This is a genomic window from Pseudomonas sp. GW822-FHT06B12 (assembly GCF_058799675.1).
This window is the reverse complement of sequence record NZ_JBXALR010000001.1, coordinates 855117-969979: the sequence shown is the minus strand read 5'-3', so window position 1 is coordinate 969979 and position 114863 is coordinate 855117. Positions and strand designations below refer to the sequence as shown.

The 114863-nt window shown below is 59.3% G+C and carries 102 protein-coding genes, 2 pseudogenes and 2 riboswitches (2 of these 106 cut by a window edge); of the genes and pseudogenes, 54 read left to right on the top strand and 50 right to left on the bottom strand.

All coding sequences use genetic code 11. The annotated features are described in order from the left end of the window. From pmrG to AC1RKH_RS04445, 3 genes are all read right to left on the bottom strand, one after another. Positions 1-538, bottom strand: the 5' portion of a protein-coding gene (pmrG, locus tag AC1RKH_RS04455) for a lipopolysaccharide core heptose(II)-phosphate phosphatase PmrG (RefSeq protein ID WP_493061286.1). Its footprint begins 143 nt before the window's first position; only the first 538 of its 681 coding nucleotides appear in the window; its start codon is at positions 536-538; the stop codon falls past the left edge of the window. A gap of 296 nt (positions 539-834) precedes the next feature. Beyond that, complete coding sequence (locus tag AC1RKH_RS04450) at positions 835-2208, bottom strand: sensor histidine kinase (protein WP_493061285.1); 1374 nt, start codon at positions 2206-2208, stop codon at positions 835-837. Beyond that, positions 2186-2878 (bottom strand): response regulator transcription factor, encoded by a 693-nt coding sequence (locus AC1RKH_RS04445; protein WP_123424682.1) that lies wholly within the window; start codon positions 2876-2878, stop codon positions 2186-2188. The genes AC1RKH_RS04450 and AC1RKH_RS04445 overlap by 23 nt, the downstream gene beginning before the upstream one ends. Positions 2879-2997: 119 nt before the next feature. Between AC1RKH_RS04445 and AC1RKH_RS04440 the strand changes: the two genes are divergently transcribed. The 6 genes from AC1RKH_RS04440 to AC1RKH_RS04415 all read left to right on the top strand — a co-directional run bounded on the left by AC1RKH_RS04440 (position 2998) and on the right by AC1RKH_RS04415 (position 11261). After that, the gene (locus AC1RKH_RS04440) at positions 2998-3690 is read left to right on the top strand and encodes a response regulator transcription factor (protein WP_493061284.1); all 693 of its coding nucleotides are present in this window, start codon (positions 2998-3000) and stop codon (positions 3688-3690) included. 104 nt (positions 3691-3794) lie between these two features. Continuing rightward, positions 3795-5195 (top strand): efflux transporter outer membrane subunit, encoded by a 1401-nt coding sequence (locus tag AC1RKH_RS04435; RefSeq protein WP_493061283.1) that lies wholly within the window; start codon positions 3795-3797, stop codon positions 5193-5195. Beyond that, positions 5192-6385 carry an efflux RND transporter periplasmic adaptor subunit gene (locus tag AC1RKH_RS04430; protein ID WP_493061282.1) on the top strand — a complete coding sequence of 398 codons (1194 nt, stop codon included), beginning with the start codon at positions 5192-5194 and terminating at the stop codon, positions 6383-6385. Before AC1RKH_RS04435 ends, AC1RKH_RS04430 begins: the two co-directional genes overlap by 4 nt. Beyond that, positions 6382-9459 carry an efflux RND transporter permease subunit gene (locus AC1RKH_RS04425; protein WP_493061281.1) on the top strand — a complete coding sequence of 1026 codons (3078 nt, stop codon included), beginning with the start codon at positions 6382-6384 and terminating at the stop codon, positions 9457-9459. Before AC1RKH_RS04430 ends, AC1RKH_RS04425 begins: the two co-directional genes overlap by 4 nt. Positions 9460-9485: 26 nt before the next feature. Then, positions 9486-10778, top strand: coding sequence for a sensor histidine kinase (locus AC1RKH_RS04420; RefSeq protein WP_493061385.1), 1293 nt, complete (start codon positions 9486-9488; stop codon positions 10776-10778). A 129-nt stretch (positions 10779-10907) separates the two neighbouring features. Further along, positions 10908-11261: a DUF1428 domain-containing protein gene (locus AC1RKH_RS04415; RefSeq protein WP_123424677.1), complete on the top strand. Its 354-nt coding sequence runs from the start codon at positions 10908-10910 to the stop codon at positions 11259-11261. 47 nt (positions 11262-11308) lie between these two features. Here the strand turns inward: AC1RKH_RS04415 and AC1RKH_RS04410 are convergent, their stop codons facing one another. Beyond that, a complete protein-coding gene (locus AC1RKH_RS04410) occupies positions 11309-11500 on the bottom strand; it encodes a hypothetical protein (RefSeq protein WP_493061280.1) in 192 nt (63 codons plus the stop codon). Positions 11501-11728: 228 nt separating this feature from the next. Between AC1RKH_RS04410 and AC1RKH_RS04405 the strand changes: the two genes are divergently transcribed. The 6 genes from AC1RKH_RS04405 to AC1RKH_RS04380 are packed head-to-tail and all read left to right on the top strand — an operon-like array spanning position 11729 to position 16982. Beyond that, positions 11729-12901, top strand: a complete 1173-nt coding sequence (locus tag AC1RKH_RS04405; protein ID WP_493061279.1) for an acyl-CoA dehydrogenase family protein — start codon at positions 11729-11731, stop codon at positions 12899-12901. Continuing rightward, positions 12898-14091, top strand: coding sequence for an acyl-CoA dehydrogenase family protein (locus tag AC1RKH_RS04400; protein WP_493061278.1), 1194 nt, complete (start codon positions 12898-12900; stop codon positions 14089-14091). The genes AC1RKH_RS04405 and AC1RKH_RS04400 overlap by 4 nt, the downstream gene beginning before the upstream one ends. Positions 14092-14108: 17 nt before the next feature. After that, positions 14109-14891 (top strand): SDR family oxidoreductase, encoded by a 783-nt coding sequence (locus AC1RKH_RS04395; protein WP_493061277.1) that lies wholly within the window; start codon positions 14109-14111, stop codon positions 14889-14891. Positions 14892-14893: 2 nt separating this feature from the next. Then, a complete protein-coding gene (locus AC1RKH_RS04390) occupies positions 14894-15352 on the top strand; it encodes a MaoC family dehydratase (RefSeq protein ID WP_493061276.1) in 459 nt (152 codons plus the stop codon). A gap of 31 nt (positions 15353-15383) precedes the next feature. Further along, positions 15384-16586 carry an acetyl-CoA C-acyltransferase gene (locus tag AC1RKH_RS04385; protein ID WP_493061275.1) on the top strand — a complete coding sequence of 401 codons (1203 nt, stop codon included), beginning with the start codon at positions 15384-15386 and terminating at the stop codon, positions 16584-16586. A 9-nt stretch (positions 16587-16595) separates the two neighbouring features. Beyond that, on the top strand, positions 16596-16982 hold the full coding sequence (locus tag AC1RKH_RS04380) for a steroid Delta-isomerase (RefSeq protein ID WP_493061274.1): 387 nt from the start codon (positions 16596-16598) through the stop codon (positions 16980-16982). A 153-nt stretch (positions 16983-17135) separates the two neighbouring features. On the opposite strand, the gene AC1RKH_RS04375 is transcribed toward AC1RKH_RS04380, so the two are convergent. Further along, entirely contained in the window at positions 17136-17606 is a 471-nt protein-coding gene (locus AC1RKH_RS04375; protein WP_493061273.1) for an SRPBCC family protein, read from the bottom strand. A gap of 13 nt (positions 17607-17619) precedes the next feature. Beyond that, positions 17620-18396 (bottom strand): SDR family oxidoreductase, encoded by a 777-nt coding sequence (locus AC1RKH_RS04370; RefSeq protein WP_493061272.1) that lies wholly within the window; start codon positions 18394-18396, stop codon positions 17620-17622. A 311-nt stretch (positions 18397-18707) separates the two neighbouring features. Between AC1RKH_RS04370 and AC1RKH_RS04365 the strand changes: the two genes are divergently transcribed. From AC1RKH_RS04365 to dmpG, 4 genes are read left to right on the top strand one after another with little or no spacing between them, the layout of a single operon-like run. Continuing rightward, positions 18708-19535, top strand: a complete 828-nt coding sequence (locus AC1RKH_RS04365; protein WP_493061271.1) for an alpha/beta fold hydrolase — start codon at positions 18708-18710, stop codon at positions 19533-19535. Then, complete coding sequence (locus tag AC1RKH_RS04360; protein ID WP_493061270.1) at positions 19532-20323, top strand: fumarylacetoacetate hydrolase family protein; 792 nt, start codon at positions 19532-19534, stop codon at positions 20321-20323. Before AC1RKH_RS04365 ends, AC1RKH_RS04360 begins: the two co-directional genes overlap by 4 nt. 19 nt (positions 20324-20342) lie before the next feature. Beyond that, positions 20343-21251, top strand: a complete 909-nt coding sequence (locus AC1RKH_RS04355; protein ID WP_493061269.1) for an acetaldehyde dehydrogenase (acetylating) — start codon at positions 20343-20345, stop codon at positions 21249-21251. 13 nt (positions 21252-21264) lie between these two features. Further along, the gene (gene dmpG, locus AC1RKH_RS04350; RefSeq protein ID WP_493061268.1) at positions 21265-22299 is read left to right on the top strand and encodes a 4-hydroxy-2-oxovalerate aldolase; all 1035 of its coding nucleotides are present in this window, start codon (positions 21265-21267) and stop codon (positions 22297-22299) included. Between the two features lie 75 nt (positions 22300-22374). Here the strand turns inward: dmpG and AC1RKH_RS04345 are convergent, their stop codons facing one another. The 4 genes from AC1RKH_RS04345 to AC1RKH_RS04330 all read right to left on the bottom strand — a co-directional run bounded on the left by AC1RKH_RS04345 (position 22375) and on the right by AC1RKH_RS04330 (position 25638). Further along, the gene (locus tag AC1RKH_RS04345; RefSeq protein WP_493061267.1) at positions 22375-22542 is read right to left on the bottom strand and encodes a hypothetical protein; all 168 of its coding nucleotides are present in this window, start codon (positions 22540-22542) and stop codon (positions 22375-22377) included. A 134-nt stretch (positions 22543-22676) separates the two neighbouring features. Continuing rightward, a complete protein-coding gene (gene nudE / locus AC1RKH_RS04340) occupies positions 22677-23234 on the bottom strand; it encodes an ADP compounds hydrolase NudE (protein ID WP_493061266.1) in 558 nt (185 codons plus the stop codon). A 95-nt stretch (positions 23235-23329) separates the two neighbouring features. After that, entirely contained in the window at positions 23330-24460 is a 1131-nt protein-coding gene (locus AC1RKH_RS04335) for a helix-turn-helix transcriptional regulator (RefSeq protein ID WP_493061265.1), read from the bottom strand. 134 nt (positions 24461-24594) lie between these two features. Further along, entirely contained in the window at positions 24595-25638 is a 1044-nt protein-coding gene (locus AC1RKH_RS04330; RefSeq protein WP_493061264.1) for a 3-ketosteroid-9-alpha-monooxygenase, oxygenase component, read from the bottom strand. 316 nt (positions 25639-25954) lie between these two features. Between AC1RKH_RS04330 and AC1RKH_RS04325 the strand changes: the two genes are divergently transcribed. Beyond that, on the top strand, positions 25955-26794 hold the full coding sequence (locus AC1RKH_RS04325; protein WP_493061263.1) for an SDR family NAD(P)-dependent oxidoreductase: 840 nt from the start codon (positions 25955-25957) through the stop codon (positions 26792-26794). Further along, positions 26781-27707, top strand: coding sequence for a LipP1 family hormone-sensitive lipase (gene lipP1 / locus AC1RKH_RS04320; protein WP_493061262.1), 927 nt, complete (start codon positions 26781-26783; stop codon positions 27705-27707). The genes AC1RKH_RS04325 and lipP1 overlap by 14 nt, the downstream gene beginning before the upstream one ends. Positions 27708-27843: 136 nt before the next feature. Here the strand turns inward: lipP1 and surE are convergent, their stop codons facing one another. The 3 genes from surE to AC1RKH_RS04305 all read right to left on the bottom strand — a co-directional run bounded on the left by surE (position 27844) and on the right by AC1RKH_RS04305 (position 31833). Continuing rightward, positions 27844-28821, bottom strand: coding sequence for a 5'/3'-nucleotidase SurE (gene surE / locus AC1RKH_RS04315; RefSeq protein WP_493061261.1), 978 nt, complete (start codon positions 28819-28821; stop codon positions 27844-27846). Positions 28822-28897: 76 nt separating this feature from the next. Further along, the gene (locus AC1RKH_RS04310) at positions 28898-30280 is read right to left on the bottom strand and encodes a DUF1329 domain-containing protein (RefSeq protein ID WP_493061260.1); all 1383 of its coding nucleotides are present in this window, start codon (positions 30278-30280) and stop codon (positions 28898-28900) included. 23 nt (positions 30281-30303) lie between these two features. After that, the gene (locus tag AC1RKH_RS04305) at positions 30304-31833 is read right to left on the bottom strand and encodes a DUF1302 domain-containing protein (RefSeq protein WP_493061259.1); all 1530 of its coding nucleotides are present in this window, start codon (positions 31831-31833) and stop codon (positions 30304-30306) included. 339 nt (positions 31834-32172) lie between these two features. Here AC1RKH_RS04305 and AC1RKH_RS04300 point away from each other — a divergent pair, with 339 nt between their 5' ends. After that, complete coding sequence (locus tag AC1RKH_RS04300; protein ID WP_493061258.1) at positions 32173-33921, top strand: FAD-binding protein; 1749 nt, start codon at positions 32173-32175, stop codon at positions 33919-33921. After that, positions 33918-34796 carry an SDR family NAD(P)-dependent oxidoreductase gene (locus tag AC1RKH_RS04295; protein WP_493061257.1) on the top strand — a complete coding sequence of 293 codons (879 nt, stop codon included), beginning with the start codon at positions 33918-33920 and terminating at the stop codon, positions 34794-34796. The genes AC1RKH_RS04300 and AC1RKH_RS04295 overlap by 4 nt, the downstream gene beginning before the upstream one ends. 213 nt (positions 34797-35009) lie before the next feature. Here the strand turns inward: AC1RKH_RS04295 and AC1RKH_RS04290 are convergent, their stop codons facing one another. From AC1RKH_RS04290 to AC1RKH_RS04265, 6 genes are all read right to left on the bottom strand, one after another. Next, a complete protein-coding gene (locus AC1RKH_RS04290) occupies positions 35010-36587 on the bottom strand; it encodes a FadD3 family acyl-CoA ligase (RefSeq protein WP_493061256.1) in 1578 nt (525 codons plus the stop codon). Between the two features lie 73 nt (positions 36588-36660). Continuing rightward, a complete protein-coding gene (locus AC1RKH_RS04285) occupies positions 36661-37407 on the bottom strand; it encodes an SDR family NAD(P)-dependent oxidoreductase (RefSeq protein WP_493061255.1) in 747 nt (248 codons plus the stop codon). A gap of 117 nt (positions 37408-37524) precedes the next feature. After that, on the bottom strand, positions 37525-38616 hold the full coding sequence (locus AC1RKH_RS04280) for a 2Fe-2S iron-sulfur cluster-binding protein (RefSeq protein WP_493061254.1): 1092 nt from the start codon (positions 38614-38616) through the stop codon (positions 37525-37527). 12 nt (positions 38617-38628) lie between these two features. Continuing rightward, positions 38629-39384: a glucose 1-dehydrogenase gene (locus AC1RKH_RS04275; protein WP_493061253.1), complete on the bottom strand. Its 756-nt coding sequence runs from the start codon at positions 39382-39384 to the stop codon at positions 38629-38631. Then, positions 39372-41042, bottom strand: coding sequence for an FAD-binding protein (locus AC1RKH_RS04270; RefSeq protein ID WP_493061252.1), 1671 nt, complete (start codon positions 41040-41042; stop codon positions 39372-39374). The genes AC1RKH_RS04275 and AC1RKH_RS04270 overlap by 13 nt, the downstream gene beginning before the upstream one ends. 10 nt (positions 41043-41052) lie before the next feature. Further along, entirely contained in the window at positions 41053-41568 is a 516-nt protein-coding gene (locus AC1RKH_RS04265) for a flavin reductase family protein (protein WP_493061251.1), read from the bottom strand. A gap of 333 nt (positions 41569-41901) precedes the next feature. On the opposite strand from AC1RKH_RS04265, the gene AC1RKH_RS04260 reads away from it, so the two are divergent. From AC1RKH_RS04260 to AC1RKH_RS04200, 13 genes and pseudogenes are all read left to right on the top strand, one after another. Beyond that, positions 41902-43086 (top strand): acyl-CoA dehydrogenase family protein, encoded by a 1185-nt coding sequence (locus AC1RKH_RS04260; protein WP_493061384.1) that lies wholly within the window; start codon positions 41902-41904, stop codon positions 43084-43086. A 120-nt stretch (positions 43087-43206) separates the two neighbouring features. Further along, positions 43207-44328 carry an LLM class flavin-dependent oxidoreductase gene (locus AC1RKH_RS04255; RefSeq protein WP_493061250.1) on the top strand — a complete coding sequence of 374 codons (1122 nt, stop codon included), beginning with the start codon at positions 43207-43209 and terminating at the stop codon, positions 44326-44328. A 325-nt stretch (positions 44329-44653) separates the two neighbouring features. Further along, complete coding sequence (locus tag AC1RKH_RS04250) at positions 44654-45553, top strand: VOC family protein (protein ID WP_493061249.1); 900 nt, start codon at positions 44654-44656, stop codon at positions 45551-45553. Between the two features lie 11 nt (positions 45554-45564). Next, complete coding sequence (locus AC1RKH_RS04245; RefSeq protein WP_493061248.1) at positions 45565-46446, top strand: CoA transferase subunit A; 882 nt, start codon at positions 45565-45567, stop codon at positions 46444-46446. Positions 46447-46458: 12 nt separating this feature from the next. Further along, positions 46459-47247, top strand: coding sequence for a CoA-transferase subunit beta (locus AC1RKH_RS04240; protein ID WP_493061247.1), 789 nt, complete (start codon positions 46459-46461; stop codon positions 47245-47247). Between the two features lie 35 nt (positions 47248-47282). Beyond that, positions 47283-48155 (top strand): enoyl-CoA hydratase, encoded by an 873-nt coding sequence (locus tag AC1RKH_RS04235; RefSeq protein ID WP_493061246.1) that lies wholly within the window; start codon positions 47283-47285, stop codon positions 48153-48155. A gap of 2 nt (positions 48156-48157) precedes the next feature. Further along, a complete protein-coding gene (locus tag AC1RKH_RS04230) occupies positions 48158-49225 on the top strand; it encodes an NAD(P)H-dependent flavin oxidoreductase (RefSeq protein WP_493061245.1) in 1068 nt (355 codons plus the stop codon). Positions 49226-49236: 11 nt separating this feature from the next. After that, the gene (locus tag AC1RKH_RS04225; RefSeq protein WP_493061244.1) at positions 49237-49992 is read left to right on the top strand and encodes an enoyl-CoA hydratase family protein; all 756 of its coding nucleotides are present in this window, start codon (positions 49237-49239) and stop codon (positions 49990-49992) included. A gap of 10 nt (positions 49993-50002) precedes the next feature. Next, positions 50003-51169, top strand: a complete 1167-nt coding sequence (locus AC1RKH_RS04220) for an acyl-CoA dehydrogenase family protein (protein WP_493061243.1) — start codon at positions 50003-50005, stop codon at positions 51167-51169. 11 nt (positions 51170-51180) lie between these two features. Beyond that, positions 51181-52236, top strand: a complete 1056-nt coding sequence (locus tag AC1RKH_RS04215) for an acyl-CoA dehydrogenase family protein (RefSeq protein ID WP_493061242.1) — start codon at positions 51181-51183, stop codon at positions 52234-52236. Positions 52237-52459: 223 nt separating this feature from the next. Beyond that, the gene (locus AC1RKH_RS04210) at positions 52460-53608 is read left to right on the top strand and encodes an acetyl-CoA C-acetyltransferase (RefSeq protein WP_493061241.1); all 1149 of its coding nucleotides are present in this window, start codon (positions 52460-52462) and stop codon (positions 53606-53608) included. Between the two features lie 27 nt (positions 53609-53635). Next, positions 53636-54511 carry an SDR family oxidoreductase gene (locus tag AC1RKH_RS04205; RefSeq protein WP_493061240.1) on the top strand — a complete coding sequence of 292 codons (876 nt, stop codon included), beginning with the start codon at positions 53636-53638 and terminating at the stop codon, positions 54509-54511. Positions 54512-54558: 47 nt separating this feature from the next. Then, positions 54559-54690: pseudogene (locus AC1RKH_RS04200) on the top strand (NAD(P)-dependent alcohol dehydrogenase); the annotation flags it as partial. Between the two features lie 82 nt (positions 54691-54772). Here the strand turns inward: AC1RKH_RS04200 and AC1RKH_RS04195 are convergent. Further along, positions 54773-54985 (bottom strand): IS3 family transposase, encoded by a 213-nt coding sequence (locus AC1RKH_RS04195; protein ID WP_493061383.1) that lies wholly within the window; start codon positions 54983-54985, stop codon positions 54773-54775. 217 nt (positions 54986-55202) lie between these two features. Between AC1RKH_RS04195 and AC1RKH_RS04190 the strand changes: the two genes are divergently transcribed. Further along, positions 55203-55934: an SDR family NAD(P)-dependent oxidoreductase gene (locus AC1RKH_RS04190; RefSeq protein ID WP_493061239.1), complete on the top strand. Its 732-nt coding sequence runs from the start codon at positions 55203-55205 to the stop codon at positions 55932-55934. Between the two features lie 157 nt (positions 55935-56091). Here AC1RKH_RS04190 and AC1RKH_RS04185 read toward each other — a convergent pair whose 3' ends face one another. Next, positions 56092-56703, bottom strand: coding sequence for a TetR/AcrR family transcriptional regulator (locus tag AC1RKH_RS04185; protein ID WP_493061238.1), 612 nt, complete (start codon positions 56701-56703; stop codon positions 56092-56094). 289 nt (positions 56704-56992) lie between these two features. Between AC1RKH_RS04185 and AC1RKH_RS04180 the strand changes: the two genes are divergently transcribed. The 7 genes from AC1RKH_RS04180 (at position 56993) to AC1RKH_RS04150 (ending at position 67090) form a co-directional block, all read left to right on the top strand. Next, on the top strand, positions 56993-57784 hold the full coding sequence (locus tag AC1RKH_RS04180) for an SDR family NAD(P)-dependent oxidoreductase (RefSeq protein WP_493061237.1): 792 nt from the start codon (positions 56993-56995) through the stop codon (positions 57782-57784). A 104-nt stretch (positions 57785-57888) separates the two neighbouring features. After that, positions 57889-59709 (top strand): DUF1302 domain-containing protein, encoded by a 1821-nt coding sequence (locus tag AC1RKH_RS04175; RefSeq protein ID WP_493061236.1) that lies wholly within the window; start codon positions 57889-57891, stop codon positions 59707-59709. A gap of 17 nt (positions 59710-59726) precedes the next feature. Beyond that, positions 59727-61085 (top strand): DUF1329 domain-containing protein, encoded by a 1359-nt coding sequence (locus AC1RKH_RS04170; RefSeq protein WP_493061235.1) that lies wholly within the window; start codon positions 59727-59729, stop codon positions 61083-61085. A gap of 95 nt (positions 61086-61180) precedes the next feature. Continuing rightward, complete coding sequence (locus tag AC1RKH_RS04165; protein ID WP_493061234.1) at positions 61181-62335, top strand: WD40/YVTN/BNR-like repeat-containing protein; 1155 nt, start codon at positions 61181-61183, stop codon at positions 62333-62335. A gap of 17 nt (positions 62336-62352) precedes the next feature. Continuing rightward, entirely contained in the window at positions 62353-64749 is a 2397-nt protein-coding gene (locus tag AC1RKH_RS04160; RefSeq protein WP_493061233.1) for an efflux RND transporter permease subunit, read from the top strand. A gap of 142 nt (positions 64750-64891) precedes the next feature. After that, positions 64892-66163 carry an NADH:flavin oxidoreductase/NADH oxidase family protein gene (locus AC1RKH_RS04155; RefSeq protein ID WP_493061232.1) on the top strand — a complete coding sequence of 424 codons (1272 nt, stop codon included), beginning with the start codon at positions 64892-64894 and terminating at the stop codon, positions 66161-66163. A gap of 33 nt (positions 66164-66196) precedes the next feature. Next, positions 66197-67090 (top strand): NAD-dependent epimerase/dehydratase family protein, encoded by an 894-nt coding sequence (locus AC1RKH_RS04150; protein ID WP_493061231.1) that lies wholly within the window; start codon positions 66197-66199, stop codon positions 67088-67090. Between the two features lie 52 nt (positions 67091-67142). Here the strand turns inward: AC1RKH_RS04150 and AC1RKH_RS04145 are convergent, their stop codons facing one another. After that, entirely contained in the window at positions 67143-67802 is a 660-nt protein-coding gene (locus tag AC1RKH_RS04145; protein ID WP_493061230.1) for a TetR/AcrR family transcriptional regulator, read from the bottom strand. Between the two features lie 159 nt (positions 67803-67961). Between AC1RKH_RS04145 and AC1RKH_RS04140 the strand changes: the two genes are divergently transcribed. Beyond that, the gene (locus tag AC1RKH_RS04140; protein ID WP_493061229.1) at positions 67962-68441 is read left to right on the top strand and encodes a VOC family protein; all 480 of its coding nucleotides are present in this window, start codon (positions 67962-67964) and stop codon (positions 68439-68441) included. 209 nt (positions 68442-68650) lie between these two features. Here AC1RKH_RS04140 and AC1RKH_RS04135 read toward each other — a convergent pair whose 3' ends face one another. Then, positions 68651-69994, bottom strand: a complete 1344-nt coding sequence (locus AC1RKH_RS04135) for an NADH:flavin oxidoreductase/NADH oxidase family protein (RefSeq protein ID WP_493061228.1) — start codon at positions 69992-69994, stop codon at positions 68651-68653. A gap of 236 nt (positions 69995-70230) precedes the next feature. On the opposite strand from AC1RKH_RS04135, the gene AC1RKH_RS04130 reads away from it, so the two are divergent. Beyond that, positions 70231-70830: a TetR/AcrR family transcriptional regulator gene (locus tag AC1RKH_RS04130; protein WP_493061227.1), complete on the top strand. Its 600-nt coding sequence runs from the start codon at positions 70231-70233 to the stop codon at positions 70828-70830. 47 nt (positions 70831-70877) lie between these two features. Here the strand turns inward: AC1RKH_RS04130 and AC1RKH_RS04125 are convergent, their stop codons facing one another. Next, positions 70878-71765: a LysR family transcriptional regulator gene (locus tag AC1RKH_RS04125; RefSeq protein ID WP_493061226.1), complete on the bottom strand. Its 888-nt coding sequence runs from the start codon at positions 71763-71765 to the stop codon at positions 70878-70880. Between the two features lie 128 nt (positions 71766-71893). On the opposite strand from AC1RKH_RS04125, the gene AC1RKH_RS04120 reads away from it, so the two are divergent. Then, on the top strand, positions 71894-73024 hold the full coding sequence (locus AC1RKH_RS04120; protein WP_493061225.1) for an alkene reductase: 1131 nt from the start codon (positions 71894-71896) through the stop codon (positions 73022-73024). Positions 73025-73079: 55 nt separating this feature from the next. Further along, positions 73080-73871 (top strand): SDR family NAD(P)-dependent oxidoreductase, encoded by a 792-nt coding sequence (locus AC1RKH_RS04115; RefSeq protein ID WP_493061224.1) that lies wholly within the window; start codon positions 73080-73082, stop codon positions 73869-73871. Positions 73872-74366: 495 nt separating this feature from the next. On the opposite strand, the gene AC1RKH_RS04110 is transcribed toward AC1RKH_RS04115, so the two are convergent. Together AC1RKH_RS04110 and AC1RKH_RS04105 are read right to left on the bottom strand one after the other, a co-directional pair. Beyond that, the gene (locus tag AC1RKH_RS04110; RefSeq protein WP_493061223.1) at positions 74367-74756 is read right to left on the bottom strand and encodes a DUF4238 domain-containing protein; all 390 of its coding nucleotides are present in this window, start codon (positions 74754-74756) and stop codon (positions 74367-74369) included. Positions 74757-74972: 216 nt separating this feature from the next. Beyond that, positions 74973-75221: a DUF4238 domain-containing protein gene (locus tag AC1RKH_RS04105; RefSeq protein WP_493061222.1), complete on the bottom strand. Its 249-nt coding sequence runs from the start codon at positions 75219-75221 to the stop codon at positions 74973-74975. A gap of 471 nt (positions 75222-75692) precedes the next feature. On the opposite strand from AC1RKH_RS04105, the gene AC1RKH_RS04100 reads away from it, so the two are divergent. Both AC1RKH_RS04100 and AC1RKH_RS04095 read left to right on the top strand, forming a co-directional pair. After that, positions 75693-76406: a hypothetical protein gene (locus AC1RKH_RS04100; RefSeq protein ID WP_493061221.1), complete on the top strand. Its 714-nt coding sequence runs from the start codon at positions 75693-75695 to the stop codon at positions 76404-76406. A gap of 449 nt (positions 76407-76855) precedes the next feature. Beyond that, on the top strand, positions 76856-77488 hold the full coding sequence (locus AC1RKH_RS04095) for a hypothetical protein (RefSeq protein WP_493061220.1): 633 nt from the start codon (positions 76856-76858) through the stop codon (positions 77486-77488). 662 nt (positions 77489-78150) lie between these two features. On the opposite strand, the gene AC1RKH_RS04090 is transcribed toward AC1RKH_RS04095, so the two are convergent. The 3 genes from AC1RKH_RS04090 to AC1RKH_RS04080 form a co-directional block, all read right to left on the bottom strand. Beyond that, positions 78151-78789 carry a hypothetical protein gene (locus tag AC1RKH_RS04090; protein WP_493061219.1) on the bottom strand — a complete coding sequence of 213 codons (639 nt, stop codon included), beginning with the start codon at positions 78787-78789 and terminating at the stop codon, positions 78151-78153. 717 nt (positions 78790-79506) lie between these two features. Continuing rightward, positions 79507-80928: a UvrD-helicase domain-containing protein gene (locus AC1RKH_RS04085; RefSeq protein ID WP_493061218.1), complete on the bottom strand. Its 1422-nt coding sequence runs from the start codon at positions 80926-80928 to the stop codon at positions 79507-79509. Further along, positions 80915-82645 carry an ATP-dependent nuclease gene (locus tag AC1RKH_RS04080; RefSeq protein WP_493061217.1) on the bottom strand — a complete coding sequence of 577 codons (1731 nt, stop codon included), beginning with the start codon at positions 82643-82645 and terminating at the stop codon, positions 80915-80917. The genes AC1RKH_RS04085 and AC1RKH_RS04080 overlap by 14 nt, the downstream gene beginning before the upstream one ends. Before the next feature lie 284 nt (positions 82646-82929). Between AC1RKH_RS04080 and AC1RKH_RS04075 the strand changes: the two are divergent. Further along, a pseudogene (locus AC1RKH_RS04075) lies at positions 82930-83138 on the top strand (hypothetical protein). A 33-nt stretch (positions 83139-83171) separates the two neighbouring features. Here the strand turns inward: AC1RKH_RS04075 and AC1RKH_RS04070 are convergent. Both AC1RKH_RS04070 and AC1RKH_RS04065 read right to left on the bottom strand, forming a co-directional pair. Continuing rightward, positions 83172-83630 (bottom strand): metallophosphoesterase family protein, encoded by a 459-nt coding sequence (locus tag AC1RKH_RS04070; protein WP_493061216.1) that lies wholly within the window; start codon positions 83628-83630, stop codon positions 83172-83174. 173 nt (positions 83631-83803) lie between these two features. Beyond that, a complete protein-coding gene (locus AC1RKH_RS04065) occupies positions 83804-84712 on the bottom strand; it encodes a DMT family transporter (protein WP_493061215.1) in 909 nt (302 codons plus the stop codon). 159 nt (positions 84713-84871) lie between these two features. Here AC1RKH_RS04065 and AC1RKH_RS04060 point away from each other — a divergent pair, with 159 nt between their 5' ends. Then, positions 84872-85768 (top strand): LysR substrate-binding domain-containing protein, encoded by an 897-nt coding sequence (locus AC1RKH_RS04060; RefSeq protein ID WP_493061214.1) that lies wholly within the window; start codon positions 84872-84874, stop codon positions 85766-85768. Positions 85769-85779: 11 nt separating this feature from the next. On the opposite strand, the gene AC1RKH_RS04055 is transcribed toward AC1RKH_RS04060, so the two are convergent. Then, positions 85780-86448: an ATPase gene (locus AC1RKH_RS04055; RefSeq protein WP_493061213.1), complete on the bottom strand. Its 669-nt coding sequence runs from the start codon at positions 86446-86448 to the stop codon at positions 85780-85782. Positions 86449-86814: 366 nt separating this feature from the next. Between AC1RKH_RS04055 and sorA the strand changes: the two genes are divergently transcribed. Both sorA and sorB read left to right on the top strand, forming a co-directional pair. Then, positions 86815-88056 (top strand): SorA family sulfite dehydrogenase catalytic subunit, encoded by a 1242-nt coding sequence (gene sorA / locus AC1RKH_RS04050; RefSeq protein ID WP_493061212.1) that lies wholly within the window; start codon positions 86815-86817, stop codon positions 88054-88056. Positions 88057-88067: 11 nt separating this feature from the next. Next, positions 88068-88715, top strand: a complete 648-nt coding sequence (sorB, locus tag AC1RKH_RS04045; protein WP_493061211.1) for a SorB family sulfite dehydrogenase c-type cytochrome subunit — start codon at positions 88068-88070, stop codon at positions 88713-88715. A 36-nt stretch (positions 88716-88751) separates the two neighbouring features. Here the strand turns inward: sorB and AC1RKH_RS04040 are convergent, their stop codons facing one another. The 9 genes from AC1RKH_RS04040 to AC1RKH_RS04000 form a co-directional block, all read right to left on the bottom strand. Then, positions 88752-89786 carry a GGDEF domain-containing protein gene (locus AC1RKH_RS04040; protein WP_185015297.1) on the bottom strand — a complete coding sequence of 345 codons (1035 nt, stop codon included), beginning with the start codon at positions 89784-89786 and terminating at the stop codon, positions 88752-88754. A gap of 132 nt (positions 89787-89918) precedes the next feature. Continuing rightward, on the bottom strand, positions 89919-91139 hold the full coding sequence (gene arsJ / locus AC1RKH_RS04035) for an organoarsenical effux MFS transporter ArsJ (RefSeq protein WP_493061210.1): 1221 nt from the start codon (positions 91137-91139) through the stop codon (positions 89919-89921). 9 nt (positions 91140-91148) lie between these two features. Further along, positions 91149-92162, bottom strand: a complete 1014-nt coding sequence (locus AC1RKH_RS04030) for an ArsJ-associated glyceraldehyde-3-phosphate dehydrogenase (protein ID WP_493061209.1) — start codon at positions 92160-92162, stop codon at positions 91149-91151. A 117-nt stretch (positions 92163-92279) separates the two neighbouring features. Next, positions 92280-94058 carry an acyl-CoA dehydrogenase C-terminal domain-containing protein gene (locus AC1RKH_RS04025; protein WP_493061208.1) on the bottom strand — a complete coding sequence of 593 codons (1779 nt, stop codon included), beginning with the start codon at positions 94056-94058 and terminating at the stop codon, positions 92280-92282. Positions 94059-94065: 7 nt separating this feature from the next. Further along, positions 94066-96600 (bottom strand): efflux RND transporter permease subunit, encoded by a 2535-nt coding sequence (locus AC1RKH_RS04020; protein WP_493061207.1) that lies wholly within the window; start codon positions 96598-96600, stop codon positions 94066-94068. Between the two features lie 31 nt (positions 96601-96631). After that, positions 96632-97705, bottom strand: a complete 1074-nt coding sequence (locus AC1RKH_RS04015; RefSeq protein ID WP_493061206.1) for a WD40/YVTN/BNR-like repeat-containing protein — start codon at positions 97703-97705, stop codon at positions 96632-96634. A gap of 71 nt (positions 97706-97776) precedes the next feature. After that, entirely contained in the window at positions 97777-99135 is a 1359-nt protein-coding gene (locus tag AC1RKH_RS04010; protein ID WP_493061205.1) for a DUF1329 domain-containing protein, read from the bottom strand. Positions 99136-99175: 40 nt separating this feature from the next. After that, positions 99176-101188 carry a DUF1302 domain-containing protein gene (locus AC1RKH_RS04005; RefSeq protein ID WP_493061204.1) on the bottom strand — a complete coding sequence of 671 codons (2013 nt, stop codon included), beginning with the start codon at positions 101186-101188 and terminating at the stop codon, positions 99176-99178. 129 nt (positions 101189-101317) lie between these two features. After that, positions 101318-101884, bottom strand: a complete 567-nt coding sequence (locus tag AC1RKH_RS04000; RefSeq protein ID WP_493061203.1) for an RBBP9/YdeN family alpha/beta hydrolase — start codon at positions 101882-101884, stop codon at positions 101318-101320. Positions 101885-102237: 353 nt separating this feature from the next. On the opposite strand from AC1RKH_RS04000, the gene AC1RKH_RS03995 reads away from it, so the two are divergent. Then, on the top strand, positions 102238-103290 hold the full coding sequence (locus AC1RKH_RS03995) for an AraC family transcriptional regulator (protein WP_123424649.1): 1053 nt from the start codon (positions 102238-102240) through the stop codon (positions 103288-103290). A 260-nt stretch (positions 103291-103550) separates the two neighbouring features. Here AC1RKH_RS03995 and AC1RKH_RS03990 read toward each other — a convergent pair whose 3' ends face one another. The 8 genes from AC1RKH_RS03990 to AC1RKH_RS03955 form a co-directional block, all read right to left on the bottom strand. Continuing rightward, a complete protein-coding gene (locus tag AC1RKH_RS03990) occupies positions 103551-104561 on the bottom strand; it encodes a YeiH family protein (RefSeq protein ID WP_493061202.1) in 1011 nt (336 codons plus the stop codon). Next, the gene (locus AC1RKH_RS03985) at positions 104558-104884 is read right to left on the bottom strand and encodes a Rieske (2Fe-2S) protein (RefSeq protein ID WP_493061201.1); all 327 of its coding nucleotides are present in this window, start codon (positions 104882-104884) and stop codon (positions 104558-104560) included. Before AC1RKH_RS03985 ends, AC1RKH_RS03990 begins: the two co-directional genes overlap by 4 nt. Continuing rightward, the gene (locus AC1RKH_RS03980; protein ID WP_493061200.1) at positions 104881-105546 is read right to left on the bottom strand and encodes a DsbA family oxidoreductase; all 666 of its coding nucleotides are present in this window, start codon (positions 105544-105546) and stop codon (positions 104881-104883) included. Before AC1RKH_RS03980 ends, AC1RKH_RS03985 begins: the two co-directional genes overlap by 4 nt. Then, positions 105543-106874, bottom strand: a complete 1332-nt coding sequence (locus AC1RKH_RS03975; protein ID WP_493061199.1) for an MFS transporter — start codon at positions 106872-106874, stop codon at positions 105543-105545. The genes AC1RKH_RS03980 and AC1RKH_RS03975 overlap by 4 nt, the downstream gene beginning before the upstream one ends. Positions 106875-106966: 92 nt before the next feature. Then, on the bottom strand, positions 106967-108019 hold the full coding sequence (locus AC1RKH_RS03970; RefSeq protein ID WP_493061198.1) for a beta-keto acid cleavage family enzyme: 1053 nt from the start codon (positions 108017-108019) through the stop codon (positions 106967-106969). 98 nt (positions 108020-108117) lie between these two features. Then, entirely contained in the window at positions 108118-108966 is an 849-nt protein-coding gene (locus AC1RKH_RS03965; protein WP_493061197.1) for a TauD/TfdA dioxygenase family protein, read from the bottom strand. Positions 108967-108980: 14 nt separating this feature from the next. After that, positions 108981-109961: a quinone oxidoreductase family protein gene (locus tag AC1RKH_RS03960; RefSeq protein WP_493061196.1), complete on the bottom strand. Its 981-nt coding sequence runs from the start codon at positions 109959-109961 to the stop codon at positions 108981-108983. 198 nt (positions 109962-110159) lie between these two features. After that, positions 110160-111143 (bottom strand): GlxA family transcriptional regulator, encoded by a 984-nt coding sequence (locus AC1RKH_RS03955; RefSeq protein WP_493061382.1) that lies wholly within the window; start codon positions 111141-111143, stop codon positions 110160-110162. A 269-nt stretch (positions 111144-111412) separates the two neighbouring features. Here AC1RKH_RS03955 and AC1RKH_RS03950 point away from each other — a divergent pair, with 269 nt between their 5' ends. Further along, positions 111413-112072, top strand: coding sequence for an MliC family protein (locus AC1RKH_RS03950; protein WP_493061195.1), 660 nt, complete (start codon positions 111413-111415; stop codon positions 112070-112072). Between the two features lie 29 nt (positions 112073-112101). On the opposite strand, the gene AC1RKH_RS03945 is transcribed toward AC1RKH_RS03950, so the two are convergent. Next, complete coding sequence (locus AC1RKH_RS03945) at positions 112102-113109, bottom strand: sodium:calcium antiporter (protein WP_493061194.1); 1008 nt, start codon at positions 113107-113109, stop codon at positions 112102-112104. A 10-nt stretch (positions 113110-113119) separates the two neighbouring features. Next, positions 113120-113286: riboswitch (yybP-ykoY riboswitch) on the bottom strand. Positions 113287-113662: 376 nt separating this feature from the next. Further along, positions 113663-113837: riboswitch (M-box (ykoK) riboswitch) on the top strand. 145 nt (positions 113838-113982) lie between these two features. On the opposite strand from AC1RKH_RS03945, the gene AC1RKH_RS03940 reads away from it, so the two are divergent. Then, positions 113983-114863, top strand: the 5' portion of a protein-coding gene (locus tag AC1RKH_RS03940) for a magnesium transporter (RefSeq protein WP_493061193.1). It continues 70 nt past the right edge of the window; only the first 881 of its 951 coding nucleotides appear in the window; the start codon lies at positions 113983-113985; its stop codon lies beyond the right edge, outside the window.

The window sequence follows — 114863 nt, the reverse complement described above, 5'->3', positions numbered from 1 at the left end:
TTTGCTTCTCGAAGTCACTGATGCAGCCGCTGTGGGTGACCAGGACCAGGTTGCGATGCGCGGTTTTGTGTGCGACGACATCGTCACGCATGGCCTTGCCGCACTGGGCGAGCCATTCCTGATGCGTCGCCTCTTTACCAAACATGTATTGCGCGGTTTGCATCGTACGGGTCGCCGGGCTGCTGAACACATCGGCATGGTCCATGCCCAGAGCGTTGAACCCCTTGCCCACATCTGTCGATGCCGCACTGCCTACCTGGGTAATGCCATCGGCTGGGCCCAGGCAAGGATTTTTCGACTGATCGCAACGTTCGGCATGTCGAACCAGCACGACCACGTCACCAGCCTGCCAGTGTTCGAATACACCAGCCGTTGCCATGTGATTCCCTTCCGCCAGCATCGCAGGAGAGCGGGGCCACAAGACGAAACCGGTGACCAGTGCTGCCACGACCACTGCCGACACTGCGAGGGTCACTTTCATGAAGCGGTTTTTGATCGCCCGTTTAGGCGAGTCCTTGGGCATTGCAGAATTAACCACGCCTTTCACCTGTAAATAGTATTGGGACGAAGAAGTTCGACACCGTTCAAGCAGGCAGCTTAGTCAGTACATAAGAAACGCGAGCATTGAAGGTCGAATTGTGTCGGCCAATTTAGGGGCAGGCAGGTGGGGGATAAGTGAAACGAATGTGAAAATTTTGCTGGGACTCTTAACCTTCCCTTAATCAAGGCTAATTAGTTGATTTTAGATGCATTGCCAGCCATGGGCGCCGCCTCGCCGGGACCGCGAGTCTGGTCGTCGGGGAGGCGGTAAGTGCCCGCTCAGGCGCACCTGTTTCAAATTGCTTCGTGGGGCGGTTTCCCCAGCAGATCGATTCGGCAACCCGGTGCCGCGTCGTAAACCGCCAGTTTCATGTCGTGTAATCGCGCCACCGCCGAAACCATGCTCAAACCCAATCCGTTGCCGGGTGTGTGGCGGCTCAGTTCTGAACGGTAGAGCCGGCGAAATACCGCCTCGCGCTCGGCTTCCGGAATGCCCGGACCATTGTCGGTTACCCGAATACCGACACCTGCTTCATCGGCAATAACCCTGAGATTGACACTGCTATGGTCGGGAGAGAACTTGATCGCGTTATCCAACAGATTGCAGCACGCATCGAACAGCAATTGGGCATCACCGGCGATCAGCGCGGACTCCGTACTGGCATGGAACGCCAGGCTGATGCCGCGCTCCTCGGCCAACGGCTCATAGAGCTCACAGGCATCGGCACCAATCAGGTTCAGATCGATCGGCGCAAAGTGGCTGCGTCGCGCACTGTCTTCAATCTCCGAAATGCGCAGCAAGGCACGGAACGTCATCAGCAAGCCCTTGGCCTCGGCCAGCGCCGAGTCAATGCTGGCGGCGTATTCGTCCTCGCGCAGACCTCGGCGCTGTGCGCGCTCAAGGCCCGCGATCAGCCGGGTCAAGGGCGTGCGAAGGTCGTGGGCGATGTCGTCGCAAACTCCCTTGACCTCGCTCATCAACCGTTCCAGCTCATCCAGCATGCTATTGACGACGTGGGCGAGGCGGTCGATGTCATCGTTGTTGCCCAGCGTTGGCAAACGGCCACTCAAGTCGCCTTCGATAATGCCTTTGATCGAATCGCTCAACCTGTCGAGCCGGCGCCGCGCCGAGTAGCCCAGGCCGATCGCACCTAGCAGGCCGACCACCAACAGCAGGACCCCGCCGGAAATCAGTGCATGGACAAGAAGTTCGTCGAACTCGCGGATATCGTGCATATCCTGGGCGACCAGCAGCGTTTTGCCGTCTTCCAGTTTATGGGCGATAAACCGCACGGGACGGGAGCGATCGTTGCTTTTTTGCCAGTCGAACTCGGTGGGTCGATCATATTTTTTGAACGCTGGCAGTTGATGAATGGCGCCGACAATGTACTGGTTGTTTTCATCGAACAAACTATGGGGCAGGCGACCTTCCGTGTCCGAAATGGCGTGCTTGCGGATTTCCTCTTCCCGCAGTTGCGGGGTTTGCTGGCTGCGACTTTCTACCTGACGATAGAGCGCAGTGTCGGCTTCGGTCTTCAGGTAAAACGCAGTCTGCCAGTAGATGTAACCAAACAGCGCCAGAAACGAGCAACCGAACAGCCCCAGAAACATCAGACCCGTGCGAAAACTGATGGTGCGCGGAATCTCACTCAGGTGAACGGAGAACATAGCCGGCCCCCCGAATGGTGTGGATCATCTGCGCTTCGCCTTCGGCGTCGATCTTGCGACGCAGGCGACCGATATGCACTTCGATGACATTGGTGCGCTCGTCATAGCTGTAATTCCATACGGCTTCAAACAACATGGTGCGCGTGACCACCTGTTCGGCGTTGCGCATCAGGTGCTCCAGCAGTGCGTATTCACGGGGAACCAGCTCGATGGTTCGATCGCCACGGCGCACACTGCGCCGTAACAGGTCGACGTGCAGGTTGCCGACGCGCAACTGATTGTCCGGTTCGCGGGTAGTGGGTTCGGCACGGCGACGGCTCAAGGCGTCCAGCCGCGCGGTGAGTTCGATAAACTCGAAAGGCTTGGTCAGGTAGTCATCGCCACCGGCGCGCAAGCCTCGGACACGTTCATCCAGCGCACTCAGGGCACTGAGGATCAACACCGGCGTGCTCACGCTCGCCGCCCGCAAGGCGGTCAACACGCCCAGCCCATCGATGCCGCCGGGCAGCATCCGGTCGAGGACGATCAGGTCGAAGGGCTCGCTCAGGGCTTTGAGCAAACCATCACGGCCGTTGTTCACGCAGGTGACCGTAAAGCCGTGGTCCTGCAGAGCTGCTTCAATTTCGCGAGCGGTGGAGTTGTCGTCTTCGACGACCAGAACGTGGGTCATGGGAGTTGAACCGGCCACTTGAACGAGTGAGAGATGGCATAGTGTGTCAAATCCAGGCAGACGCCAACGTCGCCGCCAGATAAATAAAAGTTTAGTTTTTTGTTAAGAGAGGAAGCTCCTTGCGCATTCTAGTCGTTGAAGACGATGCCCAGACCGCTACCTACCTGTTGCGTGGGCTGACGGAAAGCGGGCATGTAGTGGACGTCGCCGAAGAAGGCAACGATGGCCTGGCCATGGCCCTGGAAGACATTCATGACGCATTGATTGTCGACCGGCGCTTGCCGGGGCTCGACGGCATCGCGCTGGTGCGGGCAATACGCAGTCGCGGCTTGCGCATTCCGGTGTTGATGCTGAGTGCTCAGTCGACCACTGCGCAAAAAGTCGAAGGCCTGCAAGCCGGTTGCGACGATTACCTGGCCAAACCCTATGCCTTCGCCGAAGTACTGGCGCGCCTCGAGGCCTTGTTGCGCGGCGCCGATCAACCAAGCGCTACCGGGCGCAAGCTGGAAGTCGGCGAGCTCGAACTCGACTGCGCGACGCGGACGGCGGTGCGTCAGGGGCGCAGCATTGTCTTGCAACAGCGTGAAGCGCTACTGCTTGAGAAGCTCATGCGCCACAGCGGCCAGGTGGTGACCCGCGACATGCTGCTCGACAGTGCCTGGGATTACGCTTTCGACCCCAATGACAATGTCATCGACAAACATATCCATCGGTTGCGGCGCAAACTCGACGAGGGTTTCGAGTACTCGCTGATCAAAACCATTCCGGGTGCGGGCTACAGCTTTCAGGGCGGTGGTCCCGAGCCTGATTAAACAAAAGTTTACCTACAGGCGAACGCTCTGCTAGGCGCTGTTGGCTATCTTCGGCTGATTCGTGGACTTGCTCCACAAACGTTTCAGCCGGAGATCGCGTGCCAATGTCAGTTGCAACCTCACCGAGGCGTAACTTCTTATCAATATCGGTGCTGCTGGGCGTATTGATGCTCGGCGGTTGCTCGATGGTGCCCACTTACCACCAGCCGGACATGCCGCTGGCGGCAAACTGGAACGGCGCCGAGCAAACGTCCGCCGCTCGAGGAGGGCAGTGGTGGAGCGAATTCCACAGCGCTGAACTGAATGACCTGATCGCCCGCGGCCTCTCGGCCAACTATACCCTTAAAGCCGCAGCCAGCCGCATCGAAGAAGCCCGCGCTTCGGCTCAGGTCGTCGGCGCCGGGCAATATCCGACGCTGGCGCTGGGTGGCAACGTTCAGCGTCAGAACAACTACGGCACCACCAAAAAAAGCAGCATGTTCGCCCAAGCGACCTACGAGCTGGACTTCTGGGGCAAACAGCGCGCCGCCGCCGATTCCGCCGATGCGTTGGCCAATGCCAGTGTGTTCGATGCGCAAACCCTGCGCATGAGCCTGGGGGCGAGCATTGCCGACAGCTACTTCCAGGTCTTGTCACTGGAAGAACGGCTGCGCCTGGCCCAGTCGATTGCCGATGACGCCAAGCAAGTACTCGATCTGGTCGAGGTCCAGGCCAGCCAGGGCGCGGTGTCCAATCTTGAAGTCGCGCAGCAACGCAACGCCCTGCAAACCTTCCAGGCCGCAATGCCACCGTTACGTCAGCAGCGTGATCTGGCGCTTTACCAATTGGCGGTACTGGTGGGCGAGACGCCGCAAGGTTTCCACCTGCAAAGCTCCGGTCTTGATGGCTTGCAGGTGCCGCGTCCGTCCGCTGGCTTGCCTATCGGCCTGCTGCGTCAGCGGCCCGATGTGCAATCAGCTGAAGCGCGACTGGTCTCGGCCAACTTCGATGTCGGGGTCGCCCGCGCGGCGTTCTTGCCGAATCTGTCGCTGGACCTGATCGGCGGTATCGACACGATTGCCGGCGGTAATATCTGGAGCGTCGTCGGCACATTGGCCCAACCGGTATTTACCGGTGGCCAGCTCAGCGGCCAATTGCACGTTGATCAGGCCCACGTGCAGGAACTGACCGCCAGTTACCGTGAATCGGTGATCGAGGCGCTGCAAGATGTTGAAACCCAACTGAGCGCCACCCGCGAACTGGACAAAAGCTATGCCTTGAATCAGGCCGCGGTGGACTCCGCCCGCGAGGCCGCCAGGTTGGCGCAGGTTCGTTATCGGCTGGGCTCCACCGACTTTCAGACCTTGCTGATCGTCGAGCGCACCCAGTATCAGGCCGAAGACACGCTGTTGCAGGTGCGCCTGCAACACCTGCAGGCCGCCGTCGGTTTGTTTCGGGCGCTGGGCGGTGATTTCACGCCCGACACCCTCGCTTCCCTTTCTCCTTCCCAGGCGTCTCACCCATGAATGCTAAGCCACGCGTTGCGAACCCTCGCCATCGAGCACTTTCCTGGGCGCTGCTGATCCTCCTGTTGGGCGCCGGCGTCGGCGGCTTTCAGTGGATCAAACGGGCCCAGGCCGCGCCCACTAAAGCCGAAGCCACGGCCGTGCCGGTGCAACTGACGCAAGTCAGCCAGCAGGACTTGCCGATCTGGCTCAGTGCAATCGGCAACGTCCAGCCGCTCAACAGCGTCAATGTGCGGGTTCGGGTGGATGGTGAGTTGCAGAAAGTCCTGTTCAAGGAAGGCCAGACGGTGAACGCCGGCAGTCTGTTGGCGGTGATCGATCCACGGGTCTATCAGGCTCAAGTGGCACAGGCGCAAGCGCTGGTGGCCAAGGATCAGGCTCAGTTGGCCAACCTGCGGGTCAATCTCGACCGCGCCAGCAAACTGGCAGTCGCCAAAGCCGGCCCAACCCAGGACGTCGACACCTATCGCGCCCAACTGGCAGCGCAACAGGCCACGGTGCAGGCTGACCAGGCGGCACTGGATAACGCGCGCCTGCAACTGGAGTTCACTCAGGTGAAGGCGCCGCTGACCGGGCGCACCGGTCAGCGCTTGCTGGATGTTGGCGCCATCGCTCATGGCGCGGAAGCCACGGGCCTGGTGACGATTACCCAGATGAACCCGATCTCGGTGGCCTTCGCTGTCTCGCAGGATGAACTCCCGCAGATTCTCGAAGAAAACGCCAAGAACGCCTTGCAAGTGGTCGCCATGACCCGCGACGGCCATCAGGAAATCGCTCGTGGCCGTTTGAGCTTCATCGACAGCCAGGTCGCTGCGGCCAGCGGTCAGATCCAGTTGAAGGCCGAGTTCGACAACAGTGCCAACCAGTTGTGGCCCGGCGAGTTGGTCAGCGCACGCTTGCTGGTCAGCACCCGTCAGGACGTCACGGTAGTGCCGGCCAATGCGGTGCAGTTCGGTCGTCAAGGCAACTTCGTCTATGTGGTGGGTGCCGATCAACGAGTGCAGCCGCGTCAGGTCGATGCAGCCGCCGTGGTCGATGGCAAACAGTGGATTCGTCAGGGGCTGGCGGCCGGAGAAACGGTGGTGGTGCAGGGCCAGTCACGCATCGCGCCAGGGGTAAAAGTCGCACCGATCAAGGCTGACGAAGCGGCTGCGCTGGCTGCTGCCACGCCGGTGGAGAGTGCACGATGAACGGACTCGCCGGACTGATTCAACGACGCGTCGGCCTGAGCCTGTTGGCACTTGGGGTCATGCTGCTCGGGGCTTTTGCTTACTTTCAATTGCCGGTGGCACCCCTGCCCACGGTTGATTTTCCGACCATTCAGGTCACCGCCAAACTCTCCGGGGCCAGCGCCGAGACCATGGCTTCATCGGTCGCGACGCCACTCGAAAGAGCGTTTGCTGCCGTTCCGCAAGTCACCTCGATGACCTCATCGAGCGCGGCCGGCAAGACTCAGGTGGTCTTGCAATTCGACCTGTCACGGAACATCGACGGTGCCGCCCAGGACGTGCAGACCGCGATCAACACCGCCACCCCGAACCTGCCGAAGACCATGACCAGCACCCCGACCTTCAACAAGGTCAACCCGGCGGAAGGTACGGTGTTGTCGCTGGCCGTGACGTCGCCGACACGCACGCTGCCGGAACTCGACCGTTATGCGGACAACTACATTGCTCAGCGTTTGTCGCAGATGCCCGGCGTCGGCCTGGTGGATTTCCATGGTGAACAAAAACCGGCGGTACGTATTCAGATCGACCCGGATGCGTTGGCCGCACGTGGCCTGAGCCTTGAAGACGTGCGCAGCGTGATCGGCGTCAGCACCGTGGATCAGCCTAAAGGCTCCCTTGACGGGCAGACCCGTTCCGTCACCCTCGGCGCGACCGACCAGATGCTCGACCCGCAGCATTACCGGGATCAGGTGATTGCCTATAAAAACGGTATGCCGATCAAACTCGGTGATCTCGGCCGGGTGATTGCCGGTGCCGAAGATACCCAACAAGCGGCACAGTTGGGCAGTGAGCCGACGGTGATCGTCGACATTCACAAGCAACCCGGGTTCAACCTGCTGTCGACCATCGCCACGATCAAGGCGAAGTTGCCCGAACTGACCGCTTCATTGCCGCGTGATGTGCAGGTCCAGGTGGTGGGCGACCGCACCCAGACCATCGAAGCCTCGGTCAATGACATGCAATTCACCTTGCTGCTGTCGATTGCCCTGGTGGTCGTGGTGATCTTCGTGTTCCTGCGCAAGGCCACCGCCACCCTGATTCCCAGCCTGACCATTCCGCTGTCGCTGGTGTCGACCTTCGGTGTCATGTATTTGCTCGGCTACAGTCTCGACAACCTGTCGATCATGGGCCTGGCGATTGCCGTCGGTTTTGTGGTGGACGATGCCATCGTGGTGATGGAAAACATCGTGCGCCATCTGGAAATGGGCAAATCACGCCTGCAATCGGCGGTCGATGGCTTGCGCGAAGTGGCGTTCACCATTGTCTCGATGACGGTGTCGCTGATCGCGGTGTTCTTGCCGATCCTGTTGATGTCGGGGATCGTCGGGCGCCTGATGCGCGAGTTCGCGGTCACGGTCAGCGTGGCGATCATCATGTCGTGCATCGTCTCGCTGACGATCACCCCGATGCTTTGTGCCTGGCTGCTTAAACCGCATGCCGAAAGCGAGGAGGGGCGTTTCGCCCAAGCCTGCGAGCGGGCGTTCACTGGCTTGCACAATGGCTATCGCCGCAGCCTCGACTGGGTACTCGACCATCAACGCCTGACCCTCGGCGTGGCACTGGCGACGTTGCTGGCGACGGCGATGTTGTACGTGAGCATTCCCAAGGGCTTCTTCCCGCAGCAGGATAACGGCCTGATCCAGGGCGTGGCCGAAGCCGCTGCCGATATCTCGCCGATGGCTATGCGTGAGCAGGTCAACCGTGTCGCCGAAGTCGTCGGGCAGGACCCGGCGGTGGCCAAGGTGTATTTCTGGATCGGTCCGAACCCGACGGTCAGCCAGGGCAAGGTGATGATCAACCTCAAACCGTTCAGCGAGCGCACCGACAGTGCCCGCGAGGTGATCAGCCGCTTGCAGCCGGCCCTCGATCAGCTGTCCGGGGTCAAGGTTTACCTGCAGGCTAACCAGGACATCCAGATCGGTGGCCGCGCCAGTAAAACCCAGTATCAGTACACCCTTCAGGACCCGGACAGCGCAGAACTGGATCACTGGAGCGGGGTGTTGCTGGAAAAACTCAAGACTTTGCCGCAACTGCAACACGTGACCTCTGACCAGCAGCAGGCAATCCCACAGGCAACGCTGGTCATCGACCGGGCCACGGCGGCGCGTATGGGCGTGACGGTGCAGGCCATCGACGACGTACTGTACGACGCCTTCGGGCAGCGTCAGGTGGCGACGATGTTCACCCAACTCGACCAGAACCATGTGGTGCTCGAACTGGACCCGCACTGGCAGACGTCCACCACCACGCTGGAACATTTATACGTGCGCGCAAGCTCGGGAACCCTGGTGCCACTGAATCTGTTGGCGAGCATCAAGACCGAGCAGGTGCCCATCATCATCAACCACCAAGGGGTATTTCCGGCCATTACCCTGTCGTTTGACCTGGCGCCCGGCCAAGCCTTGAGCGATGCGGTCAGTGCGATCAATCAGGCGTCCCTGGCAGTGGCGATGCCCGACTCTGTCGTCGGCAGTTTCCAGGGCACCGCCCAGGCGTTCCAGGACTCGTTGAAGTCCCAGCCGTGGCTGATTCTGGCGGCGATTCTGACCGTCTACATCGTGCTGGGCGTGCTCTACGAGAACGCGATTCACCCGTTGACGATCATCTCGACCCTGCCGTCCGCCGGGTTCGGAGCGCTGCTGGCACTGATGCTGTGTGGACAGGACCTGTCGGTACTTGGGATGATCGGCATTATTCTGCTGATCGGTATCGTCAAGAAGAACGCGATCATGATCGTTGACTTCACGCTGTCGGCCCAGCAACGTGGCCTGTCCGCCAGAGACGCCGTGCGTGAAGGGTGCCTGTTGCGGCTGCGGCCGATCCTGATGACGTCACTGGCGGCGTTGCTCGGTGCGGTGCCCCTGGCGTTCGGTCACGGTGCCGGCTCGGAGCTTCGCCAACCGCTGGGTATCGCCATCGTCGGTGGCCTGGCGGTCTCGCAGATCCTGACTTTGTACACCACACCGGTCGTCTACCTTTGGTTTGAGCGTCGGCGTCGCAGCCAAAAACTCGTCGCGCAAGACATCAAGGTGTGAAGCCGGCATTCGAACACTGGAAAGACATGGACTCCAAACAGAGCCTGACAAAACGGATTGTGATTGTTTTCGCACTGATGACTGCGTTTGTCGCGGGGGTCTTTGCGGTCGGCATTGTCGTGACCGTGCACGTCGTTGAAGGAAAGCTCACCACGACCAGTCTGAGCGGTGGGCTGCAACGTTTGCTGCTGATGGACAACACCGCTGACTGGACCCATCGACCGGAGAAAGACGAGCTGTTTTTCTTTGAGGGCGGGCTGGGCGAAATGACCCCCGACAAACAGCTCAAGGCGCTGCATCCGGGCTTTCAGGAAATTGTCTATGACGGCGAGGACTACTACGCCATGGTGCGGGTAGTCGACGGTCGACAATACATCCTGCTGAAAGATCAGCGAAGCCACGAACAACGCGAACGGGTGTTGTACGCGGTGGTCATTGTCGGGTTCGTGTTGAGCATCCTGCTGGCGATTCTGTTGGGTTGGCTGCTGGCTCGACGCGTCATGGCACCAGTGATTCGTCTGGCGCGCCAGGTGCGTCATCGCGACCAGTTGCTGGAACTCGCACCACCACTGGCGCCCGAGTATGCCGTCGACGAGGTCGGCGAACTGGCGATTTCCTTCGATCAAACCCTGGGGCGACTGCGCGCGGCGCTGGGCCGGGAAAAACTCTTCACCAGCGATGTAAGCCACGAGTTGCGAACCCCGCTGATGGTGCTCGCCAGTTCGTGTGAGCTGTTGCTGAGCAATCGTGCCCTGGATCCGCGCTCCATGGCTCAGGTCAGCCGTATTGCCAGGGCCAGCGATGAAATGCGGCAACTGGTCGACACGTTCCTGATGCTGGCGCGTGACCGGGACAGCGAGTCCGGCAACGGTGTCAACGCGTCCTTGAAAGAGGTCGCCGACAGCCTGGCGGAAATTTGGGGCCGGCTGATCCGGGAAAAAGGCCTGGAGTTCATCTACGTTAACGAGCAGGCCTCAAACACCCACTACAACCTGACGTTCCTGCAATCGGTGATGGGCAACCTGCTGCGCAACGCCTGGCACTACACTGATCATGGCTTCATTCGCTTGACCCTGCGTGACCACGGCTTCAGCGTGGAAGACAGCGGGATCGGCATCCCGGAGGAAAAACGCCACGCAATGTTCCAACCCTTTGTCAGAGGCGACGAACACCGGGGCGAAGGGCTGGGCCTGGGACTGTCGTTGGTTCAGCGGATCTGCACCAACCAGAACTGGCGAGTGGAACTCACCACCTGCGAACCCCACGGCTGCCATTTTGCCGTGGACCTGACAGAGCGTCAGGAGCAGGTCCTGCTCTGAGGGATGCGGTGCAGCACCGCATTTCAATTTATGTCCGTTGGTCGGTTTACCTGACAGGCCTGTCGATTTGAGCTTCAGTGGATCGACTACTTGGTAAACCGATGATGCAATTCAACGAGGAGAGTGATCATGTCCTATGTCGATGGTTTCATTGCTGCCGTACCTACCACCAACCGCGATAAATTCAAGCAACACGCCGAGTTCATGGCCGCCATTTTCAAAGAAAACGGCGCACTGAGCGTCACCGAATGCTGGGGGGACGACGTGCCCGAAGGCAAGGTGACCTCGTTTCCGATGGCGGTGAAACTCAAGGAAGGCGAGACCGTGGTTTTCTCGTGGATCGTCTGGCCGGATCGCAAAACACGCGACGCCGGCATGCAACAGTTCATGGCCGACCCTCGAGTCCGCTCGGAGGGCAACTCAATGCCCTTCGATGGTCAGCGGATGATCTTCGGCGGCTTCGAGACGATCGTAAACGTGTGAGGTTCGCGTGATCCCAGAGTGGGGCGAGCAAGGCCGCCGCCCCATTCCTATTCCTGAACGGTGATCCTGCAGCTCTTGCGATTGTGGATCTGCTGATCCGTCGGCCGCTCTTTGACAAACTCAAAGCGCGGTTCACCCTCGCTGTACGTGACCAGCCAACCCCACTCCAACTCGGACTCATCTTGCCCAGGCTTGGGCGGCGCAGCCCACCATGGCTCTTTGCTGACAATCTGGCGCATACCCCCTCCACGTGGTTTGGGTCCCTTCAACTATAACGTGGATAGCCTGGGGTGCCAGATTGCGTTGGGCGGATGGTCAATCACGACGCCTGAGGGGCAATCACATCGATCGCCAAGGCATCACCCGTTCGGACTAGGCAAGGCTAACGATTCTGCCGCCGGCGCCGGTCGCCACACTCGATGGCCCAAGAGGTGTTGCACCTCGCCAGACGAGCAGAAGGCGCCGCGATGGACTTTGCATTCAGCGACGAGCAGGAAATGATTCGCGCATCGGCCGAAGGTTTTCTCGCCGATGTGTCCGACTGTGCCGCCGTGCGGGCGGCCATGGTCAGTGAGCAGGGGTATGACAGCGCGCTGTGGCAGCGCCTGTGCAGCGAAATGTATTGGCCGGCGATCCATATTCCCGAAGCGTTCGGTGGTTTGGGGCTGGGTTTTGTCGAATTGTCGATTCTGCTGGAACAGATGGGCCGGCGTTTGCTCTGCTCACCGTTCTTCGCCACCGCCTGCATGGCCACGCCCGCGTTGTTACTGGCGGCCAATCCTGCGCAACAACAGCGCTGGCTGCCGCTGATTGCCGAGGGCAGCCTCACCGCCACGCTGGCCTTCACCAGCGGTAATGGCTGGGCGGCTGAAAACCTGCAAACCACGGTGGTGGCCGAAGGTTCGGGGTTTGTGCTTGATGGCACGCTGACTCACGTACTCGATGGCCATAGCGCTGACCTGTTGATCATCGCCGCACGAACTCCCGGCTCGATGGGGGAAACCGGCATCAGCCTGTTTGCGGTCGAGCCCGACCGTGTCGGGATCACTCGGCAAATGCTGCCGACCATGGATCAGACCCGTCGTCAGGCGCGGATCGAACTCAATCACCTGTATCTGGAAGCGGACTGCCTGCTCGGCACCCTCGGCGCAGGCTGGCCAGTCCTCGATCAGGTGCTGCAACTGGCCTGCATCGCCCTGGCCGCCGAGCAGACCGGTGGCGCGCAGCAAGTGCTCGATCTGAGCGTCGCCTACATGCAGGAGCGCCAGCAGTTCGGTCGACCGATCGCCAGTTTTCAAGCCCTCAAGCACCGCGCCGCCGACATGATGTTGCAGGTCGAGTGTGCGCGTTCGGCCTGCTATTACGCGGCCTGCGTAGCTCAGGAAGTGCTCGATCCGCAAGGCGATCCGCAGGTTGCGGCGCAGTTGCCACTGGCGGCGGCGCTGGCCAAGGCACAGTGCTCGGACAGCTATTTCCACTGCGCCGCCGAGTCGATCCAGCTGCACGGCGGCGTGGGCTTCACTTGGGAATACGACCCGCATCTGTACTTCAAACGGGCCCGGGCCAGCGAAAGCTTTCTCGGGCTACCGGCCTGGCACCGCGAGCGGATCGCCGCGCAGATTCTTGGAGAGCAGCCATGAAGATCGGTTTCAGTGAGCAGGATGAGTGCTTCCGCCAGGAAGTTGCCGACTGGATGGCCGCCAACCTGTGCGGTGAGTTCGAGCCGTTGCGCTTTCGCGGCGGTCCGGGCGATGAACACAGCTTTCCCGAGGAGCGCAAAGCCTGGGAGCGTAAGCTCGCCGAAGGTCGCTGGACCTGCGTTGGCTGGTCGCCCGAGCATGGCGGGCGCGGTCTGTCGATCACTCAGCAGGTGATCTTCCACGAAGAATACGCCCGCGCCGGTGGCCCCGGCCGCATGGGCCATATCGGTGAAGGCCTGGCCGGACCGACCATCGCCGCGTTTGGTACTGAAGAACAAAAACGCCGCTTGCTGCCGGGGATCGTCAGCGGCACGGCATTCTGGTGTCAGGGCTACTCCGAGCCCAGCGCCGGTTCGGATCTTGCCAACGTCAAGACCCGCGCGGTGCTGGATGAGGCCACGGGCGAGTGGGTGATCAACGGGCAGAAGGTCTGGACCTCGCTGGCCCATGAGTCGGACTGGTGTTTCGTGATCGCTCGCACCGAAGCCGGCAGCGTCGGCCACAAGGGCCTGTCGTTCCTGCTGGTGCCGATGGCGCAGGCCAGCATCAGCGTGCGGCCGATCGAGCAACTGACCGGCACTTCGGAATTCAATGAAGTGTTCTTCGACGATACCCGCACTGCTGCGGTGAACATCGTCGGCCAGCCGGGTGAAGGCTGGAAGATTGCCATGGCGCTGCTGGGCTTCGAACGCGGGGTCTCGACTCTTGGCCAGCAGATGCAGTTTCAAAACGAACTGAACGAAATCATTGCCATCGCCCGCGCCAATGGCACTGCTCGCGACCCGGTGCTGCGCCAGCGTCTGGCCGAGGCCTGGAGCGGTTTGCGGATCATGCGCTACAACTCGCTGCGCATGCTCTCGGGCGCGCAGGACGGCACGCTGCGCAAAGAGGCGACTATCTACAAATTGTTCTGGTCCACCTGGCACGCCAACCTCGGCAAGCTGGCGATGGACGTGCTCGGCGCCGAGGCCGAACTGCTCGACGCCGCACCGTATCAACTGACCCGCTTGCAGTCGCTGTACCTGTTCAGCCGCGCCGACACCCTCTACGGCGGCAGCAACGAAATCCAGCGCAACATCATCGCCGAACGCGCCTTGGGCATGCCCAAAGAGCCGCGCCCGCGCACCTGAAAAAAAGGAGTATTTGCATGTCAGTTCCTCAGTATGTGGCGGGCCACGGTCTGTTGCGCGGCAAGTCGGTGCTGATCACCGCCGCAGCCGGCGCCGGTATCGGTTTTTCCGCAGCCTTGCGCGCCGCCGAAGAAAGCTGCCGGGCGCTGATGCTCAGCGATATCCATGAAGGTCGGTTGCGCGAGGCGGTGTTGAAGATCCGCGAAGCGACCGGTTTGCAAGAGGTCTATGGCGAGGTCTGCAACGTTGCCGATGAAGCCCAGGTACAGCATTTGATCGCCTGCGCCGAGCGCGATCTGCACGGTGTTGATGTGTTGATCAACAACGCCGGCCTCGGCGGTTCGCGGTTGCTGGTGGAGATGCCCGACGAAGAATGGCACCGGGTGCTCGACGTGACGCTCACCGGCACCATGCGCATGACCCGCGCCATGCTGCCGAAGATGATCGAGCGGCGCTCGGGGGTCATCGTCAATAACGCCTCGGTGCTCGGCTGGCGGGCACAGAAAGAACAGTCCCATTATGCCGCCGCCAAGGCCGGGGTCATGGCGCTGACCCGTTGCGCAGCGGTCGAAGCCGCCGAGCACGGGATTCGCATCAACGCCGTCAGCCCGAGCATTGCCTTGCATGACTTCCTGCGCCGCTCGGCACCACAGGCGGTGCTTGATCAACTGGCGGCCAACGAAGCGTTCGGGCGTGCCGCCGAAGTGTGGGAAGTGGCCAACGTGATGATGTTCCTGGCCAGCGATTACAGCTCCTACATGACCGGCGAAGTGTTGTCGGTTTCCAGTCAGAGGGCCTGAACATGCCAAGGATTTTCGACACGCCTCATGAGTTGGCCGACGCGGTGGGCGAAGCGCTCGGCGTCAGCGACTGGCTGCTGCTGGATCAGTCGCGCATCGATCTGTTTGCCGAGGCGACCGGCGATCACCAATGGATTCACGTCGACCCGATCAAAGCTGCCAGCGGGCCGTTCGGTGCCTGTATCGCCCATGGCTACTTGAGCCTGTCATTGGTGAACCTGTTTTTGCCGCAGATCGTCGAGGTCCGCGCGATTGCCATGGGCGTCAACTACGGCTGCGAGCGGGTGCGGTTTCCCAATGTCGTTCACGTCGGCTCGCGGGTGCGTGGCAGCGCGCAGCTGATGGCGGTCGAGCAGGTCAAGGGCGGGTTTCAGGCGACCATCCGCGTCAGTGTCGAGATCGAAGGCCAGGAACGTCCTGGCTGCGTGGTCGACACCATCAGTCGCTACTACCCGGCCTGAGTACTTCAGCCGTTTATTCGAGGATTCCAGCATGAAAGAAGCCGTCATCGTTTCCACCGCCCGCACGCCGATCGGCAAAGCCTTTCGCGGCGCCTTCAACGACACCGAAGCACCGCAACTGGGCGGCCACGTAGTGCGCGAAGCGGTGCGCCGCGCCGGCATCGAACCGGGTGAGGTGGACGACGTATTGATGGGCGCCGCCGCCCAGCAAGGCACCCAGTCCTACAACCTTGGGCGGCTGTGCGCGATTGCCGGCGGCTTGCCGAGCACGGTCGCCGGGATGGCCATCGAGCGCCAGTGCGCCTCGGGGCTGATGAGCATCGCCACGGCTGCCAAGGGCATCATCTGCGATGAAATCGACATCGCCGTGGCCGGTGGCCTGGAGTCGATTTCGCTGGTGCAGAACAAATACAAGAACGTCTACCGAAACCAGTCTGGTGCGGTGATCGAGCTGGACCCGCGGGCTTACATTCCGATGATCGAAACCGGCGAGATTGTCGCCGAGCGCTACGGCATCTCCCGCGAAGAGCAGGACGAATACAGTTACCAAAGCCAGGTGCGCACCGCGCTGGCCCAGAGTGCCGGGTTGCTCGACCGCGAACTGGCGCCGATGACCAGCCGCAAGATGATCGTCGACAAAGCCAGCGGTGAAACCCGCTATGAGACCCTGACCTTGCTGCGCGACGAGTGCAACCGCGCCGACACCACCCGCGAAAGCCTGAGCGCGCTGGAGCCGGTGTGGCAGGGTGGGGAGTGGACCGGCAAGGGCCGCTTCATCACTGCCGGCAACGCCTCGCAACTGTCCGATGGCGCCTCGGCCTCGGTGCTGATGAGCGCCAAACTCGCCGAACAGCGCGGGCTTGAGCCATTGGGTATCTACCGTGGTTTGGCCGTCGCTGGTTGCAACGCTGACGAGATGGGCATCGGCCCGGTCTACGCTATTCCGAAATTGCTCAAGCGTCACGGTTTGACGGTGGACCACATCGGACTCTGGGAATTGAACGAGGCCTTCGCCAGCCAGGTGTTGTATTGCCGCGACACCCTGGGTATTCCGATGGAGCGCATGAACGTCAACGGCGGGGCGATTTCCGTCGGCCACCCGTTCGGCATGTCCGGCGCACGCATGGTCGGCCACGCCTTGATCGAAGGTCAGCGCCGTGGCTTGCGTTACGTGGTGGTGAGCATGTGCATCGGCGGCGGCATGGGCGCAGCGGCGTTGTTTGAAGTGGTCTAGGAGGCGGCGATGATCAGTGCAGAGCAGGTTCAGGCGAGCATGGCGCGGTATGTCGAATTGGTGGACGCCGGCGACATAGACGGGATTGTCGCGCTTTATGCGCAGGACGCGGTGGTCGAAGACCCGGTGGGTAATCCGCCGATTCATGGCCTCGCCGGCATCGAGCAGTTTTATCGGCAAGGTCTGGGCGCCAGCAAGGTCTCGGCAACCCTGACCGGCCCGGTGCGGGCGACGCTCAACGGCTGTGGGGCGATGCCGTTTCGGGTCGACATGATGTGGGGCGGACAAGCATGCTCGTTGCAGGTGATCGACGTGATGGAGTTCGATGCCGAGGGCAGGATTCGGTCGATGAAGGCGTATTGGGGCCCGGTCAATATCGGTCCGCAGGAAAGTTGATGGAGCGGGAGGGGAGGCTGCGTTTAACCTGGTTAAGCGCAATCCCTGTGGGAGCGAGCCTGCTCGCGATGGCGGTATTACATTCAACATCAATGCTGACTGAACCACCGCTATCGCGAGCAGGCTCGCTCCCACAGGTTGTTTTGCGTGGGGTTAGCGAAAATCCGCATTTTGCGTCTGCCCGGTCTCATAGTAGGCCTTGAGGTTCTCGGCAATCTGCCGCACGACTTTGTTGAACGCCTTGCCCAACAATCCTTCGACAATCCTTCCACCCCGCAAGCTGTACTTCATGCACGTGGTAATCCGCGTCACATCACCCTCAGCCTGCAAGCTGTAGTGAAACGTCGCCTCGCGAAACGGGAAGGGCGCTCCATCACTGGCCTTGTGCAGCACCAGCACGAACCCTTGGCCTTCCTGCCACTGCACCACGCTTTCATCCAGCCACTGCCCACCTTTTCGAAACACCCGGCGACTGGCGCCCAAGCCTTCTGTAATGCCTGGGTGAAACTGGCAACCGGTCAGCCCCGGCACATAGTGCGGGGCCAGGCTGAGGTCGCGCAGTTTTGCCCACGCGGCGGGCTGGCTGAGGTTGAGTAAAACGCTGTGGCTGGCAACGGCGGGCATATCGGGTGTCCTCTTATGAATGGGCTTGAGCAGCATCGAGAAACGCCGGGCGTTCGCCGCCGCCATGCACCACCAGATCGGCACCGCTGACGTAGCGCGCCAGCGAGGAGGCCAGGTACAGGCAGGTATCGCCGATATCGTCCGGGTTGGCCAGCCGTTGCAACGGAATACCCGCAGCCACCCGGGCAATGCCGGCCTGGTCACCATAATGCAGCGCGGCCTGTTCGGTGAGGATCAGCCCGGCGGTGATCGCGTTGAGACGCACCTTCGGCGCCCATTCCACCGCCAGCGAACGGGTCAGGCTCAACAGCCCGGCCTTGGCCGCGCCATAGGCGGCGGTGCCAGGGGAAGGGCGGGTGGCGCTGACGCTGGCGATGTTGATGATCGAGCCGCCCGTGGCCTGGGACTGCATCACCCGATTGGCCTGTTGACACAGGTTCAGTGGTGCCAGCAGGTTGAGGCGAATGATCGCTTCGCTGAATCGCGGTGAGGCGGTCGCGGCGTCGGCATTCGGTGCACCACCGGCGTTGTTGACCAGCACATCGAGTCGGCCGAAGTGCTTGACCACGCTGTCGATCAACTGCTGCGACTGCTCGACATCGCGCAAGTCGCAGGCGACGAACAGCGCCTCGCGGCCAGCGCTGGCGGGCAAGGTTTCGGGAGCTTCACGGCCGCAGATCACCACCTCGGCGCCGCAGTCGAGAAAGCGCTGGCTGATGCCGCGTCCCACGCCTTTGCCACCGCCGGTGATCAATACCACAGTGCCGCGAAAGTCCATCGGATCGTGCATGGCTGCCTCGTTTTATCAGGTGTGCGTGGGCCGGATACTGGGGCTCGACGCGGCCTTGGGCCAACGTCCGAAAAGACTAGGGGGGTTGGCTCAACGCCAGTCAGCTCAAGCAATGTCCCTATGCGAGCCTGCTCGCGATGGCGTCGGCACATTCAACATCAATGATTACTGACCCACCGCATCGCGAGCAGGCTCGCTCCCACAAGGATTGCTATGTTCAAACCGGCATCAGGCGTAGTCCTGTCGGACGATGTTGGCGGGTTGGGCGACGGGAATACTCCCTGCACAACAACAGGCCGGGAGGACACCGCATGAGCGCATCAGCGCAGGGGCACTTCGTTACGCTGCCCAGTGGTTTGCAGCTGCATTACCAGGACATCGGTGCCGGTGAGCCGGTGGTTTTCATTCATGGCAGCGGGCCGGGCGCCAGCGGCCACAGCAACTTCAAGCAGAACTATCCGGTGTTCGCTGACGCCGGTTACCGCTGTATCGTCCCGGACCTGCCGGGTTACGGCGCCTCGGACAAACCGGAAACCCTCTATACCCTGGACTTTTTCGTCGAAGCCCTGAGCGGTCTGCTCGACGCGCTGGATATCCCGCGCTGCGTGCTGGTCGGCAACTCGTTGGGCGGCGCGATCGCGCTGAAACTGGCGCTCGACCAGCCACAGCGGGTCAGTCGACTGGTGCTGATGGCGCCCGGTGGCCTGATGGAAAAAGAGCAGTACTACCTGCAAATGGAAGGCATCCAGAAGATGGGCGCGGCGTTCGCCAAGGGCGAACTCAACGACGCCGCTGGCATGCGCCGCTTGCTCAGTTTGCAGCTGTTCGACCCGTCGCTGATCAGCGATGAAACGGTGAATGAGCGGGTCGCGGTAGTACAGCAGCAACCGATCTGCGTGCTGTCGACCATGCAAGTGCCGAACATGACCGCACGCCTGGGCGAATTGCAGTGCCCGATCCTCGGTTTCTGGGGCATGAACGACAAATTCTGCCCGGTCTCCGGCGCGCAAACCATGCTGGAGCACTGCCGGAAAATTCGTTTTGTACTGCTCAGCGAATGCGGACACTGGGTGATGGTCGAGCACCGCGAGCTGTTCAATCGCCAGTGCCTGGATTTCCTTGCAGAGGGCCGAGCATGAGTGCCCAATTGCGCGAGCAGTATGGCGAAGAACTGTATCAGGCGTTGCTCAGCGGTTCGACCCTGGTACCGCTGACCGAGCGTTGGGCGGCGATCAGCATCGAGGATGCCTACCATATTTCGCTCTACAGCATCGAACGCCGGGTGGCGGATGGCGACCGTATTGTCGGCAAGAAAATCGGCGTGACCTCGGCAGCGGTCCAGCGAATGCTCAATGTGCATCAACCGGATTTCGGCTTTATCACCGAGCAAATGGCTTTCGCCGATAACGCGCAGATTTCCCTGTCCGCCAACAAGCTGATCCAGCCGCGCGCTGAAGGCGAGATCGCCTTCAAGCTCAAGCACGATTTGCGCGGGCCCGGCGTGACCGAGGCTGATGTACTGGCTGCCACCGAATACGTGATGCCGTGTTTCGAAATCGTCGACTCGCGGATTCACGACTGGCGCATCCGCATTCAAGACACCGTGGCCGACAACGCGTCGTGCGGGGTGTTTGTGCTCGGCGACAGCCAGGTCGATCCGCGTGAACTGGATTTGCCCAACCTGCGCATGCAGGTGTTCAAGAACGATCAACTGATCAGCGAAGGCCTGGGCTCTGCCGTCCAGGGCAATCCGCTGACGGCCGTGGCCTGGCTGGCCAATACCCTGGGCGCCTTCGGCATTCCGTTCAAGGCCGGGGAAATCATTCTCTCCGGTTCCTTGGTGCCGCTGGAACCGGCGGTGGCCGGCGACCGTTTTTCCCTGACTATCGATGGCCTGGGCAGTGCCCGGGTGTCCTTCTGCGCCTGACTCAAGGGGTTGTAACCGGATGAGCAAGAAACTCAAAGCGGCCATTATCGGCCCGGGCAATATCGGCACTGACCTGTTGATGAAAATGTGCCGTTCCGAATGGATCGCGCCGGTGTGGATGGTCGGTGTCGACCCGGAATCCGAAGGCCTCAAGCGCGCTCGTGAGCTGGGGGTGAAAACCACCGCGGGCGGCGTCGACAGCTTGCTGCCGCACGTGCTCGACGACGACATCCGCATCGCCTTCGACGCGACCTCGGCTTATGTGCACGCCGAAAACAGCCGCAAGCTCAACGCGCTCGGGGTGATCATGATCGATCTGACACCGGCGGCCATCGGCCCGTTCTGCGTGCCACCGGTGAACCTCAAGGAACACGCCTTGAGCCTGGCGATGAACGTCAACATGGTCACCTGCGGTGGTCAGGCGACGATTCCGATGGTCGCGGCGGTGTCGCAGGTGCAGTCGGTGAGTTACGGCGAAATCGTCGCCACCGTGTCGTCCGGTTCAGTTGGGCCGGGCACGCGGCAGAACATCGACGAATTTACCCGCACCACCGCAGGAGCCGTTGAGCAGATCGGTGGCGCCCGGCGCGGCAAGGCGATCATCGTCATCAACCCGGCCGAGCCGCCGCTGATGATGCGCGACACCATCCATTGCCTGACTGATGAGGAGCCGAACCAGGACGCGATCCGCACCTCGGTGTTGCAGATGGTCAAGGAAGTGCAGCGTTACGTGCCGGGTTACAAGCTGATCAACGGGCCGGTGTTCGATGGGCACAAGGTCTCGATTTTCATCGAGGTCGAAGGTCTCGGCGACTTCCTGCCCAAGTCCGCCGGCAACCTGGACATCATGACCGCCGCCGGTTTGCGCACCGCCGAGATGTTCGCCGAAGAAGCCCACAAGGGCACCCTGCAACTGCCCGTTCGTTAAGTGGAGAATTGCCATGAATCTGCAAGGTAAGAGCGTTCGTCTGCATGACATGAGCCTGCGTGACGGCATGCACGCCAAGCGTCATCAGATCAGCCTGGAACAAATGGTTTCTGTAGCCACCGGCCTGGATGCGGCCGGTGTGCCGCTGATCGAAATCACCCACGGCGATGGTTTGGGCGGCGCGTCGTTGAACTACGGTTTTCCGGCTCACAGCGACGAGGAATACTTCGCGGCGGTAATTCCGCGGCTCAAACAGGCCAAGGTTTCGGCGCTGCTGTTGCCGGGGATCGGCACCCTTGATCACCTGAAAATGGCCTTTGATCACGGGGTCACCACCATTCGCGTGGCGACCCACTGCACCGAGGCTGACGTCTCCGGTCAGCACATTGGCATGTCGGCGAAAATGGGCCTGGACACTGTAGGCTTCCTGATGATGGCGCACATGCTCAGTGCCGAGAAGTTGCTTGCGCAGGCGCGATTGATGGAGAGCTACGGCGCCAACTGCATCTACTGCACCGACTCGGCGGGCTACATGCTGCCGGACGAAGTCAGCGAGAAGATCGGCGCGCTGCGACAGGGGCTCAACGCCGGCACCGAGGTGGGCTTTCACGGCCACCACAACATGGGCATGGCGATTGCCAACTCGCTGGCGGCGATCGAGGCCGGCGCGGCGCGGATCGACGGCTCAGTGGCAGGGCTCGGCGCAGGCGCCGGTAACACGCCGCTGGAGGTATTCGTCGCGGTGCTGGAACGTATGGGCGTGAACAGCGGCATTGATCTGTACCGGATCATGGACGTCGCCGAAGACCTGGTGGTGCCGATGATGGACCAGCCGATCCGCCTCGACCGCGACGCGCTGACCCTGGGTTATGCCGGGGTCTACAGTTCGTTCCTGTTATTCGCCAAACGTGCCGAGCAGAAATACGGGATCGCCGCCCGTGAACTGCTGGTGGAACTGGGCCGACGCGGCACCGTGGGCGGTCAGGAAGACATGATCGAAGACCTGGCGCTGACCCTGTCACGGGCGCGCGGTGTGTTGCCGACCTGATTGTTGAATGCACGAAAAAACCACCGGCCTTGTGTGCAAGCCCGGTGGTTTTTTTTGAGTTGATTTTTTTGTGGCTCAGGGCAACAGGTTGCGCACCAGCGGCGGGTAGCAACTGTTGGTGGTGCTGGCGCAACTGAGCAGGGCACTGCTCGGTCGATAGGCTTCATTCTTGAACACTTGGCAGAGGCTGGCAGTGCTGCCGGCGCAAACGAGGATGAGCAGGGCGTAGGTGGCTTTTCGCATGACGAGCCTCGACGGCGGTTTTATTGTTGTAGGCAAACCTTATGGCGATAGCCGAAGCGTTGCTTCGTCCGAATGGACTAGCCGATGGTGTGCTCGATAAACGGTGTTTCTGAAGACCTGCTACAGGGGGTGTGTTAGCTGTCCGAACACCGTCGGGCCAACGCCCCAATCGCCATAAACAACGCCGCAATCGCCCGCGCTTCGTGCAAATCCCCGCAGGCCACCAGCTCCGGAATCTGCGCCAGCGGCACGCGCAGGCATTCCAGCGGTTCCGGTTCATCACCTTCCAGTAGACACGGGCTGAGATCCTCGGCCAGCACCACCTGATAGCGATGACACAAATGACCAGGCGCCAGCGTCAACTCACCGAGCTCGGTCAGGCGCCCGGCGCGCAGGCCGACTTCTTCGCAGAGCTCCCGTTGCGCTGCTTGCAGGAAGTCTTCATCCGGTTCGGCACCGCCCTTGGGCAAACCCAACACGGTGCTTTCCACGCCCACCGCGTATTCGTGCACCAGCAACACGTGCAGCGGATCAGGCATCGCCACCAGCATCACCGAGCGATAACCGGTGCCACGCAGCCGTTCGTAGACCCGTTGCTGGCCGTTGCTGAATTGCAGGTGCAAGGCTTCGATCTGAAAATGGCCGCTTTCGGCCAACAGTTCGGTCTTGAGGATGGTCGGACAGCTGCGCATGGGATGCCCCCCGCTAGGGGATGGTGGGAGTCATCGCACTGTGCGCTGTGCAAGCTGCGTCGCCATCGTCCAAGCGGACGAGGGCGACAGGGCGGTCAGCCGAGGGTTGCCACGCTGCGCAGGATCAGCCGCACCAGCATGGTCTGGCGGGTCACGCCGGTTTTGGAGAAGGTCGAGCGCAAGTGTGCCCGTGAGGTGTTGCGGCTGATGCCCAGTTCTTCTGACGCTTCGTCGAGGGTCAGGCCGTTGGCTAACAACATGGCAAGCTGGGTTTCAGCCGGGGTGAAATCGAACAGTGCGCGGACGATTTCCTGGGGCGCGGTGGATTGCTGTTCCGGGTCGCTGATGAAAATCACCACGGTCGGGCACTGCTTGCCTTCGCTCCAGGCCGACAGCGGCACCGAACGGACGATGATCCCCAGGTCCGCGCGACCGGAAGGCCGTTGCACCCGCAATGCTTCGACCACCGACGGGTTGCTGCTTTTTTGCGACAGCAGCGACTGTTTCACCAGGCGTCGGAACTCCTGAGTGTCACGGGCGGTGCCGACTTGCAGTCCGTCGTTGACCAGTTTGATGCCGTCCTTTTCCTGGATCAGCCGATCGGCCACCTGGTTGGTTTGCAGGACCTTGCCGGCTTCGTCGAGGATGATCGTGCCGACCGCCATCTGATCCACCGCACCGGCGTAGAGATTACGTTCGGCCTCGATGCGGTTGAGCTGCATGTGAATCTTGATCGAGCGTTCCAGGTGCGGAATGAACTGCGCGAGCAGTTCTTTTTCAGCGTTGCCGAAGGGTTTGTCGTCACGCCCGCGGCTAATGCGCAGGCGACATTGGGCGCCGTCGCAGGTGTTGATGTCGGCACCAAGGATATGGAACACATCCACCGGTTCGAGAAAATTCTTGTAGAACTCCGACTGCTGCCAATCGTCGTTGGAGACGAACTCCGCCAGCGTCACCACTTGCCGGTTGGGCAGGTCGACGAAGGGGTCGAGGGTGAAAAAGTGCTTGTTGTAGGAGGAGGTGGCTTCGGTCGAAGTGCCGGTGGTGTTGACCATCAGCCCATCCACATGGGCACTCGGCGGGCGCAGGATGAAGGTCACGTACTTGCTTTCGAGGTACAGGTTGAGCTGATTGAGAAAGGTCGCCCACGGGATGTTTTCCAGTGGGCCCTGATAAAGATTGCCGATCAGTTCACTGAACGTCTCAAGGCTGAGGTTCTTCTGCATGGGGAAAACCGTTCTTATTATTAGCGTTGGCGGTGGCCGAGAATAAGCGTCGGCATCGTCTGCGTGCAACGCTGTCGCTGCGGGCCTGACCGGTGGCAAACCGGCAGGCCGTGGAACGCGGCGGGATGCGGGCATCAGACCGTTTCGCGCTCGCGCACGTCGAAGCGTTTGTGCTCGGAAGTACTCGCCGGCAATGCGCTGACATCGGTGTAGAACTGCTCGTACCATTTGCGGAGTTGATAGACCGGGCCGTCGCCGTCGCACAGCAGCGGGTTATCGACGCGGGTCTTGCTGTGCCAGATGGTCACGTCCTCGTAGAACGCTTCCTGGGCCTGCTGCACATAGGCTTTGGCCATCGCCTGGTTCTGTTCTTCGCTCAGGCCCGGGATTTTTTTCACCAGCACGCCGTAGCGCAGAGTGAAGCTGTTGAGGTCGACGGGCACGTGGCAGTTGAGCAGGATCGAATGGATCGGCTGGCCGTTCATGGAGCCGGTCATTTCGGTGATCTGGTAAGCCGGGCCGAAGTAGGTGGCGGCGCTGTGCAGTTCTCCGTCGCCGGACAAGCGCTCGCTGCGAGCACACATGATCTGCGTCGCCATATGACCTTCGAAGACGTTGCTGAAGGCCTCGATCGGCGCGCCGTGCACGGTGCCGAAGTGCGCCATGTCGGCGACGTTGTCGATCAGTTCGCGGCAGTTGGTTGCGATCTGTAGTTCCTCTACTTCCCACGCCGCCCATTCGTCGCTGAAGCAAGCGTCGATCCGTGGAATGCGTTGTTCAGGAATCGGCGGGTTGCCTTCCGGGTCATTCCAGACGAACAGCAACTGGTTTTCCACCATCAGCGGCCAGCTCTTGATCTTCGCCCGTGGAGGGATGCGCTTGGCGTAGGGGATGTCATCGCATACCCCGTCGGCACCCCAGCTCCAGGCATGGAACGGGCAGCGGATCGAGTTGCCTTCGACACAACCGGCGCTCAGGTCGGCGCCCATGTGCGGGCAATAGCCGTCGAGGATATGCAGTTCGCCGTCTTCACCGGCAAACGCCACCAGCCGGGTGCCGAACACCTCCAGGCGGTGGGCCTTGCCGTCACGGTATTGCTCGGCCAGGCCCAGGCAGTGCCAGCCACGGGCATAACGGTCTTCCAGCTGCTTGGTTTCGATGCGGTGCAGGGTGCTCATCTTATTGTTCTCCGGTTCATCGCGGGTTGGGCGGCTTGGGGCTCAGGCAAGTCCCGATGCCTATCAGTCAAGTGAGATCCTTGTGGGAGCGAGCTTGCTCGCGAAGGCGGTGGTCCAGTCAACATTGATATTGGCTGTGACGGCCTCTTCGCGAGCAAGCTCGCTCCCACAGGGTTCGTGCCTGAACTGACTGGCAAGCGCTTGTGCTGCTCCGATTCTGCCGCCCCTGTGCTGCGGGGCATCGTCTGAATGGACGATGGCCGGTGAACGGCGGGCGGCTCTACTGGTGGCATTGACCGAGAGCGGGAGTCTTCAGATGAGCAGTGAGCACGGGCAGGTCGCGGTAATTACCGGGGCCGCCAGCGGGATTGGCCGAGGGTTGGCCGAACAGGCGGCGCGGCGGGGCATGCGGCTGGTGTTGGCGGATGTCGACGCTGCAGGCGTGCAGGCGTTGTGCGCGACCTTGCAAGCCACGGGTGCGCAGGCGATTGCCTGCGTCACCGATGTCGGGCAACTGGCGCAGGTCGAGCGCCTGCGTGATGTCGCCGTTGAACAGTTTGGCGGTGTCGACCTGCTGTTCAACAACGCTGGCGTGATGCAAACCGGCTACAGCTGGGAGATCAGCCAAACGCAGTGGCAACGCATGCTCGACATCAATCTCACAGGCGTTATCAACGGCATTCGCTGCTTTGTGCCGCTGTTGCTGAGTCAGGGCCGCGCCGCCCATGTGATCAACACCGCATCGCTGGCGGGGTTGCTCAGCAGCCCGTTGATGGCGCCGTACAACGTGACCAAGCAAGCGGTGGTCGCGCTTTCGGAAACCCTGCATTACGAACTGGTGCTGCTTGGCGCACCGGTCTCGGTGTCGGTGCTGTGTCCGGGGCCGGTAGCCAGCGAGATCATGGCCTCGAACCAGGTCGCCGACGCCGCCGGTTCCTCCTTCAGCCAATTGCTCGACTCCAGCATTCGTCAGGGCATGACTCCGACCGAGTTGGCTGACTTGGTGTTCGACGCCGTCGACGACAAGCGCTTCTGGATCCTGCCGCACAAAGACTTCAAACCGGCGCTGGAGCGTCGGGTACAGAGCATTCTTGAGGAAACCAACCCGGTGTTTCAGATGACCGATGTTCAGGGAGATACCCATGCCGCTCGATAGCCAGATCGCCGCTGTGCTCCAGCAGTTTCGCGACATGCCAGAGCCCGACTACCGCCAGCTCGATGCCGTGCAGTACCGGCAGTTCTCCGACAACCTGATGCCACCGATTCCCGGCGCGCCGATGTTTGATGTGCGTGACCTACGGGTGTCTGGCGCCGAAGGTGAGCTGGATGCGCGGCTGTACCGACCCTTGGCGCAGGACAATTTACCGCTGCTGGTGTTTTTCCACGGTGGCGGTTTTGTGATTGGCACGCTGGACACCCACGACAACCTCTGCCGGGCGCTGGCCAGCCAGACCGGCGCGGTGGTGGTGTCGGTCGCCTACCGACTGGCGCCGGAGGCGAAGTTCCCGGCGGCACCGCTGGACTGTTACGCGGCCACCTGTTGGCTGGTGGAACACGCCGCCGAGCTGGGTGTCGATGGCAGTCGTCTGGCGTTGGCCGGGGACAGCGCCGGCGGCAATCTGGCGCTGGCGGTCAGCCGTCTTGCGGCGCAAAGGGGCGGGCCGAAGATCCGTCATCAATGCCTGTTCTACCCGGTCACCGATGCCGGTTGCGACAGCGTTTCCTATGCCGACTTCGCCGAAGGCTACTTCCTCACGCGGGCAATGATGGGGTGGTTCTGGCAGCAATACTTGCAAAACGCCGGGCAGATCGACGACCCGCTGGCCTCGCCGTTGCGCGCCGAAGACCTTGCCGCCTTGCCGCCCACCACCCTGATCAGCGCCGAGTTCGACCCGCTGCGCGATGAAGGCGAGGCCCTGGCCAAACGCCTGCAGGCCGCTGGTGTACCGGTGCGTGTGCAACGCTGTGAGGGGATGATTCACGGTTTCATCAGCATGGCGCTGTTTGTCGAGCGCGCCGCCGAGGCCCTGGCCGAAGCTGCCGCCGATCTGCGCGTGGCGCTCAATTGAACGGCGTGGCGAACCCGGCGTTCGACCGTAGGAGCTGCCGAAGGCCGCGATCTTTGGCGGTGCCGGGAATGCCGAAAATCAAGATCAACAGATCGCAGCCTGCGGCAGCTCCTACGCGGAGGGTGTGGGGGCGAGGTTAGGGTTTGACGCCCTGCAACATCTTCTGCGCCCGGTCCTGTACAGCTTTCGGGGCGGTGTGGTTGCCGTCGATCACGGTGATGACGGCGTTGCCCTGTGACAACAACCATGCATCCGCCTGTTGCTGGGCTTTGGTCGGTTTAGGTGGAGCGACCAGGTTAACCCGCACGATCCCGTCTTCGCCGCGCTGGGTGGTGAAGTTCACCCGATCCCAATTGCCGATAGGCGCGAATTTCACCCCTTTGACTTCACTCGCCGGCAACGCCGGGTAGTTGAGGTTCAGCCCGTTGACGCCCGGCAAACCAAGCACGTTCAGTTCGCAGGCCTGATGATCTTTTGTGCACTGGACACGGGCCTTGGTCCCGGCTTCACTGGCCTGTGCAATGACCCGTACCGCAAAGCTCGCGGTGTCTGGCATGGCGTCGAGGGTCTTGCGGTAGCCGGCCTTTTGGTCGCGCATGATCAGGTCCATATCAATCCCGGTCGACACCGCCACCCCCGGCACGCCTTTGAACATCCCGCGTACGGCAGCGTTGAGGGTGCCGGACATCTGGGTCAGTGGCCCGACGTTTTCGCCGAAGTTACTGCCCGACACCACCAGGTCCGGGCGATGGTCCTTGAGCAACAGGTCGAAACCGACGTTGACCGCGTCTACCGGCGTGCCAATCGCGGAGGTCTTGCCGGCCGGCGCGCTGTAGCCGTCCGGTGGGCCGACGCAGAATTTGTGCGGGGCCAATTCGGTGATGGCCAGGGCCTGGCCGGGGATCACCACGCTGGCGGCGCTGATACCGCTGCTGTCATTCAACGGCCCGACCAAGGTCACGTCGTGGCCGGCGGCGGTCAGGGCCTGGTACATCGCGTCGATGCCGGGGGCGCGGCAGCCGTCGTCGTTGGTCAGCAGAATGTTCAGGGCGTTGGCGTTCAGTGACAGGCCGATGCTGGCCAGGGCAATCGCGCCGGTGAGCAGTTTGTTCATGGGGAATGTCCGTATTGGTGGGGAGGTAGATGCAACAAGGCCCCGACCGAGTGATTCGGTCGGGGCCCGTGAACACTTAGCGGGTGCCGAGCTTGCGCAGGTTGCCCGGGGTGAAGTCTTCATCGACGAAGTTGCTGGCGTTGAGCTTGGCCGGCTTCTGGTCGACCAGCAGCCGGTCAACCAGGTACGAACCGGCGATCAGATCATGGTAGATGCCGAGGCGGGCGTGGTAACGCTGCATCTCGTAGGCGTAGATCGAGGTCTGCATGTTGGTGCGCCACAGCTGACCACGGCTGTCGTAGTTGTCAGCCAGGGTGGCGGCCCAGGTGTCTTCGTCGAGGTACAGCACGCGTTTGGCGTAGACGTGCCGCGCACCTTCCTTGAGGGTCGCTTGCAGCACCCAGACCCGGTGCTTTTCGTAGCGCATGTACTGCGGATCGACGTGGCCGGTGGTGGCGAGGATCTGGTCGGTACTGATGCTCGGGTCGTCGATCTTGTAGTTGTGGTACGGGATGTAGATTTCTTTCTTGCCGACGATGGTCCAGTTGTAGCGATCCGGGGCACCGTTGAACAAGCGGTCTTCGTCATACACCCGGAAGCCGCCCGCGCCGGTCGGCGAGTCGTAGCCGACGGTCGGGGCACGACGGACCCGGCGTTGCCCGGGGGTGTACTGCCAGGCCTGACGCGGCGCGGCGGTGGGGTTGATGAACTCGTGGCCGACGACGATTTCGCCTTTCTTGCGCACCGGTTCCAGGGTGGTGATCAGGAAGTTGGTGAGGATGCCGTTGGCGGACTCAAGGGTTTTGTCCGGGCTCGACCAGATCGAGAAGATCTTGTAGTTGACCTGCTCCAGCACCCGTTCTTTGTTGGAATAAACCACCGCTTGCTGGTAGTTCGCCTCTTCGGTATTGGCGCGCCCGGCGAGGGTGTGGTTGAACATCAGCTCGCTGCCGTTTTTCGGGATCGGGAACGGCGAGGCAGCCCAGGCGTTATTCGTGTCGTTGCCGTCGTTGGCCAATTCGGCATTGAGGGCGTTTTTCTTGATGTTGTCGTAGTTGCGTTGATCCGTACGGAAATCCCGGTGAGTCGGGTACACCGGAATAGTGAAGGTGCTCGGGTAGCGTTTGAGCAGCGCTTTCTGGCCGTCGGTGAGGTTGGCGGCGTACTTGTCCATGTTCTGCTCGTTGATCACGAACAGCGGTTTTTCCGCCGCGTACGGGTCCGGATATGGCGTGCCAGGGCCGGCGTATTTGAGTTGCGGCGGCAGGCCCAGCCATTTGCCGGACCAGGCCGGAATGCTGCCGTCGGCGTTGCCGGCTTTTTCGGCGCCGACCGGGGTCAGGTCCTGGCCCAGGCGGGCGGCTTCCTCGGTGCTGACCTTGGCCTGCGACGCCAGGCTTGCGCCCAACAGGCTGACGGCCAGCGCCGTGCGCAACAAAGTGTGGGTAATGCTCGACATGCTGTGCTCCTCCATCAGGGGAATCAGAACCGGTATTTGAAGTTGAGGGCGACGTTGTCGCGGTCCGCCAGCGGGCTGTTGTTGGCATTGCCCAGGTAGGCGTTGTAACGGGCCTCGACGGTGAAGTTGCCGAGGTAGCGCCACGAGCTGCCGATGCTCGCGCGGTTGTCGCCCTGGCCCATGTTGATCGAGCCCACCAGCGAGCTGTCGTTGTGGGCGGCAATGCTCAAGGTGACCGGTACCGACATGTCCCAGCCACTGAACACGTCGTTGTAGTCAAAGGTCGATTGGAGCGTGTAACCCCAGGCCGAGCGGTCGTAGAACAGTTTGTCGGTGCCCGGCAGGCTGAAGCCCGGCGCCAGTTGGGTCGGCGCCGAGCTGTCGTTGCTGAGCACGGAGTTGTAGACCAACTCGCCCACCAACGTGGTGTTGTCCGCCCACGCGGAAGGTCCCAGCACCTTGATCATCGAGACCTGGGCCTGCATCGTCCTGGCCCGCACCGGGCTGCCGAAACCGTTGTCGACCATGACCGGCTGACCATCGCGGTAGCTGACTTCACCGGCGATGCTGGTGTCGCCGAATACGGTGGAGAAACTGGCGCCGAACAGGTCGATGTTGTCGAAGTAGACCGCGCGGTAGCTGCCCAGCTGGCTCTGGAAATCCAGCTGCGGGGTCTTGTCGTGGTAGCGCGAGTAGTAGACGCCAAACTCGGTGTTGTTCAACGACGCCGCTGCGTAGGTGAACGCCAGGCCGTACTGGCCGCTGTCGCTCGGTTTGTCGTCCGGGAGGCGATGGACAAAACCACTGGCGTCGTTGAAACCGCCCCGGTCGATGAAGTCGGTGGTGGAGAAGTAGCTGCCGACGCCGAACAGTTCAGTCTTCTTCCATTGGTATTGGTAGTAGGCCTGCACATCGAGGCTGTCGGTCAGGCTGAACTGGGTGAACAGTTGGCCGACCGGCAACAGGATTTCCTTGACCTCGACCCCGGGTGTGGTCGACTTGGTCGCATCCACCGGGCTCTGCGCCGCAGAAATACCCGGGTAGAACAGGCTTTCACCCCAGCTCACGACCTGGTTGCCGAGGCGCGCGTTGAGGTTGTGCCCGGACAAATCCCAGGTGCCATAGGCGTAAGCATCGAGCAGGCGCAGGTCGTTGCGATGCTGGTCGGTAGTTTCGTCGGAGAAATGGTCCGGCCGGGCGCACTGGCCACCGGCGAAGCAGTTGGAGGTGCCGGTGTTGTTGTCGTTACTGCGGTCGTAGACGTTGTCGTAGAAGCCGTCCGCACGGATGAACATCCCGTAGTCGTCTTGCCACTTGATGTTGGCTTCGGTCAAAAAACCACTGCGGTTGTTGATCAAGCTGCCTTTAGCGAACGCGTTGTCGCCGTCGTTGCCATTGGCATTGGCGGTCAACTTGGGATCGCGCCCTTCGGTCCGCCAGGCCAGGCTGTAGGTCAGCGTGGTGTCCCAGTCGACAGTCAGGTCATCGCTGGGCTGGAAGGTCATGGCGCTGGCTTGACCGCCCAGCCCCCCGGCCAACATCAATACAGCCATTTTTATGCGCGTCTTTGCGTGCGCCTTTACATAAGTGTGCAGCAGTGGTGGGGCGATTATTGTTTTTATCATGTCGTCCTCATGCTTAAGGATCAGGCCTGCCCGACCTGCAGTTCAGGGTTGGGAAGTGAAGCAGGGGCGACTATGGAGTCACGCTTGCGGCGCAACATCGTCCAACCGGACTAAGCGTTTTGGCGGGGGTGGGCGGTGCTTTTGCGCTAGTCCCATCGGACGATGTCCGGGCGCGTCAGCCCACCAACAATCCCGAGACCGACTGCGTCAGGCCAAGAGCCGATTGCGGCGGCTTCTTGCCTGTTGGCGCTTTGCGGAGATGTGCGGATGAAAGATGCCGAGATCAAATGGGATGAGTGCTGCGATGTGCTGGTGATCGGCTCGGGCGCGGGGGGCATGACCGCCGCGCTACGGGCTCACGACCTGGGACTGAACGCACTGCTGATTGAAAAGAGCGCCGAGTACGGCGGCACCTCGGCGGTGTCCGGCGGCGGTATCTGGATCCCCAACAACCACCGCATCAAGGCCCTCGGTGGCAACGATTCGGCAGCCGAAGGGATCGCCTACATTCGTGCCGTGACCCATGGCGAAATCGACGATGGGCGCATCGAGGCCTACGTCGAGCAGGGCCGCGAGATGGTCGAGTACCTTGAGGCGCAGACCCGGGTGCGTTTCGAAGCGCAGCCAGCCTATGCCGACTACTACCCGGAAGTGCCCGGCGGCAAACCGGGTTATCGCTCGATGGACCCGCAGCCGTTCGACGCCGCTGACCTGGGCGAAGAATTCTTGCGCATGCGCGCGCCGTCACCGGGAACGCTGATGATGGGCCGCATGGCCATGACCATGAAAGAGGCGCAAGTGCTTCTGTGCCGTGGACGCGGCTGGCTCGGTCTGACACTGCGGGTGATGTGGCGCTACTGGCGTGACCGCGAAGGGCGCCGCCTGTCCCGGCGCGACCGTTTCCTCACCTTGGGCAATGCCTTGATCGGCGCGCTGCGCTGCTCGTTGCAGGATCGCGGTCGACCGCTGTGGCTCAATTGTGCGCTGGAAGAGTTGCTGATCGTTGGTGACCGGGTTGGCGGCGCACGGGTGTGTCGCAATGGGCAGATGCTCAACATCAAGGCCCGCCATGGGGTGATCATCGCTGCCGGTGGTTTCGAGCGAAACCAGTCGATGCGCGAAGAATATCTGCCGCAGCCGTCCAGGGCCGAATGGAGCGCCACGCCGCCGAATAATACCGGCGATGGCATCCGCGCCGGTCAGGCAATTGGTGCACGCACGGCGCTGATGGACCATAGCTGGTGGGCACCGACCACCTACGTTCAAGGTGAGGAAAAACAGCGTGCAATGTTCGTCGAGCGCACTTTGCCCGGTTGCGTGCTGGTGAACTCAGCCGGGGAACGTTTTGTCAACGAGGCCGCGCCCTATACCGACATCGTTTACGCGATGTACGCCAACAATCGGCCGGAGGCGGTGAGCGTGCCGTGCTGGATGATTTTCGACGCCGAGTTCCGTCGTAAATACCCGTGTGGTGCACTACTGCCGGGGTATGCGCAACCTGACTGGCAAGTGCCGAAACACTTGCGTGATTACTTTCACAAAGCCGCGAGTTTGCCGGAGCTGGCTGTGCAGATCGGCGTTGACGGCGCGGGGCTGGTGCGCAGCGTTGAACGCTTCAACGGCATGGCCGTGCGGGGAAAGGATGAAGACTTTCACAAGGGTAAATCCTTGTTCGACCGCTATTACGGCGACCCCAGTGTGCAGCCCAATCCGTGCCTGGCGCCGTTGCTCAAGGGGCCGTTCTATGCGGTGCGCATCGATGCCGGCGACATCGGCACCAAGGGTGGATTGCTCACCGATGTGCACGCTCGGGTGTTGCACGAGGACGGTCAACCGATCAATGGCTTGTACGCGATCGGCAACAGCGCGGCGTCGATGATGGGTCGCACGTACCCCGGCGCCGGATCGACCATCGGCCCGGCGATGACCTTCGGTTATGCGGCCGCCAATCACATTCAACAGCAAAGTCAGCGTCAGGCGTTGTCGGTCAGTGCTGCGCAGAGGAGTTGCAAATGAGCACCAAACATAATCAAGTCGCGGTCGTCACGGGTGCCAGCCGAGGGGTTGGTCAAGGTATTGCGCTGGCGCTTGGCGAGTTGGGCCTGACGGTGTTTGTCACCGGGCGTGCGTCGGGGCAGGGTGGCTCGAACCTTTATGGGCAAGCATTGAGGGGTTCACTGCAAGACACTGCTGCCGCGATTACCGCGGCGGGTGGGCGTGGGATCGCAGTGGTTTGTGATCATGCCGACGATGCCCAGGTGCAGGCGTTGTTTGCTCGGGTGCAGGAGGAATGCGGACGGTTGGACTTGCTGGTGAATAATGCGGCGTTTATCCATGACCAGTTGATCGAACCCGGCCCGTTCTGGGAGAAACCACTGGAGCTGGTGCGGATCCTTGATGTGGGTTTGCGTTCGGCCTACATCGCCAGCTACTACGCCGCGCCGTTGTTGCTGCGCAGCGAGCAGGGGCTGATTTGTTTCACATCCTCATTCGGCGCCGGGTGTTACATGCACGGCCCGGCCTACGGCGCGCAGAAGGCGGGTGTCGACAAACTGGCGGCGGACATGGCGATCGATTTTGAAGGGCGTGACGTCGCGGCAGTCTCGCTATGGCTCGGCCCGCAATTGACCGAGCGCACGCGGATTGCCGGAGAACAGCATGGCGAGCAGTACCGGGCGTTCTTGGCCGACGCCGAAACACCGCAATTCAACGGGCGGGTGATTCATGCGCTGCTCAATGATCCAAAGGTGATGAGCCTGTCCGGGCAGACCTTGATCACCGCTGAAATCGCCCTCGGCTACGGCATCAGCGAAGACCAGGGCCGGCAACCACCGTCCCATCGGGCGATGCTTGGCAACCCGCGTCAGCAGCATCCAGCGCGGATTATCTGAATGTTCACTGACTCTGGCGTAACGCACTCCCTGTAGCAGCTGGCGAAGCCTGCGTTCGGGTGCGAAGCGGCCGCAAAATCGGGCAGCAAGGTCTTTCAGGTAAACGGGGGTGATGCTATTTACGACGGCTCCGCCGCCGAACGCAGGCTTCGCCAGCTGCTACGGATCGCAAAATGGTGACTGTTAGATCGCCATTGTCGGCAAGCCATACATCTACAACGTCGTTGCCGCCCACTCGCGCAAGACATTCTTGGTCACTTTGCCCGCTGCATTCAGCGGCATGGCGTCCAGCACCTGCACCCGACGCGGAACCTTGTAATTGGCCATCTGCTCGCGGCACCAGGCGATCAGTGCGCCAGGCTCGATCATCTGCCCCGGCGCCGGCAGCAGGAAGGCCATGGCCACTTCGCCAAGACGTTCGTCAGGTACGCCAATGACGGCGGCCTGCGCCACGCCGGGGTAGGTCAACAGGCACTGTTCGATCTCCGCCGGATACACATTGAAGCCACCGGTGATGAACATGTCCTTGAGGCGGTCGGTGATGCGCAAATAGCCTTGTTCATCGAGCACCCCGATGTCTCCGGTGTGCAGCCAGCCGTCGCTGTCGAGCAGCTCCGCGCTTGCCTGCGGATCGTTGAGGTAGCCCTGCATCAGGTTGTAGCCACGAATCAGTACTTCGCCGGGCACATTGGGTGGCTGGCTGCGACCGTTGAGGTCGACGCAGCGAATCTCCACCCCTGGCATCACCCGGCCGCTGGTGCTGGCGACCCGCTCGGGGTCGTCACCGGGGCGGCAAATGGTTGCGAAGCCACAGACTTCAGTCAGGCCATAGGCGGTGACGATGGTCGCGAAACCCAGCTCGTCGCGCATACGCCAGATCATCTCCACCGGAATCGCCGCCGCGCCGGTCACCGCAATCCTCAGGGATGACAGGTCATATTCATGACGTTGCGGATGCGCCAGCAAGGACTGATACAGCGTTGGCGGTCCGGGCAGCACGCTGATCCGCTCACGCTGCACACACTCCAGCACTGCCTGCACGTCGAACACCTGCTGCGCAATGATCGTGCAGCCGCGCATCAGCGCCGCCAGCCAGCCGGCCTTGTAGCCGAACGAATGGAAGAACGGATTGACGATCAGGTAACGATCGCCCTCGCGCAGGCCGACCACTTCACTCCAGTCACGCACCACCCGCAGGTTTTGCCCGTGTTGGGTCATCACGCCTTTGGGTTTGCCGGTGGTGCCCGAGGTGAACAGTACGTCCGACAACGTCTGTGGTCCCACAGCCGATTCACGGGTCAGCAGGGTCGCGGGTGATACCTCGGCGGCAAGCGCCATAAAGTCGTCCCAACCGAGAGTGCCGGGTTTGTCAGTGCGCAGGCTGACGATATGCCGCAAGTCAGGCAGCGCTTCGCTGGCGAGCATCTGCGGATAGTCGACGCCGAGAAATTCACCGATGGTGAACAACAGGCGGGCACCACTCTCGCGCAGGATGTAGCCGGCCTCGCTGCCTTTCATTCGGGTATTGAGCGGCACCAGGGCAGCGCCGACGCTGTGCAGGGCACCGGCGGCGACGATCCATTCCCAGAGGTTCGGTGCCCAGATCGCCACCCGATCCCCGGCCTGAACGTCCAGTGCCAGCAGGGCGCGGGCTGCGTGTTGGCGCAGTTGATCGAGTTGCCGATAGCTGATGTGCCGGGTGCCCTCTTCGATGGCCGGGCGGTCGCCGTAGGTATGGGCTGCGTGGGCGAACAGGTGCGCGATGCTCGGAGCGTGTGCGACAGACGGCATGGTGCCTCCTCAGGCAGAGGATGAATTCAAAAAAAAAGGAGCCGGCCGGGCAGGGCGCCCGGCCGCCATAGACTTAGGGGGCTGGCGGGGCGAAGCGACGGCCAGCGGAGAAACCACCGTCCACGGCGATCATCTGGCCGCTGACGAAGGACGCGTCATCCGAGGCGAGGAACAGCGCGACCGCCGCCACTTCTTCCGGCTGCCCGGAGCGGTTGAGCATGTGCTGAGAGGCGAAGTAGGCGTGAAACTCGGCCTGTTCGCGGACCATGCTGGTCATCGGCGTTTCGATCAGCCCGGGGCACAGGCCATTGACGCGGATATTGGCGTAGCCGTAGTCGACGGCCATCGAGCGGGTCAACTGGTTGATGCCGCCCTTGGACACGTTGTATGCCACGTTGCCGTCGCAGCCTTGCAGGCCGAAGATCGAACCGATGTTGATGATCGAGCCACTGCGTTGCGACTCCATCGTGCCCAACACGTATTTGCTGGTAAGCATGCTGCCGGTCAGGTTGATGTCCAGCACCCGTTGCCAGTTGGCGGTGGTGGTCTGGGTCACGCTGCCCTGATCGGCGACGCCTGCGGCATTCACCAGTACGTCGATGCGGCCGAAGTGATTGAGGACTTCTTTCATCACCTGCTCGACCTGCGCTTCGTCGCGCACGTCCAGGGTCATGAACAAGCCGGGAAAGTCTGCTGGCGCAGCGCCGATGTCCAGCCCCACGACCTGCGCGCCTTCAGCAGCGAAGCGCCGCACGCAGGCCAGACCGATACCCGAAGCGCCGCCGGTAACTACCGCGACCTTGTTCTGCAAACGAGCCATGAGTGAACCTCTTTTATTGTTGTGGGCTTTATTGTTATGGACCGACAGGTTGCGGCCGAGTCTAACCGCGGTCCGACGCGCAGTGATCGTCCGTTGGGACTATTGGCGCGGTGAATCTCAATCGGGAAACTTCAAATGCACGCGAGCCCCGGTGGGGCGGCTCTGGCAGGCCAGGGTCCAGCCGTCGGCGAGTTCGCGTTCGCTGAGCACGTCGTTGCGCGCCAGTAAGGTCTGACCTTCCTTGATCACACACATGCAGGCGCCGCAGAAACCCTCTTCACACGACGACGGTACGTCCAGCCCGGCGGCCTTGCAGCTTTGCAGCAAGGTGTCGCCGGATTGGCAGGCGATTTCGTGTTGCTGGCCGTCGAGTTCGACGATCAACGCTTCGCAGGTCGATTCGGCAGCGGCGGCCCGGGCCTGAACCTCCAGCGCTTCGATCTGATCCGGGTCGGGTGGCGAGACGAAACGCTCGACGTAAATGGCTTCACGCGCTTCGCCCAAGGCCAGCAACGCGCCTTCGACGGTGTCCATGAACGGCCCCGGCCCGCAGATGAAATACTCGCCTGCGCGGCGATGGCGAACCAGTTGCCGCACCTGGGCATCGGTGAGAAAACCCTGCACCGAATCCAACTGGTGGAACACTTCCAGACGCTGCGGATGAGCCTTGGTCAGTTGCCGCAGCTCCTCCTTGAAAATCACCGAAGCTTCGTCGCGGTTGGCGTAGATCAAGGTGATCGGCCGACTGCCGCTGTGTAGCGCCGATTTGAGAATGGAAAATACCGGGGTGATGCCCGAACCGCCGCCGAACAACACCAGCGGACGTTGCTCATCCGCCTCGTGCTGCGGACTCAGGCAAAAGTGCCCGGCAGGCGGCAATACTTCCAGCCAGTCGCCGACCTGTACCTCGTTCATCCAGTTCGACACCCGGCCACCATCGACCCGTTTCACCGTGACCTTGGGCAGCGCGTCGCATAGCGGCGAGCTGGCCATGGAATAGCAACGGGTCAACAGCTTGCCGGCGTACGGCACGCGAAAGCTCAAGAACTGGCCTGGCTTGTAGCGAAAGCGCTCGCGCAACGCCGGCGGCACTTCAAACACCAGTGAGCGGGCATCAAAGGTTTCGTCGATCACCGCGCTTACCTGCAAGTGATAGCTGCCGGTGAGCGTCGGTTCGGCCGGGTTCAGGTTCAGCTGTTGCGTGCCCATGTTCACCTCGGCTCAGATCCCGCTGATCAATTGGGCGTTGTCGACGCGGATCTCGGCACCATTGACGAAACGCGACTCGTCGCTGGCCAGGAACAGCACCACGTTGGCGATATCCAGCGGCGCACACATGCGGTTCATCGGATCCTGATCGAGGGTTTCCTGAGGGATTGCCTGGCCGCCAGTCAGGGCCTGAGTCATCGGCGTGTTGACGGCATCCGGGTGCACGCTGTTGCAACGGATGCGGTAGCCCTGTTGCTTGCAGTGCAAGGCAATCGAACGGGTCATCGCCGCCACTGCGCCCTTGGAGGCGGAGTAGGCGCAGAACATCGGCATGGCGCCGAGCGCGGCCACCGACGACATGTTGATGATCGAGCCGCCACCGGTTTCTTTCATGGCCGCGATGGCGTACTTGCAGCCGAGGAAGTAGCCCTCGCCGTTGATTTTCTGCACCTTCTGCCACAGCTCCAGGGTGGTGTCCTCGATGCTGCCCAAGGCCAGGATCGCCGCGTTGTTCACCAGCACGTCAAGACGGCCGAAGTGTTCGACGGTGGTTTTGATCACGCGCTGCCAATCGCTTTCACTGGCAATGTCGTGACGGATGAACAGCGCGTTGCTGCCGATTCCGGCGGCGACCTGGCGTCCGGCTTCATCGTTGAGGTCGGTGAGCACTACCTTGGCGCCTTGACTGGCCAGCAGCAGGGCGTCTTCGCGACCGATGCCGCTGGCGGCGCCGGTGACGATGCAGACTTTGCCTTCTACACGTTGCATGGTGATTCTCCTGATCGTAAGGGTTGAACGTCGGCGTGCCCGGACGCATGGGATGCGGCCCTGCGTCCGGAATAAATGCAGTCGGCCAGCGACAGGCCCGAGACATACAGGTTGGAGGCAACGCCCACGGCGTTGCGTCCGGCGCTGTAGAGGCCGCGAATCGCTGTGCCTTGATGATCGAGGACCTGGCCGCTCTGCTCGCAGACTTTCAGCCCGCCGAGGGTGATCACCGGGCAGGGGAACAGTTTGCTGTCGAAGGACAGGTCGAGGGCGTACCACGGGCCGTGCTCGAGGGAGGCGAGCATCGCCGCCGATTTGCCAAATTCATCGGCGATTTCGCCGTGTGCGGCACGGGTGTAACGCTCGACACTTTGGCGCAGCAACTCGGGCGGCAGATCGCAGCGCTTGGCCAATCCGGCCAGGCTGTTGCTGCGTTTTGCGTTGAATAACAGGTTGAGCAGCACCGGCAGGCGCTGGAATTGCCAGACCTTGCCCGGGCCGACCTGACGCAGCGCCTCACGCACCAGTGCGCGGTTCAGAATCAGAATCGCCCGGCCGTCTTGTTCCTCGACCATCGCATGGCCGAGGGTCGCGCCGTATTGCTCTTCGTTGGCGTAGCGCTGGCCGCGACCGTTGACGATCAAGCCACGCGCCCAGGCCAGTGGCGGATTGATGAAGCGCCAGGCGCTGATCTTTTCCATTCGCGTGACGCAACCGCCCGCACTCTGGCCGAGGGCGATACCGCTGCCGTCGCAACCGGTGGCGCCCAGCGGCAAACCGGCCAGGTACTGCGGCGCATGCCGAGCGACCAATGCACGGTTGAAAATGAAACCGCCGCTGCTCAACAGTACACCGTGGCTGGCGCGGATCAATCGGCGCTCGGCGCTGTGTTGTTCGATACGTCGCTGTCGAGCGCGCAGTTTGTCCGCCAGGGCCGGCGCGTACATATGAATCGCACTGGTCCAACGGCTCAGTCGTGCATGTTGGCGAGCGGCGCGGCTCTCGGGCGGCAGTTGCCAGGCTTCGACGCCGATCACTTGATCGTTGCCATCGAGCACCAGACGGCGGACTTCGCATTGACTGTGCAGGCGTACACCGTTGGTTAAAGCACTGTTTTTCAGCGCGGCGAACAGGCTGGCGCCGGACATGCCCGCGCCTTTGCAGCGATGCCCGCGCGGAGCCGGTGCGGCGTGTACGGCATAGTTCGGCAGGGCTTCGTTGCCGGAGTAATAAAGGTAGAACCGGTCGCTCGGGTACGAGGTTTTATGCGGCGGGACACTGGCTTCAAAGCGTGCGCCCTGACGCTCCAGCCAGGCCAGTTGCTCGACACTGCGCTCGCAGAAATCACGCAAGGTCTGGAGGCTGACCGCTTCACCGACTTCCTGGCGCAGGTAGTTGAACATCGCCTCGCTACTGTCGGCGTAACCGGCCTGTTGCTGGTACGGCGTGCCGCCCCCGGCATAGACCACGCCGCCACTCAGTGCCGTGGCGCCACCGCCGGCGAAGCGATCCACGGCCAACACCTTCAAACCACGGCTGGCTGCTTCAATGGCCGCGCTGGCCCCGGCACCGCCGAAACCGACTACCAGCAAATCGCAGCTATCGTCCCAGCGCAGTTGCTCGGCGCTGCTCACCCGCAATGGCGTCAAAGCGTCCATGGTTGCGGCCTCAACCAGCGGCGGCGAGGGAAGGGGTCGGTTTGGCGGTGGTGGTGTAGCTACCGTCGAGGTAAACCAGCGGAGTGATTGTGGCGCTGGTGTGAATTTGCACGATGCGGCCGATGAACACGGTGTGGGTGCCGTAGCTGAAGTGCCCGTCCTGCCGGCAAAGAATCGCCGACTGAGCGTCGCCCAGGTACGGAATGCCCTCGGCGCTGGTCAGCCAGTTGCCGCTGCCAAACCGCGCTTCACCCTTGATTGCGCCGCTGCACAGGTGCGCCAGTTCCTGTTGTTCCACACCCAGAATGTTCACGCAAAAACCCGCGCCAGTTGCCAGAGCGGCGTGGGGCGAGGCGGTCTTGTTCACGCAGATCAGCAGCGACGGCGGCTCGGTGCTCAGCGAATCCACCGCCGTGGCGGCCATGGCAAAGCGCTCGGCGCCATTGCTGGTGCTGATAATCGTGACGGACTTGGCCAGGCGGCGCATGGCCTGGAGCATATCGGCTTTCAGATTGACATCATTCATCGCACAGCCCTCTCGTAGTGCATGGAGTGCGATGAATTCTTGCAATGTGGCCGGGCCGCAACATCGTCCGAGGGGACTAGTCGTCGCAGGACAATCAATCACCTCAGTCCCTGTGGGAGCGAGCTTGCTCGCGATGGTGGCGTGTCAGACAACATCAATGCTGGATGTTCTGGCCTCTTCGCGAGCAAGCTCGCTCCCACAGGTTTTGCGTTGGTCATTAGCACCGTGTCAGGCACATGGTCCGTTTGAGGGATGTCCGCAACTTTAAGGGTTGTTTGAATGAGCCGCTGTACGCGCGCCCCGGCGGACGGGGTTCCCAAGGAGAACAACCTGATGCTCAACCACGATCTGCAACGCCTGCGTTTGCGTCAACGAGCCAGCGAGTTGGTACCGGTATTGCGCGAACGCGCACCGCACGCCGCGCAGCAGGGCCTGTTGTCGGCTGAAACCCTGAGCGATTTCCATGAGGCCGGTTTCTTCCGCATTCTTCAGCCTGCGCGCTGGGGCGGCTATGAGCTGGAACCCAAGGACTTTTTTGAAGTGCAAATGACCCTTGCCGAAGGCTGCATGTCGTCGGCCTGGGTGCTGGGGGTGGTGGCGATCCACAACTGGCAACTGGCGCTGTTCGACGACCGCGCCGCGCAAGACGTCTGGGGCAACGACTCCAGCGTGCTGATTTCCTCTTCCTATATGCCGGTGGGCAAGGTTGAAGTGGTCGAGGGCGGCTTCAAACTGAGCGGTCGTTGGGGCTTCTCTTCGGGCAGCAAGCATTGCGACTGGGCGTTCCTCGGCGCCCTGGTACCGCCACAAGAGCCCGGCGGCGCGCCGGATTACCGAACCTTTCTGGTGCCGCGCAGCGACTATCAGATTCTCGACAACTGGAATGTCATGGGCCTGGAGGCTACCGGTTCCCACGACATTCTGGTGGAAAACGCCTTTGTTCCCGAGTACCGAACCCACCGTGCCTTCGACGGTTTCATGCAAAACAGTCCGGGTAACTCAGTCAACACTGCGCCGCTGTTTCGCTTGCCGTTCGGGCAGATCTTCGTGCGTGCAGTGTCGTCCTCGGCGATCGGTGCCTTGCAGGGCGCGGTGGATCAGTTCGTCGCCCATAACCGCGCAAGGGTCGGGGTCAACGACGGGCGCAAGATGGTCCAGGACCCGGCGGCCCAGAGCGCGCTGGCCAATGCCATGGTCTGCGTCGACGAGTGCAAGACCGTGCTGCTGCGCAACTTTGCCTTGATGTTGGAACGTGCGCAGAACAGTGAACCATTGAGCATGCCCGAGCGAGTGAAGATGCGTTACGACTCGGCGCTGGTGGCCGATAAATGCGCGAAAGCAGTGGCCGACCTGATGTTCAACAGCGGCGCCTCGACGATCTTCCGCAGTCATGCGATCAACCGGGCGTTCCGCGACATCCATACCGGGCGCGCTCACGTGGCCAACAACCCGGCCAAGTACGCCTGGAACCTCGGCGGCGTGAGCATGGGCCAGGACAGCAACGATTTCTTTCTCTGAATACCACCGACTTTAGCTAGTCCGTTTGCGTGATTCGAACGCCCGGGCTTTGACCGAGCATGCACTGCAAGGCGCGGCTCCTGGCGCCGATCGCGCATTCCATAACAACAAGGATCCAGCATGAAATTCTCATTGATTTACGAAGCCCAGACAGTGGACTCCAGCCGTGAGGGCGACCGGCGGATTTTCGAGGACACCGTCGAGCAGGCGGTGCTTGCCGACAAGCTTGGCTTCGACACCTTCTGGTGCGTCGAGCACACCGCGCTGAGCAACTACTCGCACATGTCGGCGCCGGAAACCGTGCTGGCCTTCGTCGCCGGTAAAACCGAACGCATCGGCATCGGCCACGGTGTGGTCTGCCTGCCACCGGCAATGAACCACCCGGTGAAGGTCGCCGAGCGCATTGCCACCCTCGACCTGCTGTCCAAGGGCCGTGTGCACTTTGGCGTGGGCAAGGGCGGCACCCAGCAAGAGGCCGGTACCTTCGGCTACGACCTGGCGACCCTGCAACCGCAGATCGACGAAATGATGTACCTGATTCCGAAAATCTTCGTACAGGACGAGATCGAGCACCACGGCGACTTCGTGCAGATCCCGAAACGCCCGATCCATCCCAAGCCGTATCAAGACCCACACCCGCCGATGTACTTGGCGTGCACCAACACCGAGTCGCTGAAAAATGCTGGCGGCCGCGGCATGGGCGCGCTGGTGCTGGGCTTCGGTGGCCCGGAAGAAATCGCCAAGAAAGTCGAGGTGTACCACGAGGCGTGGGACAACCGTGACCTGAAGAAGCAGGTGGGTTTCCGCCCGAATCGGCACATCGCGGCCCTGTGCCCGGCAATCGTTCTGGAAAACAACGAAGAGGCACGCCGCATCGGTATTCGCGGTCAGCGTTACTTCATGGAGTCGCTGGGTTACTGGTACGGTGGCGGTGAGCGTCCGGACCCGGAGAAGTGGAAAGACGACACCTTCGTCGATGGCAATGGCCAGAGCGTGATCAAGTCGCGCTTCGCCTCGGAAGAAGTCAGCGTCGACTTTTCCGACCCGACCATGGCGATGATGAACCCCAACCACGCCTACGGCACGGTGGAGGACTGCATCGGCTACGTGCAACGGCTGATCGACGCCGGCGCCGACGAAATCCTCTTCATCTGCCAGATGGGCACCGTTCCGCAATGGGCGCAACTGGAGACGTTGCGCAATATTGGCGAGAAGGTGATTCCGCATTTTCGCAAGGCCTAAGGGCTGACCTGTAGCAGCTGCCGAGCCCGCGAGGCTGCGTTCGAGGACGAAGTCCTCGCAAATCCGGCATACACGGTATGCCTGAAAGAACACGCCGCCTGATTTTACGACTGCTTCGCAGCCGAACGCAGGCTTCGCCAGCTGCTACAGGGGCTACGGTGTTCCGCAAAGAAAACGGGCCTTCACGGCCCGTTTTTTATTGTTCACGCAACCCGCTGCGCTAGTCCCATTGGACGATGTTGGCGCCGCCGCAAGCCGTTTAAATCGTTATCCATAAGGCCTCCCTGCGGGGTGGCTCGGGCTGGTTATAACGAGGAGTGCATCCATGGATATCCGTGGTCTGGGTTACGTCACCCTGTTGTCGCGCGACCTGGCGCAGTGGCGTCATTACGCAAGCCAGGTGCTGGGCATGATGGTCTCGACGGGCAGCGATGACGATCAGCGTCTGTACCTGAAAATGGACGACCGCCACTACCGCCTGCTGGTGCAGAAAAGCCCTGAAGACGGCTTTGGCTCCTGTGGCTGGGAAGTCGCTGGCAAGGTCGCGTTTGAGCAGGCAATCCTTGAGCTGCAAGAGGCTGATGTTCAGGTCGAGCGCGGCACTGCGGCCGAGGCCAGTGTGCGCAAGGTTCAAGAGCTGGCGCGCTTCAGTGATCCGGACGGCAACCGTCACGAGCTGTTCTGGGGGCCGCTGCAGGACTTCGCCCGTTTTGTTTCCCCGGTCGGGGTCAAGGGTTTTGTCACCAACGAACTGGGCATGGGCCACGTCGTGCTACCCGCGCCGAGCTTCGCCCGTTGCCGGGACTTCTACGAACAGGTGATGGGTTTCGGCCTCTCGGACCTGATGAAGGTACGGTTTACGCCGGACCCTGCCGAGCCTGAAAAGGCCATTCATTTCCTGCACTGCAACAACGGTCGTCACCACTCGCTGGCGATTTTCGAGTGCCCGATGCCCCACGGCTGTGTGCACATGATGGTCGAGGTCAATGCCCTCGATGAAGTGGGCAGGGCGCTGGACCGGGTGCATGCCAACGGCGTGAAGCTCTCGGCCACCCTCGGCCAACACACCAACGACCAGATGATTTCGTTCTACATCAAGACGCCGTCGGGTTTTGACCTGGAATACGGCTGCGATGGGCTGGTGGTGAATTGGGATCGGCACACGCCGTTCGAAAGCACCGTGGTCAGCCACTGGGGCCATGACTTCAGCGTGGGCCGGCAATGAGGACGATAACCATGGATAAACGAATGACCACCGCGCAAATCGTCGCTGAACTGCGCGATGGCATGACCCTTGGTATTGGCGGCTGGGGGCCACGGCGCAAGCCGATGGCGCTGATCCGCGAGATCCTGCGCTCGGACCTCAAGGACCTGACCGTGGTCGCCTATGGCGGCGCGGACGTCGGCATGCTTTGCGCGGCCGGCAAGATCAAGAAACTGGTGTTCGCTTTTGTGTCCCTCGACTTCATCCCGTTGGAACCATACTTCCGCAAGGCCCGTCAGGAAGCCGCGCTGGAAATCATGGAAATTGATGAAGGCATGATGGTGCTGGGCCTGCGTGCGGCAGCGATGAATATACCGTTCATTCCGACGGCGGTAGGTCTGGGCACCGATGTGCTGCGCCATAACCCGCAGATCAAACTGATTGCTTCACCCTATGCCGATGGCAAGGACTGGGTGGCGATGCCGGCGCTCAAGCTCGATGCGGCGCTGCTGCACGTCGATCGCGCCGATGCCCGTGGCGTGTGCCAGATCAGTGGTCCCGATCACTACATGGACGACCTGTTCGTCCGCGCGGCGGCGCGCAGCTACGTGACCTGTGACGAGTTGGTCGACAGCGAGTACTTCCACAGCGACGCCAACCACGCCCACCAGGTGTTCTGGGAACGCAACCTGACCACCGGCGTGGCCCACGTGCCGGGCGGGGCGCACCCATCGTCTTGCGCGCCGCTGTATGGCTTCGATGTGCCGCACTTCAAAACCTATAACGCTTCGGTCCAGGCTGCCGATGGCTGGCAGGCCTATGTTCGGGATTATGTCGAGTGCAGCCACGAACAGTACCTGGACAAGGTCGGCGGCCTGGCTGCAATCCGCCAACTGCCGTTGCCGATTTTCTAAGGGAGCCTTCCGATGAGCACTACGACTTACAGCCTCGCCGAACTGATGATCTGCGCGGCCTCCGAAGCCTGGCGCGAGGACGGCGAGGTGTTGGCCACCGGCATCGGTGTGATCCCGCGTCTGGCCGCGTCCTTGGCCATGCTCAGCAGCAACCCGCAGCTACTGATGACCGACTCTGAAGCCTACATGGTCGCCGAACCGGTGCCGCTGGGCGCGCGCAACGGCTACCAGCCCAAGCGCGACAGCTGGATGGGTTTTTCGCGAATTTTCGACAACGTCTGGGGCGGCAAGCGTCATGCGCTGGTCGGCCCTACCCAGATCGACCGTTTCGGTCAGGCGAATATTTCAGCAATCGGTGACTACGCCAAACCCAAGGCGCAGATGCTCGGTGTGCGCGGTTTCCCCGGCAACTCCATCAGCCACGCCAACTCCTTTTGCGTGCCCAGCCATAACCGCCGGGTGTTCGTCGAAGGCGAGGTCGATATGGTCGCCTCGGTCGGCTACAACCCGGCGCGTCTGGCACGCGGCTGGTCGCTGGACGAGATCGATATCCGGCTGATCGTCACCGACCTCTGCGTGCTGGATTTCCAGGGCCCTGACCATCAGGTGCGGGTTCGCTCGCTGCACCCCGGCGTGACCCTGGCCGAGGTTCAGGACAACACCGGATTTGCCTTACACGCGCCAGCGCAGTGTCCGGTCACGGCCGCACCGACCCTTGAGCAGTTGCAGCTGATCCAGCGACTCGACCCGCACAACCTGCGCGCCAGTCAACTCAAAGACAACCCGCCCGGCCAGCGCTGAGCATCGCGCAAACAGTCGCGTTTCGGAGAAAAGTGATGGCTGAACATAACGACAATAACTCCGCCTGCGTGGTGCTTTACGAGGTGCGCGGTGCAGTGGCCTTGGTCACCATGAACCGCCCCGAGTACCACAACGCGCAGAACTCGCACATGACCTACGCGCTGGACGCAGCGTTTCGCCGGGCCTGTGACGACGATGAAGTGAAGGTCATCGTGCTGTGCGGTGCCGGCAAGCATTTCTCCGCCGGGCATGACATCGGCACGCCGGGACGCGACGTGCACCAGACGTTCGACCGCGCCAGCCTGTGGTACGACCACACCAACAAACCGGGTGGCGAGTTTCTCTATGCCCGCGAGCAGGAGGTTTATCTGGGCATGTGCCGGCGTTGGCGCGAGATGCCCAAACCGACCATCGCCATGGTCCAGGGCGCGTGCGTTGCCGGTGGGCTGATGCTGGCCTGGGTCTGCGACCTGATCGTCGCCAGCGAGGATTCGTATTTCGCTGACCCGGTGGTGCGCATGGGCATTCCCGGGGTCGAGTACTTCGCCCATGTGCATGAACTGAACCCGCGTATTGCCAAGGAGTTTCTGTTCCTCGGCGAGCGCATGCCGGCGGCGCGTGCTTATCAGATGGGCATGCTCAACCGCGTGGTGCCGCGTGAAACCCTGGAACAGGACACGCTGGAGATCGCCGGGCGTATCGCGCAGATGCCACGTTTGGGCCTGCAACTGAGCAAGCAGGCGGTGAATAACGCCGAAGACCTGATGGGCAAGCGCGCAACCATGGACATGGTGTTCGGTCTGCATCACTTCGCCCATGCGCACAATGAACTGGTGTCCGGTGATCGGCTCGGCGGCTACGACGCCAAAGCCATGGCCAGCTCCCAACGCACGACTGACGGAGCCTGAGCATGGCGGTCTCTCTGAACACGCGCCTGACCGAGCTGCTCGGTTGCCGTTACCCGATTATCCAGACCGCCATGGGCTGGGTCGCCGATCCGAAACTGGTGGCGGCCACCGGCAATGCCGGCGGCTTCGGTTTTCTCGCCGGGGCGACCATCGAGCCGCAGCGCATGGAGGCGGCCATCCTCGAAACCCGACGCCTGACCGCGCAGCCGTTCGGGGTGAATTTTCACATGTACCAGGCCAACGCGGCCGAGATCGTCGAGCTGGTACTCAAGCACAAGGTGCGGGCGGTGAGTTACAGCCGTTCGCCCGGCAAGCAGATGATCGGCCGTTTGAAGGACGCCGGAGTGGTGTGCATCCCTACGGTTGGCGCCCTCAAGCACGCACAAAAAGCCGTGGAAATGGGCGCCGACGCGGTGACCGTGCAGGGCGGCGAGGGCGGTGGTCACACAGGCGTGGTGCCGACCTCGCTGCTGCTGGATCAAGTGGTGCGGGCGGTGTCGGTGCCGGTGGTTGCGGCGGGGGGCTTCAAGGACGGTCACGGACTGATCTCGGCCCTGGCTTACGGCGCCGAAGGCATCGCCATGGGCACGCGTTTTTTGATGTGCGCCGAGAGCCCGGTGCCGGCGGCGACCCTGGCCCGCTACCTGGCGGTCACCGACCCGGCGGCGATCATCATCAGCCGCGCCATCGACGGCATGCCGCAGCGAATGATCCGCAACGAACTGCTTGACCAACTGGAAGCCAGCGGTGCGTTCCGGCGTTTGTTGCTGGCGTTCCAGAGTGGCTTGGCGTACCGGCGCCACAGCGGTCTGAGCCTGATGCAACTGTTGGGCAGCGCGCTGAAGATGCGCGGCAGCGGCGAGCTGACCGCCGCGCAAAGCCTGATGGCCGCCAACGCACCGATGGTGATCCAGAAAGCCATGGTCGATGGCCGCCCCGCCGAGGGCGTGCTGCCGGCCGGGCAGATTGCCGCAAGCATCGACAGCTTGCCCAGCTGCGCTGAACTGATTGAGCAGATCGTCCGCGACGCGCAAGCGCGTCTGGGCGAGCTGTGCCGCCGCGTCTCGTGAAGGAACAACCGATGAAAGCATTTAGCGTGAGTATCGATAACGGCATCGCCGAGTTGGTGTTCGACCAGCCTCCGGTCAACGCCTTCAACTGTCAGGGCTGGGCCGATATCGCCAGCGAAATCGTGCGCCTGGGCACAGATAGCTCGGTGCGGGTGATCGTGATCCGCGCCGAAGGCCGGGGTTTCTGCGCCGGCGTGGACATCAAGGAACTGGCCGCCGACAGCAACCTGATCGTCGCGGTGAACAAAGGCAACTACGACACCTTCAAGGCCATTCACCGCAATCCGAAACCGGTGATTGTCGCGGTGCACGGTTTCGTCCTGGGCGGCGGCATCGGTATCTGTGGCGCGGCCGACATTTTGGTGGCGTCCGAATGCGCGCGGTTTGGCGTGCCGGAAGTCGACCGAGGCGCGATGGGCGGCGGCGCGCATTTGCAGCGGCTGTTCCCGGTACAGAAGGTCCGTCACATGTATTTCACCGGCGAGATGATCGACGCCGCCGACGCCTGGCGCCTCGGCGCGGTGGAGCGGGTGGTCAAGCGCGAAGAGCTGCGTGAGGCGGCGTTGCAGATCGCTCGTAGTATTGCCTCGAAAAGCCCGGGCATGATCGCTCTGGCCAAGGAAGCCTTGAACGGCATCGAAGACGGCAACCTCGAAGACAAATACCGCCGCGAGCAAGGCTTGACCCTCGAAGCCTATCGCTCGCTCGACTCTCAGGAAGCCCGGGACTCGTTCGTCGAGAAACGCGCTGCCCACTTCAACGGCTGAAGGCATTCCAATGGACCTGACTTATACCCCGGCCCAACAGGCCCTGCGCTTAGAGGCGCGGGCCTGGCTGGCCGCCAACGTACCCAGCGAGCCGCTGGCGTCCTTCGACACCGAGCAGGGCTTTGCCGAGCATCGCGCCTGGGAGGCCAGACTCAACGACGGTCGTTGGGGCATGGTCACCTGGCCGACCGAACTCGGCGGACGCGGTTGCGACCTGATCGAGTGGCTGATTTTCGAAGAAGAGTATTACCGTGCCAACGCTCCGGCGCGGGTCAACCAGAACGGGATCTTCCTGCTCGGCCCGACCCTGATGGAGTACGGCACCGAGGAACAGAAAGCCCGCTTTCTGCCGCGCATGGCGACTGGCGAAGACATTTGGGCTCAGGCCTGGTCCGAGCCCGGCGCCGGTTCCGACATGGCGGCGATCCGTTCGCGGGCCGAGCGGGTCGGCGACGATTACGTGATCAATGGCCAGAAAACCTGGTCGACCCGGGCCGTGTGGGCGGATTGGGCGTTCGGGATTTTCCGTACCGACCCCAACTCCCAGCGTCATCAAGGCCTGACCTTCGTTCTGCTGCCGCTGGATGCGCCGGGCATCACCGTGCGGCCGATCCCGCAACTTAACGGTTTGCCGGGGTTTGCCGAGATCTTCTTCGACGACGTCAAGGTGCCGGCGCAGAACGCCTTGGGCGGCGAGGGCATGGGTTGGCATGTGGCGATGTCCACCGCCGGCTTCGAGCGCGGTTTGCTGCTGCGCTCGCCGGCGCGTTTTCAGGAAACCGCTCGGCGTCTGGTGCAGCTGTACCAGGCCAACCGCGAATCAGCGGACCGTGATCCGGCCATCGGTGAGGCAGTGATGCGCGCCTGGCTCGACGCCGAGGCCTACACCTTGAACACCTACATGACCGCGTCGCAGTTGGGGCAGGGCGGCAAGATCGGCCCGGAATCCTCGACCAACAAGATCTTCTGGTCCGAGCTCGACCAACGCATGCACGACACTGCGATGAGCATTCTTGGCCTGCGCGGCGAGTTGCTGCCCGAAGCGCCGGCGGCGGGTGACGTCGGCCATTGGCTCGACGGTTTCCTGTTTGCCCAGGCCGGGCCGATCTACGCCGGCACCAACGAGATCCAGCGCAATATCATTGCCGAACGCATGCTCGGCATGCCGCGGGCCTGAGGAAAAACACCATGGATTTTAGTTTCAGTCGCGATCAACTGCTGTTTCAGGACAGCGTTCGCAGCTTCCTGATCAACGAAGTCACCCCCGAGCGTATTCGCGAGTTGTGGCACCGCGACACCGGCCGCAGCGATGCGCTCTGGGGGCAACTGGTGGAACTGGGCCTGAGTGCGCTGACTGTCCCTGAAGAGTTCGGCGGCATGGGCATGCACGCATTGGACTTCGTCTTGCTGGCTCAGGAATGTGGCTACGCCGGTTTGCCCGAGCCACTGGTGGACACGATGTTGATCGGCGTGCCGCTGCTCGCTGGCCTCGATGAGCGCCACGTCGCGTTCAAGCAGTATTGGCTGGCCAGCGTCGCCGAGGGCAGCGCACGACTGGCGGTAGCCGAACCGGGTAACCCGCTGGTCAGCGACGCCCATGTCGCCGACTTGCTGCTGCTGGCTCACGGCGATGAGGTCCACGCGCTCAAACCCGAGGATGTGAGCCTGACACGTAATGTCTCGGTCGACCCGAGTCGCCAGCTGTTTCAGGTTCAGTGGACGCCAACCGCCGCCACCTGCGTGGCCAGCGCTGAAGAAGGCCGACGCCTGTGGGCGGCGGCGTTCAATCGCGGTGCCCTGGGCAGCGCCGCGCAACTGCTGGGGCTGGCTAAACGCATGGTCGATCTGGCGGTGGATTACACCTTCGAACGCAAACAGTTCGGCAAACCGGTCGGCTCGTTCCAGGCGGTCAAACACCTGATGGCCAATGTGGCGGTGCAGATCGAGTTCGCCAAAGGTCCGTTGTATCGCGCTGCTTATGCGGTGGCTCATGAGCTGCCGGGGCAGGACGTGCAGGTGTCCCACGCCAAACTGGCGACGGCCGAAGCCGCTCTGCTTGCGGCAAAAAACGCGATCCAGGCCCACGGTGCCATGGGGTACACCTGGGAAGTCGACTTGCAACTGTTCATGAAACGCGCCTGGGCGCTGGACAAGGTCTGGGGCGATCGCGGCCTGCACAAGGCCCGCGTGCGCGCGGCGTTGTTCGACGGCGAAAAGGCCCTGGGCGCCGGCAACACGTTCTGATCAGGCCAACGCGAAACCTGTGGGAGCGAGCCTGCTCGCGAAAGCGGTGGCTCAGCCAATAAAGATGCTGACTGTGCTGGCGTCTTCGCGGGCAAGCCCGCTCCCACAGGGATCTGTGGCGGACGCAGTACTTGTGCACGACGCAAAGCAAGTGCGGGAGCGGGCTTGCTCGCGAAAGCGGCGTATCAGTCAACTGATTTTCTTTCTTGAATCGAGGTAAAGCATGCCTGAAGCCTATATTGTCGACGCCCTGCGTACGCCCACCGGGCGCCGCAAAGGTGGTCTGAGCCAGATTCACGCGGCCGATCTGGGCGCCCATGTGTTGCGCGTGCTGGTCGAACGCAACGGCATTCCCGATGAGGATTACGACGACGTGATCTTCGGCTGTGTCGACACCATCGGCCCGCTGGCCGGGGACATCGCCCGCACCAGTTGGCTGGCCGCCGGCCTGTCGCACGCGGTGCCGGGCACCACCATCGACCGCCAGTGCGGCTCGTCGCAGCAAGCAGTGCACTTTGCTGCGCAAGCGGTGATGAGCGGCACCCAGGACGTGGTGGTTGCCGGTGGTGTGCAGACCATGACCCAGATCCCGATTTCCTCGGCGATGATCGCCGCCGAACCGCTGGGTTTCAGCGATCCGTTCAGCGGCTCCAAAGGTTGGGTCAAGCGCTACGGTGCGCAACCTCCGACGCAGTTTCGTTCGGCGCAGATGATCGCCGAGAAGTGGGGCTTGTCCCGGGCCGATCTGGAAGGGTATTCGCTGGAGTCCCATCAGCGGGCCTTGCGCGCTATCGAACAGGGCCGCTTTGCCCGCGAGATCGTGCCGTTGGCCGGCGTCGTACATGACGAAACACCGCGCCAGACCAGCCTGGAGAAAATGGCCGAGCTGGAGTTTCTGTTCGGCTGCGACCGGGTCACCGCCGCGGTGTCCAGCCAGACCTGCGACGCCGCCAGCGCGATGCTGATCGTCTCCGAGACTGCGCTCAAACGCTATGGCCTGACACCGCGTGCGCGCATCCATCACCTGAGCGTGCGCGCCGAAGACCCGATCTGGATGCTCACCGCGCCGATCCCGGCCACCGCTTACGCGCTGAAACGCGCCGGCATGCGGCTGGAAGACATCGACCGGGTCGAGATCAACGAGGCCTTCGCCTCGGTGGCCATGGCCTGGCTCAAGGAAACCGGCTACCCCCACGCCCAGACCAACGTCAACGGCGGTGCAATTGCCCTCGGTCATCCGCTGGGCGCCACCGGGACACGCTTGATGTGCAGTTTGCTGCATGAGCTGGAGCGCAGTGGCGGGCGCTTCGGTTTGCAGACCATGTGCGAAGGCGGTGGCCAGGCCAACGTGACGATTATCGAGCGCTTGTAAGCGACGTTTTTTCAAGGAAACAAGAGCATGAATATGTGTCAAAACCGTGTAGTGATCATCACCGGAGCGGGCGGCGGACTGGGCCGTGCCTACGCGCTGGCCTTTGCCGCCGAAGGCGCCAAGGTGGTGGTCAACGACATCAACCGTGACGCGGCACTGGCCGTTGTTGGCGAAATTCTGGGGCAGGGCGGTAGCGCCGTGGCCAACAGCGACGACATAACCCGCTACGACGACGCCGCGCTGATTGTGCGTCAGGCGATCGAAACCTTTGGCGGTTTGAACGTGGTGGTGAACAACGCCGGCATCTGCCGCGACCGTATGTTCACCAGTCTCAGCGAAGCCGACTGGGACGCGGTGGTAGCGGTGCACCTCAAGGGACATTTCTGCATTGCCAGCCACGCCGCGCGTTACTGGCGCGAGCAAGCCAAGGCCGGTGCGCAGGTCAATGCGCGGATCATCAACACCAGCTCCGGCGCCGGTTTGCAGGGTTCCATCGGCCAGTCCAACTATGCCGCAGCCAAGGGTGGAATCGCCGCACTGACCCTGGTTCAGGCCGCCGAACTGGGCCGTTACGGGATTACCGTCAACGCCCTGGCCCCGGCAGCGCGTACCGGCATGACCGAACAAGTGTTCGCTGACACCATGAAAAAACCAGAAGAAGGTTTCGACTACTTCGCCCCGGAGAACGTCGCGCCGCTGGTGGTCTGGCTGGGTTCCGAGGCGTCTGGCGCGGTCAACGGCCAGATGTTTGAAGTGGAGGGCGGCAAGTTGTCGATTGCCGACGGCTGGCGCCGCGGCCCGCAACTGGACAGGCAAGGGCGCTGGGCCGTGGGCGAAGTCGGCGAAGCGGTGCAGCAACTGTTGGCGCAAGCGGTGCCGGCAGCGAAGGTTTATGGCAGCTAAGATTGGGGAAACCCGCGCCGCAATCTTCACCGTCAGCGCCGGCTTGTTCGCATCTGTATTCTCGCTGGCTGGATGGCGCGCCGGGGCCGCATGAGCCTGATTACTGTTTCGGCTCACCGCTGCCGGGCGGCCTGGCTGAATACATGATCATCCACGAGGATAGCGCGGTACGTGCACCGGCCAACACATCATCCTGATCCCAACGTTTAGGGTGATGGTTTCCACCTTTTTTGACCACCCCCCGAAAAACCGGACGATTTTCTATCCTCTACCGGCCTGAGTCCTGTACTCAACAGGGCTCAAGCCGCTTAGCTCCAGCCTGATACGCGAATTGTCGTAGTAGTGTTTGTACTCCCCCCAGGCCCACTTGCTCGATGAGCTGATCGACACCGATATCTCGGCTAGCCGTCCGCTTCTGGCCGATTTCTGCTTGTCCTGATTGGCCGAAGTCCAAAACCCATAGCTGCCAGTCATGCGTCTTGGAAGCAGGGGGCAATTCACTTCTTTGGGCGTCTCCGTGCTGAGCACCATCCGCGGAGTCACGGCCGGTATTTTTTCTTCCCTTTGCGCTCTTAAAATACTAATTGATTTTCAGAAACCAAATGGTATCTAATCGATCCTGCGCCACACAACCAGCTCCAGAACGTCGAGGCGCTGCGATTCATACAACACAATAAAAAGAGGAAATGGCATGGGACGTTTAAGCGGCAAGGTTGCAATCATTACTGGTGCGGCAAGTGGGCAGGGAGAGTCCGAGGCCCGGCTCTTCGCCGCCGAAGGCGCCAAAGTTGTGTTGACTGATATTCAAGATAAGGGCGAACAAGTCGCGGCAGAGATCGGAGAGGCGGCGTTCTTCATCAAACATGACGTTTCGAGCACCGAAGGTTGGGCAGTAGTGGTCGAGGAGACACTGAAACGGTTCGGCCGGATCGACATCCTCGTCAACAACGCGGGAATCTACAGTCCGAATTATATGCAGGGGACCACGCCGAGCGAGCTGGAGCGGTATTTCCAAGTCAACGTGCTGGGCGTGATGCTGGGCATGCAGGCAGTGACCGAGGCGATGCAAAGCACCGGCAGTGGCTCGATCATTAACATCTCCTCGCTTTCGGCTATTCGCAATATTCCGGGGCAGTTCGCCTATGCAGCGTCCAAGTGGGCGGTACGTGGGATGAGCGGTTGCGCCGCCGCCGAGTTGGGGCGCGTCGGTATTCGTGTCAACGCGGTCTTTCCAGGCATGATCCAGACGCCGATGATCGCCGGCAACCCACCGGAAGCAAATGCAAAGTATCAAGCCATGATCCCGCTCAACCGGATCGCTGATCCGAAGGAAGTCGCCGAGGTCGTCGCGTTCCTGGCATCCGATGCGGCCAGTTATGTCAATGGCGCCGAGATTCTGGTCGACGGTGGATTGCGACTCTAACGGTTTGCCCGACCACCAGTGAACATACCTGCTGCCGGTTTTCGCACGGGAGTAAGGGCTGGTGGGAGGGCGCCTCTACTCCTTACCTGGACCAGGGTAATTGCTTGGCCAAAGTTACTAGAGACGCTTCGACGAAAAAGCTCAAACGCGGAGACGGCTACGCCTCTCGCTGTCGGACGACCAGGCTAGTCAATAACTGGTTGATGATACGACCCGCTTCAACGGGGGCTGTATCGTTGGCGTTGCGTCGCTGGAGGCTGATGCCATGCACCATGGCTGTCAGTGCTACGGCAAGATCGGTCGAAGGTAGAGGGCTTTTCGTGCCAGTGGCGTTGAAATACAGGTCGAGGAGATTAGCCAGCCCTTCAGTCTGACGCTTATGCAACGCGTCGTATGCCGCTGCGAACTCGGGATTGCGGCTCGCATGAAGTTGTAACTCGACCGCCAACAGCGGGCACTCGCTGTCGGAATTCATGGTCATCAACCACTCGGTCACCCCTTCGAACATGCTGTCAGGATCTTGAGCCGCAAGCTGTGTCAATCCAACCATGTCGCGCTCCATGTACCGCTCCAGCAGCGTCAAGAGCAGCGTTTCCTTGTTCGGAAAGTTGGAGTAGATCGCGCCCTTTGAAAAACCTGCCTCGGCGGCGATCAGCTCTAATGAGGCTCCACCGTAACCGAGCCGAGAAAAGACGTTCTCTGCTGCAGTCAGAAGATATTCGCGTGTCTGGGCTTGCTGTTGAGGGCGTGTTAGGCGGGCGGGGCGCATGGGCGAATTGGGCTCTCCAGTTATCGACACGTGAATATAGCAGGAAGCCTGCGAAGTCGCCTATCCAGCCTCCGCGTTGAGTCCACCCTGGATCATCCCCCCCACAGCTATGACTGAATCGTTGCAAATGCCTAGTGCCAGAGACACGTTGCAAAAAAATAAAAAAACTCTAGCTGATGCTCGGTTGATAGTGTAGAAATTCTCTGCGGCATCCAAATACCAATAAGAATTCAGAATTGTCAAAACCTCATGACGATCTGGTGCACTCGGCATAATTCAGGGCGATGCAATGAAAAAACTGGATGGCAAAGTAGTACTGATTACGGGCGCAGCTCGTGGCATTGGTGCGGAAATCGCTGCGACATTGGCGCGTCATTACGCCCACGTGGCCTTGACCGATATCGATCTGACCACCGCTGAGCAGGTGGCAGCAGGTTTGCGCGATCGGGGCTTGACCGCAGAAGCCTTTCGTCATGATGTCAGCGATGCCGCAAGTTGGGATGCGGTGATGGCCCAGGTTCAGCAACGGTTCGGCAAGCTTGATGTATTGGTCAACAACGCCGGAGTGCTGGCGGTACAGTCGATCACCGACATGAGCCTCGAACAATTCCGGCAAGTTACCTCGATCAATATCGACGGCGTGTTCCTGGGGATCAAGGCGGCCTTTGTCGCCATGGCAGAGCACGGCGGTTCGATCATCAACATGTCCTCAATTGGAGGGCTGATAGGTGCAACCAACCAGACGGCCTATTGCGCTTCCAAGAGTGCCGTCAGGGCATTGACCAAATGCGCCGCGATTGAAGCTGCCAGTCAGGGGCTAGCAATTCGCTGCAACTCCTTGCTGCCGGGTGTGATCCATACGCCGATGACGCAGAGTCATTACGGCTTCGGTGCGGGGCTGGGTGTTGAAGAGATGTTCAGTGCACTGATCCCTTCAGGACGTGTGGGTTTGCCCAGTGACGTCGCCAACGCGGTGGTCTATCTGGCATCGGACGAGTCCTCGTACGTCAATGGCGCCGAACTGGTGATCGATGGTGGTGTGACCGCCGGCCCCGTCCGCAAGCCCGAGGTACCGAAGTAAGCGTCGACCCAGTGTCCTGGAAAAAATCAGTTGCCAGCTGCGGAGGCTGGCACTGATCCACAAATTTCCTCGCAACCTCCAAAAACAAAAATACGAGTGAAACTATGAAAAACAAGGACCATTCCGGCGTCGTGCGCGCCGGCAGGCTAGGCGTCGCGTTGTGTCTTGCAGGTCTGGCCGCGAGCAACGCCGAGGCTGGTTCGTTTACCACTGATGAGGGGGCCGATGTTCGTTGGTCGCTTGGCACTTCGCTGGGCACCAGTTGGCGAGCAAGCAGCGCCGACCCTGGTCTGATTTCCGTGGGAAATGGTGGTAAAGCCAGCAGCGGTAACGATAACGGCGATCTGAACTACGGTAAGGGGCAACGCTACTCAACAGTCGTGAATATCCTTGGCGACATCGATATCAGTAAGGACGATCTTGGCGTGTTTGTACGCGGCAAGGCCTGGGATGACTTCACGCTCAGCAACAGTGGCGTGCCCCATGGCAGTGTTGCCAACGGCTATGAGCACGGCGCGAGGCTGAACGACTCCGATTTCGATCACTTGTCCAAATTCTCCGGCGTCGCATTGCTCGACGCCTACGTTTACGACACATTCCAGTTGAGCGGCGATCATCCTCTGACCGTCCGGTTGGGCAACCAGGTCGTGAACTGGGGGGAAAGTTTGTTTGTACCTGGTATCAACGAATTCGGTGCATTCGACATTACCGCTGCCCACCGGCCTGGCGCTCAGGTCAAAGAAATCCTCCTCCCGTTGCCACAGTTGTTCGCCAGCTTTGGCATAGCTGACGGCACAAGTGTGGAAGCGTTCTACCAGTTGCGTTGGGAAAAAACCGTGCTGGACGGCTGTGGCACCTACTGGTCTCCGTCCAGTGTCGCCAACTGCTCGAACAGCGGAACAGTGGTGGGCGCGGGACCGTTTACCGACCGCCAGACCTTCGCCGGAATTCCTGCGTTGGGCGGAGCCAACTTCCGGATGGCGTTGACGCCTGATCGAGAACCCCCAAACAGCGGTCAGTACGGCATCGCACTGCGTCACCGGGTCGAGGCACTGGACACTGATTTCGGGCTCTACTATGCGCGTTATCACACCCGCGTCCCTAACGTAAGCGCGACGCTGGTGCCCACCACGATACCTGGATCGATCTGGTCTGCCGACCCGCCGCAAGGCGTGCGCGCTGCGCAGGAGACCCTCGACTACAGCGCTGACGGTATCCATGTCGTTGGCCTGAGTGCTTCTACCGTTATCGGTGGTTGGTCTGTGTTTGGTGAAGTTAGCCATACGTCAGGCCTGCCCGTGCAGATCAACGGAGTCGACCTGATTAACGGCCTTGTCGCTGGTATCGGCCCACAGGCCAATTTGGTATCCACACCGGATGGTTCCTTCGTGAGCGGTTATGACCGCAAATCCAAAACGCAGGCTCAGTTGTCGACCATCCAGGTGTTGCCACGGATCCTCGGTGCCGAGGCTGCCACTCTGGCGGCGGAAGCGGTTTATCAGCACTGGGATGGAATCGGCAATCCAGACAACTCGACCCGTTACGGACGCGCGTTTGTGTTCGGTTCGGGTCCGGTCGCAGGCGTGTCGTGCACGGCGCTTAACCCCGATCCGAGTTATTGCCAAAACAAAGGCTTCGCCACATCCAACGTATGGGGTGTACGTGCCCAACTGGAGGTCAGCTACCCGGACGTATTCGCCGGGGTAAACGTCAAGCCGCGAGTCTTCGTGTCTGACGACATAAGTGGCTACTCCGCTGATGGTTTGTTCAGTGAGGGGCGACTAGTGGTAGCGCCGGGCGTGCGTCTCGACTACAGCGGCAAGTATTACGTCGACTTCAGCTATTCGCGTTTCAACCACAACGCGAAATACGACGAATTCCATGATCGTGATTTCTTCTCTCTGGTCGCTGGCATCAACTTTTAACCAAAGCAGGCAAAAGCATGGACAACAAAAGAATAAAAGGCGTGCTGGGTATTTTGGCCGCGGGCGCGCTGGTTGGGGTGACCCTCGGCGCGCATGCCGAAACTTCAGAGCAAGACCTTGCCCGACTGGGCAAGGATCTCACGCCTGTCGGGGCGGAAAAAGCAGGTAATGCGGATGGTTCGATTCCGCCTTGGGAAGGCGGTTTGACCCAGCCTGTGGCGGGATTCGATAAAACCAAAGGGTATGCCAACCCCTACGCGGCGGAGAAGCCGCTGTACACGGTCACCGCCGCCAATCTGGCGCAATACCAGAGCCTGCTGGCGCCGGGGCAGATCGAAATGCTCAAGCGTTACCCAGACTACAAAATGAAGGTTTACCCCACCCACCGGACGGCCGCGTTACCGCCACAGGAATACATCGATATCAAGACCGAGGCCGCGAAGGCCAAGACGGTTGCAGGCGGTATGGGTGCGACCAATATCTTCGTGTCGAGCGTACCTTTCCCTACGCCGAAAAGCGGTGAAGAGGTGATCTACAACCACGAATACCGTTACTACGGCTTGAGTACGGAGCGTGAGTTCGTCATTTTCCCGGTACAGAGCAACGGCAATTTCACGCCGATCAAATGGGCCGAATCACGGACGACGGGCAAGGCAATCCCTGACAGTCCCACTAACCAGATCACCTATTACATGCAGCGCACGTTGAGCCCATCCAACGTTGCCGGCGAGGCAGTTCTGCTGGTCGACGTCTCGGACCGTACGGCTGGAGCGCGCAAAACCTGGACCTACAACCCGGGCCAGCGTCGCGTATTGCGCGCGCCAGACGTGGCGTATGACACACCGCAATTCAACAGCGACGGACTGGGCACCATCGACAGTTACGACATGTTCGGCGGCGGCCAGGATCGCTACGACTGGAAGCTGGTTGGCAAGAAAGAAATGATCGTGTCGTACAACAACTACGACCTCACGTCGAAGTCCCTCAAGTACCGCGACATCGTGCAGCAGAATCACTTGAATCAGGATCTGCCTCGCTATGAGAAACACCGGGTATGGGTAGTGGAAGCGCAAGTCAAACCGGGGGTTCGCAGCATCTATGGCCGGCGCATGCTGTACGTCGACGAGGACACTTGGGAAATCGTGCATGGCGACTTGTATGACACCCGCAACAATCTTTGGCGAGTTCAGGAAAACCACTCGGTTAACCTTTATGACGTCCTCGCCGCCACGACGGCTGGCCAAGTCGATTACGACCTGCAATCGCGTCGCGCTTTCGTGATGTTCCTGTCGAACGAAGAAAAACCTGCTGAGTACAACGTCAAGCGAAATGCTGCCTATTACTCGGTGGACAACTTGCGACGATCCAGCAACTGATCGTGTAAATCACCGTAGGCATCCCTTCCAGAGAAGGCTTTGCCTACGGCTATCGTCAGTTTTTTCTCGTGGTGAAGCTTTTTTCGTGGTGAAGAATGGTGAAGACCTATCGCAATATACGGCGCTGTAGCAGGGTGGGCGTTGTTCTGATTCTGGCGTGCGCGGCAGTATTGATGCCGCCGCTGGCCGTAGCGGCGCCCGATCTTCTGGACCTGCCAGCCATGCAATCAGCCAGTGCCGCCACAGTAACCATGATGGCCACTGCTCTTGCAGGTACCCGCGTGGTGTTGGCGGGAGAGCGCGGCATCATCCTGTATTCGGACGATGGTGCGCACGGCTGGCATCAGAGCGCAGTGCCGGTTTCGGTCACACTGACGGCGCTGTACTTCGTCAACCCCTCCAGCGGCTGGGCGGTGGGTCACGATGGAGTGATCATTCACAGCGCCGATGGTGGCAAGACCTGGGTCAAACAGGCCGATGGAAATCGGCTTAACGCATTGGTACGGGCCGATGCCGAAGCACGGCTGGTGCGCGCTAAGGCGGCGCTGCAGGAGGCGCCTGGTGATTCAACTTTGCAGAGCGAGATCGAACAGGCGCAGTTCGGGCTCGATGATGTCAACGCGGGTGCACAGTTCGGGCCTTCCCGCCCGTTGCTCGGTGTCTGGTTCGCCAGCGATACCGCAGGCTATGTGGTGGGATCGAACGGTCAGATTTTCGCCACCGCCGACGGTGGAATCCATTGGGTATCCCTGTCGCAGCGGCTCAACAACCCTGATGCGCTGCACTACAACTCGATCACCGGCGACAAGTCAGGGCAGCAAGTCATCGCGGGAGAAGCGGGCAAGGTGTACATCAGCGCTGTCGACGGCAGTTGGAAGACGCTCGATGTCGGCTACAACGGTGCTCTCTATGGCGTGTTGCAATTGCGTCAGGACAATCAAGACGTTCTGCTGGCCTACGGCTTCGGCGGGCATATTTTCCGTTCGATTGATCAGGGTGTCTCTTGGGTGCAGGTAGGAGCGAACGCCAAGGCACCTACTCTGGTGGCCGGCATTGTGCGTGATAACGGCGAGATCGTTCTGTTAGGTCAGGACGCTAGCTTGTTGCGCAGCGTCGATGGTGGTCAGCATTTTCAGATGACCGAGGCCCGTCCCGGCTTGCGTGTTGCCTCGCTGCTTGAACTACCCGATGGGGCGGTGCTGGCCGCTGGTATTGCGGGCGCGCATCTGATCGAGCTAAACGCCAAATGAATCTGGAGATCGACCCCATGAGCGCGAAACAAGACAATCTAACCGCCGCTCCGGTTAAGCCGGGTTTTTTGGAGACCCGCATAGAGCCGCTACTGTTTAACCATCGCGTCACGGTGGTCCTGCTGTTCTTGGTGATATCGGTGTTTCTCGCCCATCAGGCCGGCAAGCTTGGGCTTGATGTCAGCCTGCAGAAAATGGTGCCCGGCCATCACCCCTATATCGTCAACTACCAGCAGTATGAAAGCGAATTGCGTCCGCTGGGCAATGTGGTGCGTATTGCACTTGAAGCACGGCAGGGCAACATCTACGACAAGGACTATCTCGAAACACTGAAGAACGTCACGGACGAGGTGTTCTTCATTCCGGGCGTTGATCGTGGCAACTTGAAATCACTTTGGACCCCCAACGTCTTGTGGCAAGAGGTCACCGAAGACGGTTTTGCTGTCGGCCGCATCATTCCAGATGGCTTCGACGGCTCAGCCAAAACCTTGGCCCAAGTGCAACTCAACGTTCAGCGTTCCGGGCGCATCGGGAGTCTGGTGGCCGCGGATCAGAAGTCCTCGGTGGTGCTTGTGCCTTTGCTTGAGCGCGACCCGCTCACCGGCGAAAAGCTTGATTACGGTCAGTTGTCCCAGCGTTTGGAAACACTGGTACGCGACAAGTACAACAGCGATCGATACGCCATTCATATCACCGGCTTCGCCAAAATTGCCGGTGACCTGATTGAAGGCGCGCACGATATTTTCGAGTTCTTTGCGATTACTTTCGTCCTGACAGCGCTGCTGCTTCTGGCGTATTCGCGTTGCTGGCGAAGTACCGCCGTCACATTGTTCTGTTGCTCTCTCGCGGTGCTGTGGCAGTTGGGTATCGTCAACTTGCTGGGCTTTGGGCTTAACCCGTATTCGATCCTGGTGCCGTTCCTGACGTTCGCAATCGGCGTCAGTCATGCAGTGCAGAATATCAACACCATGAGTGCCGACTGCGCTGCGGGTTACAGCCCCATGCAAGCGGCACGACGAACCTTTCGTATGCTTTTCATACCAGGGTCGATTGCACTGCTGTGCGACGCGGTCGGTTTCTCGACCATGATGATGATCGATATCGACATGATCCGCGAGTTGGCTATCAGCGCGAGCGTGGGTGTGGCGGTGATCATTTTCACCAAAATGTTCTTGCTACCGGTGCTGATGTCCTGGTGCGGGGTAGCACCCGCTGCCGTGCGCAATCAGACCCGCAAGGCTAACAGCGAGCATCGCCTGGCACGTTGGTTATCGCATGCCGCCGAATCGAAGCCGGCGCTGATCGGCTTGTTGATCTCGGCAATGCTGTTGGGCGGCGCCTGGTATTTGAAGCAGGATCTGAAGATCGGTGATCTGGATCGCGGTGCACCAGAACTGCGCCCGGACAGTCGTTACAACCAGGACAATGACTTTCTCGCCCACCATTACGCCAGCAGCCCGGACGTGTTCGTGGTGATGGTCAAGACCCAGGTAGGGGAGTGCGGTTCGTACCCGGTCAGCAGCGCAATCGAACGTTTGAAGTGGACGATGGAGGGGGTGCCAGGAGTGGAGTCGACCCACTCCCTGGTGGATGAACTGAAGAAGTTTTCTGCGGGTTCGAACGGTGGCGACTTGCGCTGGTATGCCATTACTCGCAATCGCTACATCGCCAATGCGGCGTTTAAGACCATTCCCAACGAGCTTTACAACAGCGACTGCTCAATGGCGCCGGTCATGGTGTATCTGACCGATCACAAGGCCGAAACCCTGGCCAAGGTGGTCGATGCGGCGGAGACGTTCGCGAAGGCGAACAACGATGAGCACGCCACCTTTTTGCTGGCAGCCGGTAACGCCGGTATCGAGGCCGCCACCAACATAGTGATCAAGCAATCCGAGCCGAGGATTCTGCTGCTGGTTTACAGCATCGTCGCGCTGTTGGTGTGGTGGGAGTTTAAATCCTGGCGAGTGGCGATCAGCATCATGATTCCGCTGTATATCACCTCGGTGATTTGTGAGGCGCTCATGGCTCAATTGGGCATGGGGGTGAAAGTCGCGACATTGCCCGTCATCGCGCTCGGAGTCGGTATCGGGGTCGATTACGGCATCTATATTTACAACCGAATTGAACATTTCATGACTCGCGGCTTGAACTTCAAACAGGCGTACTACGAAACCCTGAAAACCACCGGCGCCGCCGTCACCCTCACCGGAATTACGCTGGCATTGGGGGTCTCGACCTGGATGTTTTCATCCATCAAGTTTCAGGGCGACATGGGGCTGCTGCTGCTGTTCATGTTCCTTTGGAACATGGTTGGCGCCCTGTTGATGATGCCGGCGCTCGCTTGTCTGCTCTTGCCTGCTCGGCATAAGGAAGGTGCGCAAGAAGAGGTGCAGGTGGTGCTGGAGAAGGCATGAAACGGCGCGCCTCGTAGCCGATGTTTCGCTTGACATCGGCAAAACAACAATTATCATTGTCGCGTGTACGACAGCGATCGTTCTACTTTCTATCCTGGCGTTCCGCGTGCAGCTCAACTGAGCAGCTCAAACAGCCCCTGTCATGCAGCCGAAGGTATTTATGACTGATCAAATCTCTAGTCCGTTGTCTTTGCCTTGCGGCGTAGTTTTAGCAAACCGACTGTGCAAAGCAGCAATGAGCGAAGGCCTGGCCGACCACAAAAATGATGCTACTCAGCGCCACGTGAATCTTTACCGGCGTTGGGCTTCGTCCGGCGCTGGTTTGCTGCTGTCCGGGAACGTGCAGGTGGACCGTCAGCACCTGGAACGCCCGGGAAACATCGTGCTTGATGCCAAAACTGACTTGACCGCTTTACGGGCGATGGCCGCTGCCGGAACCGCTGGTGGCTCCGATTTCTGGTTGCAGTTGAGCCATACCGGGCGTCAGGTACTTCAGGTGATCAATCCGCAACCCCTGGCGCCTTCGCCGGTAGCCATTGAGGTTCCACCGGGGCTGGGTCTGGAGTTTGGGTTGGCACGCGCAATGACCGAGGATGAGATCGCCACCGTTATCGATCAATTCGCTTTCGCTGCAACTCAGGCACGCGCTGCGGGTTTCACAGGCGTGCAACTGCATGCTGCTCATGGCTACCTGCTGTCCCAGTTCCTCAGCCCGCTGTCCAACCAGCGCACAGATCGTTGGGGTGGACCGCTGGAGAATCGTGCGCGTCTATTGCTTGAGGTCATCGCTGCAGTGCGCGCAGAGGTTGGCGACGACTTCCCGATTGGCATCAAGCTGAACTCGTCTGACTTCCAGAAGGGTGGTTTCACCAATGCCGAGTGCGTTGCACTGGTTGGGTTGCTCAACAAAACCAGTCTGGACCTGCTGGAGCTATCGGGTGGTTCGCTGGAGCAGCCGAAAGTAGTAGGGCTGGTAGTCAAGGATGAGGGCGAAGATGCGCCGCGCGCGAGCACGATTCAACGCGAAGCTTATTTTGTCGAGTTTGCCGGTGCGGTACGCGAGGTGGCTGATATGCCGGTGATGGTGACGGGGAATTTCCGTAGCGTTGAAGGCATGCTTTTGGCTTTCGAGCGCGGTGATGTCGACATGGTTGGCCTGGGCCGTCCATTGATCTCAGACCCGATAACTCCGGCACGGCTGTTGGCTGGCGAATGGGCCACCGCTCTGACGCCCGAAGCGGCTATTAACCCATTCCACTTGCTGCCGTGGTTCAACGTACAGATCGAGCGTTTGGCCGACGATGTCGAGCCGGATCTGACGTTGGCGGGTGAGGCTGCGGTCGTCGAATTCATCGCTATCGAAGAGCGCGCTATGCGCAAGCTGCTTGAGCATCGTGCAGTTGTTGAGTCCTGATCCCCATTTCGTTTTCTCATCGAGGAGTTCTTTATGAAGATTTTTATTACAGGGGCGTCTGGTTACATAGGCGGAGCCGTTGCTCATCGATTGCTTCAAGTGGGTCACACCATAACGGGTCTGACGCGCACCGAGGCGACTGCACAGTTGCTGCGTCAGCGTGGTATCGAACCGATCATTGGCACGCTGGATGACGCGGCGGTATTAACCAAGGCTGCCCAGGAAGCTGACGCAGTGATACATGCTGCCAGTGCCGATCACGAGCCGTCGATTCATACCCTGGTCGCAGCACTTGAACGCAGCGGTAAGCTGCTGATCCACACCAGTGGCTCCGCCATCGTGGCTGACGATGCGTGTGGCGAATATGCCAGTGAGAAAGTTTACAGCGACGATGACTACTTTACACCGGTCCCGTTTCGTCGCCAGCGTGTCGAGATGAATCGACACGTGCGTCAGGCCGCTATCGACAAAGGTGTGCGCGCTATCGTGATCTGTCCGTCGATGATTTATGGCGTAGGTGCGGGGCTCAAGCAAGAGAGTGAACAGATTCCGCAAATGACCGCCATTTCGGCACAGGTGGGCGCGGGTATTCATGTGGGTAAGGGGCTGAACCGCTATTCGAACGTCCACATCGACGATCTGGTTGACCTGTACCTGCTGGTCCTGGAGAAGGCTCCCGGGGGCTCGTTTTATTTTGCCGAGAACGGTCATGCTTCGTTTCTTGAAATCGCCCAATTGATCAGTGAGTCACTGGGGTTGGGCGGCAAAACCCAGAGCCTGGATGTGGACGATGTCACGCGCAATCTCGGTGAGGCTGCGCGTTATGGAGCAGCGTCCAACAGTCGCGTGAGTGCAGTCAACGCACGTCGGTTGGGCTGGTCGCCAAGCCGACCGTCGCTGGCTGAAGACTTCCTCAAAGGCGTCTGAATCGCAGCGTTTGATGGCGTTACACGCCTCTGTAGCGCTATCAGCGAGGAGCTCAGAAGCGGGCAGCTTGCAGCAAGTGCAGCATGTTGTCCGCTGCGCTGTGGGCTCTACTGCTTATTTCCTCATCGTTCGGTTGATGGGTACCGAAGAGGGCATTGTCCAGCAGGTCGACGCGCAGTAATGCCAGAAATGTCCGTGACGCTTCTTCAATATCCTTGATTTTCCATTGCTCCAATAGTGCCCAGTGCCGGAGGTAGTCCGCGAAAAGTGCAGTGCGACGGTCGGTCACTTCCGCTCGGTATCGTTGGCCTAATTCTGGAAACCGGTGAGCATCGCGCGTGACCACCCGATAGAGCGCTAGTTGTTGGGCACCGAGAACGTCGGTGAGGTAGTCGATGCCTGCCAAGGGAAGGGCTTTTTTGGGCTCTTTGGAGAACCAAGGGCGTTCAAGCTGCTGCGGTGCTTCCTCGCCAGTCCCGCTCATGCCATTTGTATTGCACGCGGCATGCATGACTGCACTGAACAAATCGTCTTTGTTCTCGAAGTGGCGATAGACGGTTTTGATCGAAACTCCAGCAGTGTCGGCGATGCGGCCCATGGACGACTCGGCATAGCCCTTGTCCAGAAACGCCTGTTGTGCAGCGGCTACGATGAGGGCGCGTTTACGCTCCATCAACGAGGCTTTGGGGTTGTCTGCGCTCCACTGTCTCATTTTTTCTCCTACGGTCAACTGCCATGGCGTGCAAATGAACATGATACTACAGCGATCATTGTCGCAGACTCAAACTTCACGTACTTCAGCTTTGCGCGATGGGGCGGTTGGGACGCTGCAAGCCTGAGGGCATCACATATGAAGCAACCTGGAGGCACCATGCACGTAAAGAAACTCGCTCATTATTCGATTCGCTCGTTGGATCTCGAAAAGTCCTGCCATTTCTACGAAAGGGTGCTCGGCTTCGTGCGCGGTTACCGGCCCCCATTCGATTTTCCCGGGGCCTGGCTGTACATGGGGGGAGATGAAGCCGATTTTGGAACAGTTCACATTATTGGCATTGACCCCTCCAATCCAGAGGGCCTGAAACAATATTTGGGCGACAAGGACATGCTGCTGACAGGCACCGGCACGGTTGACCATATCGCTTTTCTGGTTACAGGATTGGTCGAGTTTTGGAATCTCCTCAAGGCTGAAGGGATTGCCTGGCGCGATCGCACGGTTCCTGCTCTCGGACTGCATCAGGTTTTCGTTGAGGATCCGTCTGGCGTGATCATTGAGCTGAACTTCCCAGCTTCCGAGGCGCAAGAGGCAAGGTCTGCCTGGGCCAATTCCGCAAGCGGTGGCCGACATGACTAAAAGGCGTGGACAGGCGCGCCTGCTCCCTGTGTCCTCTTCGAGGAAGACTCAATGGGGGACGAAAATGCTATATGAATCATTCCGTTTGTTCAGATCGCAAGACGGAATCCGATAAGGCCGGCATCACCTGATTTTCTGTCACGAGAACGCCGCCAGCGGAAAATCTTCTGCGAAGCGGCGTGGCAGGTTTTTTGGGGGGGGAGGGGGGATTACACCCGAACCAACTCTCGCGCCACACGGCTTTCACGTGAAAGGCCACGCACGACCGCCATAAAGAAGTTCATCTTAGGATCGGGCGCCAAACCATCAGCCATACGAAGCAGTTGTTCGTTGTACCAGGTCACTGATCCAAAACCGTTGATCGCCTTGATCATTGTGATAGAGGATTGGGGGCCGAGCAGACCAGGCCCCAGGCGCAGGCGGTGCTCCAGGGATTCAAAGCCTGACAACTCGCCGCGTAGCAGTGCCGCGGGCGCGCCGGGATACACGCAGAGCGGACGGCCAATGCCGATCAGATCGACGCCGTCGTGGGTGATCGCGTCGGCCATGCCCTCAGCGGTGCGGAAACCGCCAGTTACCATCAATTTCGCACGTTTGATATGGCGGCGAATTTCGGGAGCGAAGCGGGCAAAAAAAGCTTCGCGTTCGCGTGTCGATTTGCTGAGGGTGGGATCGAAAACCGGCTCTAGCCCTTCGATATTGGCCATTTTCGGCTGCTCGTAGGTGCCGCCCGAAATTTCGATCAGGTCGACGCCTGCTTCATCCAGCCAGCCTGCGACGGTTTGGCTGTCTTCGAAACTAAAGCCACCTCGCTGGAAGTCAGCAGAGTTCAGCTTCACTGAAATGGGGTAGTCAGGCCCGACCTTTTCGCGAATGGCGGCGACTGCATCCAAAAGGAAGCGCGCTCGTCCAGGCAGATCACCGCCCCACGCATCGTTCCGCTGATTCGTACGCGGCGACAGGAACTGTGAGATCAGGTACCCGTGTGCGGCGTGCAACTGGACGCCATCAAAACCGGTCTCGCGCGCGATACTCGCAGCAAAGGCAAACCGGTCGATCAGGTCGAGTATCTCGGTATGTGTCAGGGCGACCGGCGTTCCGAATTTGTTGCCGGGGAGGGTGACTTGAACGCTCGAGGGAGCCTTTGGTGTGGGATTGATGGACTTCTGGGTCTGGCGGCCGGAATGCGAGAGTTGCATCCATATTTGGCCGCCGGCGACCTTGGCGGCATTAGACCAAGCCTTTAGTGCGCTCATTTGTGCCGGTGACTGCCGGCCTTGAATGACCACGTTTCCACCGTGCTCCAGATGGAGGCGATCGATCTGGACATTACCGGTCAGCAGCATCCCGGGACCTTCCTGGGCGAAGGTGCGGTACAAGGTTTGGTGCTTTACCGTCGCCTGGTTGCTCGAATCGGCCAGCAACTCTGACATGGCACCTTTGGCTAGGCGGTTTGGAAGCGTGACGCCACAGGGCAGCCTCAGCGGAGTATTCAAAACGGTTGCAGCATCGGGTGTCGCATCGGCGGCAGTCCGGACGGGTTCAATAGGCATGGGACATAAACTCCGCAGTGTTGGGGGCCAATGTCAGTGGCTACCCGTTCAGGTGCTGGCGAGGTTTCTCGCTAAGCTGGAAATGCATTAAATACTAGCTGGTATTCCAAGTACAAGCAGTATTTAATGTGCGGCGCCTACCGTTTTAGTTTGGCAGTGGAGAGCTAGACACTTAATCCGGGCTCCCATAGGATCAATCCAGCTTCTAAGTTGTCCCCCAATCGCAAGAGGTACCTTTGAGACCTACCCGTTTATCTCGTGCCCATCAACAGGCGATTACCCGCGAGCGGTTGCTTGTGGCCGCTCAAGACGTATTTTCCCGGCTGGGATATGGGGGCGCTTCGGTTGATTTGATAGCCGCCGAGGCGGGCTATTCCAAGGGCGCGATCTATTCCAACTTTTCGAACAAGGAAGCGATTCTTTTGGAGCTATTGCGCCTGAACATGGAGCGCGACATGGCCGAACTTGAGAAAATACTCAGTCTCAAACCAGACGAAATGCACGGCGCGGTGAGCGATTGGCTCAATACTGCATTTGCTGACAGCGACTGCCCGCTCCTGGCGACTGAGCTGCAACTTCATGCGTGCAGGAGTCCAGAGTTCGCAGCGCAATACTCTGTGTATCAGGAGCAGCAAACCCAAGCACTAGCCCGCATATTGCAGGCCTATTTCGACGCATTGTCAGTTGCTTTACCAATCGACGCACTCACCCTGGCGGCAACAATGACGGCGCTGGCCCATGGCTTGACCCTCCAGCAGCCTGCCGGAAATCCAGACGCGCCGAATGCGCCCGGACGAGTGATCACTGCATTCCTGGGTATCCTTACACAGCGATAAGGCCAAGGCGTCGAGTCAACTACCCGTGGCAACTGGGGGCGCAGCTATTAAAGGTCTGCGAGTCGGGCGCTGATGGCTACGAGAAACGTCCTGGTCTTTGTCGGGATGTGGCGTCTGGAAGGAAGCAATGCATAGATAGGTGCGGACGCACTGTGCCAGTCGGACAGGATATGTATCAGGCGGCCGACGGCAAGATCGGCCGCAACGTCGACCCTGGACTTGAGCATCACTCCGTGGCCACCGATCGCCCAATCCCGCACGGCATCGCCACTATTGGCCTGAAGCCGGGAGCGCGGCTGAAAATCGATGACTTCGTTTCGCGGACCTTCTAGGCGCCATGGCAGGGAGAGATCGTCGTAGCGCAGACACCAATGACGCTCAAGGTCGCGTACGCATTCGGGCTCCCCATGACGTTCAAGATACGCGGGTGCGGCAACGAGGATTCGATGATTGTCAGCAAGCTTGCGCAGGATGGCGCTGCTGTCTCGCGGTTGGCCAATGCGCACTGCAACATCTATCCGCTCATGCGTCAGATCGACAAGCCGATCTTCAAGTCTGAGTTCGATTCCAAGCTTCGGAAAGCGCTCGACCAGTTCAGCCACCAACGGTACCAGGTGAATGCGCCCAAACGAAACGGGCGAGCTGACCCGCAGCAGGCCGAACGGCTCTTCACCGCCTACGGCCATTCGTGACTCTGCAGCGTCCAGTTCCTCGAGTATGCGATCGACATGAGCAATCAGGGCCAAGCCCTCGTCGGTAGCGGACAGTGTGCGAGTGGTCCGATTGATCAGTCGTTGTCCGGCTCGCCGCTCCAGGGCCATGAGGCGCTTGCTGACCACGGCGAGGCCCACGCCTAAATCACGCGCGGCCGCTGACAGGCTTCCGCAAATCAGGATCCGCTGGAAGGTACGAAGCTCGTTGAGATCGTCCAGCATATTATCAACCCTTGTTCAATAATCTATCTACTGATAGCCATATTCTAATACTCAGAGCAAGAGATAACACTGTCCGTACCCGATCAGGAAACCTCTGTTCGACTACGCCCAGTTTCTGGAGTCTTGTCATGACCGCCTCTTCGCCCCTGTTCACATCGACCGTTGTTGCCGAACAAAACGTTCCTCACCGCGTGGTGATGGCACCGATGACCCGCGCTCGCAGCACACAACCGGGTGACGTGCCCAACGCGATGAACGCCCGTTACTATGCGCAACGTGCTTCGGCCGCTCTGATCGTCTCGGAGGCGACGCAGATCTCACCGCAAGGTAAGGGATACTCTTTTACCCCAGGCATTCATAGCGAAGAGCAGATAGCAGGATGGCGACTCATCACCGATGCCGTGCATACCGCGGGTGGACGCATCTTTCTTCAACTGTGGCATGTCGGTCGGATGTCTCATCCCGACTTCCACAACGGGGAGCTGCCGGTCGCGCCTTCGGCAGTTTCATTCGAAGCACAAATCTGGAAAGTGAATCCTGCGACCGGTCTAGGCGAGATGGTGGATTGCCCGACACCGCGTGCACTCGGTAGGGCGGAGATTCACAGTATCGTTAACGACTTCCGGATCGGAGCACGCAACGCTATGGAGGCGGGTTTCGACGGTGTCGAAATCCACGGTGCGAACGGCTACCTTGTGGATCAGTTCCTGCGCACTACCGCTAACACCCGTACCGACGAATACGGCGGCTCGCGCGAAAATCGCTTGCGATTCCTCAAGGAAGTGGTCGGTGCTGTCGCAGACGAAGTGGGTGCCGAGCGCACCGCTATACGGCTAGCACCGTTTCTGACCGCACGCGGTATGGCCTGCCCCGACATTCTGCCGACGATTCTTGACGCCACTTCGTTCCTGCAAACACTCGGCATTGCCTACCTGCATCTGGTCGAAGCCGATTGGGACGACGCGCCGCAGTTCACGGAGACGTTCAGAGCCGACATTCGGGCGCGCTTCCAACGGCCCATCATCGTTGCCGGCAAGTACGATCTGGACCGCGCCAACTGGGTGATTGGCAAGGGTTATGCCGACCTGGTCGCGTTTGGACGTCCCTTCGTCGCCAACCCTGATCTGCCAAGGCGTTTGGCGGAAAGTCTTCCCCTGGCCGAGTTTGCCGGTGACACGCTGTTCGGCGGTGACGAGCAGGGTTACTCGGACTATCCGGCGTGGCCGATGGCTACAGCGACGAACGCTGTTCTCGCGTAATGCACGGTAGTTTGACCCGTCCGTTCAACACATTTCTATTATCGAGGTTCACATCATGTTTACTTATCGCAATGCATTTGCTCTGGTTACTGGAGCATCCATGGGCCTTGGTGAAGCGTTCGCCGAAGCGCTCGCCGCACGAGGCACCAACCTCGTTCTCGTAGCACGTTCGTTCGACGCGTTGAATACCCTGGCGAAGCGACTCACTGAACAGTACGGCGTCCAGGCCATCGTATTGACAGCCGACCTGGCCGAGCGCGATGCCGCGACGCGCATCAGCGAAGAGCTTGAACGGCAGCATATCGCGGTGGACCTGCTCGTCAACAATGCCGGGTTTGGACTCACCGGCGACTTTCTATCGAATCCGCTGGCGAGGGAGGAGGACCTGATCCAGGTGAATATCCAGGCCTTGGTGAGTCTCTCGCACAGGCTCGGTACGGCGATGGCTGTTCGGAAAAAGGGTGGCATCATCAACGTGGCTTCCAATGCGTCCTTCCAGCCCATTCCGTACATGGCGACATATGCGGCGAGCAAGGCATTCGTGCTGCATTTCACCGAAGCGCTGGGTCATGAGCTGTCTCAGAGCAATGTACAGGTGATGGCAACCTGTCCCGGCCCCACCGCAACCAAATTCTTCGCTGCAACCTCGGCTGACCAACCCTCCATTAAAATGGACACCGCGGAGGTCGTCGTCAAAAGGACTCTAGAAGCCTTTGATCGCCAGCAGCCGGTGGTGTATCCGGGGCGGTCCAGCGTGCGCCTCACCTCATGGTTGCCCCGCATCATTCCGCGCGCTCTCGCTGTTCGCGCCGCAGCCGCTGCATCGCGTGGCATGGGGCTTCATTGAGTTGTTTCTTTACAGGCCGTTCACAATTGCGACTCCATCGCCTTTACCTGATTCGAATTAATTAGCTTTCGATATTCCAGACGCCTTATGCAGTTTTGGCGGATTGGAGGAGGGGAGAGCCGTAGTAGTAAACATCAAACCTTTATAGTCTGGTGTATAGAAAAGACCCAGGCGACATAGCAACTGGAGAGGATGATAATTTTCAGCCAACCCTTTCGGTACTCCTAACACTCTTTGCGGAATTAGTTGATGAGTGTGCACCTGACTTGTATCAGGAAGAGTGGCAATTGATTGCCAGCAGTTTAAGACGTGCCTCGGCTATTGCCTAATCTCATAAGTCTTAAGGCTAGAATGATTCTATCCCTTGAGGACGCCAGCCTCGACGCGGCACGAAAAATTAATAGCTTCGAAATTGCAGTCGTTTTATAGCTCAACTAAATAGATGTTTAGTTTAGCTATAATCAAAAAGAATATATCAAGTGGGATAGGGCATATTCAAAGAACTTTTGGCAGGCTCGTGCCAGTCAAGATTTGGTTGTCTGGGCCTATGAATTCAAATTCATCGCTGTGAGCGTAAATCTGTCTAGTGGCGTTGCGGATAGTTCTGCTGTTAAAAGCTGCAACAGCTTCTCTGTCTAATGAAACCATCCTTTCTGTGGCTTCATAATCACCGATTACAGCAAGATTTTGATGCAGGGGAATAAAGACGCTCACATCTTTTAACGCAAACCCCAGCCCCCAGCCATCGGCAATTCGAGATGGGTGAGGTATGAGGTTTACGGGGTAATCTGAGGTAATGAATCCAGGTGAATCATCGCCAGCTTGCAGAAAAATCCATTTTCGATCGAGTAGGCATTGATGAATATCCCCAATAATATTCAGCATCCGGTGATGCATGTTTAGAGGTGTTCATCTCTAATGCCGCAGCAGCTTCCGGTGATTTCAAGCCTTCCTGTCCCAGTGCCGAGATAATAAGTATCTGGTTAAGGGGCTGGAGGCTCTCCGCAAGTGATTGTCTATCGCGTGGATTTCTAGTCGCGAAAAGTGAAAAAAGCAGCAGGACAGCCTCACGATCCATGGCATTTGAAAAATTACGGCACTCTACAACTCGTTTGAGCGCAGCAAGCGAAGGTCCCTCAAGCTCGTTTGCATAGGTCGTCTCAAGAATGTTGGGATCTGAGTGGCCGTGAACCGGTTAAAGTGATCCTCTCCAGCGACCTTTTTCACGTTTTGCGGAAATCCTTTTTTGGCGTCAAGGTCAACGCAATGGACGACATCATGCTTGCCTGATTTCGCAAAACCTCTCAAATATCCAGCTGAAACATAGTGGTGGTAGATCGGTTCGTTCATATCGGACTCATGTTCGTTGCCATTCGATTTATTGAAGGTAACTCATGTCCCTGATTTTCGCGCCCGCGAAAAACGCCGGCAGGAGGCAGTGTCTGGCTTCAATTCTGACCACCCGAGCCCCCCACGTAAGAATACGAAGACACGCATAATGTATATTATGTTAAATCAGATGCCATGTTAGAAATGTTCATGAGCTGCCTAAACCACACTTGTGAGAATTGCGATTTGATGAGACTCAGTGCTTAGCACCCCCCACTAACCCGCATGGAATGAGGACGACCCTGATTTCTAACGGGTATCACAAGCTCATCATCCGCATTGAGCAGTGCTTCTGCTCGCTTGGCCCTCACGGGCTGTCACTTCGGTGAAAAATGATCTGGCTCGAGCCCTAATCAACGCTTATCCTAGAGCTTCTTCTCTACATTGGCTGCTCTCAGGCCACTTCAATATTGATCGTTCAGTGAGTGCGGAATGACATCCGAAATCGACGAGACGCATGCTGTCCCGCTGAAATACGTAGCTTTCTGCGATGTGCTTGGCTTTTCTCAAGCAGTAGAGACCGAGTTTGACGCAACCATCTTGCTCTACAAGACGTATCAGGCACGTCTCACCGATTGGCCATTTCCGGAGAAAGTCGACGTCTCCGTGTACTCCGACTCAATTTTGCTGGTTTGCGATGAGCTTGCACCGCTGCTTTATGCAGTCCAAAGCCTCTGGTTCGCGACCCTTCACAATGATTGGCTCATCCGGGGCGGGATAGCCTATGGCAAATATTGGGAAGACAGGAGCAATGGCAACCTATTCGTGGTCAGTGACGCGCTGGTACGGGCTGTGCGCCTTGAGTCAACCATCAAACACCCCTGCGTAGCCCTCTCGCCTGAAATCGACATACCGCTTTCCATTTGGTTCGCGCGCTTCGAACATGGACTGTTTGATATGCCCCTGCTCCATCATGACGGCCAAAACGTAGTAAACCCGTTCAACAATTTTTGGTCTGCGTCCGCGCGCAACCGAGTAGAACAGATGAAATCCCTGTGGCCTCAACATAGTTCAAAGTACGATTGGTTCTTGGGCCTCGCGAATGAGGCCGAGAAAGAAGAACTTATGATTCCCTCGTCCGCCATCGAAGAGATGCTGGAGAAAGGAATCATAGGTCTAAAGACTGATGATACCACTCCTTCCTAAGACCACTGTTTTTTGATGGGGCTTGGCCCTGACGGGCTTCCATCCTCACGCCTGCGGGCGTCGGCCTGCGAGCTCCGCTCGCTTTATGGATTTGCCCCTGCGACCTGTAACGTAACTTTCAAACCGTAACGTGAGTAACGTTACTGAGCAAAAAGCATGTTACAGGCCTTTGATATTGCATGGATGCTGGGCGTCCTCGCGTACATAGGGGATTGGCATTCCGGTGTGGCGCCATGCTGGAGCGTAGCCCTCAGCTTGCTGGTAGCGGCTGCCTGACAAGCTTTTGACGACCAACCGTCAAGTCAGCCCTTGCTTATCGCGATCGGATCTAATGTTACCCAATTAGATAACTACAAAGAACAAACCACTCATTATGTTCCTCAAAATTAACGCTATAGTCACATAGTGCTGTCTTCAAGAAACAAAAATCCAGGAGCAACGGAGGCTCTATGACAACGCATGATGGCGATGGATGGAGCAAGATCACCAAAGCTATAGTCGGGTTAACAGGGCTTCTAGTGGTTGTACCCTCTCTAATAAACTCAGCAATTGGTATTTATGATTCGGTTAAAAAAGTACCAAGAAACGAAGCTGAACGCATCAACGTTGCATTATTCCAAAAGTATTTTGGCAAGGAGCCTTTAAGTAAAGTTCCACCTTTAAATATAAAGCGAAACGGAGAAAACTACCAAGTTCAGTTTGACGTCTATGATGAAGGCGATGTATTCGTCAAATATGGTGGAAGAACTCAGTGGTTTGCATTTCCAGGTGAGTCACTACCAGGCAACGCTGCTAGAAACTTTCTAATCATGAATGCTAATGCAGACAACATGTACCAACCAGAAATTTTCTCTCCATATCAGCAGCAAGACAAAATAGAAGGTGGCAACCTTTACCGTACAAGGACTTATGAAAGCGGCGCACAGGAGCTTCAAATCATTGATATGCGTAGCGGTGTAGTGCTTAATCGATTAATTACACAACCCTCATCACCCAATGGATTGTCAAACGCAGATCCCCCCCCCGCCGCCCCCGCAACAACCTGGAATACCAAGCCCTACCCCAGCTGGAGCTTATTCTGAGATCTCCAAATTTTCGGTTATCGATCTTGATAGACCACGAGTAGAAGTTACAACGCCTCCTTCACAAGCGGCCGCGACTAGCTGTGTGGCGCAGGAAGGAGCGTGTTTATTAGTTCAACCGCTACCAACTGGAGCACCATGTTACTGCGTAACTCCCAAGGGCCCCGTCAGCGGCATCTCACATTAATGATATACCCATTAACTTAGCTATAAACGTTTTCGCACAAGAGTTGGTTTTATGTAACGATCCAATCTGACCAGTTTTTAAATAATGGAAACATGCGTAAACCAAGCGCCAACCAATCAGCCTCACTCATTTTTCAAGCCGGTCAATGGGCGACAATCATGGTGCTATGAGGGCTCATGCTCATGGGCCGCAGCAAACATCATCGTGAGGTGGGCCCTAAGCAACGCTTCGAACCAAGCTCCAAAACCGACGAGTTCATCAATCTCTTCGCAATGCTGATGTCAGCTTCGAACATTGCGAGGGTATTTTGGGGCCCCCCAGCTATCTTGAAATACAAAACCACCGGTTAAGGTGGTTGTGGCTTTCTTCTGCAGTATATTCCCGGAGGCCTCCACGAAATCTGCTGCTGTTTCTGTGAACGTCCCCACGGGGGCTATAGAATTAGCCTCGGAAAAGCAAGTAAAAACAGAAAGGTTCACCGACGCCCGGCTTGTGCCTGAGAAAACACGAAAGGCAGTACAATGAAGAACATGACAGTCATTAGAGAATCTGTATAAGTTTTATCATAGAACAGCCATACAGACGTTGCCGCCACGGGGATACAAAATACCAAGAATACAAGCATGGTTATTGCAGTCCAAATTCGCTCTGTCACCTCCTTAAATGAGTCAACCACTGGATGAATTATTGATGTGATAGCTTCCGCGACAAATAGCAACGGAAAATAAAGTAATGCTGATATTAGAAAAAATGCAATTTGAAGGTGGCTTTTCCCGACGGGAATGGCCGGAAGGTACTCACCAACAAAACGAGCATTATTTAGAAAAATCTCACTATTAGCGAAAAGCGCTTTAAACAACGGCGGTGTGGTAATGGAAAGATAGAGTGCTGCAAAAGTGGAAAAATAGAAAACAAATTTATATACTGCATACTCAACTGTCTGGCGATTTTTTGATCGACGATCCAAGTCAACTGTTTCATAATGAGTTTGGCTTTGGTTGTTAGAGGGTACTGGGATAGGTCGAGCGCCCCTTCTTTTCCATAGCCACACAATCCCTGCATATATGAATGCTGCCACAAGATTTAGTATTAGATTCCAGAGATCACTTGCCATATAAGCACTTTAAATAATTGGTAGTTTTAAGCCTGATCGGCCGTTCAAATTTAGGCTATCGCCGCCTTAGACTAAATCATCTTGAAAGCAAAACGCCACCCCTCAGCAAGCAAAAGAAATGAGTTAGCACCGTGGATGACCAACTGCCCCAACGCTTTTAGCGTCGTCTAGCCTAACACTCAAGATCGCCCCGTCTTAGCAAAGAGATCGTTTACGATAGTATGCTATCAGCCGAGTTTCGCCCCCCTGCTAAGTTGAACTCATGAGCCAACCTCTATTCGACTTTGACCTCAAACGCGCCTCTCGTGAGCACTACCAGTGCCTTCCAGATCTCGATTTCTGTCCACTGCACCGTGCCAACTCCAAGGCTCATAAAGAACAACATCGCGATCCAAACTGCCATGCGTGGCTGATCAGTTTTAGCAATCCCCAAAGCTTTGTGCTCTCGACTAACTCCTTATCATAGCGACGATAATCTTTGCCAAGACAAAAGGCGAATGCCAGCACTATTGAAGAAACTGCTATCGCGATTTTTGGAGTGACCACGAAGCACATGATGATTGCTGCTGGAACTGCAGTTTCGCCCGCTGTTATGTTCCTCGCAAGCTCCGACAGATTCGCTCATCCGGAGTGCTTGAAACACAGCAAGTTGACTGCCTTGATCTGGCCGCAGTTTCAAGATCGCCCCGCCTAACCTTGAGGTTTCTCAGAGAATAGTTATTTAGCTTTGGGCCGCAAAATTGGCGTGCTGGAGCACACGACCAACTGCCGTGCCCCTCTGGTTAACGCCACATAGAGATGGTTGGCATCCATCTCCTCAGGATTCAACACCACAGCGATATCAGCCTCGAGTCCTTTGAGCAAAAGTGTGCTGCCAACGGATCGCCGCGACATTGGCCGACCCACGTATCGATTCTGCTCGCGGATACTGACTGTCGCATCCTCAAACGTCATCGATCCCTCGGCTGCAAGGCTGAGGGCTTTTTTACAATGGCGCAAAATCTCTGGACGGTAGACGCGCACATCCGTTTGATCGCGAAGGGCGTCCAGCAACAGCAGAGCAGATCCGAAGCTCGGGATCGCCATAAAGCTCATCCCAAATTGCTCGGTTTCCGTTGCTGGGTTGTGAGCTTTGCCCGTGCATAAGCTTCCTAATCGCCTGATGTACACCGCAACGTCGAGATTTGTCATCAGCCCCTGGGCAAACGTGAGCAACACGTTCAGTGCATCAGGTGAGCCAGGATTGAACGCTTGCCCGAAGGCGGTCAAATCCTTCAAATCAGCCGCTTCAACAGTCACTGCGCCCGGCGTCTGACTCGCAATTTTCCGTTGTCCTCTCGGATTTTGGCTATCCCCGATGACAAGCACCTGATGATCGACTGAAGCAGTTTTAACTCTAGCCGCTTCAAGCCGTTGCTCATGGGCGGTTGTGGCTTCGAGTGCAATCCACTGCACTTGGGCAGGCGCCGAGCGAAGATCGATTGCCTGGCGAGTTTGTAGGGACGCACGAATCTGCAAGAGCCACTGGCCCAGCGGCTCATTCTGGACATTACGCCAGCGCCAGGGTGTGGAAAGGTGTCCGGCACTTGGAAAGTAACTGAGGACGTTCTTCTCCCAGTTAACCAAGGGTTCATTGAACCCAAAAATAGCTTGCAGGGGGTCACCCAGGACGCAGGTGGGTAATGCAGTTGCTAACCAGGCAATAATCTGATGTTGCGGCAACGTGCAATCCTGATACTCATCGACAAACACGCGGGAATACGTGGATTGAAGGGCGTCGAATACATGACCCGATGCCAGCAACCCCCACGCGGCGTCTCGAATGCTGGCGTAATCTGTTTTTCTTTTGAGTTTCAGGACCTCAGGGTCGTGCTGACTCCTGCCCGGAAAGGTTGCTATCAATCTCATCACCCATCCATCAATCGTTGATACGCGATAAGTGGACGAATTTACGCCAGCTAACTTAAGTCGTGCCCGCAGAGCCCCAACTCCCGCATTGGTGTGGGTCAAGAGCAACACAGGATTAGCGAAGTGATGCAGCTTGAGCGTATCGGTGATCAGCTGTGTCTTGCCGCAACCGGCCGGTGCAGTGATAGAGCCACAACCGAAGGCCAACAAATCGATTTCAGGATTCGGCATGGGCCCACACAAACAGAGACGAGATGGCGAGCTGGAAGGCCAGTGTGCTGTTGCCCAAGTGAGGCCCAACAATGAACTGACCGACATTCTGCATCTTGGATATCGACTTGTACCATCCAGCCTTTCTGGTGCGGGATGCGCGGCCAAGCACGGCCAGAATCTCCGGTGAATAGCCTGAAAACAACACTTCGGTTTCAATTCCTGCGAGTGTGTAGCGTCCGTTTGAAGCGGACTTGATATGCTCGTCAACCCTTCCCTCTTCCATGAGGTTGTTCGCCATCTCGACCAGGCAAGCGATCGCTACAGGCGGCAAACTCAAGAACAACTCATCCTCCAGTGCGCGGCCGGATTGCCAGGCAATCATGGTTCCGCCTGCAGCGAGAAATGAAGCCACCAACCCTTCTGTGGGCGGTTTATCGCTATCGACTACCACCAGAACACGGTACCCCAGTCGTAGCAGCGCATTGCCTCGATGAAAGCATCGGTCTGGGTCACCACCACCGGTATCAACAAAGGAAACGCCTGCAGAGGCTAACGGCGCGCTCCCCTGCTCTACCCAATAAAGATCTAATCCGCGAATTAACCCTACCTCGCTCGCACCTTCACATACGATCACAGAACGAGAGAGAAATGCTTCGGGTTCCGTGCGAATCGTACTCTGGACATCGTCATCGTTGCCGACCGGCAAGATGAGGTGATTTAAGTTTCCGCCCCTGACGATGAACAGTTGGTCACCAGAAAGTTCACGCAAGGCCACCGGCGAATGGGTGGTCAGGAATACTTGGAGTGCGGAATTGGTGTCCTTCGCTCCCAACGAATCTAATAGCCTAACGAGGCGGTGTGGCTCTAATCCGAATTCGACCTCATCGACCAATAAAATCGATGCCGATTTAGCGGCCACTTTTTGCAGTCCGGCAACCAGAAGGCGAGATGATCCCGTCCCGAGACTGCGTAACGGAATGCCCTGCTGGCTGTGCAACGAGATTGCGCCATCATTGAAGGGAGCCGCATGGGTATCCAGCAGTGCCCGGGCGCTGATTCCTACTGGGATACCAAGACTTGTCGCTGTATCGGTAACCAGTTTAAGCGTGTCACCCAATTGGTCATGTGCGTGGTCTCCAAATGACGACCGCGCGAGCCTCGCGGCCTCAATCAACGCAGCACCCACCTCTGCACGCTCCTCCGTGAGCTTGTTCAGCACCGATCCTCTCGTCCAGGAAAGATTTGAGTTGGAATACCCTCCAAGCCTTGTGGGGGCTACGAGCGCCCTATCCTTCCAAGCTAGATGACGGGTGGTACCAAGATTTTCCGCCTGCGCGGACGTCAGCGACCAGACGGGCTCAAGATCACCCTCCACGATCAGTTGAATGGTCAAAGCCGTCGACCAGTCTTTGTGAGGCTCCTCTTCTATGTCCCGGGACGCAGGGTTAATCGAGCGCAGGAAGATTCCGTAGCTCTCTACATTTTTCAATGGAGCGTCGAGGTCGAACAGCGTGATCGAAATCTTAATGGGCTTAGTGACGTCCAGAGCATAAAAGTCCACGTCACTGAACTGGACGTAGCGTCGAGCCCCCAGGCACAGGTCGATCGCATCCAGGATGGTCGATTTTCCGCTGTCACCCCTGCCAATCAGGCAGTTAACGCCGGGCGCTGGAAACCAAACAAGATCCTGAATTCCCCTGAAGTTCTGGATCTCGATTTTGAAAATTTTAGCCATATGCGATCCTTGTTTTCAGTCGGGCTGGCCGACAGGCTCCCTGCTTTGAGTTATGTAAAAAGATGCGCAGTTTTGGGAGCGTAGTCGAAAACTAGCTGCTGCCCGTGATAGAAAGGCAAAAGCATGAGGGAACACAACCTGACCGGCCACCCGTCGCTAGAGCGTGAGTAGCAATGCAGTCCGCCGTGAATGAGGGCGATCATCTGATTCATGAAAAACGGAATGGCGTCTCGGTAATTTTTTCTCTAGATCTATGCTGGTCTTTTCCATGGAGGAAAATCGCGATGGCAAATTTAGACCTACTCCCTTCCCTACTCTTCAGGATCATTCAGAATCAATTGACCCCGAAGCCGCGATCATGGAACTGACGCTGTGGGTCGAGCAGCGAGGATCAGCGGAGGTCGCCGACAACGTTCGCGGTGCTTTGGACACAATCAGCAAGAGCGAGGAGTTCATCAATATGACGCTTGCAGTGCTCATGGCCCCCGAGTGAACTGGTCGACCTCCCCACTGTGGATGACGTGAGTCACTCCAGTAGATAAATCAGCCGAGGCTCAATTGAAGTCGCAGAGACCTCAAGCAGAGCCAACGTCACCGGCAGCTTGAAGCGTCGTCGCCCTGCACTGCCGGGATTGAGGTAAAGCTGCTCACCACGCCATTCTATGCATGGCTTGTGGGAGTGGCCGGTGATCACCAGCTTTATGCCAGGATCGAGCACGACCGGGACATCGGCAATGTCATGCACCAACAGCGCCTGCCATCCGTTGACGTCGAAACGTAGTAGGTCAGGGAAATTTTCTGCCCATGCTTCGTCTTGGTCATTGTTGCCGCGTACGACGTGCAGAGGAGCGATAGTCGCCAGTTGATCAAGAATCTCCGGGCTACCAATGTCACCCGCGTGAATGATCTGCTCACAGCCCATCAGTGCATCAAGAGCTTCAGGGCGAAGCAAACCATGGGTATCGGAAATTACGCCAACCTTCATGCAATCTCCAGAACAGGCTCAGGAATCTGACCACAGTGTAGTGGGACAAGCGCCTTCGACGTGCAGGGTCTTCGTTACGGGCTGTTTTCCGCCAAAAGCTACCTTTCAGCAGAGAGAAGTCAGCTCCTGACATCTACCTTTACTCACTGCTTCCCATCCACTCATTTGATCGATCAACGGCTGTTTTGAACAGTTGCCATTCTGGATTGTGGTCGGTTGGAGAATTGTACGCAGGCCACTCCCGCGAGGATGGTCGCGATTGCGAAGCCTGCGCTCATGGAAATCGGCTCACCAATTGCGATCCCGATGAGCAGCGCAACCACCGGCGGGATATAGCTGACGGCCGACGCAGCCACAGCGCCGAGCGTTTCAACGATGCGGTAATAGGCGATATAGGCAAAACCGGTACCCAGCAATCCCAAGCCGAAGACCAGGCCAATCCACGCCCGTGTGTCGTCGAATACCTGGGTGATGCCTTCAAGTGGCGTAACCAGCAGCAAAAAGAATAACGCCAGACCGATCTGGTAAGTCGTCAATGCCACCGCCGGCAAGCCGAGCGGGCTGATAAACCGTCGAGCATAAACGAACGAACAACCCACGCTGAGCGAACCGATCATCATGTAAGCGATTCCGCTCGGATTGATTACGCCTTCAGCCGACCACGGCTGCGCAATGAGCAGAACCCCCATGAAACCGAGCGCAATGCCCAGCACCTTCAACCCATTGAGTGGCTCGCTACGCAGAAATAGCCAGGCACACAGGAACGTGAACAGCGGAATAGCTCCACCGAGCATGCCCGCAACGCCCGAGGGCAACAAAACAGTGCCTTTGGCGAAGGCGTAGTAATAGACAGCGGTCGCCAGCAAGGACATGACCACGAAATGATGCCCATGGCGCCAATGCGCCCAACGTAATGCGCCCTTGTACAGCGCGAAGGCGAGGACTGGCAGGAAACCGAAAAGCACACGCAGCAACGTGATTTGCACCGGTGAGATGCTGTGGCTGGCCCATTTGACGAAAATGAAGTTGCTGCCCCATACCAGGCCAAGCAGCACAAATAGGACAAAAGAGGTTTTCTTCATGACACTGGCCCTTTGATCATGCGATTTAATTTCTATCGGCTGGGCTTCTGTTCGCTAACTTTCCTGTTAGCTTGAATAGCCTGTTGGTCAGGCTAACAGTGCAGTGACCGCACTACCGATGCAGTATTTCTTCCTTGATCCAGTAGAATTTCTATCATCATGTCCAACGGTACCCTTCCCCTGCCGCCTCTCAATGCCTTACGTGTATTCGAGGTTGCAGCCCGCCATCTGAACTTCCGGCTGACCGCCGAGGAGCTGGGAGTCACTCAGGCAGCAGTGGCCCAGCAGATTCGTGGCCTGGAGGCAAATCTGGAGCTGAAGTTATTCGAGCGATTGCCCCGTGGGTTAATGCTGACCGATGCTGGCCAGCGCTACAGTGTGAGCATCCGCCATGCTCTGGAATTGATTTCTGAAGCCACCCAGACGCTTCGCCCGGAGCCTGCGCACCTGACCGTCAGCGTGACCCCCACCTTCGCTTCGAAATGGCTGATTCCGAAGCTGGCATCGTTCACCCAGTTGCATTCGGACATTGATCTGCGCGTACTGGCCACTGAACGCCTGTCGCACTTTCAGACTGATGGCGTCGATATCGCCATACGTTACGGTAGGCCACCCTTCGGCCCTGGTCTCAATAGCGAGATGCTGCTGGAGCAACGAATCGTGGCGGTCGGCAGCCCCGCGTTGATTGAATCAATCGGGATGCCACGCGACTTTGACCAATTACAGCGCTACCCGCTATTGCATGACGCCCACAACTTTTGGCCGCAATTTATCGCGCGGATTTTTGAACACCCGGTGCAGGCCGCACCGAAAAATCTGCGTTTCAACCAGACCTCACTGGCGATCGAGACCGCAATCGCCGGCCAGGGGCTTGCCTTGGCCAATGACTTCTTCGTCCAGGCAGACATTGATGCAGGTCGGCTGACCCGGCTGTTTGAATTTGAACTGCATACCGACGCTGGGTATTACTTGCTCTGGCCCCGCAAAGCGAAATCCCCTTCCGCCCTGGCGACAGTTCGGCAATGGTTGATGGATCAGGTGCTGGATGCGACCTAGAGGTCGCGGCATCAGTTGTTTGCAAGCCGAGCCACTTCGCTGGATGAAACGAGCGCCTTCAGTGACGCATCAAACTGCTTCAGCACGTTCAATTGCAGCTCGGTTTGCTGGTCGATCTGCGCGGCGATCTCCGGAGCTGCTTTGCCATGAACCCAGACCGAAGGCATTTGTTGTTCACGCGAGCCTTCGGCCTTGCCGATGTATTGCAGGTTCGAGTCGTAGAACTTGGCCATGAATCGCGCTTCAACCTGGTTGTTGCGCTTCGACACCAGACGGCTGTAAGTGTCCAGCATCACCACCACGTCAGGACGGGCTTGCACCAGCGCGTCGAGGTTGTCGTAGACGGTCACCGAGGCGAATTCTTTCTGTAGCGAACCCATCAGCCAGTTGATCGCGAGTTTCGGATCGGAGCTGTTGACGAACGCGTTGCTGATGCGCGAGTCGAGCGCAGGGTTCTTCGCGCCGTTCAGCGCTACCGAATGGTACTGCTCCAGGTATTCGAGGGTGTCGAGGGTGTTTTCGCTGTAAAGCACACCTACCGATTGAGCGTGCTGCAGGCCGATGGTGCTGTCGACCACTGGTAAAAAGTGGCAGAACTGTTCGGCCGCGTAGGCCGGCGCTGTGGCGGCAACGCTGCCGGTAAAAATGGCGACAAGTGCCAGCAAGGTAGAAATTCTCATCGCACAGTTCCTTCAGAAGCGCCTTTGGTATAGCGCCATCCTCCTCCTTTGCCGGCAAAACAGAACTTGCATTCCTTGATGGTAACTATCGACTGAACGAATGGTGGGAAGCCTATGAGCTACAGTTGTGATGAGCGCGGGCAGGCTATACCTCACATGTCGGTATCGTCTGTCATCAAATGCCAAGTCACTGACGCTCAATGAAAAGCAGTCGCTTTGCAGGTGACGATACTGGCTTGCTAATCGAAGTCGGTCAGTTAATTGAAAACCCACTTACGCATTACATCGGATACCTCTCCTCCCCCCATGGGTGTATGTGGGGGTGCTGTCAGATACATCTCAGTAAAAAAACAAAGAGAGAACAGCATGAAGTTCAGTCTTGTTGATAACGGCAACCCGAGTCGCCGGCGCGTTCTACGCGATGCCTTCGCCCTGGCTTTGGCAGCTTCGCCATTGGCTAACCTTGCCAAGGCAACCGACGAAACACCGGAAGAAGTGACCTTTGCTGCCGGCCCACGGCCGCTGGTGCAATACCCGCAAAAACGACCGTTGACCCTGGTGACCACCCGCCCGCCGCACCTTGAGACCCCATTCCCGGTCTTCAACGAAGGGCCCATCACGCCGAATGACGCCTTTTTCGTGCGTTACCACCTGGCCAATATCCCTACCAGCATCGATCCGGACAGCTACCGTCTGACGATCAAGGGCTCGGTCAACACACCGCTGTCACTTTCCCTTGCAGAACTCAAGACTCTGGCCGAGCCGGTAGAAGTGGTGGCCGTCAATCAGTGTTCGGGTAACAGCCGTGGCTTCTCGATGCCGCGCGTGTTCGGCGCTCAGTTGGGTAATGGTTCAATGGGTAATGCCCGCTGGGTGGGGGTACCGCTCAAGGCGGTATTGGAAAAGGCCGGAGTGAAAACCGACGCCAGGCAAGTGACATTCCGAGGGCTCGATAAGCCAGTGCTGCCGAGCACGCCGGAGTACATCAAAGCTCTGGACATCAGCCACGCCATGGACGGCGAGCCCATGATCGCCTGGTCGATGAACGGTACCGACCTGCCATTCCTCAACGGTTATCCGATACGTCTGGTAGTGCCAGGTTATTTCGGTACCTACTGGGTCAAGCACCTGAGTGAGATCGAAGTCGTCGACCAGACCTACGACGGTTTCTTCATGGCTAAAGGCTACCGCGTCCCGGACAACGATTGTTTCTGCACCGCCCCCGGCACCACTGCGGTGCAAACGTTGCCGATTTCCAAGTTGCCGGTACGTAGCTTCATCACCAGCGTCAAACACGGCGATGTGTTGCCGCTGAAAAAAAACGTGGTGCTCAAGGGCATTGCGTTCGACGGCGGCGTTGGGGTCAACAAGGTGGAAGTGTCGATCGACGGCGGAAAAAGTTGGCGCGAAGCCAAGCTTGGGCAGGATCTTGGCCGTTTCTCCTTCCGTGAGTGGACGCTGCCGATCACCTTTACCAGCAAGGGCGCCACACAGTTGATGGTGCGAGCCAGCAACAGTGCGGGCGAGACGCAGCCGCTGCGAGCCGACTGGAATCCCGGTGGCTACCGCCGCCATGTCGTAGAAACCAGCCACGTGACCGTCGCCTGAGGGGGCCCCGCATGAAACGCATGACCACTTTGCTGTGCGCGGCTCAGGTTTGTCTGGCTACCATGGCTACCATGGCTAGCGCAGCGCCATTATCGATCACGTTGCCCCCCGAAACGGCCGTGTTCAAACCCAATGCTCTGCCCGGCTACCCATTGGCTCAACAGAAGTGCTCCACCTGCCATTCTGCCGACTACATCAACTTCCAACCTCCCGGCATGAGCCTGGCGCAGTGGACTGGGGAAGCGAGCAAGATGCAGCACGTGTATGGGGCTCCGATCAGTGATCAGGATGTGAGCATCATCGGCGCCTACCTTGCGGTGACCTACGGGAGTGCCCATGCGAGCGATGCCGATGTGCAGGCTGCCTCGAACCCTTCGGCAGGCCAAACCCCGGCGGCGCCGGTAGCCAAAGTCGACGCCATGGCCTTGCTGCAGAGCAACTCCTGTCTGTCCTGCCACGCGATCGATCACAAGGTCGTAGGCCCGGCCTATCACGATGTGGCGGCCAGGTATGCCAATGACCCTCAGGCACTGGCCAAGGTAACCTCCAGCATTCAGCACGGCGGTACCGGCAAATGGGGGAATATCCCGATGCCGCCTTTCACACAGTTAAGCCCGGGCGATCTGCAAACTCTGGCGACTTTCGTACTGCATCAATGAGTTCATTTGTTGAAAAGGTGCTTAAGCCAACAGGTTTCAGTTCACTCGATTGCGCCCGCTGCGCTTGGCTCGATAGAGCGCATCATCGGCACGAGTCAGAAGGCTTTCCACATTGTCACAAGCTTTGGCGAGGGCGACACCAAAGGATGCAGTTACAGTGTCGAGTACCTCATCCGTGCCACGAGCCTTGATCCGCAGCGCCTGAATTTTCAGGCGCAGCTGCTCAGCGAAAGTCTGAGCACTGGTGAGATCAACACACTCCTGCAGGACTACACAGAACTCTTCACCACCATAGCGCGCCGCCAGGGCCTGAGGTGGGAGTGAGTTCCGTAACACCTGACCAACATGCTCAAGGACGCGGTCGCCCAAAGGATGGCCATACTGGTCATTGAACTGCTTGAAATGATCGATATCCAGCATGACCAGTGCCACCCCCTTGGCGTTGATCAGCGCACGCTCCAGCGAGCGGGTGAAGGTGGCACGGTTCAACACCTTAGTCAGACCATCCAATGATGCAGCTAGTTGGGCTCGCTCAAGCTTGTCTCTCAGACTCTTGATTTCATTTTGCGCAGAGTGCAGTTGGGAGAGGAAAAGCTCTTGCTGATCCCGCATGACCTGAGTGCTCTGTTGCAGCTCACTCAGAATGGCGGGCAACCTCTTGTCGACCGGTTCCGCGAGCATTTCCATACAATGCCCAAGACTGGCTTGAAAGTTGACGCTGCCATTCACGCTACGCGAGATATCACGCTCCATGTCGTCAACCAGATTGATCGCTTGTTGTTGCCCTGCGCGAGCATCCTCCAGTTCGTCACGAATGATGTAGTCGCGAAAAAGCTTCATCGCGGATTCTGGAGGGAAACTGTCGAAGTCTTTGACCACCCTGTCCAGATGGCGATTGAGCTCTGGTTCCTGACCTTTGCTGTAGGTGTACCAGAGCGCATAGTGCACGGGATTAGGTGGAATGTTGTGACGCACCATCAGTGGTACGGCCTGCTTCAGCAGAGCCGCCGCTTCGCGGGAGTTCTCTGGGTACAGCGCTAGGGCAGTCGCACGCGTCTCTGATTGGCTCATAACGTCACTGTGGTTGGATTTTATTGGCATATATGAAGTCGCGGCAGCATATCCTTACGTGCACCAAGCGGCCATACATAATGTATGCCTACTGCCTGTTGAGATGGGTGGCTGTGGGCGATCCTGATGGTTTCATATCACCTTGGCGTGCCTGGGTAAGGCGATAGAAATCACTGCGGCCAATAGGACAAAAGCGCTGGAAACCCATAAGCAAGCGACCAGCCCGTAGGCTTGGAACACCCATCCTGACAATACAGTCCCGATCAATCGTCCCATGGCGTTGGACATGTAATAGAACCCCACATCCAGGGACACGCCGTCTTCTTTGGCGTAAGACACAATCAGGTAGCTGTGCAGTGATGAGTTCACGGCGAACAGCACGCCAAACAGCATTAGTCCACCCAACAAGACGACATGGGCCGACAGATCAGTGTTCAAACCGATGCCGATAGCGGCGGGCAAAACGGCCAGCGACAGAGCCCAAACGAAAGCTGCGCGACCATCGGGGACTTCTCCGCGTTCCTTGCCGGTAATCGAGGGCGCCAAGGACTGCACGATGCCGTAGCCGATCACCCAGGCGGCGAGAAAACCGCCGACCTGCCAAAAATCCCATCCAAACGCAGTGCTCAGGTATACCGGCAGAGCCACCACGAACCAGACATCGCGTGCCCCGAAGAGAAACATACGCGCCGCAGAAAGGATGTTGATTGCCCGGCTCTTGGAGAGAATGTCGCGAAACTTTGGTTTGGCCTTTGCCTTGCCAAAATCCTTCTTGAGCAGAAACAGACTGCCTATCCAGATCATGCCCAGCATTGCCGCCATGGCCACAACCGCACTCTTGAAACCCAACAACGCGAGCAGCGCTCCCCCGAGGAAAAAGCCCACGCCCTTGAGTGCATTCTTGGAGCCGGTGAGGATGGCCACCCATTTGTACAGCGTGCCTTGTTGACCCTCCGGCACCAACAACTTGATCGAACTCTTGGCGCTCATCTTGTTGAGGTCTTTGGCTATGCCCGACAGCGCTTGAGCGCCCATTACCCAGGGAATGGTCAGCCATACCGATGGCACCGCCAGCATCAACAAGGCAATGACCTGTAACGCCAGGCCGACATTCATGGTTCGGTTCAAGCCCAACCAGGCACCGAGATAGCCCCCTAGCAGGTTGGTGATGACACCGAAGATTTCGTAGAACAGGAAAAGAAACGCAATCTGCAAAGGCGAGTAGCCCAACGCATGGAAGTGCAGCACCACCAACATGCGCAGCGCGCCGTCCGTGAGGGTAAATGCCCAGTAGTTACCGGTCACCAGCAGGTACTGGCGCACATCCTGGGAAAGGGCTGACAACGCCTTCATGCTGACTTCCTATCCCTGCTGGTCGGCAAGACCGACCAACCTGGCCAGTTCGACGGTACGGTTGGCGTAACCCCATTCGTTGTCGTACCAGGCGTAGAGCTTCACTTGAGTACCATTGATGACCATGGTCGACAGCGCGTCGATGATCGAGGAGCGCGGATCAGTGCGGTAGTCGATGGACACCAGCGGACGCTCCTCGTAACCGAGGATATCCTTGAGCTCGTTTTCGGAAGCATCTTTCAGTAACCGGTTCACTTCTTCAACAGTGGTGGCACGCTCAACTTCAAAGACGCAATCGGTCAACGAAGCATTAGCCAGCGGTACACGCACGGCATGGCCATTCAATCGGCCACGAAGCTCCGGGAATATTTCAGCAATGGCGGTAGCTGAACCGGTGCTGGTGGGAATCAAGCTCATGCCCGAAGCACGAGCCCGACGCAGGTCTTTGTGCGGTTGATCCAGAATGCTTTGGGTATTGGTCAAATCATGGATAGTGGTGATCGATCCATGGCGAATGCCAAGTTTCTCGTGGATCACCTTCACCACTGGCGCCAGACAGTTGGTGGTACACGACGCCGCGGTGACGATGCGATGTTTCGCAGCATTGAACAACTGATGATTGACGCCCATGACGATGTTCAAGGCGCCCTTCTCTTTCACTGGAGCACTGACCACCACGCGCTTCACACCTTGATCCAGATAAGCCTGGAGCACCGCGACGGTCTTCATCTTGCCACTGGCTTCGATCACTAGATCACAGCCCGACCAGTCGGTTTCGGCGATGGTTTTATTGGCGCTGATCTTTATGTGCTTGCCACCGATCACAACGTTATCGCCCTCGGCGCTGGCCTCATGCTGCCAGCGGCCATGAACTGAATCGAAGTTCAGCAGATGGGCATGAGTGATCGCGTCCCCTGCCGGGTCGTTGACCTGCACAAATTCAAACTCGGGCCAGTCCCATGCGGCACGCAGCGCCAGCCGACCGATACGTCCGAAACCGTTGATACCTACTTTGATGGTCATGCGCTACGGAATCTCTGATTACATACGGAAATACGAATATATATGAATTTTCGTATATCTAGTAAAGCAGAGAGTTCTGAAAATCAGCGCTTCGATTGCCTACTCTCCCGATAGCGTTCAGAACTGCGCTGCTTCCAGCTCGTAGAGGCATTCGCTGCCAGCCTTGACCGAAGCGCTCAGCGAGTGAATACGCGGCAGCAGACGGGCAAAGTAGAAGCGCGCGGTGCCCAGCTTGCTGGTGTAGAAGTCACCCTCGGCCTGTTTGCCCATGGCCGCTTTGGCCATCAGTGCCCACATGTAGGCATAAGCGGTGTAGCCGAACACCTGCAGGTACTCGACCGAGGCGGCGCCGATTTCGTTCGGGTTGTTCTGTGCCCGATCCAGCAGCCACGCGGTCAACTCGTCGAGGGTGTCCACGGCGGCGCTCAACGGCTTGCAGAACTCACCGAGGTCAGTGCCGGCGTTGGCGATGAAGTGGCGAATTTCAGCAGCGAACAAACGGTAAAGCGCCCCGCCGCTGCCGACGATCTTGCGCCCGGCCAGGTCCAGTGACTGGATGCCGTTGGTGCCTTCGTAGATCTGGGTGATCCGCACATCGCGAACCAATTGTTCCTGCCCCCACTCGCGGATGTAGCCGTGGCCGCCGAAAATCTGCTGGCCGAGCACTGTGGTTTCCAGCCCCATGTCGGTGAGAAACGCCTTGGCCACCGGAGTCAGTAACGACACCAGCTCTTGCGCGCGGGTGCGGGTTGCCGCCTCTTCGCTGTACTTGGCGGTATCCAGTTGCAGGGCGACGTAGCTGGAAAACGCCCGCCCGCCTTCGTTCAAGGCCTTCATGGTCAACAGCATGCGGCGTACATCCGGATGCACAATGATCGGATCGGCGGCCTTGTCCTTGTTCTGCGCTCCCGTCGGCGAACGGCTTTGCAGACGGTCACGGGCGTATTCGACCGCGTTCTGGTACGAACGCTCACCCAACGCCACCCCCTGGATACCCACGCCCAGACGTTCGTAATTCATCATGGTGAACATCGCTGCCAACCCCTTGTTCGGCGCATCGACGATCCAGCCGGTCGCGCCGTCAAAGTTCATCACGCAGGTGGCGGATGCCTTGATGCCCATCTTGTGTTCGATTGAACCGCAGGACAGCGAGTTGTGTTCACCCAAGGATCCGTCGGCGTTGACCAGTACCTTGGGCACCAGAAACAGGGAAATACCTTTGGGGCCGGCAGGCGCATCCGGCAGTCTGGCCAACACCAGGTGAATGATGTTTTCGCTCAGGTCGTGCTCGCCGCCGGTGATGAAAATCTTGCTGCCGCTGATCGTGTAGCTACCGTCGGCCGAAGGCTCGGCTCGGGTGCGAATCAGGCCCAGGTCGGTGCCGGCATGGGCCTCGGTCAGGCACATCGAACCGGTCCAGGTGCCGGCGTACATGTTCGGCAGATAGCGTTCCTTGAGCTCCTGACTGGCATGGGCATTGATCGACAGGCACGCCCCTGCGGTCAGCATCGGGTACAGGCCGAACGACAGGCTGGCGGAGTTGACCATCTCCTCGACCTGGGCCGAAATGGCCTTGGGCATGCCCATGCCACCGAACTGCGGGTCGCCGCCCACACCCACCCAACCGCCTTCGGCGAACGCCCGGTATGCGGCGACAAAACCGTCCGGGGCGATCACCGTGCCGTTGCGCCATGTGCAGCCTTGTTCGTCGCTGCTGCGGTTCAACGGCGCGATCACTTCGGCACTGATCTTGCCGGCCTCTTCAAGGATCGCGGCGGCAGTCTCTTTATCGATCACCTCGGCCAGGCCGGACAGTCGGGTCCATAGCCTGGACACCTCGAAGACCTCGTTGAGGACAAAACGCATGTCGCGCAAGGGGGCTTTGTAATCAGACATCGTTGGCTTACTCCGCAATAGTCTGGGCGTGACGCATGCCCGAAGGTTGGGTTGGGACGGTTTCACCGGCATGCCCCTGAGGGGCCTCCGGAACAGGGTGACGATCAAGCGACACCCCCCGCAGCAGGAAATACGACAGGGCAGGAATCAGAATCAGCGCACCGAGCATGTTCCACAGGAACATGAAGGTCAGCAGGATGCCCATGTCCGCCTGGAATTTGATCGGCGACCAAACCCAGCACACCACACCGGCCGCCAAAGTGATGCCCACCAGACCCACCACCCGGCCGGTAAACGACACGGCGTTGCGGTAGGCCTGAGTCAGCGGCAGGCCCTGACGCTGGTAATGCAACTGCACACTGAGCAGGTACAACGCGTAGTCCACGCCGATCCCCACGCCCAGCGCGATCACCGGCAGGGTCGCCACCTTCACGCCAATGCCCATGACCACCATCAACGCCTCGCAAAGGATCGAGGTCAGCACCAGCGGTAACAGCGCAACCAGCGTGGCGCGCCAGCTGCGGAAGGTCATCAGGCAGAACAGCGTCACCGCCGCATAGACGTAAAGCAGCATGGTGCGATTGGCCTCGCGCACCACGATGTTGGTCGCGGCTTCGATGCCGGCGGTCCCGGCAGCCAGCAGGAACTGGCGGTCATCGCTGCTGTTTTCCCGGGCGAAGGTGTCGGCGATCCCGACCACCGCATCCAGGGTCTCGGCCTTGTGGTCCTTGAGAAAGGCAATCACCGGCATCAGCGAGCAGTCGGTATTGAACAGCTCCGGGGAGTTGACCGAGGCTTGCTGCGCGGCGTAGTTCAAGACGTCCTGGTTGCGCTGGATACTGTTGAGCTTGGGGTTACCCTCATAGCTCCCCGCTGTGATCTGGCGCACGGCATTGACCAGCGAGGCCGTCGCCTGCACGCCCGGATACTGTTGCAGTTCCCAGGCCAGACGGTCGGCGAGGACCAGTGTCTTGTAGCTCAGGCAGCCTTCCGGAGGCGTCTTGATCATCACCGCAAACAAGTCGCTGGATAACGCGTAGTGACGGGTGATGTAGGCGTTGTCACGGTTATAGCGAGAATCGGCACGCAACTCCGGTGCACCACTCTCGAGGTCGCCAATCTTCAGGTGCAGGCTGATCACAAAGCCGCCGATGCCCATCAGCAGTGCGATCAGCACGGCGCCCGTGGCCCACTTGGCCGTGGTGAAACGGTCGAGCCAGTCCCACAGTTTGCCAAAGCCTTTGTGCCCGTCCGCCCGGGTGTCGATTTTCAGGGCGCGCTCTGCAGCCTTTGCACCGACGCCAACATAGGAAAGTGCCACCGGCATCAGCAACAGCGAGGTGAAGATCAGTACCGCAACGCCGATACTGGCAGTGATGGCCAGGTCCTTGATCACCGGAATGTCGATCAGCATCAGCACGGCGAAACCCACAGCGTCGGCCAGCAGCGCGGTGACGCCGGCAATGAACAGACGGCGAAAGGTGTAGCGCGCGGCGATCAGTTTGTGGGTGCCACGGGCGATGTCCTGCATGATCCCGTTCATCTTCTGCGCCGCGTGGGACACACCGATGGCAAAGATCAGGAAAGGCACCAGCACCGAGTACGGGTCGATGGCATAGCCCAGCCAGGCGACGATGCCCAGTTGCCAGATCACCGCGACCAGCGAACAGCCGACCACCAGCAAGGTGCTGCGCACGCAACGGGTGTAGAGGAAAATGATGACCAGCGAGGTGACCACGGCCAGGCCGAAGAACATCATCACCTGAATCAGGCCATCGATCAGGTCGCCCATCAGTTTGGCGAAGCCGATCACCCGGACCTTGTACTGGCCCTTGCCCTCCTCCCCGGCTTTGCGGGCGGCGCTGTCGCCGGCGAACTCGATCCTGTCGCGCAACTGCTCTTCAAGCATCTGCGAGAACCCGTGGTAGTTGATGCGCTGACCACCGGCGGCAGCCTTGTCCAGCAGCGGTACGACCAACATGCTCGACTTGAAGTCACTGGCCACCAGACTGCCGACGATTCCGGCGCGGGAAATGTTCTGGCGCAACTGTTCTATTTGCTCGGGCTTGCCCTCATAGGTATCGGGCATCACCGGGCCACCCTGAAAGCCTTGTTCGGTGACTTCGGTCCAGCGCACCGCCGGGCTCCACAACGACTTCATCCAGGCGCGGTCGACGCCTTCGGTGAGGAACAACTGATCGTTGACCTGTTTGAGCACATCCAGGTAAGCGGGGTCGAAGATATCGCCCCGGGTGTTCTCCACGACCACGCGCACCGAGTTACCCAAGCCGCGCAATGACTGGCGGTTTTCCAGAAAGTTCTGGATGTACGGCTGGCTCTGCGGAATCATTTTCTCGAAGCTGGGGCGCAGTTCCAGACGTGTTGCGGCCATGTAACCCAGCACCACAGTGGCCAGCGCCATCAGCAACATGAACAACGGGCGATAGTTGAACACCATCCGCTCCAGCCGGTTGCCGGAGTAGCGGTCGAAGTCACGCACGTCGCGGATCACCGGCATGGTGTCTTGCTTGATATTGCCCATGTCTGGGTTCTCGCTCTAAAGGTTCGAGGTCTTATTCGATGGACAATGTCTGTGCACCACGACTGCCCACCACCACCAGCGCGCCATCGGCGGCCTGAGTGGCGCCGGCCACCGGTGACGGTTCGGGTTGCCGCATCAGGTGCATGTCCGCGCCAGTCCCTTGACTGACCAGCATCTGTCCGCCTTGGGTGAACAAGCGATAATGACCGTTGGCGTCGACGATGCCGGCGGTGATGCTGACGTGAAGGCCACTGTCCAGCGCAGTCCAACTGAGGCCGCCGTTCGTGCTGTGCAGCACGTTGCCGCGCAAGCCATAGGCAATCACTTCGCCAGGCTTGCCAACCACGCCGAAAAAGCTGCCCTGATAGGGTGTTTGCACGGCGGCAAAACGCTGATGGGCGTCATCCCATTTGAGCAACAGGCCTTGCTCCCCAGCGATGTACAGCCCGTCGCCAGTGGAGGCGATGGCGTTGAGGTGAAAGCCCTGCGGGTTGTCGGTACGGTCCTGAAACGGTGTCCAGTTCTGGCCACCATCCTCGGTGCGCAGGATCAGGTTGAATACACCGACCACATAACCAAGGTTGTCGTTGGTGAACCAGACGTCGAGCAAGGGTTTGTCCGCGCCCTGCTCCACCAGTCGCTGGCCTTCGGCGGCCAGCAGTGGCCATTGTTCGTTGCCAGGTTCTGCACTGGCCAACGCCCCATAATGCTTGACCAGCAAGGCACCGATCTGGCGACCGTCCAGTTGCTTGCGCCAGGTCGCCCCGGCGTCGCTGCTGTGCAACACCACGCCGTCGTTGCCGACTGCCCAGCCCTGCATGGCAGACGGAAAATTCACCGCCGTGAGATCGGCACTCACCGGCACGGCGGCTTGCTGCCAGTGTTTGCCGGAGTCATCGGAATAGAGAATGTGGCCACGTTGCCCGACCGCAATCAATCGCTCACCAGCGCGCGCCATGCCGGACAACGGGCTGCTGACAGCCAGGGCGCTGGCCCTGGCCGGCAGATCCAGAACATCGACATAACCGGCCGCCTGGGTGAGCCCCTGCAACATTGCAAACAAGATGCCTAGCGCCAACTGCAGGTACTTTTTGTACGAACACATACCGCGTCCTCTTCAGATAGCCGCGCCGGGACACACAACCGTGCAGCCCGACGTTCAAACCTGGTGTTCGCTTAGCGAATGCCGGAACCCGCCAGGGACTCCGGCGACCACTGCGCCTTGGAGAGCGGATCGATGTACTTGATGCCGCCGTAAGGCCCCACCACACCGTTGATGTTGTAGGAGCCACCGACCAGGTCGTAGATCATGAAGGGCGTGGAATCCGGGATCTGCTTGTCATAGCTTTGGCTGAGGAACGCGAAGGAACCACGGTACAGCTGACCACGGGCGTCATACTGATCGGAGGCCAGAGCGGTCCAGCTGTCTTCATCCAGGTAGAAACGACGCTTCTGATAGATGTGCCGCGCACCGGCCTTGAGGTTGCCCTCCACCACCCAGACCCGGTGTTTTTCCCAGCGCACGTAGTCGGGTGCCAGATGATTGGCGGTGGTCAGCGACTTGGGGTCCAGGGCGTAGGTCAGCTTGTAGGTGTTGTAGGGCACGATCATTTCCTGCTTGCCCACCAGCTTCCAGTCGTAGCGGTCCAGTGCACCGTTGAACACAAAGACATCGTCGTAGGTGCCCGCTCCGGCAGTGCCGGGATTAGGCGTGTCGTAAGCCAGGTTCGGCGCCAGCTTGACCCGACGCTGGCCAGGCAGGTACTGCCAGGCGCGGCGCGGCTGTTGCAACGGGTTGGCGGCGTCCTTGAGCATCACCGCTTCGCCGGCCCGGCGCGCAGGCCCGGTGTAGGACAGCTTCATCTGGTAGTACACGTCGGCGCTGCTGATCGGCTGCGCCAGGTTTTCGTAGATCGGATAGGAAATGAACGCCTGCCCGGTGGTCGCCAGGCTGGGAACGCCTGCGGAGTCGACGTTCCAGGAGTCGTACTTGGAGTTGATGCTGACCCCCTGATAGCGCAGCAGGAAGTTCCACATCGCCTCGTTGCCCGACTGCGGGATTGGAAACGGCACACCGGGCAGCACGTTGTCGATCGCCAGCCCACCTTCGAGGGATTTGGCGCCAGTCGCATTTTTCACGCCGTTGTCCAGCACGGCCTTGGGCAAGGTGACGGTGCGATGGGTCGGATAGACATTGACATGGAAGCTGGGAAAACGCTTGGCCAGTTCTACCGTGGTCGCCGTCAGCTCGCCTTTGTACTGATCGACGTTTTTACCGTCGATCACCAGCAGTGGTTTTTCGTCGACAAAGGGGTCCGGGCGCATGCTGTCACCGGCTTTGAAGCTGGCCGGTGGCGTGGTCAGGCCACCCGAATAGGCGGGAATGGAGCCATCGGCGTTCCCGGCTTTTTCCGCCCCGACCAGGGTCAGGTTGCTGCCCAGTCTGGCGGCTTCCTGAGCCGATACAGCGGCCTGTGCCTGAGCGGTAACGGCCATGGTCAGAGAAACGGCCAGCAATGTGTGCACGAATTTCATCTTGTTGTTCTCCTGCTTAGGTAACTAAGCCATTGGTGAATCAAAAGGTGGTTTTCATCGTCAGGTAAACGGCGCCACGGTCCGCGGTGGTTGCCCCACCGCCGGAAAAGGCCGAGTAGCCACCGCCATAACACGCGTAGTTCTGGTTGCCGCTGAAGGCGTTCGGCGTGGAGCCGTCCCCGCTGCCGGCATTGGCCGCGCCGGTACTCACGCCACTGACATCACACTTGTCGGTCTTGCCGAAGGAGTCCACGTACTTCAGGTCGACAAAGTATTTGTTGTAAACAACGGCACCGACGCCGACCGCATAGTTGCCGGTGTCTTTCGCACCACCACCGGACACCGGTGAAACACCGGCAAGCCCCATGTTGATCGACATCGGCATGTTGAAGTCGACACCAGGAAGTACCTGGTACCAAGTCGGCGTGAAGTTGGCTGCGATACCCCAGTTGTCCCGGGTCGGAGCATCGACACCGCGGTAGCTGCTGTTGCCCTTGTAGAGCGCCGCGTTCTTGCTATCGAGCTTGAGCAGATTGCTGTAATACAGCTCGGTGAGCAGGGTTGCCGAATCGAACACAGGCGTCTTGGGAAAGGTCATCAGACCGTTGAGCGTCCAGTGCAGCGTGTCGCCGGTGGCGCTCATGCTGTCGCCCTTGCTCGGGACGTCATAGACGATTCCGGTCTGTGCCGTACGAGCAGGCAACAGACCCAGACCGGCGCCCAACCCTAGCGGCCCGGTGGAACTGAGAATCGCCGGGATGCTGGCAAGCGGCATGTTGTGACGGATGTTCAGGTCCGAGCCCACACTCACACCGCCCACATCCTTGGACAGGCTCAGACCGAAGATGTGGATATTGTCGGCATAGGCCAATTGATAGGTGCTGGTGCTCAGCGAGTTAAGCGTATTGACGACCGCCGGCACCATACCCGCTGGCGGAGTCCCGTTGGGATTGGCCGAACTGATCCCTGTGGCGTTCAACCAGGCTTGAGGCAAAATGTCCGAGGTCTTGCGGTAATAGACGCCGAGCGTACCGTCCAGCCAGGCGGGCGACCACTTGGCCATCACGCCCCAGTCTCCACTTTTATCCGGCGTCAGATCGTGTCCCCGACGCACGTTGGTCAGCCCGTTGCAGGGCGCCAGGCCGCAGCCCAGGGGGCTGCCGGGTACCACGGCATTGGTGTTGCCCAGCAGGAAAGACTGCGCGCCGAAGCCGACCAGATCGGAACCGCCATAGTAGGTACCGGCTTCCGGCAGTCGGGCAGCATCCCAATCCAGGAAGTACTGGGCGCCAACCGTCAACTCCGGATTGACGGTGAACGACATCGACAGTTGATTACGCGGAACGAACAGTTCCTTGGCTTCGGTACCGGGCGAGGCCGCCAGTTTGGCCAGGTCCAGGCCGGACTGGCCGTAGCTGATCGAGTGCACGGGGTTGAGAACGGTCTCGCCCCAGAACACGTTGTGCTGACCCGCCTTGACGCTTAGCAGGGACTCTTCGCCCACTTCGGTACTGTAGAAAACGAAGGCATCAAGAATTTCGCCGGAGGGACCGGTGTAATAACGCTGGGCATAGTTGCTCAGGTGGGGACTGCCATTGCCGACATTGTCTGTAGTCACCGCCGCAAGGCGTGGATCGTTGGCGACCAGGCCCGACCTGGCGTCGTTGCCGTTGACGAACGGATTGGAATTGGAGCCGGTATTTTCATACGCCTTGTCGTACCAACTGGCGGCACTGAGGCGAAAGCCCATGCTGTTCTTGTAGACCACATCCATCTCGGTCAACAGGTCAATTCGGTTGGTTATATTGGTCCCGGACTTGCGAAAGTTATAGTCGCCATCGTTGTTGTTCGGTGTCCCCAACATGCGCTTGTCGGCGCTCTCGGTGCGCACGCCGTAGTTGTATTTGACGGTGTTATCCAAACGCGCGGTCCAGTCCGGGTTACCCGTATCGAGTTCGACCGCATGGGCAGCCGGCATGGCTGCGGCCAGAATGGCCGAGGCCAACAAGGTGTAACCCGAGGGAGTGAACCCGTGACTCTTATTGTTGTGCATTGCGTTGCCTCCGCCTTTTTGTATTTGTTTTAAGCGCAGCCGCCCTCACGCAACCCCTTGTTCCAGGGGTTTGCGTTTTTCAGGAATGAGGGCAATTGCCGGATGGCTAGCGGCCAGCCGGCTCCTGAACTAGCGGTCCAACTCGAGGATGAATGCTTCGGCTTGTGGCCAGCGGCCATAACCCGCAACCGGATTGAGATGACCCACCGCGCCCAGATTGAGCAGTTCGGCACCCCAGCCTTTAGCCATGCGAGTGACGGCATCCAGGCTGGCAAGGTGATCGTTGGTGCTGGCGGCCACCAGGCTGCGGAACGGCAGCGGGCCTTGGGGTAGAGGATTCCAACCCTGGGTACGCAGGGTTTGGGCGGATGGGTAGCCTTGCGGCCAATCGGCATCGAGATCCGGTGGCGCGGCCAGCAGTGCGCCCTTGATCGGACGACTGTGCCGCGCAGCCCAGTGCGCGACCATCAACACGCCGGCACTGTGGGCCACCAGAATCACTGGCCCTTCGATCTGCTCCAGTTCGTGCTGAATCGCCCGGACCCGGGCGCCGCAGTCGAGCTTGTCGGTTTCAAGCGGCGGCACACTGCGCACCTTGCTCAGCCTGGCCACAAGCAACGTCTGCCAATGCTCGGCAACATGCTCGCGCAGGCCCGGTACGATCAGAACGGTTGCGGCAGTTTGCAGTTTGTCCACTTCAACACCTTCGCTTTCTCGATGACTCGACCGGCTCTATCGCCAGAAGCTTTTTGTAGTACCGACATTAAAGAGCGCCCACCCGAGGCGCTTTTCATTGGACGTCAGTCACTTTTCTTTTGATGACAGATTTCCAGGCGTTGGAGTGGCGCGACCACTGCTCAAAAAACCGACAGGCCCGCTCAAGGCCGCTGTAATCAACGGGTGAGCGTCAATTGATCCATAAGTCGGTGGTGAGTCCCGACAGATCCGCAGGAACATCATCGATGACGTCACAACTGTTCAATTGATGATGTGCTGGATATAGTCGCCACGCTCATTTCCATCGGAATCTGCCCAGGAAAGACCTTCGCATGACCAAGCTTGTTCGCGCCGCCGTCTTGACCAACTACCTGGAGGTCACTCAGTACCTGGGGTTCAACCCACGCGATTTACTGGCGGCCGTCGGCCTGAGCAAGGCCCAGTTGCAAGCCCCTGAACACCGGATTCCCATCGATGCCGCCGTGCGCTTGCTGGAAGAGTCGGCTACCGCCAGCGGCTGTCAGAGCTTCGGCCTGAGCATGGCCGAGTCGCGTCAGCTCTCGGACTTCGGTGTGGTCAGCCTGCTGCTCAGTCACCAGCGTACGCTGCGTGATGCTTTGCAGGTCGTGGTGCATTACCGTCATTTGATGAACGATTCGCTGGCCATCTTCATTGAAGAGGCCGGCAAGATGGTGATCATTCGCGAGGAGGTGGTCACCGAATCACCGATGCCCTGCCGACAAGCCACTGAGCTGGCAATCGGGGTCATGTTCCGCCTGTGCGCCGCCTTGCTTGGCACACACTGGCACCCCTACAGCGTCAACTTCACGCATCAGGCCCCCGACAACCTGCAACTGCATCGTCGCCTGTTCGGTTGCACTCTGGAGTTCGGCAGCGAGTTCAATGGCATTGTCTGTTCCGATGCCAGCCTCGACATGACCAACCCCCATGCCGATCCGGCCATGGCTCGCTACGCCCAGAGTTACCTCGACTCACTGCTGAGCCACGAAGGACCGTCGATGCTGTTCGAGGTGCGCAAAGCCATCTACCTGCTGTTGCCGATGGGACGCGCCACCATCGAGCAGATCGCCCAGACCCAGGGCATGAACGTTCGGACGCTACAGCGCCGCCTCAAAGACGATGGCTGCGCCTTCAACGACCTGATCAACGATGTGCGCCGCGATCTGGTACTGCGTTACCTGGAAAACCCGAATTACTCGCTGGGCCGGATCGCCGACATGCTCGGTTACTCCATGGCGAGTTCCTTCACACGCTGGTTCATCTCCCAGTTCGGCATGCCTCCCGCCGCGTGGCGCAGCGCACAAAAACAGGCCATCAAAGCACCGATGGCCCCAACCACCCTCCCCGGCTCAACCGAACCCTGAACCGATTGAGATAGACGCAGGGATTGCAAAAAAAAACGGCGACTGCTGGTACAGTCGCCGCAAAAGAACCGGTGTTTGTGACACCGGCCGAGAGTCCTGTGGCGAGGGAGCTTGCTCCCGCTGGGGTGCGAAGCAGCCCCAAAACATTCGCCGCATACTTTCTGAAAAACCGCAGTCGTCTTGTTGGGGGCGCTTCGCACCCCAGCGGGAGCAAGCTCCCTCGCCACTTTCAACTGAACAGCAGTGAGGCATAGCCGGGCTTAGAAACCCCAGTGCAGCAACAACAGCACCAGGATGGCGAGGAACACCGTCTCCCCTACCATCAGCAGGATGGGCTTGATGCCGACTGCGGCCAGCTCCTTGAGTTGAGTCTTCATTCCCAAGGCGCTGATGGAAACCACCAGGCACCAGCGCGACAGTTCGTTGACCGAGCCCTGTACCACTGGAGCGACCCAACCGGTGCTGTTGATACAGGCCAGAATCAGAAAACCGACGGCGAACCACGGTAGCAGCGGCGGTCGTTTGCCCGCCGTGTCGGCGCCCTGCATACGGGTGATCAGGGTGGCGCAGAGGATCACCGGCAGCAGCATGGCGACCCGCATCAGCTTGACCACCGTGGCTATGTCACCGGTCTCGGTCGATAGGCTGTAACCGGCACCGACTACCTGAGCGACATCGTGGATGGTGCCGCCGAGGAACATCCCTGCCATTTCTGGTGACAACGACAGCCAGTTGGCAATCATCGGATACAGGATCATCGCCGTGGTCGACAGTGCCGACACCCCAATGACGGTGAACAGCGTGGCACGCTCTTTCTGCGGATGATTGGGCAACGCCGCCGCTAGCGCCAGCGCGGCCGAGGCGCCACAGATCGCGGTTGCCCCACCGGTGAGCATGCCGAACAAACGCTGAAAACCCAGCGCCTTGGCCGCGACCACCGAGACGCCAATCGTCACCACCACCAGAATCACCACCAAGGCCACTGGCTTCCAGCCAAGGGCGGCAATCTGTTCGAGGGTAATGCGCATGCCCAGCAGCGCCACGCCAATGCGCAACACGGTGCGGGCGGTGAACTCGATGCCGGCCTTGCACGCGCCGTCACTGGCCAGGAAGTTGAGCGCCATGCCCAGCAGCAAGGCGAACAGCATCACCGGCGCACCATAATGCTCGGACAGAAAGGAGGCTGCCGCCGCCACAATCAGGCTGACGATGAAACCCGGCGCCAATTCGCGCGTTCGGCTATGGATACGGGTGAGAGCGATGGTGCTCATGGCACGGACTCCTCAGAAACAACGACGATGAATGCCTGGCCGTCGACGACCTCGACCGGGTAGTTGGCGACTTTGAGTTGAGTTGAATTGAGCAAGTAGCCGCTGCGCAGATCGAAGCGCAGGCCATGGGCGCAGCATTGAATCACCCGCCCCTCAAGACGCCCGCCACACAGCGAGGCACCCTGATGCGGGCAACCGTCGTCGATGGCAAACAGATCGCCCTCGACGTTGAACAACGCCAGGCTTTTGCCCTCGAATTCAACCAGCGCACGGCCTCCCGCCCGCGGGAGTTTTCCGGCAGGCACGGGGACACGCCGACTCATGCCGGTAGCCGCGCGCGATGGCTATCGAGCAAGGCTTCGCCCATGGCGCCAAGCAGTTCCTCGGCAGGCTGCGCGCCTACCACCGTCAGGCGACGGTCGAATTGAAAACACGGCACACCGCTGCCAGCTCCTGCCTCGTTGCCGACGTAAGGATCTCCGTCACCTTGCAGAACGGAGGCCATGGCATCAGCGTCGAAGCCACACGCCTGGGCGATGGCGATCAAGGTCTCATGACAACCCAGGTCCTCGCCGTACTGGAAGTAGGCAGCGAACAGACGTTCAAGCAAGACATCACGCTGTGACGTACTGCCCAGCACAGCGGCACGCTCCAGCAAGCGATGGGCATCAGCGGTATTGGGCATGGTGGCGATGCGGCTCAGGTCGATGGGCACCCCCACCGCCATCGCGGCTTGCTGCACCTGAGCCTGGCGCAGACTCACCGCTTCGGCACTGCCCAGGCGCTTGCGATAAAACTCGGCAAAGGGCTCGCCCTGTACCGGCAGTTGTGGCAACAACTGCACCCCGTGCCACACCGTGGTGATTTGCACATCCGGTTGCTGGATGCGCAGCAAATCCTGCGCACGTTCCAGTTGGCGCTTACCGATCAGGCACCACGGGCAGATGAAATCGAAGAACACATCAATACGTAAACGACCACTCACACCTTCACCTCTAACACGGCTTCGCTCACCGACTCGTTGACACGCTCGCCCGCAAGGCGGGCGATATCTTTGTGGTAATGACACTTGGCATAAAAGAACACCGCCGCTGCCGCGATGCTGACCAGCGGCACCCATTGAAAAGCAGCATGCAAGCCGATGAGGTCGGACACCTTGCCGGTGATGAACGGCCCCGGGGCCAACCCAAGCATGTTGTTGGCCAGGGTCAGCGTGGCGAAGGCAGTGCCGTGGACTGAATAATGAGTCAGGTTGGCAACCATCGCTCCGGCAGGTCCGGTGGTGCCGGCGGCAATCAGCATGCCCAGACAGATCAGCACCAGTTGCGCTGGCCCCGCCGGCAAGGCGAACGCCGCCGACAGCAGCAGGCAACTGCCCAGGCAAAACGCGATGGCCAGAGCGACCTTGCGTTCCGGTGAGTCGCGACACATGCGGTCGCTGAGCATGCCGCACAGAATCATTCCCGCTCCGCTGCACAGCACGATGATCGCCGCGACACCGCCCGCCTTGTCCGTACCCATGTCGTAATATCGATTGAGGTAGCTGGGCATCCACACAATTACGGTGCCGCCAACGAACAGTTGCAAGCCACTGCCGATATAGGCCGCAACCACTGAACGGCTGGAACACAGCGTGCGTAATGGGCGCTTGACCGCTGCAACTGCCTTGTTTGCGGTGAGGGCTGCGCGTTGGGGGGCGATACGCGCCTCCTTGACGATGATCGGGTAAAGCACGGCCAGTAGCAGGCCGAAAAGCGCCATGCCAGCGAACGACCAGCGCCAACCCAGCTTGGCAGCGATGACACCGCCTAACGCCATTCCCAGTACTGAACCGAACATGCCGCCCGCCATGAAGGCGCTGGCCAGGGTTGCGCGCATATGTTTGGGAAAGACCGAAATCACCACCGCGATCCCGACACTGCCATAGGCCGCCTCACCGACACCCACCATGAAGCGGGCAATAAACATCTGCGGGTAGTCCTGCGCCAAGGCGCAACCCAGAGTGGCCAGACTCCACAGCAGTGCCATCAGCGCCAGACTTTTTACTCGTCCAAAGCGATCCGCCATCAATGACAGAGGGAATGTCAGCAGGCCAACCATCAAGGCGACAATGCCACTGAGCAACCCGAGCTGGCCGTCGCTCAGTGCCCACTCGCCCTTGAGCATCGGGAACACCGCGTTCAGCACCTGACGCGACATGTAATCGGAAATCAACAGGCCGAACGTCAGTGCGAAGACGATCCAGGCATATTTGCGCGCAATACCGACACCACTGGCGTCGTCATCGTCTGCGGCGATTGGGTGAAAGGCCATGCAGCCTCCTCGAAACATTGTTGTATTTATTGTTATCGAGCGTGTTGCAATGCAGCGAGCGGGAAGCCGTCGACCTCCCGCCCCGCTACTGATCAGTCGCGTTGCGGCACACCTTTCTGGCCGGCCTTGCGGTTGGGGGCCATGCCGTTGGCCAACAGGGTTTCATCGATACTCTGGTACTGCACACCGATGCGGTAAATTTCACGGGCTTCTTTACCGGTGGCGATTTCGCGACCCAGCTCATGGGCTACGCGCACGGTTTGCTCGATCTGCTGCACCGAGCTAAAACGCTCACCTTTGTGATCGATAATCGTGTCTTCAATGCCCACCCGTGGATGCATCCCCATGGCCATTGCCATGACATTGAACGGCAGCACGTTCTTCAGCAGCGATTCGGCGGTCAGGGTACAGCCGTCCGGAGCGCGGTGGACAAAGTTGAAGAAGTTGAACGGATTGGGGCCATCGAAGCCGCCGCCGATGCCGATCCAGGTCAGGTTCAACGGTCCCATGTACACGCCTTTGCGCACCAGGCGCTCAAGGGTTTCCATGGCATGCATGCCGGTCAGCTGGAAATGCGGCTGCACACCCGCCGCCATCAGCCGACGCAGGTGCTCCGCGACCCAGGCCGGGCCCGCCGGCACGGTCATCTCGCTGTAGGCAGCCTGATAGGCCGGGTTAGCCAGGGAAGTGCCTTCCAGGTATTCCGGATAGAGCAGCTCCATGATGTTCATCTGGGTGGTGTTGATCGCCACCGTGACCTGATCGGGTTTTGGCGTCAGCTCGGCCAGCATGTGGCGCGTATCGTCAGACAGCCACTTGGCGGCTTCGCCATCGCTTTCGGGGGCGAAGGAAATCGAACCACCGACCTGGATGATCATGTCCGGCACGGCCTCACGCACACCGGCAATCAACTCATTGAATTTGGACAGACGCTTGGAACCCTTGCCGTCCAGTTCGCGCACATGCAAGTGCAATACGGTAGCCCCGGCTTCATAGCAATCGACCGCCTTCTGTACTTGCTCATCCATGGTCAACGGGATGTCTTCGGGAAAGTCTTCCGGCATCCACTCAGGGCCATACGGGGCCACGGTGATGACCACCTTTTCCATATTTTCCGGGTGCAGGGAATCGTCGAAGAATTGCATGAGTTACTCCTATTATTATGGTTGTCCGCCCACATGGGGTCGTGCCGGGTAAGCCTGTATGCAGGTGCGAGTGCGGGTGCGAATGCAGTTGCGGTCGATCAGTAAGTCTTGTCGCCGATGATCCCGGCACGCTCCATCTTGCGATGGCACGGCGGGTAATCCATGACGGCGTAGTGCTGGGTACTGCGGTTGTCCCAGATGGCGATGCTGTTGGGTTTCCAGCGCCAGCGCACCTGATACTCGGGGATATAGGCCTGGCTGATCAGGTAGCGCAGCAGCTCACTCGCGCCAGGGTTGGCGTCCTGGCCAAAACGTACCCGCTGGGGGGTGTGGTAGTTACTCAAGTGGGTGGTAAAGGCATTGACGAACAGTACCTTTTCAGCGGTTTCCGGATGGGTGCGCACCACCGGGTGCTCGGCATCCGGGTACATCGCCTTGAGTGCCAGACGCTTTTCGATCGGCATGGCGGCACCAAAGCTTGCTTCGATACTGTGGCGGGCGCGCAGGTCGGCAATCTTCGACTTCACGTCATCCGGCAAGCGTGCGTAGGCTTCCACCATGTTGGCCCACATGGTGTCGCCGCCCACGGGCGGGCATTCCACGCAACGCAGCACACAGCCCATCGGCGGTGCTTCGCGCCAGGTAGCATCGGTGTGCCAGGCATTTTCGTAGCGGTCAATCGGCTGGTCCGGACTCTTGTAGATGCGCACCAGGCCCGGATGATCCGGATCGCTGCCAGCCACCGGATGATCCTCCAGCTCGCCGAAACGGCGGGCGAATGCCACGTGCTCGGCGCGAGTGATATCCTGATCGCGCAGGAACACCACCCGATGCTTGAGTAGCTGAGCACGAATCTCGGCAAAAAGACCATTGTCGTGGATCGCGTCGGCGAGGTTCACGCCGAGCAGTTCCGCGCCAATGCTGCAGGTCAATTGTTCGACTTTCATGGCAGGCGGCTCCGTTAGATAACGAAAATCGATGAACCCGTGGTCTTGCGTGATTCCAGGTCGCGATGGGCCTGCACGGCATCTTGCAACGCATAGTGCTGGTTGATCTCGATCTTGATCCGACCGCTGCCGACGAGGCCAAACAACTCGTCCGCCAGAGCAGTTTTTTCCAGCGGGTCGGCGATGTAATCGGCCAAGGCCGGGCGGGTCATGAACAGCGAGCCTTTCATCGCCAGCAGTACCGGATCGAAAGCCGGGATCGGGCCGGACGCCGTGCCGACGCAAACCATCAGGCCGCGGCGCTTGAGCGAATCCAGGGAGCCCATGAAGGTGTTCTTGCCGACACTGTCGAACACCACGTTGACACCGACGCCGTCCGTCAATTCGCGAACGCGCTGGGCGACGTCTTCATGGCTGTAATTGATGACATGATCGCAGCCATGGGCCCGGGCGATTTCGCCCTTGAGCTCGGTGGACACGGTGCCGATGACCGTCAGGCCGAGCAGCTTGGCCCACTGCGAAACGATCAGGCCCACACCACCGGCGGCGGCGTGCAGCAGAATGCTGTCGCCGGCCTTGAAATCGTAAATGCGCCGCATCAGGTACGCCGACGTCAGGCCGCGCATGGTCATGGCCGCGGCCGTCTCGAAACTGATGGTTTCCGGCAGCTTGATCAGCGGCGCGGCCGGAATCAGACGCTCAGTGCTGTAGGCACCCAGCGTATTGAGAAACCCGGTGTAGGTGACGCGATCACCCACTTGTACGTTGGTTACCCCCTCACCGACTGCCTGGACCACACCGGAGGCCTCAACCCCCATGCCGTTAGGCATCGGGATCGGGTAGGTGCCATTGCGAAAGTAGGTGTCGGCATAGTTCAGGCCGACCGCCACATGACGAAGACGGACCTGGCCTGGACCGGGTTCGCCGACTTCGACCTCTTCATAACGAAGAACGTCGGGACCACCGGTTTCGTAGAAGCGTACGGCGTTGGCCATGTTTTCTTATTCTCCATTCTGCAAGGTTGGCGTGCTGCGTCGATTTGCGCTGATTGGACTGTAGGACGCAGTCTGGCGGGCCGCTTCTCATCAGACGACAATGGCTTTTCATTTCGTGACAGCTACCCGCTTGCAGATTCGCAAACAGATTCTCAGCGGAAGAATTCAAGGGGGCGTGCGCAGACTCGAAAAAAGTCTTTATTTGACGAGTCGCGTTTCCTTGGAGGGCCTGTATCCGAAGTACGAGCTATAGCACTTGCTGAAGTGACTGGGGGATACAAAGCCACAAGCAACCAACACGTCTACCTGGGATAGCTCTGTGTGCTGCAGCAGTCGGCGCGCCTCGGTGATACGCAGTTCCATGTAATACCGTTGCGGCGTCGTTCCCAGTTGTTCCTTGAACAGGCGTTCGAGTTGTCTGCGTGAACGGCCAGCGTAGACCGCCAACTGCTCCAACTCCAAAGGCTCTTCGAGGTTGGCATCCATCAGCTTCACCACCTCGCGTAATGGTGCGCTCACACAGATATTTTCAGCCGGTTTTATACGACGATAACGAGACTCCTCGAACGCCAGGATGTCCTCAATCCCCTCGACGAGGGCTTTACCGTGTAATCCCTTGATCCAGTCCAGCGCCATGTGGAATGCCCCAGAGGGACTGGAAGCAGTAAGCCGGTCTCTATCGATGATATAGGGCTCACTGCTGACCTGCGTCGCCTTGCAGAACTCCGCGAGTGCGGGGCGATGTTCGGGGTGGATGGCGCAACGGTAACCGTCAAGCAATCCTGCCCTCCCCAGGAACCATGCGCCATTCCACAACCCGGCCAGACTGACACCGAGGTCTGCGGCAGCTCTCAGCACATGGATGAACTCGTCCGTTGCCTTGAGTTCTGTCCTGTAGCCGCCGCAAATGACCAGCAGATCGACGTTTTGAATGGCTGAAGAATCGATGCGTGCATCCGGCCGAATGACCAGGCCCAGATCGCTGACGACTTCCCCGTCATTCAAGCCGAACGTTCGGGAAGAGAACAACCCGGGCCGTAGAAGATTCGCAGTGACTATCGTATCCAGTGCCTGGGTAAACGCAGGCAGCGAGAAATGCTCGAGCAGCAGAAATCCTGTCCGAGCCATTTGAGGCATCTCGCTGGGGTTTTCATTCAGATAGCGAAGATTCTTGCCCTTCATACCTCCGCTAAATTGGCGTCGTTCGATCAATGTTTGATCCACTCGGTTACGTTAACGACACTGTCGTTTGGTGCGTTGATAAAGCGTCATGCTAACCGCCGGAGTATAAAGTGTACTACGGGCTGAAACCCGGCCGCCGCCAGCCGGTGTGGCAGGTTTTGAGCACTGACTTACACTGCGATACACCCGATGCAAATGAATGACTGTTCAACAGATCGATAGGTCCCACGGCAATCCGGGCATCACGTAATGATCTGGGTGAAGCCAACATGAAAACGCTCACGACCCTTTTCACCTGTCTGCTCGCTGCCAGCCTGTGCGCGGCGACGAGCACCTGTGCAAATGCTGCACCCCCTTCGCCACTCTTCAAGACCAGCTTCGACTGCGCCAAGGCAAGTGCATCCGTCGAAAAGCTAATCTGTCGCGATCCGCAACTGGCGCAGATGGATATCGAACTGACGCGTCTTTATCGCCTGGCGCTCACGGATGAACATTCAGTATCGCGTCCAGACAAAGTCATGATCGACCAGCAGTTCTGGATCGAGGCCCGCAATCAGTGTGCCTCCACGCCTGCGCCCAAGGCGTGCACGATCCGAAGTTATGCCGAGCGCGCGCACCAGCTACGCCAAGGCTCGGCAATTGTGAGAACCAAGGATCCAGACAGACTCACCGAAGGCCCCCTGGTTTTTCGTTGTACCGGGATTAACGCGCTGATTGCTGCCACGTTCTTTAGCACGCAGCCTGGTGTGGTGTACCTGAAATGGGCAAACAGCTCGATCACCCTGAGCCAGGTGCAGAGTGATTCGGGAACCCACTACACGGGCAAGGATTACCAGGGGAACTACAGCTTCTGGCAAAACGGCGACGTGGTCCTCTTCCAGAAGCCCGGCTCAGGGGAAATGAGTTGTACGGCCGAGCCGGCCAGCTGATTTCTCTGGCGCAGGTACGGTATACACATTTAGGTCAGATCAAGAACCTTCACAAGGACTGCAAAGAGGATGTATAGCAAGGCCATCGATGCCAACAGCCCGCGCGAGATGATGCCCTTTCGGAAAGCCAGGAACATGATGCCCACACCTAGCAGAGTGATGACCCCCGCCAAAACCAGCGACTTGTCCAGCGCCCAGGGAGTGAAGAACAAACCGAATGCAGTGGGCACTGTGGCTTGAATCATCATGGCGCCACTGATGTTGGCCAAGGCCAGCCGATGCTTGCCCTGCCGAATCCAGATGATGGCATTCAGCGTCTCGGGTAACTCGGTAGCAATCGGGCTGAGCAACAGGGCCAACAGTTGAGGGTGAATACCCAGCATTGGACCCAGGGCGTCGAGTTGTCCAACAAAGAAGTGAGAGGCAGCAAAGATAACCGCCAAGGCGATAAGCGTTTGAGTCACGGCCGCCGACGTCGACGGAGTCGCTTGGCCTGGCGACAGCTTCAGGGGTTCAAGCTCATGCTCTTCTTCATCCTGCTCAGCACGCATTTCCTTCCAGAAATACGCAGCATAGGCCGCCAGGAAAAGAACACCGAGCCAAGGTTTGTATACGAACACGACAAGACCGAGCGCGATCTTCGCCACAAAGATCGTGAGGAACCATCCTTGATCACGGCTGAGTCGTTTGAAGTCCTGACGGATGGCCTCGGTATTCGCCAAGCGCTGACGACACAGCAAGAGCGTCACACCGACCACCGCATAGGCGATTGTAGCCAGGACCAGAGGGCCGCCGAGTGCAGCACCGACACCGAGGGACTTCTGCTCTGGCGTGTCGCCAAACACAACGGCAATGAACGTGATCACACTTTCGGGTAACGCCGTACCGAAGGCCGCCAGAATGGAGCCCGTGGCCTGCTGCCCGACCGCAAGTTTGCGACCGACCCACTCGACGCCATTGACGAAGTATTCACAAGCCAGATAGATGACAACCGCGGAGCCCAACAGCAACGCAAACGTCATGGGCATTGAATGCATGAGGAAACCTGAGGGGCCGGACACAAGAGCCAATGGTTCAGACACCCGCGTCCGACCCACAGACAGGTATCTTCACCAATGGTCTTGCCAAGTCATACGACCGGTCACGCCATGGCTTGCGAGCCAAGTATGTTGACGTGACCCCTTCCGGAAACGAAGGCGGCTACTCCCCAAGGGAACGGCGATCCTAAAGATGAAGTACACATGCGTCAACGGCTTAGTTGCGAGTCTTCGAACTCAGGACCTCATTACTTTGTTGCAGGCTCATATATAGCTAGAGCGGGCGGTACTTTAAGCGCTCGATACAAATATTTGTAACGTCTTATGTCTAAAAAGCGCTTCAGTATCATTTTCTGAATGAACGCTGAACACTATCCATCGAGCGGGTTACAGCAAACGCAATCCCTCTTACTCTTGTTCCGGAAATAATCCGTTGGGGGTTACCCAACAGTCTTGAGTGGTAATTTTTATATAGGAGCTAATCAAAAAAACAGTGTGTTGACAGCGGCGATGCCCGATTCCAGATCGGCCCCGCCCTGGTTTATTTAATGTTGCAGTATCTCGTTCGGCGAGGCTCCTGTACAAACACAGGTCACTGATCTGACGACGTCGAGAGACGCCCAAGGTTAAGACAGGCTCTATCGGATTAAGGTTTAGCCCAAGTGACTTCCGGCCGCAGTGGCCCGGATACGTTGTACAGTGCCAAAACTTAGACGTGGAGATCGCTTTCTGCACTCTCTTCTCTGGTTTACGCCCCTATGTGAGAACTGTTTGTGGTCAAAACAGCTACGGGGACTACCTCAAATGTCAATTGCAAGCGCTACCCCTTCCACGTTCAAGGACATCCGCCTGAAAGACACAGTGGTGTCTTATATGAGCCCTCTTCTCATCACCGTGACCGGCAACATGACGGTCAGCCAGGCGAGGGAACATCTGCTCAAGCAACTGCCGGACGATGATATTCCGGCGCACATCTTTGTCACTGATCCGCATAGCGCTGTGCATGGCCAACTGTCGGTCAAGAAACTGCTCACCGAAAAAAGCATGGACCTTTGCGTTCGCGAACTGATGATGCCTATTCGCTTTTCGGTTTCGCCGAATCAACTGCGGCGCGACATCGTGCCCGAGCTGATCGAGAAAGGCGTGGACATCGTCCCCGTCGTCAGCGAAGGCCGGCTGCTGGGTGTGCTGTATGAGAAAGAAATCGCAGTGCTGATTCAAGACGAAGGCACCGACGATGCTCAACGTCAGGGCGCCAGCCTGCCGCTGGAAACGCCCTACCTCAGCACCAGCCCGTGGAGCTTGTGGAAAAAGCGCTTGCCTTGGCTACTGCTGCTGTTTCTCGCTGAAGCCTACACCAGCACCATTTTGCAAGTATTCGAAGAGCAGCTCGAAGCCGCTATCGCCCTGGCCTTCTTCATTCCCTTACTGATCGGCACCGGCGGCAACAGTGGCACGCAGATCACCTCCACCCTGGTGCGCGCCATGGCCTTGGGCGAAGTCAGCCTGCGAAATGTCGGCACGGTTTTGCGCAAGGAAGTGACCACCTCCTTCATGATCGCGCTGGCGATCGGCATCGTGGCCTGGATCCGGGCGTGGATGCTGGGGGTGGGATCGGATATCGCCATGGTGGTCTGCCTGACGCTGGTCGCCATCACCATCTGGAGCGCCATCGTCTCATCCATCATCCCGATGCTGTTAAGAAAGATGCGCATTGATCCGGCAGTGGTCTCGGCCCCCTTCATCGCTACTTT

Bases quoted from the DNA above. Each gene is read 5' to 3' on its own strand.
- AC1RKH_RS04020 (WP_493061207.1), bottom strand. From the start codon at position 96,600: ATGGGCAATATCAAGCAAGACACCATGCCGGTGATCCGCGACGTGCGT.
- AC1RKH_RS04230 (WP_493061245.1), top strand. From the start codon at position 48,158: ATGGCGGTCTCTCTGAACACGCGCCTGACCGAGCTGCTCGGTTGCCGT.
- AC1RKH_RS04445 (WP_123424682.1), bottom strand. From the start codon at position 2,878: ATGACCCACGTTCTGGTCGTCGAAGACGACAACTCCACCGCTCGCGAA.
- AC1RKH_RS04420 (WP_493061385.1), top strand. From the start codon at position 9,486: ATGGACTCCAAACAGAGCCTGACAAAACGGATTGTGATTGTTTTCGCA.
- AC1RKH_RS04215 (WP_493061242.1), top strand. From the start codon at position 51,181: ATGGATTTTAGTTTCAGTCGCGATCAACTGCTGTTTCAGGACAGCGTT.
- AC1RKH_RS04265 (WP_493061251.1), bottom strand. From the start codon at position 41,568: ATGAATGATGTCAATCTGAAAGCCGATATGCTCCAGGCCATGCGCCGC.
- AC1RKH_RS04425 (WP_493061281.1), top strand. From the start codon at position 6,382: ATGAACGGACTCGCCGGACTGATTCAACGACGCGTCGGCCTGAGCCTG.
- AC1RKH_RS04255 (WP_493061250.1), top strand. From the start codon at position 43,207: ATGAAATTCTCATTGATTTACGAAGCCCAGACAGTGGACTCCAGCCGT.
- AC1RKH_RS04055 (WP_493061213.1), bottom strand. From the start codon at position 86,448: ATGAGAATTTCTACCTTGCTGGCACTTGTCGCCATTTTTACCGGCAGC.
- AC1RKH_RS04360 (WP_493061270.1), top strand. From the start codon at position 19,532: ATGAGTGCCCAATTGCGCGAGCAGTATGGCGAAGAACTGTATCAGGCG.
- AC1RKH_RS04450 (WP_493061285.1), bottom strand. From the start codon at position 2,208: ATGTTCTCCGTTCACCTGAGTGAGATTCCGCGCACCATCAGTTTTCGC.
- AC1RKH_RS04100 (WP_493061221.1), top strand. From the start codon at position 75,693: ATGACATCCGAAATCGACGAGACGCATGCTGTCCCGCTGAAATACGTA.
- AC1RKH_RS04010 (WP_493061205.1), bottom strand. From the start codon at position 99,135: ATGAAATTCGTGCACACATTGCTGGCCGTTTCTCTGACCATGGCCGTT.
- AC1RKH_RS04330 (WP_493061264.1), bottom strand. From the start codon at position 25,638: ATGAGCACCCTGCACCGCATCGAAACCAAGCAGCTGGAAGACCGTTAT.
- AC1RKH_RS04280 (WP_493061254.1), bottom strand. From the start codon at position 38,616: ATGGGCACGCAACAGCTGAACCTGAACCCGGCCGAACCGACGCTCACC.
- AC1RKH_RS04355 (WP_493061269.1), top strand. From the start codon at position 20,343: ATGAGCAAGAAACTCAAAGCGGCCATTATCGGCCCGGGCAATATCGGC.
- AC1RKH_RS04025 (WP_493061208.1), bottom strand. From the start codon at position 94,058: ATGTCTGATTACAAAGCCCCCTTGCGCGACATGCGTTTTGTCCTCAAC.
- sorA (WP_493061212.1), top strand. From the start codon at position 86,815: ATGAAGTTCAGTCTTGTTGATAACGGCAACCCGAGTCGCCGGCGCGTT.
- AC1RKH_RS04145 (WP_493061230.1), bottom strand. From the start codon at position 67,802: ATGAGACAGTGGAGCGCAGACAACCCCAAAGCCTCGTTGATGGAGCGT.
- AC1RKH_RS04245 (WP_493061248.1), top strand. From the start codon at position 45,565: ATGGATAAACGAATGACCACCGCGCAAATCGTCGCTGAACTGCGCGAT.
- arsJ (WP_493061210.1), bottom strand. From the start codon at position 91,139: ATGAAGGCGTTGTCAGCCCTTTCCCAGGATGTGCGCCAGTACCTGCTG.
- AC1RKH_RS04235 (WP_493061246.1), top strand. From the start codon at position 47,283: ATGGCTGAACATAACGACAATAACTCCGCCTGCGTGGTGCTTTACGAG.
- AC1RKH_RS03995 (WP_123424649.1), top strand. From the start codon at position 102,238: ATGACCAAGCTTGTTCGCGCCGCCGTCTTGACCAACTACCTGGAGGTC.
- AC1RKH_RS04150 (WP_493061231.1), top strand. From the start codon at position 66,197: ATGAAGATTTTTATTACAGGGGCGTCTGGTTACATAGGCGGAGCCGTT.
- AC1RKH_RS03950 (WP_493061195.1), top strand. From the start codon at position 111,413: ATGAAAACGCTCACGACCCTTTTCACCTGTCTGCTCGCTGCCAGCCTG.
- AC1RKH_RS04395 (WP_493061277.1), top strand. From the start codon at position 14,109: ATGTCAGTTCCTCAGTATGTGGCGGGCCACGGTCTGTTGCGCGGCAAG.
- AC1RKH_RS03960 (WP_493061196.1), bottom strand. From the start codon at position 109,961: ATGGCCAACGCCGTACGCTTCTACGAAACCGGTGGTCCCGACGTTCTT.
- AC1RKH_RS04095 (WP_493061220.1), top strand. From the start codon at position 76,856: ATGACAACGCATGATGGCGATGGATGGAGCAAGATCACCAAAGCTATA.
- AC1RKH_RS04310 (WP_493061260.1), bottom strand. From the start codon at position 30,280: ATGTCGAGCATTACCCACACTTTGTTGCGCACGGCGCTGGCCGTCAGC.
- AC1RKH_RS04275 (WP_493061253.1), bottom strand. From the start codon at position 39,384: ATGCAACGTGTAGAAGGCAAAGTCTGCATCGTCACCGGCGCCGCCAGC.
- AC1RKH_RS04065 (WP_493061215.1), bottom strand. From the start codon at position 84,712: ATGAAGAAAACCTCTTTTGTCCTATTTGTGCTGCTTGGCCTGGTATGG.
- AC1RKH_RS04060 (WP_493061214.1), top strand. From the start codon at position 84,872: ATGTCCAACGGTACCCTTCCCCTGCCGCCTCTCAATGCCTTACGTGTA.
- AC1RKH_RS04250 (WP_493061249.1), top strand. From the start codon at position 44,654: ATGGATATCCGTGGTCTGGGTTACGTCACCCTGTTGTCGCGCGACCTG.
- AC1RKH_RS04105 (WP_493061222.1), bottom strand. From the start codon at position 75,221: ATGAACGAACCGATCTACCACCACTATGTTTCAGCTGGATATTTGAGA.
- AC1RKH_RS04090 (WP_493061219.1), bottom strand. From the start codon at position 78,789: ATGGCAAGTGATCTCTGGAATCTAATACTAAATCTTGTGGCAGCATTC.
- AC1RKH_RS04375 (WP_493061273.1), bottom strand. From the start codon at position 17,606: ATGCCCGCCGTTGCCAGCCACAGCGTTTTACTCAACCTCAGCCAGCCC.
- AC1RKH_RS04165 (WP_493061234.1), top strand. From the start codon at position 61,181: ATGGTGAAGACCTATCGCAATATACGGCGCTGTAGCAGGGTGGGCGTT.
- AC1RKH_RS04185 (WP_493061238.1), bottom strand. From the start codon at position 56,703: ATGCGCCCCGCCCGCCTAACACGCCCTCAACAGCAAGCCCAGACACGC.
- AC1RKH_RS04205 (WP_493061240.1), top strand. From the start codon at position 53,636: ATGAATATGTGTCAAAACCGTGTAGTGATCATCACCGGAGCGGGCGGC.
- AC1RKH_RS04140 (WP_493061229.1), top strand. From the start codon at position 67,962: ATGCACGTAAAGAAACTCGCTCATTATTCGATTCGCTCGTTGGATCTC.
- AC1RKH_RS04410 (WP_493061280.1), bottom strand. From the start codon at position 11,500: ATGCGCCAGATTGTCAGCAAAGAGCCATGGTGGGCTGCGCCGCCCAAG.
- AC1RKH_RS04015 (WP_493061206.1), bottom strand. From the start codon at position 97,705: ATGTGTTCGTACAAAAAGTACCTGCAGTTGGCGCTAGGCATCTTGTTT.
- AC1RKH_RS04115 (WP_493061224.1), top strand. From the start codon at position 73,080: ATGTTTACTTATCGCAATGCATTTGCTCTGGTTACTGGAGCATCCATG.
- AC1RKH_RS04295 (WP_493061257.1), top strand. From the start codon at position 33,918: ATGAGCACCAAACATAATCAAGTCGCGGTCGTCACGGGTGCCAGCCGA.
- AC1RKH_RS04040 (WP_185015297.1), bottom strand. From the start codon at position 89,786: ATGAGCCAATCAGAGACGCGTGCGACTGCCCTAGCGCTGTACCCAGAG.
- AC1RKH_RS04345 (WP_493061267.1), bottom strand. From the start codon at position 22,542: ATGCGAAAAGCCACCTACGCCCTGCTCATCCTCGTTTGCGCCGGCAGC.
- AC1RKH_RS04285 (WP_493061255.1), bottom strand. From the start codon at position 37,407: ATGGCTCGTTTGCAGAACAAGGTCGCGGTAGTTACCGGCGGCGCTTCG.
- AC1RKH_RS04405 (WP_493061279.1), top strand. From the start codon at position 11,729: ATGGACTTTGCATTCAGCGACGAGCAGGAAATGATTCGCGCATCGGCC.
- nudE (WP_493061266.1), bottom strand. From the start codon at position 23,234: ATGCGCAGCTGTCCGACCATCCTCAAGACCGAACTGTTGGCCGAAAGC.
- AC1RKH_RS04170 (WP_493061235.1), top strand. From the start codon at position 59,727: ATGGACAACAAAAGAATAAAAGGCGTGCTGGGTATTTTGGCCGCGGGC.
- AC1RKH_RS04220 (WP_493061243.1), top strand. From the start codon at position 50,003: ATGGACCTGACTTATACCCCGGCCCAACAGGCCCTGCGCTTAGAGGCG.
- AC1RKH_RS04005 (WP_493061204.1), bottom strand. From the start codon at position 101,188: ATGCACAACAATAAGAGTCACGGGTTCACTCCCTCGGGTTACACCTTG.
- AC1RKH_RS04155 (WP_493061232.1), top strand. From the start codon at position 64,892: ATGCAGCCGAAGGTATTTATGACTGATCAAATCTCTAGTCCGTTGTCT.
- AC1RKH_RS03975 (WP_493061199.1), bottom strand. From the start codon at position 106,874: ATGGCCTTTCACCCAATCGCCGCAGACGATGACGACGCCAGTGGTGTC.
- AC1RKH_RS04085 (WP_493061218.1), bottom strand. From the start codon at position 80,928: ATGCCGAATCCTGAAATCGATTTGTTGGCCTTCGGTTGTGGCTCTATC.
- AC1RKH_RS04365 (WP_493061271.1), top strand. From the start codon at position 18,708: ATGAGCGCATCAGCGCAGGGGCACTTCGTTACGCTGCCCAGTGGTTTG.
- AC1RKH_RS03985 (WP_493061201.1), bottom strand. From the start codon at position 104,884: ATGAGTCGGCGTGTCCCCGTGCCTGCCGGAAAACTCCCGCGGGCGGGA.
- AC1RKH_RS04305 (WP_493061259.1), bottom strand. From the start codon at position 31,833: ATGGCTGTATTGATGTTGGCCGGGGGGCTGGGCGGTCAAGCCAGCGCC.
- AC1RKH_RS04175 (WP_493061236.1), top strand. From the start codon at position 57,889: ATGAAAAACAAGGACCATTCCGGCGTCGTGCGCGCCGGCAGGCTAGGC.
- AC1RKH_RS04240 (WP_493061247.1), top strand. From the start codon at position 46,459: ATGAGCACTACGACTTACAGCCTCGCCGAACTGATGATCTGCGCGGCC.
- AC1RKH_RS03970 (WP_493061198.1), bottom strand. From the start codon at position 108,019: ATGCAATTCTTCGACGATTCCCTGCACCCGGAAAATATGGAAAAGGTG.
- AC1RKH_RS04325 (WP_493061263.1), top strand. From the start codon at position 25,955: ATGAGCAGTGAGCACGGGCAGGTCGCGGTAATTACCGGGGCCGCCAGC.
- AC1RKH_RS04125 (WP_493061226.1), bottom strand. From the start codon at position 71,765: ATGCTGGACGATCTCAACGAGCTTCGTACCTTCCAGCGGATCCTGATT.
- AC1RKH_RS04135 (WP_493061228.1), bottom strand. From the start codon at position 69,994: ATGCCTATTGAACCCGTCCGGACTGCCGCCGATGCGACACCCGATGCT.
- AC1RKH_RS04335 (WP_493061265.1), bottom strand. From the start codon at position 24,460: ATGCAGAAGAACCTCAGCCTTGAGACGTTCAGTGAACTGATCGGCAAT.
- AC1RKH_RS04195 (WP_493061383.1), bottom strand. From the start codon at position 54,985: ATGACTGGCAGCTATGGGTTTTGGACTTCGGCCAATCAGGACAAGCAG.
- AC1RKH_RS04430 (WP_493061282.1), top strand. From the start codon at position 5,192: ATGAATGCTAAGCCACGCGTTGCGAACCCTCGCCATCGAGCACTTTCC.
- AC1RKH_RS04225 (WP_493061244.1), top strand. From the start codon at position 49,237: ATGAAAGCATTTAGCGTGAGTATCGATAACGGCATCGCCGAGTTGGTG.
- AC1RKH_RS04070 (WP_493061216.1), bottom strand. From the start codon at position 83,630: ATGAAGGTTGGCGTAATTTCCGATACCCATGGTTTGCTTCGCCCTGAA.
- AC1RKH_RS04190 (WP_493061239.1), top strand. From the start codon at position 55,203: ATGGGACGTTTAAGCGGCAAGGTTGCAATCATTACTGGTGCGGCAAGT.
- AC1RKH_RS03965 (WP_493061197.1), bottom strand. From the start codon at position 108,966: ATGAAAGTCGAACAATTGACCTGCAGCATTGGCGCGGAACTGCTCGGC.
- AC1RKH_RS04300 (WP_493061258.1), top strand. From the start codon at position 32,173: ATGAAAGATGCCGAGATCAAATGGGATGAGTGCTGCGATGTGCTGGTG.
- AC1RKH_RS04080 (WP_493061217.1), bottom strand. From the start codon at position 82,645: ATGGCTAAAATTTTCAAAATCGAGATCCAGAACTTCAGGGGAATTCAG.
- AC1RKH_RS04270 (WP_493061252.1), bottom strand. From the start codon at position 41,042: ATGGACGCTTTGACGCCATTGCGGGTGAGCAGCGCCGAGCAACTGCGC.
- AC1RKH_RS04400 (WP_493061278.1), top strand. From the start codon at position 12,898: ATGAAGATCGGTTTCAGTGAGCAGGATGAGTGCTTCCGCCAGGAAGTT.
- AC1RKH_RS03990 (WP_493061202.1), bottom strand. From the start codon at position 104,561: ATGAGCACCATCGCTCTCACCCGTATCCATAGCCGAACGCGCGAATTG.
- AC1RKH_RS04120 (WP_493061225.1), top strand. From the start codon at position 71,894: ATGACCGCCTCTTCGCCCCTGTTCACATCGACCGTTGTTGCCGAACAA.
- AC1RKH_RS04210 (WP_493061241.1), top strand. From the start codon at position 52,460: ATGCCTGAAGCCTATATTGTCGACGCCCTGCGTACGCCCACCGGGCGC.
- sorB (WP_493061211.1), top strand. From the start codon at position 88,068: ATGAAACGCATGACCACTTTGCTGTGCGCGGCTCAGGTTTGTCTGGCT.
- lipP1 (WP_493061262.1), top strand. From the start codon at position 26,781: ATGCCGCTCGATAGCCAGATCGCCGCTGTGCTCCAGCAGTTTCGCGAC.
- AC1RKH_RS04030 (WP_493061209.1), bottom strand. From the start codon at position 92,162: ATGACCATCAAAGTAGGTATCAACGGTTTCGGACGTATCGGTCGGCTG.
- AC1RKH_RS03955 (WP_493061382.1), bottom strand. From the start codon at position 111,143: ATGAAGGGCAAGAATCTTCGCTATCTGAATGAAAACCCCAGCGAGATG.
- AC1RKH_RS04290 (WP_493061256.1), bottom strand. From the start codon at position 36,587: ATGCCGTCTGTCGCACACGCTCCGAGCATCGCGCACCTGTTCGCCCAC.
- AC1RKH_RS04380 (WP_493061274.1), top strand. From the start codon at position 16,596: ATGATCAGTGCAGAGCAGGTTCAGGCGAGCATGGCGCGGTATGTCGAA.
- AC1RKH_RS04160 (WP_493061233.1), top strand. From the start codon at position 62,353: ATGAGCGCGAAACAAGACAATCTAACCGCCGCTCCGGTTAAGCCGGGT.
- AC1RKH_RS04110 (WP_493061223.1), bottom strand. From the start codon at position 74,756: ATGCTGAATATTATTGGGGATATTCATCAATGCCTACTCGATCGAAAA.
- AC1RKH_RS04415 (WP_123424677.1), top strand. From the start codon at position 10,908: ATGTCCTATGTCGATGGTTTCATTGCTGCCGTACCTACCACCAACCGC.
- AC1RKH_RS04435 (WP_493061283.1), top strand. From the start codon at position 3,795: ATGTCAGTTGCAACCTCACCGAGGCGTAACTTCTTATCAATATCGGTG.
- dmpG (WP_493061268.1), top strand. From the start codon at position 21,265: ATGAATCTGCAAGGTAAGAGCGTTCGTCTGCATGACATGAGCCTGCGT.
- AC1RKH_RS04385 (WP_493061275.1), top strand. From the start codon at position 15,384: ATGAAAGAAGCCGTCATCGTTTCCACCGCCCGCACGCCGATCGGCAAA.
- AC1RKH_RS04370 (WP_493061272.1), bottom strand. From the start codon at position 18,396: ATGCACGATCCGATGGACTTTCGCGGCACTGTGGTATTGATCACCGGC.
- surE (WP_493061261.1), bottom strand. From the start codon at position 28,821: ATGAACAAACTGCTCACCGGCGCGATTGCCCTGGCCAGCATCGGCCTG.
- AC1RKH_RS04260 (WP_493061384.1), top strand. From the start codon at position 41,902: ATGCTCAACCACGATCTGCAACGCCTGCGTTTGCGTCAACGAGCCAGC.
- AC1RKH_RS03945 (WP_493061194.1), bottom strand. From the start codon at position 113,109: ATGCATTCAATGCCCATGACGTTTGCGTTGCTGTTGGGCTCCGCGGTT.
- AC1RKH_RS04180 (WP_493061237.1), top strand. From the start codon at position 56,993: ATGAAAAAACTGGATGGCAAAGTAGTACTGATTACGGGCGCAGCTCGT.
- AC1RKH_RS04390 (WP_493061276.1), top strand. From the start codon at position 14,894: ATGCCAAGGATTTTCGACACGCCTCATGAGTTGGCCGACGCGGTGGGC.